Genomic DNA, 115,343 nt, shown 5'->3' with positions numbered 1-115,343 from the left:
CTGGTTGTTGAAGTACCCAGTGGCCGGATAATAGATGATGTTTCGATGGATAAGGCCGAGCAGTTTAGTAACTTATCATGGTCGCCGGATGGCAATCAAATTGTTTTCCAGGGATTAGCCGAAGGGCAAAGCGATCTGTATTTGTATAATTTCAATACTAAAAAAATTACCCGGTTAACTAATGATAAGTATTCTGATAATCAGCCAAGTTTTTCGCGGGATGGTAAGAAAATAGTTTTCACAAGCGACAGGACAACTTATGACCGCTCATTATCACAAGATATAACATTCAACTTAGCTGAATATGATCTGGCTACCGGCCAAACCAGGGATATAATATTATTTAACGGGGCCAACAATTTAAATCCTCAATATTCATCAGACGGTACGCAGATTTATTTCTTATCAAATCGTGATGGTTTCCGTAACCTATACCGCTATACAATCAGCACAGGTAAGTTAGAGCAAATGACCAACTTATTTACAGGTATTTGTGGTATTACAGAATTCTCACCTGCCTTAAGTATATCGGCTAATAATGATATTGTTTACTCCTATTACAGATCTCAAAAATATTCGCTTTACAATGCAAAAGTGTCTGATTTTAACCCTGTGACTGTTAGCGGCACCGAGGTTAATTTTGACGCGGCAATGTTGCCCCCGGCTCGTGCAGTTGGAGTAGATCTGATCAATTCAAACCTTAATAATTATCTGGCTTATCAAAAATTATCTACTGATTCTATTAAAGACCAGGCTTATAAACCAAAATTTAAATTAGATTATTTAGCCAGCAGTGGTATTGGGGCATCGGTAAGTTCATTTGGTACGGGTTTATCAAGTGGTGTCCAGGGTGTGTTTAGCGACATTTTAGGGCGTAATCAAATATATGCAGGTGCTGCTATAAATGGCGAGGTTTATGATTTTGGCGCGCAAGTGGTATATATAAAACAAGAAGGCCGGTGGAACTTTGGTGGCGGTATATCACATATCCCCTATCAATTTGCCAATTATAATTTAGTGAATACTACTTATAATACCGGTAGTAAAACTATACCTGCTACAGAAGAACGCTACGATATAATTCGTATTTTCCAGGATCAGATCTCTTTATTTACCTCCTATCCTATTTCGAAAACCAGCCGGGTAGAATTTGGCGGTGGTGCATCACAATTCTATTATCGGGTTGACCGCTACAGCACCTATTATGACACTTTAGGGAATGTACTTAATTATCAAAAAAATCATATAACAAACTCCGCCTATAATTCCGATCCGTTAAATGGTGGGGCAGTATTAAATCCGTTTACGGTTTTCCAGGTAAATACATCATTGGTTGGCGATAATTCATTTTTTGGTGTAGCATCTCCGCTTAATGGTTTCCGTTACCGCATAGAGGCCGAATATGATTTTGGTACTTACAAGTTTTTGGCACCAACTATTGATTTGCGTAAGTATGTACGGGTAGACCCGGTTACTTTTGCTGTAAGGCTGTATGGGTATGGTCGTTTTGGTAATTCTAATGGTTTATATCCTTTATATATTGGTTACCCATTCTTAATTAGGGGATACGAAGCACAAACCTTTTATAACGGAAATGGTAAACCAAGTAACGGATTTACTATTGATCAATTATCAGGAACACGCACAGCTATAGCAAACTTTGAGGTTCGTTTACCTTTTACCGGGCCCGAAAGACTATCGCAAATTAAATCTAAGTTCTTTTTTTCTGAGCTTAATTTCTTTTTTGATGCAGGTTTAGCCTGGAGCTCTGGTAACCAGGTAAAGTTTCAGACAGCGCCCGACAAAATAGGAGTTGATAAAAATGGCAATAATGTTTATAACACCAATCAACGCGTTCCGGCATTAAGTACTGGTGTCTCACTACGTGTAAATATTTTTGGTTACTTTGTTTTAGAGCCCTATCTGGCGGTGCCATTTAACCGTAATGACGTTAACAAACCTGTATTTGGTTTAGGTTTCACACCGGGCTGGTAATATCTGTTCAAATTTTGTTTTTTATAAGGTGTTCTCACCAGAGTAACAGGCAATGAAAAGACAGTATACAAATTTAAATCAATATACTATCCGGCAGGGTATCTCATAGCTGGCAAACGCTTTAAAATTGCAGGCAGGAATAGCTCCTAAATATAAGTACCGATTTTGGCTAAAGCCCGTCTATAATTATAATCTTAGCCCGTTGGCTGAAGCCAAACGGCAATGAAAAAACTATTTTGTTATCATTGCCGTCACATTTATGTGACGGGCCCCGTAAAAGAATTAGCATCGGCTTTAGCCAAAAAATCGCCGTTATGGGTAAAGGACCTGTTTGATACAGTCTATTTTAAAAGCGATTTCTCTGGTATTTCATAGATTTTTTGGGAAAAAAGTGTTTCACATCAGGTGTTTCACCCCATATTTGCAAAAATCGGTAAAAAAGCATAAATTACTTACTATAAAGTATTTAGGCTGTTTCACCTAAAGTATTTGTACTGTTTCAAAGTGTTTCACTTATTTTTACAAATAGCTATATACCAGTATGTTAACCTAAAAGAGTGTTTCATGTGTTTCATTATTTTGTGAAACACTACAACCTGTCATTTTTGAGAATGCTTTATCCTATTTTTTAGAATTTTCTCTGACCGTATTTATTTGGTTGGCCATAGCAAGCGCGCCGTTAGCTACAAATGTTGCATCTGCTCCACATCCAATTAACCTTATTCCTGCATCCATATAGGTTTGATAATCATTAACGTCAAAAATAAGTATACCTGCTGCCTTACCCACCTTCTCGGCGGCCTCAACGGTTCTTTTTAAGGCGTCTTTAAATAACGGGTGGTCATACTGGCCATGAATGCCCATATCCATAGTAAGATCATTAGGGCCAATAAACAGCACGTCAATATTATCTATTGCTGCTATTGCATCCAGGTTGTTTAAAGCTTCGGCAGTTTCTATTTGTACGATGCCTAAAATGTCATCCTGGGCATTCTTATAATAATCTGCAAAGTTTTGACCATAGCCGGTAGCTCTAACCATCTTAGCCACCCCCCTAACCCCATGCGGCGGATAGTGCAAGCCCACGGCTACTTCGCTGGCCTCGGCAGCATTATCAATATGCGGGCACATTATACCTTCAGCGCCCATATCCAGTACTTTTTGTATGCGTTGCCGTTGTGTGCTTTCAACTCTTACCAATGCTGCTGCAGGAGTGTGTTCAAGGGCCTGTAATTGGTTTAATATATCTCTTTCTGAACCGCCGCCATGTTCAAGATCTAATAACACCCAATCATAGCCAGACAGGCCAACAATTTCGGCAGTAATTGTGCTACCCAGATTTAACCAACAGCCATTAAGTGTTTCGCCATTTTTAAGTCGTTTCTTTAAATTCTTCATAAATAATTAAGGTACCATAAAATAATAAACCAGGTAACAAACTAATGTACCAATTGCAAGTAGTATAAAACCGTTTAAACGTTTCTTTTTCATAAAGCATATCATGATAATACCTGTAAGTGAAAGCAGGATCATAAAAATAGCTGCTATGTCAATTAAATACGACCACTTTTTACCGGTATCACGCCCTTTATGCAGATCATTGATGAGGGCTATTAAACCAAGACTGGTTTCTGTTACTTTATAATCGCCGTTATCCCTGTCGATAAAGGCATCGGCACTATACCCCGGGCCTTTAAACGAAATGGTACATTGATTATCATCGATAATAAAATCGCTTACATCACCTTTAATATGATGGTTATGTTTTAATAGTTCAACTATCTCCAGTTTAGCAATTGCAGCTGTATCTTTTACCTTAACCCATTTTAGCTTTACTTTGCCGGTATATTTTTGTATACTTTGCTTGCCGTCGAACCATTCTGCATGGTTAAGGGTAAAGCCTGTAATTGCAAAAAACAATACAATAACAAAACTTATCATTGAAAGGTAAATATGCAACCACCGGGAAACAGATGCTGTACGCTTTTCCCAAACCGACTTTGGTGTGCCTCCGGCTTTTCTTTTATATAAACGGGCTTTGGGCCCTGTATTATCAGCCATTAGTTTTTCTTAATATAATCAAGTGAGGCTGCCGCGACCTCCACATTTCCACGCAGGCTAATAGGTTTTACAGGTTTAGTAAAGTCAATTTCTTGTTTCATTAACTGATGTGTTCCATGCTCACGGGCAACTTCTATCATAACGGTGTATGCACCAAGCTTTACAAATTCGCCTTTATCATTTTTACCGTCCCATTTTAGGGTATATTTTCCGGCTGGCCGGGTAGCGCTTGTGGTTGAACTTACACTACGATCTCCATTAGCATACCTGGAGTAATATGCATCATACCAGCTACTTATTTCATCCAGGTATTTGGGTTTTCTGTACCAAAGCGCAATGTTCCGTACGGGCTTTTTGTCCTTATCAACTACCCATACTGCAACATACGGGCTATGTACGCGAAAATCGTTAATCTCACTTAATTCCAGTTTTATTAGTAATTCATAATTTGGATCCCATGTATTGTCGGCAGGTATAATATTTGCCTTTGAGTTCTGTTTGTTTAATGGAATTTCAAAAGTCTTCCATCCGTTACTTTCATAGCGTTTACCATCGCTGGTTATTAGCATAAATTCAGCGTGGGGTATTGTAGCTGCTAATGCTTTACTTTCTTCGGGTGTAAGCACATTCATTGCTGTAGCCAGAGCGCCGGCATCTGTTGGGTTATCGGCTACTACAGTCGCGCTGATAACTTTATCAGCCGGTAACCCGGTGCGCGGGTCAACAATATGCGAATGCCATTGACCATTAATTAATTCTCCACGGCGATAGTTTCCGCTGGTAACTACTGCTTTATTGCTAATATTAAGCTTTGCTATGGGCTCATCATTTTCGGCGTCCGCTTTTGGGTCGCTTACCTGTATTTGTTCTGTATGCGCTCCCTGAACAACTATGTCACCACCAATATTCATTACTATGCCTGTAATCCCACTTTTAGCAAGAGCTGCATCACAAGCTTTATTTATTATATAGCTTTTTACAAATGAGTTTAGCATTAATGGCGCATCGTCTAAACGTAAAGCAGTTTGATCGGTCGCGTTTAATTTCCAGTGAGGTTGTTTTACCTCTGCTACTGCTGCTGCAAGTTGTGCATTAGTGGGCCGGGTATTATTTCTACCCGCATCTGCCCATAGTTTTACAATAATCTGTGCCGATGCATCTAATGCACCACCACTTTTGGCTTTCCATTTATCAAAAAGACTTAAAACTTCAAAAAGCTCGGGCGATATTTTTACAGCCTTTTTTTCTCCATGCAACCAACGGCTAAACTCGCTTGATGAGTTATAGCCGCTTAATATTTTATTCATCCGGTCAATCTCATTCATTGCCGCGTTTTCTGCTAATTCTGCTTGTGCGGTTGATAAGGCAGTTACTTTTAATTCAAAGGATGTGCCTAATATATTTTCATAATTATATATATATAATTTACTTGCCTTTTTTGGCGGAACAGTAGCGCTGCAGCATATAGTCACCAGTAAACAGCAAAAAATTAAAAATGGGGATAATTTCATTTAATTAACTTATAAAAATGCGGTTATTAATAATTGCTAAATTAAGCAGCTAATGTTTAATTTAAGAAAGTAATAAAAAAGATACATAAAAAAAAGACCTTCAAATAATTCTGAAGACCCTTCTAATTAATTTGACAAATGCAGCAATAAACCTATACCCGTTAAATGTTATTACTGTACTGTACCATGTACACGTTGATACACCTTGGTACACTCAAAATTTCAATACATTGAAATCAACATGTTAAATCATTATCAAATAAACTAACTATTATATTCTTTGCAGTAAATTCTGCTTTATATGCAGGCTCATTTTACGTGTAGAAATTTATTGACTGTTAAGAATGATTTCCCACATTTTATTAAGATCTAAATGCTAACATATAATAACTTTGCAATAAAATAATATTATTAGATGCTTCGAATTAGCGAGCTATATATTTATCCTATCAAATCATTGGCAGGTATTAAAGTTGACCAGGCTTTAATAACTGACAGGGGCCTTGAATATGACCGTAGATGGATGTTGATAGATGCCAATAACCGCTTCATTTCGCAACGCGAAGTTGCTATGCTGGCTCAGCTAAATGTGAGCATTTCTACAAGCTTTTTAACAGTAGAACATATGTTAAACCATACTTCAATTAACATACCATTAATTACTGTAAAACAGCAGCTTATAGCGGTAACAATATGGGATGATACTTGTATAGCCCAATTGGTTAGCGATGAAATAGATAATTGGTTTACAAATATTTTAGGAATCAACTGCAGGCTGGTATATATGCCAGACAACACCAAACGCCTTACCGATCCTCAATATACAAATGAAGATAGCATAACCTCTTTTTCTGATGCTTATCCATTTATGATAATAGGGCAATCATCATTAAATGATCTGAATAAAAGATTAAGTAATGCCGTGTCTATGAATAGGTTTAGACCAAATATAATATTCACCGGCGGTGAACCTTACCAGGAAGATGTTATGAATAGCATTACCATTAATAATGTTAACTTTAATGGAGTAAAGCTTTGTGCCAGATGTAATATAATATCTATTGACCAAAGCGATGCTTCAAACAGTAAGGAGCCTGCCAAAACCCTTGCCTCTTATCGTACAAAAAATAATAAAATATACTTTGGGCAAAATTTAATTCATTCGGGCCCGGGTAACATTGCAGTTGGCGACGAATTATTGGTATCTACAGTACATTATGAAGAGAGATTTATTATAGCTTAAGGTAAAATGAAACCATCCATCACTATTGAATATTGCCCAAAATGCAACTGGCTTTTACGCGCTGCTTATATGGCCCAGGAATTATTAACCACTTTTGAAGACGATCTATACGGAATAACTTTACGGCCAAGCGAAACAGCCGGGCGTTATACTATATATTTAAATGATGATATTTTGTTTGACAGAAAAGATCAGGGTCGCTTTCCGGAAATTAAAGAGTTAAAACAATTGGTAAGAGATAAAATAAACCCCGGCAAAAATTTGGGACATTCTGATAGCATTGAAAAAAAGTATAGTTAATCGGTATTTTTAAGCGGATTACAATTCTTTATTTATATTTGTTAGTTATAATTTTAAAAAATGCTATCGAAAAAAACTAAATATGCTATTAAAGCATTAGTAATTCTTGGGAAGAACACGGACAAACCTCCCATGCAAATTTCAAAGATTGCAGAACAAGAACGCATACCCAAAAAATTCCTGGAACAAATATTATTAGACATGCGCAATGCCGGTTTTTTATATAGTAAAAAGGGTGCCGGTGGTGGTTATGCGCTTAATAAAGATCCAAAAGATATTTACCTGGTTAGCATAATGCGCATCACCGATGGACCTATTGCCATGGTGCCTTGCGCAAGTTTAAATTTTTATCATAAATGTGATGAGTGCCACCATGAAACCACTTGTGGCATACGCGATGTATTTATTGATGTACGCGATGCTACGTTAAAAATATTATCAGAAACAAGTATTGCTGATATTATTAGTCGGGAAAACACACTTATCAACGTTTAATGTTTGTTTTTCATCTGATTGTTAAAAAACATATTTTTTAACAAATATTCTACCAATTCCATATACTATATATATATTTGTTGAAAAAATGCAGATTTGTTGTTGCTTTTTTTTGACCGTATCAATACTGATACTTAAAATAGCAAAAAGGATGCAATTTATATATTTGCATAAGCAAGCCCCTAAGGCATTTTTTAACGTACAAATATAAAATACTATGCAAAGCTTCAGAACAGAACTGGAGAACCCGATTGTTGAGAAAGACATAATAGATCTTGAAAAAAAGATCAGGGCTTTTCGTGAAGGAAAAATACATGACGAGAAATTTAGAAGCCTGCGTTTGGCGAGGGGAGTTTACGGCCAACGCCAGCCGGGTGTGCAAATGGTGCGTATTAAATTACCTTTTGGCAAAGTAACATTTAAACAGCTTTTACGCATAGCCGATATATCTGACGAGTATGCAAGCAGTAACCTGCATTTAACTACCCGCCAGGATATACAAATACATTATGTAAGTCTTGATCGTACCCCACAGTTATGGGCCGACCTGGAAAAAGACGATATAACCTTACGCGAAGCATGCGGAAATACAGTAAGAAATGTTACCGCCTCGCCTACCGCCGGGATCGACCCAAAAGAACCGTTTGATGTATCGCCGTATGCACAAGCTACTTTTGAATATTTTCTGCGTAACCCTATTTGCCAGGATATGGGTCGTAAGTTTAAAATATCATTTTCGTCAAGTGATGATGATACCGCCTTTTCCTACATTCATGACATAGGTGTTATACCAAAGATAAATAACAATAATGAGCGTGGTTTTAAGATAATGCTTGGTGGAGGCTTAGGTGCGCAACCTATACTGGCAAGTATTGTCGAAGAATTTTTACCCGAGGATCAACTAATACCTTACATAGAATCTGTTATACGCGTATTTGACCGTTATGGCGAACGTAATAACCGCAACAAGGCCCGTATGAAATATCTCATACAAAAGCTGGGATTGGATGAAGTATTACGCTTAACTAAAATAGAAAGAACTGCAAATAAGGTAAAGAGTTATAAGATAGACAGGGATACAATTGCTATGCCTGCCTTGCCACAACAAACAACCTATCCGCAGGTTGAAATAAGTAACCCTTTACGTTATGAGCAATGGTTGGCTACCAACGTGTTCCAACAAAAGCAGGAAGGTTTTTACGGTGTATATATTAAAGTAGCTGTTGGTGATATCCCTTCTGCTGTTGCACGTAAGCTGGTGGCTGTTTTGGAACCACTTGTGGCTGACGAAATACGTATTACCCAAAACCAGGGTTTAATGTTAAAATATGTTCGTAAAGAAGCTTTACCTGCATTATATAACGGGTTAACAGAATTAGATTTTTCGGCCCCGGGCTTTGATACGGTAGCTGATGTTACCACCTGCCCCGGTACTGATACCTGTAATTTGGGTATATCAAACAGTATGACCTTTGCACGTGTGTTGGAAGATCTGATCTACAATGAATATGAAGAGCTGATTTACAACCGTGATATTAAAATAAAAATAAGTGGCTGTATGAATTCATGCGGTCAGCATGGGTTGGCGCATATAGGCTTTCATGGCAGCTCGCTTAAAGCCGGTGCAAAAGTGTTGCCATCTATGCAGGTTATGCTGGGCGGCGGTACTGTTGGCAATGGTGTTGGCCGTGCTGCCGAAAGAGTTATTAAAGTTCCTGCAAAACGTGCTGCACAGGTATTACGCGATGTATTGGATGATTATAAGGCCAATTCAATTGCCGACGAGGTATTCCATAACTATTACGACAGGCAAGGTAAAGATTACTTTTACCAACTATTAAAACCACTTGCAGATCTTACTACTTTAACTGATGAGGATTTTGTTGACTGGGGTCACCAGGAAACTTATGTATCAGCTATTGGAGTTGGTGAATGTGCCAGTGTGATAATTGATTTGGTAGCTACCTTATTATATGAGTCTGACGAGAAATTGGGTTGGGCGAATGAATCATTTGCAAATGGTGCATGGTCTGATGCTATATATCATTCTTACAATGTGTTTATCGGCTCGGCAAAAGCTTTATTGTTAGATAAAGGTGTTAGTAGCAGTACACAAGTTGGTGTAATACGCGAATTTGATGCACAGTATGTTGCTACAAATGAAATTGAATTGAACACCAGCTTTAATGACCTGGTATTACAAATCAATCAAAACGAACCATCTGAAGAGTTTGCTACAGCTTACAAAGCTGCTGCGACAGCATTTTTAGAAACAGTGAAAGCGAAAAGGGAATCAGTATTACAATCATGAACAACGAACCAAGGATCACTTTAGTTGGCGCAGGTCCGGGTGATGCTGACCTGATAACCCTGAAAGGGATAAAAGCGTTAAAAACAGCTGATGTGGTTTTGTATGATGCTTTAGCTAATGAAGAGTTATTAGAATTTGCTCCTGCACATGCAGAAAAGATATATGTAGGCAAACGCTCTGGCGACCACTCCTATTCACAAGATGCTGTAAATAAATTACTGGTTGATTATGCCATTAATTACGGGCATGTTGTAAGACTTAAAGGCGGCGATCCGTTTGTGTTTGGCAGGGGTTATGAGGAATTAGATTATGCAGCCGCGCACAACATACCTGCGCAGGTTATTCCTGGTGTGTCCAGTTCTATTTCAGTTCCTGGTTTGCAGCATATTCCTGTTACCCATCGTGGTTTAAGCGAAAGCTTTTGGGTGGTAACAGGTACCACCTCCAGCGGCAATATATCAAATGATGTTTATGAAGCTGCCCGTAGCAGGGCTACAATTGTAGTGTTAATGGGCATTCATAAACTGGCAGAAATTGTTGAAATATTTAAAAAAGAAGATAAACACAAACTACCTGTAGCTATAATTCAAAACGGTTCGACCGCGCAAGAGAAACTGGCTATTGGTGTTGTAGATACGATTGTTGAAATTGCTAAAAAGGATGAGATCACTTCGCCGGCTATTATTGTATTTGGCGAAGTAGTGGCATTGCATCCTTTATTCCAATCACGCAGAAAACTATATGACGCTGTTACCCGGAAATAATGCACTAACTACTGTTCAGGATGAAAAAGCCGGAGGCAATCAGCTGTTCCCGGTTTTTTTAAAACTGAACGAATTGCATACAGTGCTTATTGGTGCAGGTAACGTTGGTTTAGAAAAATTAACAGCCATTTTGCACAATAGCCCAAATGCAAAAGTTACTGTTATTGCCGAAAACATTATTCCTGAGGTGTATAATCTATCCTACCCCGGTATAAAGATTATCCAAAAATCTTTTACCGATGATGATCTGGATAATGCTGATATAGTTGTTGCCGCCACAAATGATTCCCAATTAAACAATTACATCAGAGAATCAGCACACCAGCGTAAACTACTGATCAATGTAGCCGATAAGCCCGAACTATGTGATTTTTACCTGGGCTCCATCGTACAAAAAGGTGATCTTAAAATCGGTATATCAACCAACGGAAAATCTCCCACTATCGCCAAACGGCTTAAAGAAGTTTTAAATGAAAGCTTACCAGCCGAACTGGATACTACATTACAGCAAATGAGTGATCTGAGAAATTCATTAACCGGCGATTTTACCTATAAGGTTAAAAAATTAAACGAAGTAACCTCGGTATTATTAGAACCAAAAATAGTTCGTAAAAATTTTCAATGGCTAATTTGGCTGTCAATAATCTTTTCGTTGGCTGTTGGCATAGCAGGATTATGGTCTAACGAGCCGGCATTTAAAAGCTATGTACAGGAAATTAATCCTATATTCTATTACTTTTTAGGAGCGGGTTTTGTATTCGCCTTAATTGATGGAGCCATTGGCATGTCATATGGTGTTACATCTACAACATTCTCTTTAACAATGGGCATCCCTCCTGCTTCAGCGAGTATGGGTGTACACCTTTCAGAAATATTAAGTAATGGCATAGCCGGATGGATGCATTATCGAATGCATAATATTAATTGGCGCTTATTTAAGATGCTTTTAATTCCAGGGATCATTGGTGCTGTATTAGGTGCCTATATTTTATCATCTTTAGAACATTATAGCCAATATTCAAAACCTGTTGTTTCTTTATACACGCTTATTTTAGGGATAGTAATATTTTCTAAAGCGCTGAATTTAAAGCGCAAAAGAACCGGCGGAAAAATAAAAAGAATTCCATTACTGGGCTTTGGCGGTGGTTTCATTGATGCAGTGGGCGGTGGCGGTTGGGGTTCCATTGTACTGTCTACGTTAATTGCCGGCGGGCGCCATCCCCGGTTTTCATTAGGTACGGTAAAATTATCCAGGTTTTTTATAGCGTTAATGAGTTCATTAACCTTTATTACTATGCTGAACGGCGCGCATTGGGAAGCAGTTGCAGGGTTGGTTTTTGGCAGCGCATTAGCAGCACCCATAGCAGCTAAAATATCAAATAAAATATCTACCAAGGCAATAATGATGTCAGTAGCGGTAATAGTAATATTGATAAGCCTGCGAAGCATCATTGTCTTTATAACTAAAATAATATAATGAGTAAATCAGCAGAAAATATAAAGCAACTAACAACAGGTTTAGAACCGGTTGAAGCTTTGGCAAAATTAGCTGAACTTTTTCCTGGCGAGATAGTGTTTTCAACCAGTTTTGGCTGGGAAGACCAGGTTATTACGCACATGATCTTTGCTAATAACCTGCCTATTAAAGTATTTACGCTGGAGACTGGCCGCATATTTCCGGAAACTTACTATGTTTGGAACCGCACAATGGAAATATACGGGCAGCCTATTTATGCCTATTATCCACAGCACGCAGCGGTGGAGCAAATGGTGAATGCAAAGGGGCCAAACAGCTTTTATGAATCGGTGGAGAACCGCAAGGAGTGCTGCGGGATACGTAAAGTGGAGCCATTAAGCCGTGCGCTAAACGGAAATAAATGCTGGATAACCGGTATACGTGCAGAACAATCTGTAAACAGGGCGGATATGCATAATGTAGAATGGGATGAGCAACATAACCTGGTTAAGTTCCATCCTATTTTTAGCTGGACGCTGGATGAAGTAAAAGAATACGTTAAAAAATATAACATACCTTATAATACTTTGCATGACAGGGGTTTCCCAAGTATTGGTTGCCAGCCATGTACAAGAGCAATAAAAGAGGGTGAAGATTTTAGAGCCGGCCGCTGGTGGTGGGAAGACCAGTCAAAAAAAGAATGCGGCCTGCATGAGTTAATAATTGATAACAAATGAGCAAACACAATCAACTGGATTATTTAGACGAGCTTGAAGCAGAAGCCATACATATTTTGCGTGAGGTGGCCGGCCAGTTTGAGCGCCCTGCGCTTTTATTTTCGGGAGGAAAAGATTCTATAACACTGGTGCGTTTGGCCGAAAAGGCTTTCCGTCCGGGTAAGTTTCCTTTCCCACTGGTACATATTGATACTGGCCATAACTTTATTGAAACTATTGAATACCGTGATGCCATGGTTAAACGCCTTGGCGAAAAACTGATAGTTGGCAGTGTGCAGGATTCTATAGATCAGGGCAAAGTAGTTGAACAAAAAGGAAAAAACGCCAGTCGTAATGCTTTACAAACTGTTACCCTGCTGGATACTATTGCTCATCATAAATTTGATGCCTGTATTGGTGGCGCGCGTCGTGATGAAGAAAAAGCACGCGCTAAGGAGCGTATCTTCTCCGTTCGCGATGAATTTGGCCAATGGGACCCAAAACGCCAGCGCCCCGAACTATGGAACATCTATAATGGAAAAATACATAAAGGCGAGAACGTACGCGTGTTCCCTATAAGTAACTGGACAGAATTAGACGTTTGGAACTATATCCGCAGAGAAAAAATAGATCTGCCAACTATATATTTTGCACATGAGCGCGATACAATTGTACGCAATGGCCAATTAATGGCGGCCTCTCCTGTTTTAAATATGGATGAGGAAGATATAATTGAACGCAGAACAGTACGTTTCCGTACCGTTGGCGATATGACTTGTACTGCTGCAGTTGCATCGGACGCATTTTTAATTGACGACATTATAGACGAAATAAGCGCTTCTAAAATAAGCGAACGCGGTGCACGTATGGATGATAAAGTATCCGAAGCTGCAATGGAAGACCGCAAGAAAGGAGGATATTTCTAAATTTCGAATATTTAACCCCGGATTAAATAAATCCGAAATTGAACATCCGAAATACGAAATCATAATTATGGATATATTAAAATTTATAACAGCAGGTAGTGTTGATGATGGTAAAAGTACCCTGATTGGCCGTTTACTATATGATAGTGATTCAATATTAGCCGATCAGCTGGAAGCTTTGCATTCATCAAACCGCAAAAATGATGATGGCAGTATTGACCTTGCAATTTTAACCGATGGCCTAAAAGCCGAGCGTGAACAAGGCATTACTATTGACGTAGCTTACAAATATTTTCAAACTGATAAACGTAAGTTTATAATTGCCGATACTCCGGGGCATATTCAATATACCCGTAATATGGTAACTGGTGCATCAAACGCTAACCTGGCTATTATTTTGATCGATGCCCGTAAAGGTGTTATTGAACAAACTATACGTCACTCTTTCCTGGTAGCGTTATTAGGTATACAACAGGTTGTTGTTTGCATTAACAAAATGGATATGGTTGATTATAGCGAAGAAGTTTATAATAACATATTAAAAGATTATAACACCTTAGCCGGCAAAGTTGGACTTGAAAACGTTCATCCTATACCTGTAAGCGCACTTAAGGGCGATAACATTGTTAACAATTCGTTAAACATGAGCTGGTACAAAGGCGAAAGCCTTTTGCACTTCCTGGAAACAGTTGATGTATCTGTTGATAACAGCACCGAACATGCCCGTTTCCCTGTACAGTGGGTTATACGCCCGCAAACCGATGAACTGCATGATTACCGTGGTTATGCCGGTCGTGTATCAAGCGGATCATTTAAGGTTAATGATAAGGTTACGGTATTGCCATCAGGCTTTACTTCTACCATCACAAAAATTGAGTTGCTGGATAAAGAACCTGAAGAAGCAGTAGCAGGTATGTCTGTAACCGTGCATTTAAAGGATGAAATTGATATAAGCCGTGGCGATCTGTTAGTAAACAGCAGCTACCAACCAGAAGTATCACAATTAATAGAGGCTGATCTTTGTTGGATGGATACCCGAGCTTTGGATACCACTCACACCTATTTTATACAGCATAACAGCAAGGTGACCCGGTGCAAAATACAGGAGACACTTTATAAGGTTAATATCAATACGCTTGAAAAAGAATACAATGAAGATTTTAAGTTAAATGACATTGGCCGCATTATTATAAAAACTGCCGACCCATTAGCTTTTGATAAATATCAGGATAACAAAGCCAATGGCGGCGCTATTATTATTGATAGCCGTACCAATGTAACAGTCGGTGCGTTAATGCTGCGTTCTGTGGCTGATTAGATATAATCATATCATAATAATTTAAGCGGGTAAGTTTTCTTACCCGCTTTTTTGTTTTTAATATACCGTATTGCGATTTTTTAAGGATTTCAATATATTGAAAATCAATTACATACACTTAATATTTAAATTATTTAAAAATATTTTTTGGATGCTATTATATTAATCTTACTTTTACACTACTAAACAGGTAGATATTATAGAATTAATAGACTAAATGAAAATATTTAAACACTTCCACACCTTAAAACCCATGCGAATGGGTTATTCAATTAGCCCCTCTTTCCGTTACTGTTGTTGCTGTTGCTGTTGCTGATTCAATAACACACACAGTCCATTTTCATTAACCTTTTTTACAATTACAATATCACTATATATATGAAACACGCATATCTACTAAAATCATTATTTGTATTTACCATACTATTCTCTGCTATTGCAGCAAAAGCACAACAAAGTGAAGATTTGTTAAATCTTCTTATCCAAAAAAAAGTAATCAGCCAATCAGAAGCTGATTCTATCCGCTCTGAAAATGCGTTGAAAGAACAGCAGAAAAAAGACAATCAAAAAACTTTCCCGCTATCACTTGGAAAAGCATTGAATTTAACCGGTTTATTCCAGGAACGTTACCAGGGTTTCCAGGGAACATCAGGCATTGATGGTTTCGACACACGTCGCGCCCGCCTTGATTTTAAAGGCGCTATATCCAATAATTGGGATTATGAATTATATGTTGAATTTGCAGGTACACCGGCATTGGTAGATGGTTATACCACATATAAGTTCGCTGATTATTTAAAAATATCAGCGGGCCAGTTTAAAATTCCATTTTCGGCAGAAAGTTTAACTTCCGATAGTCAATTAGAGTTAATTGACCGCTCGCAGGTGGGAGAAGCATTAAATGCAAGAGCAAAAGACGTTTTAGGCAATCAAAATGGTCGCGATATTGGTGCACAAATTAGTGGTAGTTTCTTAAAATTAAATGACAACTACTTGTTTGATTATACCTTCGCGGTATTAAATGGTAATGGAATTAATAGAGCCGATAATAATCAGGATAAAGATGTATCCGGTAGATTTACGGTTCATCCTATTGCTAACTTGGCCTTATCGTATGACTTTTATCATGGCCGTGATATATATGGTACTTCTACCGCGACACAGGTGCGCAACAGGCAGGGATTTGATGCCCGTTATGTATATGGCCCATTATCATTGACCGCAGAATATGATAAAGGTACAGATGCCCTTATAAAAAGAGATGGCTGGTACGGACAAGCTGCTTATTTTATCATACCTAAAAAACTGCAGTTAGCAGCAAAATATGATACTTACGATCCGAACAGTGTAGTATATACCGATCGCAGCACCTGGTATATAGGCGGCATTAACTATTTCTTCAACCCGTGGACAAAATTATATGTTAACTATACATACAAACGCGAAGAGATACCTACCGCCCAGGTTAAAAACAATGTATTCGCGGCAGAAATTCAGATACAATTTTAAACAAGGTTAATCCTATATAATATGAAAAAGATATTCTCAAAAAATCAAACCATCTTATTAACTACCCTGGCACTAAGTGTATTGGTAGTAGCCTCATCATTTATTAATAAGATCAATAAACCAACTCTTGCTGATGATGACCTGGAAGGAACGATAAGTATTTCAGGTGCTTTCGCCCTTTACCCTATTACTGTTAAATGGGCAGAGGAATTCAGGAAGCTGCATCCAAAGGTTAAGTTCAATATTTCGGCCGGCGGTGCTGGTAAAGGCATTACCGACGCCTTATCAAACCTGGTTGATATAGGCTTAGCTTCGCGCGATATTAGTCCCGAAGAAGTAAAAAAAGGCGCTTATACCATCTATGTAACCAAAGACGCGGTTGTACCAACTTTTAACACCGGAAACCCTAACGCGGCAGCTTTATTGGCGAAGGGCGTTAAAAGAGACCAGTTTTTAAATGTATTTGTTACCGGCAGCATAAAGGATTGGAAACAATTGGCAGGTAATGTATCTGTACCAATTCATATCTACACCCGGTCTGACGCTGCCGGGGCTGCCGAAACATGGGCAAAATACTTCAACAAGAAACAAGAAGATTTGCTTGGTGTAGCTGTATATGGCGATCCGGGTTTAGCGCAAGCTGTTAAAAAGGATGTTACTGCAATTGGCTTTAATAACATAGCTTATTTATATGACCTGAAAACACGCAAACAGGTTGCCGGTGTACATGCTTTACCCATCGACGTAAACGGAAATGGTAAAATTGACGCTAACGAAAATTTTTATAGTACAGTTGACGAATTGACCGATGCTATTGCTACCGGAAAATACCCCTCTCCTCCTGCCCGTAATCTTGGCTTCCTTTTTAAAGGAAAACCAAAGAAAAAAGAACTGGTAGAGTTTGTAAAATATGTATTAACTGATGGCCAGAAATTTGTTGACGAGAACGGATACATCGCACTTTCTAAACAAAAATTGCAGGAAGAATTAAAGAAAGCACAATAATAAAGGCTTCCAACTATCTATGGAAACTTAATTATATTAGCTTTCTTTATACTACTAAAAATGATACTACAGCGAATACGCTTTCTAAAAGATAAATTTATTTCAAAACTGATGCTGGTGTTTACACTGGCATCGGTTTCTTTAGTTTTTGTGATAGGCATAGGTTTATACTATCGGTCCATCCCTATTCTAAATAAACTTTCATGGTTTGACCTGCTAACCAAAAGCGCCTGGAAACCCATGAAGGGCCTGTTTGGTTTCTACCCATTTATAATGGGTACTTTATGGGTAACTGCAATTGCTATCATCATAGCCTTACCTCTTTCCATATTTACCTCACTCTATTTGGTAGAATACGCTCATGCAAAAATTAAACGGGTATTAATACCTTTTGTTAACCTGTTATCAGGCATACCGCCTGTTATTTACGGCGTATGGGGGGTATTGTTTATTGTACCACTTATACAGGAACATATAGCGCCGCATTTTATTGAGTTCTCCACCGGTTACAGCGTATTAGCTGGCGGTATAGTACTGGCGGTAATGATATTTCCGCTGATAGTAAGCATCATTACAGAAGTGCTCACAACCATACCGCAGGACCTGAAAGATGCTTCACTATCTATCGGCGCAACCAAATGGGAAACTATAAAAAAGGTTATTATCCGTAAAGCAACACCCGGTATAATAGCCGCTACTGTATTAGCCATATCACGGGCGTTTGGCGAAACTATTGCGGTTTTAATGGTTTGCGGTAATAATGCGGTTGTGCCACATTCTGTTTTTGATACCGGATACCCGTTACCGGCGCTTATAGCCAATAATTATGGTGAAATGATGTCTATACCATTGTATGATTCGGCTTTAATGTTTGCCGCCTTATTACTTTTTATCATCATCCTGTTATTTAACATTATATCGCGGGTAATACTGGCACGTTTAGAAAGGAATTTAACAACATGATAAAGCGTAAAATAGAAGAGCTATTTTTTAAAGTGCTCATGATATTGGCAACTATAATAGTAACGGGTAGTTTCTTCCTGATAGTAGGAACCATATTTTCAAAGGGAGTCCCGTACATGAATTTGGATATGATAACCAAAATCCCAGGTGGTGGTTTTTATATTGGTAAAGAAGGTGGCGTGTTAAATGCCATAATTGGTTCATTATATATAGCCGGTGGGGCTACTATCCTTGGGCTTATTATAAGTATCCCGGTGGCCATTTATATCAACATGTACATTGATGGTAAAAAATTCAAATCAAACCTGATACGCCTGGCATTTGATGTGCTTTTTGGGATACCTTCAATAGTTTATGGCGCGTTCGGTTTTTTAATAATGGTTTATTTTGGCATAAGGGCATCATTACTTGGCGGCATTATAGCCGTAACCTTATTAGTTATACCCATACTGGTACGTACATTAGATGAAGTAATACGCACAGTTCCCGGCGAACTGCGTGATGCTGCCTTATCATTAGGCGCTACACGTTGGGAAGCGGCTAAAGTTATTTTGCGCCAAATACGCCCGGGAATATTCACCGCCATCCTGTTATCTTTTGGCAGGGGTATTGGCGATGTTGCATCAGTATTATTTACTGCCGGGTTTAGTGACAATATACCCACTTCATTACATGAGCCTGCCGCTACACTACCGCTTGCTATATTTTTCCAGCTGGGCAGCCCGGTTGAAGAAGTACAGGGGCGCGCCTATGCTTCCGCGTTAATTTTAACTATTGTGGTGTTGATCATCACGGTATTAGCCGAATTATTGATAAAGAAATTTTCTAAACACAAAATCTAAAATGACAAACACTCCGCATATTAGTGTGCAGGATTTTAATGTATACATCGAAAATCAGCACATTTTAAAAAATATAAACATCAACATCCCTAATAAGAGCGTTACTTCTATTATCGGCCCGTCCGGCTGCGGTAAAACAACTTTGCTAAAATCATTTAACAGGTTACTGGATAATACTGCCAATGTAAAAATTGATGGTAAGGTTTTGGTTGACGGTGAGAACATATATGACCCAAACGTAGAGGTAACCCATATCCGTAAAAAAATGGGGCTCCTGTCTCAACGGCCCTATCCTTTACCTATGTCTATTTATGATAATGTGGCATACGGGCCGCGCATACATGGTATCCGCAACAAAAGTGAATTGGACGAACTGGTTGAATTGCAACTAAAGGCAACCGGTCTTTGGAATGAGGTAAAAGATCGTTTAAATGCATCGGCCACCCGTTTGTCAATCGGTCAGCAACAACGTCTTTGCCTGGCACGTGGTTTGGCTGTAGAACCCGAAATAATTTTGGGAGATGAATCAACATCGGCATTAGACCCCGTTTCAACCCATATAATTGAAGATCTTTTTATCAATTTAAAACAAAAATATACCATAGTTTTAGTAACACATATATTGCGCCAGGCCCGCCGCGTATCAGACTATATTATTTTTGTTTACATGGGTAAGATCATTGAGTTTGGCCCCACTGAAGAAGTTTTATTGAATCCGAAGGAAGAGCTCACAAGGGAATATGTTAAAGGTTTTATAAGCTAAATAAATGTTAAAAACATATGCTTTTTGTGAAAAATCATATGTTTTTTTAATATTTTCTTATCTATTTATTTAAAAACAGCTCATTTTCACGTAATTGGCTATAAAAAATAGTTTTAATTGTCATTTTTAAACTTATTCATCTAAAATACGAGCAATAAGCTTAATAATTACGATATTTATAGCGTTTTCTATATAAATACATAATGGCATTTAGCTATAAACGGATAGTAATAAAAATTGGGTCGAACGTTTTAACCCAAAGCAATGGCTTGCCAGACCAGCAACGTATAAGCAAACTGGCAGAGCAAATTTCAACTATAAAACAGCAAGGTGTCGAGGTAATATTAGTATCATCAGGCGCTGTTGCTGCGGGAAGAAGTTTGATAACCGTTTCTGATAAATATGATGCTATAGCAGCACGCCAGTTATTGGCTTCTATAGGGCAGGTTAAACTCATTAATACTTATGCGCAATTATTTGAAAAACACAATATATTATGCTCACAAGTACTGGTAACAACCGAAGATTTTAAAGGCAGGCAGCATTATTTAAACATGAAAAACTGCCTGGAGATATTATTGCAGCACCAGGTTATCCCAATAGTAAATGAAAATGATGTAGTATCGGTAACCGAACTCATGTTTACTGATAATGATGAGCTGGCCGGGCTTATTGCTTCTATGTTAAATGCCCAGGCCCTTATTATTTTAACCAATGTTGATGGCATTTATGATGGCAACCCTAATGACGAAGGATCGGCTATAATTGAAGAAGTTATTGATACTGGCATCGATTTTGCCTCATTTGTCACTTCGGGCCGGTCGCAATTTGGGCGTGGTGGCATGATAACAAAATCGCATATGGCGCAAAAAACAGCACGTTTGGGTATAGCTGTACATATTGCTAATGGTACAAGGGATAATATTTTGACAGATATTCTTACCAATACAGTACCACATACGCGTTTCATTCCTAATAAAACAGCATCCGAAAAGAAGAAATGGATAGCCCATTCAGAGAAATCGGCTACAGGTATTGTACAGGTTAATGCCGGAGCTAAAATCGCTCTTATATCAAGCAAGGCTACCAGTTTATTACCAGTTGGAATTGTGAACATTTTAACCGACTTTAAAAAAGGCGAAATAATTAAACTGATTGATGAACAAAATGAACTAATAGGCTTGGGTATTGCCGAATATGGCGCCGATAAGGCAATAGAAAGCATGGGCAAAAAAAACCAAAAGCCACTGGTACATTATGATTATCTTTATTTATTAGGTTAATAAAATGAGCTATAACCAATATTTTGAAAATGCACAGATAGCTGCAAGGAAGCTGAATATAACATCGGAAACGATTAACCGCGTATTGATAGATCTGGCGGCAGAAGCCATCGCGCAAACAAATTATTTGCTGGAAGAGAATCAAAAAGATCTTGACCGTATGGATAGTACTAATCCAAACTATGACAGATTAAAGCTTACTGCTGGGCGCATACAGGATATTGCTAAGGATATTATAAATGTAGCTGGCTTAGAAAACCCGTTAGGGCATATACTTTCAGAAAAAACAATGCCGAATGGCTTACACATTTCAAAGATAAGCGTGCCTTTAGGTACTATAGGTGTAATATATGAAGCAAGGCCCAATGTTACCTTTGATGTGTTTACATTATGCTTTAAAACAGGCAATATCAGTATTTTAAAAGGAGGAAGTGATGCGGCTTACTCTAACCAGGCTATTATTTCTGTTATCCATAAAGTACTATCAAAAAATAATATTGATGTTAATGTAACCACTCTCCTGCCTGTAGAGCGGGAAGCAGCCGATGCGCTGTTAAACGCGGTGGGGTACGTTGACGTGATTATTCCACGCGGTAGCCAGGGTTTAATTAACCATGTAAGGCAAACCAGTAAAGTGCCTGTAATTGAAACAGGAGCCGGTATTGTTCATACTTATTTTGATGAATCTGCCGATTTGAAAAAAGGAACTGATATTATTTTTAATTCAAAAACCCGCAGAGTAAGCGTGTGTAACGCGCTGGATTGCGCCATTATCCATTCGGAACGATTAAAGGATCTGCCTGCATTGGCTAAACCATTAGGCGAAGCCGGGGTAGAAATTTTTGCTGATGAATTATCATATATTGTATTAAAAGAAAGTTATCCTGTGCAACTTTTACATAAAGCCGGACCTGAACACTTTGGTACCGAGTTTTTATCAATGAAAATGGCTGTTAAAACAGTTGATACTTTTCAGCAAGCGCTTGACCATATTGCAGTACATAGCTCAAAACACAGCGAAGCTATTATTACAGAAGATCCTGAAAATATGGAAACCTTTTTAAACCGGGTTGATGCAGCAGCAGTATACGTTAATACGTCCACGGCGTTTACTGACGGGGCCCAGTTTGGTTTGGGTGCAGAAATAGGCATTAGTACTCAAAAGCTCCACGCGCGCGGCCCAATGGGCCTGCAGGAACTAACCAGCTATAAATGGTTAGTTAAAGGAAACGGACAAACACGTCCATAAAGTTAAAAACTAACCTCTTCGCAGCAGTTTCTCGTAGCGCATCCTGCCAGGACAGTAATAATTATTACGTTATTGCATTAAAAAATGGGGGGCAAAGTGTTTCACAAAATAATGAAACACATGAAACACTCTTTTAGGTTAACTTATTGATATTTAGTAACTTGATAAAATGAGTGAAACACTTTGAAACAGTACAAATACTTTAAGTAAATTGGTATAAATACCTTATAATTAGTATTTTATGCTGTTTTCCTGATTTTTGCAAATTCGGGGTGAAACACCTGATGTGAAACACTTTTTTTTAGTTTGCGACCCCACCGGTACAATACTATTGATGTAAATTTGTATACCGTCTTTTCATGGACTATTACTTAGTTGATTACAAGTAATTAAATAAAAAATTCTATGGACATATTCTCAGTAAATCCGGCAAATGGTAAAACTATTGATCATTACAGATCGCATACCAATAAACAGGTTAAACTAAATATTGAACAAACACATGCGGCCTGGCTCAAATGGAAAGAATCATCATTTACAGCACGTAGTTATTATTTGGTTAACATGGCTAAAGTGTTGTTAAATCAAAAAAATGAACTGGCGCGGTTAATGGCTTTAGAAATGGGTAAACCAATAAAACAAGGTATTGCCGAAGTTGAGAAATGTGCCTCAGTTTGCGATTATTATGCTAAAAATGCCGTCGGCTTTTTAAAGGATCAATTGGTTAAAACCGAGGCTTCAAAAAGTTTTATAACTTTTCAGCCAATAGGGGTTGTGTTAGCTATTATGCCGTGGAACTTTCCATTCTGGCAGGTATTTCGCTTTCTGGCCCCTGCTTTAGCTGCCGGTAATTGCGGCATATTAAAACATGCATCAAATGTGCCGGGCTGCGCTATAGCTATCCAGGGGATTGTTGAACAATCCGGGTTTCCAGAAAACGTATTTCAAACAATCCTGGTAAGCAGTGATAAAATTGATAAGATAATTGAAAACCCGTTAATAAAAGCAGTGACAATTACCGGGAGCACAAATGCCGGAAAAAAAGTTGCCGCTAAAGCCGGCTTATTAATAAAAAAGACGGTATTAGAATTAGGCGGCAGTGATGCTTATGTAATTTTGGAAGATGCCGACCTGGATAAAGCAGCGGAAACATGCGTTAATAGCCGCATTATAAACAGCGGGCAAAGCTGCATAGCAGCTAAAAGGTTTATCGTAGTTAAATCTGTCGAAAAGGAATTTATAAAGCTTTTCTACAAAAAAATGAAAGCTAAAATAATGGGCGATCCATTAAATGAAGCCACCGATATCGGTCCGCAGGCACGGGTTGATCTGCGTGATGAATTGCATAACCAGGTAAAACGGTCCATTAAAAAAGGGGCTAAATGTATTTTAGGCGGTGAACTGCCTAAAGGAAATAATGCTTATTACCCACCCACCATATTAACCAAAGTAAAAAAAGGAATGCCGGCTTATGATGAGGAATTATTTGGCCCGGTAGCTGCTATTATTTCTGCCAGGGACGAAACAGATGCCATACGAATTGCTAATGACAGCGTATTTGGATTAGGCGCCGCGGTGTTTACAAATGATAAAATCAAAGGCGAATTAATAGCCTCAACTCAAATAGAAGCAGGTTCATGTTTTGTTAATGCCATGGTTAAATCAGATCCGCGTTTGCCATTTGGTGGCATTAAAGAATCAGGCTATGGCCGTGAACTGGGCATGTTTGGGATACATGAATTTGTAAATATAAAAACGGTTTGGATTAATGAGTAGTGAATTATGAGAGGCAAATAGTTTATATAACTACCAAATATGGAGTTAACTAATAAGAAATATATATTGATAATCAATTATTTATAAAGATTATATAATCATATACTTCAGTTACATAAAAATGAACGCAGCGATATTGAACACAAAATAACAACTCACCATTTTACCATTAGCTGACTTCATCCCCTATCATCCTAAATCACAATAATGTATCTTTGCAGCCAATATGAGTAAGCACGGAAGAATTTTAGTGGCAATGAGCGGCGGGGTTGATAGCTCGGTAGCGGCAGTGATGCTGCATGAGCAGGGCTATGAAGTTATCGGGCTTACTATGAAAACCTGGGACTATGCTTCTGCAGGTGGCAGCTCAAAAGAAACAGGCTGTTGCAGTTTAGATAGTATTAATGATGCCCGCGCCCTGGCCGTTGGTTACGGGTTCCCGCATTATATATTGGATATCAGAAATGAGTTTGGCGATTTTGTGATCGATAATTTTGTTGATGAATATCTTGCCGGCCGCACCCCTAACCCATGTGTATTATGTAATACCCACATTAAATGGGACGCCTTATTAAAACGTGCCAATAAATTAGATTGTGAGCACATTGCTACCGGGCATTATGCCAATATTCGTTTACAGGATAATGGCAGATACGTTATATCAAAGGGTAAAGACGAAAATAAAGATCAATCGTATGTGCTTTGGGGCGTATCGCAACAAAACCTTGCCCGCACAAAATTTCCGTTAGGCAGTTTCTCCAAACCCGAGATCAGGCAGATGGCTATGGATATGGGCCAGATAGAATTAGCCGGAAAAAGCGAAAGCTATGAAATATGCTTTGTGCCGGATAACGACTACAGAGCCTTTTTAAGACACAAAGTTGGGGATCTGGAGCAACGTGTTGCCGGTGGCAACTTCGCGTTAACAGACGGCACTATAGTAGGCAAACACCAGGGCTATCCGTTTTACACCATAGGCCAACGCAGGGGGTTGGGTATTGCTTTAGGTCATCCTATGTTTGTAACCAGCATTGACCCGGTTACCAATACCGTAGTGTTAGGTACCGAGGATGAACTGCAACGCAAACAAGCGTGGGTTAAAAACCTTAACCTGGTTAAATACGAAAATATTACTGAACCTTTAAACGCTATCACCAAGATAAGATATAAAGATGCCGGTGCGGAAAGCACCATTGTACAAATGGGCGACCATATGAAGGTTGATTTCACCCATATGGTATCAGGCATTGCTCCCGGGCAGTCTGCTGTATTTTATGAGGGAAATGACCTGCTGGGCGGTGGATTTTTAATGTAGTCCCCTACGGGAGTGAGTGGTTTATTGAGTTGATTAAGTTTCATGGTTTTAATTTACTTGTCATCCACACAACCACTCACTTAATCAACTATTCAACCCAATCAACCCAAATTAAATTTGCGTTTCGCATACTTTATCCTTTATTTGCAAAAAATAAGTGTACTAAATGGCTAAAAATCTATTAATAGTTGAATCTCCGGCGAAAGCTAAAACCATTGAGGGATACCTGGGTAAAGACTTTACAGTTAAGTCAAGTTATGGGCACATCCGCGACCTGGTTAAATCTGAAGACGCCATTGATATAGCCAATAACTTTGAACAAAAATATGAAGTACCGGCAGATAAGAAGCAGATAGTGGCCGAGTTAAAGAAGCTGGCTAAAGAAGCTGACATGGTTTGGCTTGCATCGGACGAGGACCGCGAGGGAGAGGCTATATCATGGCATTTATTTGATACTTTAAATTTAAAGGACGCTACCACCAAGCGTATTGTCTTTCATGAGATAACCAAGCCGGCTATAATGGCCGCTATAGATAATCCCCGTAAAATAGATTACAACCTGGTTAACGCGCAACAAGCCCGCCGTGTTTTAGATAGATTGGTAGGTTTTGAGCTTTCGCCTGTTTTATGGAAGAAAGTAAAACCCTCACTATCAGCAGGAAGGGTACAATCAGTTGCAGTAAGAATAATAGTTGAACGCGAACGCGAGATCAATAAATTTAAATCAGAAGCGGCTTTTAAAATAGCAGCCATTTTTGGTAAAGGCAAACAGTCTTTTAAAGCTGAATTAGCCGAGCGCTACAGCCAACAGGAAGATGCAGAGAAGTTTTTAACAGACTGTATAGATGCAGATTTTGACGTTAAATCATTAGAAACCAAACCTGCAAAACGTTCGCCGGCCGCGCCGTTCACTACCTCTACCCTACAACAAGAAGCCAGCCGTAAGTTAGGCTACTCGGTTTCACGTACTATGCAGGTAGCACAAAAGCTCTATGAAGCCGGGCATATTACTTATATGCGTACCGACTCTGTTAATTTATCTGAAACTGCTTTACAAGCTGCTGAACAACAAATTATATCTGCGTATGGTGATAAATATCATCAGCACAGAAAATATAAAACCAAGAGTGCCGGCGCGCAGGAAGCTCACGAAGCTATCCGCCCAACTTATTTTAACAACCATACTATTGATGGTGATAACAGCGAAAAGCGCCTTTATGAATTAATATGGAAGCGTGCCATCGCATCGCAAATGAGTGAAGCACAGTTTGAGAAAACTACTGCTAAGATCAGTATATCAACCCGTAAAGAGGAATTGGTTGCCAATGGCGAGGTGATGAAGTTTGATGGTTTCCTGAAGGTTTACCTGGAATCAGACGATGACGAGGATGACACCCAACAGGATGGTGATAATGCCATGCTGCCACCTTTAACTAAAGGCCAGCGGCTGGAGTTGGAAGAAATGTTGGCGACAGAGCGTTTTTCACGCCCTCCGGCAAGATATACAGAGGCCAGTTTGGTTAAGAAATTAGAAGAGTTGGGTATTGGCCGTCCGTCTACCTACGCTCCTACCATCTCTACTATACAAAACCGTGGTTATGTAGTAAAAGAGGAACGTGAAGGCAAGCAACGAAAATTCAGGGTTTTAACGCTGAAGAACAAAAGCGTTTCTAAAGAAGAGAGAACCGAAAATACAGGTGCTGAACGGGGTAAACTATTCCCTACTGATATAGGCGCGGTAGTAAATGATTTCCTGGTGCAGCATTTTAAAGGTATTGTTGATTTTAACTTTACCGCTAAAGTTGAAAAACAATTTGACGAAATAGCGCAGGGATTAGAAGAATGGACTACCATGATAGGCAATTTTTACAAGCCTTTTCACGCGGATGTACAAAATACTATAGAAACGGCCGATAAGGCAACCGGAGTACGTGACCTGGGCATTCATCCTGAAAAAGGCGAGAAAGTATCTGTACGTATTGGCCGTTACGGCCCGTTTGTACAGGTGGGCGAAAATGCCAGTGATGACAATAAGGATTATAAGCCTTTGTATGCCAGCCTGCGCACCGGGCAAAGTATAGAGACCATCACTTTAGAAGAAGCGCTTGAACTGTTTAAATTACCTAAAGTTGTTGGCGAATATGAAGGTAAACCAATGAAAGTTGCCATTGGCAGATTTGGCCCGTATATTAGCCATAACAGCGCTTTTGTTTCTTTACCTAAAGAAATTGACCCGCTTGATGTAACCGAAGAGCAAGCGATTGAACTGATAACTGAAAAGCGTAAAAAAGATGCTGAAAAGCTAATTAAAGCTTTTGATGAGGACCCAACCGTTAAAGTATTGAATGGCCGTTGGGGACCTTATATAGAATTTGGTAAGCAAAACGTTAAAATACCGAAGGATATAACAGACCCGCTAACCTTAACGTTTGAACAATGTAAAGCATTAGCAGACGCGGATAGTAAGGCCCCTAAAAAAGGCAGTAAAAAGTTTGCAAAGAAGAAGTGAGCAGTTAATTAGGTTGATTAAGTGAGTTGTTTGTTGAATATAAACCATTCACTTAATCAACTCAATACAACAAATCAACTAAAAAATGATTAAAGATCTTCCCGAAAATAACGTAAAAGATATTGCCGTAGCTGTAGCTTTGGAAAGTGAGAACGCGGAGAGTAAGACATGGCATGTATACCTTATTAACTTAAAAAAAGAGGCCATTGAGAATGTGCTGATAACCTCGAAAGGTTATGGCGAAAAGAATGGCGAACCTGTTAAGACATCTACGCTGCGACATATGTTTCCAATTGTACCTAAGGTTAGTTATAAACAGATTGAGCTTATTGATGAGCAAACATTTGGCTTAAATAATGAATACTGGGTAAGCTACTATATCGGCACACAGATATATGATAAAAAGTTTATTTTCCTACCCGAAAGTATTGTTGATTCTAATTTTATCAAATTACCGGTGGTTAATAAGCCGGGAGTAATGATATTATAATATCCCCCTCGCTTTATTATTTTCATCTTCCAATTTTGCATTAAATTCATTACTTTCCGTTTTTAATTTAACTGATATAATTTTATCTAAACCAGGACTGTATGAATATTAAGTTTCGCTTGATACTGATGAATTTTATGCAATTTTTTATATGGGGATCCTGGCTGATAACTATCGGGGCATATTGGTTTCAAAATAAAGGATGGTCGGGTGCACAGTTCGGGGCCATTTTCTCTACCATGGGTATCTCGGCCATATTTATGCCTACCATTACCGGCATTATGGTAGATAAATTTATTAATGCCGAAAAGCTTTATGGCATTATGCATATTCTGGGTGCATTGGTGTTATTTAGTATCCCGCTTGTAACTAATCCTACCACGTTTTTTTGGGTGATATTACTAAACATGATATTCTATATGCCAACGTTATCTTTATCCATAACAGTGGCTTACTCCGCCTTAAAAACTGATGGTAAAGACGTTGTAAAAGATTACCCGCCTATCCGAATTTGGGGAACTATAGGTTTTATAGCAGCGCTATGGGTAGTAAGCTTAACACATAACGAAACATCTGCCAACCAGTTCTATATCGCGTCTGCAGTGGCTTTAATATTGGGCATTTACTCTTTCACTCTCCCAAAATGCCCCCCGCTTTTAACAACGGTTGATAATAAGTCCATAGTAAACCTGCTTGGGTTAAATGCATTCGCACTGTTTAAAACTCCTAAATTCGCTATTTTCTTTGCATTCTCCATGCTTTTAGGAGCCGCGTTACAGCTCACTAATGCTTATGGGGATACCTTTATTCATGATTTTAAAAATGTACCGGCATATAAGGACCTGATAGCGGTAAAATATCCTGCCATCATTATGTCCATATCCCAGGTATCCGAAACACTGTTCATTTTAGCCATACCTTTTTTTCTGCGCAAGTTTGGAATTAAATATGTAATGCTGTTTAGTATGTTAGCCTGGGTGTTACGCTTTGGCCTTTTCGCATTTAGTGATCCTGCCGATGGCTTATGGATGATCGTGATGTCATGTATTGTATATGGTATGGCGTTCGACTTTTTTAATATTTCGGGATCTTTATTTATTGAAACTCAAACAACGCCCGAGATAAGGGGTAGTGCGCAGGGACTATTTATGATGATGGTAAATGGTTTCGGCGCATTTTTTGGAAGTTTGATAAGCGGACTTGTTATTCAAAGCTTTTTTACAAATGCCGACCAAAGCAAGAACTGGCATGGCATATGGCTTAGCTTTGCAGGATATGCATTGGCAATTGCTATTATCTTCCCGTTTATATTTAGATATAGGCACAATGTGGCATTAGCGCGTGCCATACAACACGCATAGAAGTTTTAATATTTATAATCAACCTACAGCCTGATTATCACTAATGAAAAAACATTACCGTAAGGAAACTGATTGCTTAAACTGCGGAGCAGAATTACAGGGGAAGTTTTGCCATGTATGCGGCCAGGAAAACCTGCAGATAAGGGAAAACTTTGGCCACATGATGAACCATGCCATAAGTGATTACTTTCACTTCGACCACCAGTTTTTTCATACTCTTAAACCTTTATTATTTCAACCGGGTAAACTTACCAATGAATATATGGCCGGCAGGCGGGTGCAATACCTGCATCCTGTAAAAATGTACATATTTATAAGTTTGGTTTACTTTCTGTTGTTATTTAAAACCGGTAACGAGCCAATAAAAGTAACCCATACCAAAAGCAAGGCCGTTACTAAAAAAGAGCTTGCTTCTACAAATAAAGTATTAGATAGTGTTGTTAAAAATCCACGGATGCCTGCTTTTGCAAAAGCTGCCATTATAAACGCAAAAAAGAACATTGATACAGCTGCTAAACATGAGGATACCATTGATACTGATAATGAAAAATCATTAATTAACAAATCTTATCTGTTTCCAGGAGCAACGCATGATACTACTTACACGCAATATGTAGCATCGCAGCAAAAACTATTACCCAAAAAGCGTGATGGATTTTTCAAAAGAATATATAACAAAAAAGCATTCTACTACAAAGAAAAATACGGATCGCGAGCCAGGGATGTATTTTTTGAAGAGTATAAACATAATATGCCAAAAATGATGTTCCTGATGCTGCCATTATGTGCGCTTATATTCAAGATCACTTTTTGGAGAAACAAAAAATATTATGTTGAACACCTGATATTCACTTTCCACCTGCATTGTTTCCTGTTTCTTTTCCTGGCAATTATTATGCTGATTGAACTAATTATACCCAAAAGCTGGAGCCTGTATGATTGGTTAAACTTCGCGGCCACCGTTGGAATTATTTGGTATTTATACCGTTCATTAAGGGTATTTTACAATCGCAGCAGATGGAGAACAATAAGCAAACTATTAGGTGCTACTTTTATGTATTTTATAGTATTTACTTGTTGTCTTCTCATAGCCCTTCTAATTACGGCAGCAACCATATGATGCCGTAATGTTGGGGGCACAAATTTTAGAATAATTTATAAGCCAGCGATAAATTGAACAGGTTAATTTTGGTAGAGTTTGCACCATAATCCTGCTTGGTTAAACCGGCCTCGTACCGCAGATCAACAGATAAACTGCGGATGTCTATGCCTGTACCAAACTGCCAGGCGTAGTTTTGATCTTTATAATTTAAGTGAGCGATATTGCCTGCTGCACTACCATAATTCTGATCTTTATTAATAGCAAATGATACTACAGGTCCGGTATAAAACCTGGCGCCGAAACCAAATGCGCCAACCTTGCCGCCAAATAATACGGGAACATCAACACTGGTAAATTTGGCCTTAAAACCGTCTACAGTTACGTTTTTGCTGGTTACATAAGCCTCCGGCTGAACGTTGAAACCTAACGCTCCAAATCGCATCCATACACCGCCTAAATAGCCTGCCTGGTTACTGCTGTTAAATGTGCCTGTTTTTGAAATACTGGTTAAATTTATTCCACCCTTTAATCCAAACTGAAAGCTTGGAATAATTTGTGCAGAAGCCATGTATACTGTTGCGATACAAATGGTTAGTGTAAATATGAGTTTTTTCATGGTTTTGGGTTTATGCCGTAAAAATATAAAACTCCTGTTAATCAATTATGTTTGAATTATTCCCACATTAAATTGCTTTTCTATAGGCGAATGATTTGCCGCTTCAATACCCATAGATATAATGGTACGTGTTTCTAACGGGTCTATTATGCCATCAATCCAAAGCCGGGCAGCGGCGTAATAAGGTGTTGTTTGCGCGTTATAGCGGTCTGTTGTTTGTTTTAATAATTCATCTTCTTTTGGTTGATTAACATCTTCTCCCCTTGCCTTCATACCTGCCGCCTGCATTTGCACTAAAGTTTTTGCCGCCTGCGAGGCGCCCATAACCGCTATTTTTGCAGATGGCCACGCGTAAATCAACCGCGGGTCGTAAGCTTTGCCGCACATGGCATAATTGCCCGCGCCGTAAGAGTTACCTATAATAAACGTAAATTTTGGTACAACCGAATTGGCAACCGCGTTAACCATCTTGGCACCATCTTTAATAATGCCACCTTGCTCGGACCGGCTACCTACCATAAAGCCGGTAACATCCTGCAGAAATACCAACGGTATTTTCTTTTGATTACAGTTCATGATAAAGCGGGTGGCTTTATCGGCCGAGTCTGAATAAATAACGCCGCCAAATTGCATCTCGCCTTTTTTTGATTTGATGACTTTGCGCTGGTTAGCAACAATGCCTACCGCCCAACCATCCACACGCCCTAAACCACAGATAATTGATTGTCCGTAACCTTCTTTGTATTCTTCAAATTCAGAATTATCCAATAAACGCAAAATTATTTCGCGCATATCATAGGCTTTCTCACGGTTATCAGGCAGTATACCGTATATATCTTTCATATCCAGTTTAGGCGTAACGGGCTTTATACGATCGAATCCGGCTTTGTTAAAATCGCCTACCATACTCATGATGTTGCGGATAGAATCTAAACAAGTTTTATCATCAGGCTGTTTATAATCTGTAACGCCCGATATTTCGCAATGGGTAGTAGCACCGCCTAACGTTTCATTATCAATATCCTCGCCTATAGCAGATTTTACTAAAAATGATCCGGCAAGAAAAACAGAACCTGTTCCCTCTACTATCATGGCCTCATCGCTCATAATAGGCAAGTAAGCGCCGCCTGCTACGCACGAACCCATTATGGCAGATATCTGGATAACACCCATACTGCTCATGATAGCGTTGTTCCTGAAAATACGGCCGAAATGTTCTTTATCCGGAAAAATCTCGTCCTGTAAGGGCAAATAAACCCCTGCCGAGTCAACCAAATAAATAATAGGCAAGCGGTTTTCCATGGCAATTTCCTGCGCGCGCAGGTTTTTCTTAGCGGTAATGGGGAACCATGCCCCGGCCTTTACCGTTGCATCATTAGCCACAATTACACATTGCCTGCCAGATATATAACCAATACCGGTTATAACACCGCCCGACGGGCAGCCGCCATGCTCGGCATACATACCATCGCCCACAAAAGCGCCAACCTCCAACCAAGAAGAATCTTTATCTAATAAATAGGCTACGCGCTCGCGGGCAAGCATTTTACCTTTTTCTTTTTGTTTGGCCGCGGCTTTTTCGCCACCACCCAGGTATATTTTTTTCAGCTTTGTGTTTACTTCAAACATTAGCTGTTTGTTAATATCTTCGTTTTTATTGAATTCAATATTCATGGCAGATTGTTACAGAAAAATACAATTTAGATAAAAAACGGCATGAACAGCATTTTTTATCTGTCTGATCTGTAAAAATCATACTGTAACTTTTTCATTACAAAAAGATTTGCAAACGCAACTAATAATTCTTTAATTCGTATAACTATTTGATTAAACTCTTAATAATGATAATTTTAACAATAGCCTATTTGTGCAGGCGTTTTAATGTACTTGCACGCATATACAGTTTAGTATTAATTACGCAGATACCCCCGGTTACCTTAGCAGCCTGTTTTGCATACCAGGCCAGGCCGGTAAGATAATTTGATTATTATACCTTTTAAGTAAGGTTTCTATCTTTGAACCAAACATCATCGGGTTCAATTTTTACATTTTCCATCAAGTTTACCAACTCAATAGCATCGGCTGATGTAATGACCAATTTGCGGTTAACCGGCTTTAGAAAGCGCTGCTCAACCATAACATCCATTTGCTTTAACAGGTTATCATAGAAACCATTTACGTTTAATACACCTATGGGATGTTGGTGCAATCCCAGTTGCAGCCAGGTTAAAACTTCGAAAAATTCCTCCAGCGTACCAAAGCCGCCGGGCAGCATAATAACGCCATCGCAAAGATCGTTCATTAACTGTTTGCGTTGGTGCATGTTCGCAACAATATGCATTTCGGTTAAGCCGGTATAGCCAACTTCCTTATCCATTAAAAAACCCGGAATAACACCTATCGCCTTGCCGCCACGTTGTAAAACAGCATCAGCTATAATACCCATTACGCCTACTTTACCCCCTCCAAAAATTAAGGTGATATTTTTATTTACCATTACTTCGGCCAATAGCCCGACAGCTTCTTTTAAAACAGGGTCCCCATTGAAGTTGGCCCCGCAGAAAACACAAATGCTTCGCATAGTGATTAGTTAATTGGTGATTAGAGGTTGAAGATTGGTAATTAAGATTGGTTTTGCAAACTTGACAGGCCTAATCACTAATCTCCAATCACTAATCACTATCTTGTATAGTTCGGCGCTTCTTTAGTAATAGTTATATCATGCGGATGTGATTCGCGTATGCCTGATGCTGTTATACGTACAAACTTTGCCTGTTGCAATGCTTCTATATCCTTAGCACCACAATAACCCATACTGGCGCGTAAACCGCCCACAAACTGGTATATTACTTCAGCTAACGTTCCTTTATAAGGTACACGGCCCACAATGCCTTCGGGTACTAATTTCTTGATATCATCTTCCACATCCTGAAAATAGCGATCTTTTGAACCCTGCTCCATGGCTTCTATCGAACCCATGCCACGGTATGATTTAAAACGACGACCTTCATAAATGATGCTTTCACCCGGTGATTCTTCAACACCTGCAAATAGTGAACCTGCCATGATAGTGCCTGCACCTGCTGCAATAGCTTTAGCAATATCTCCGGTGTGTTTAATGCCGCCATCGGCAATAACCGGAACACCGGTGCCCCTCAATGCCTTAGCGCACTCATAAACCGCATATAGCTGCGGAACACCCACCCCCGCGATAATACGGGTAGTACAAATAGAACCCGGACCTATACCCACTTTTACACCATCGGCACCGGCATTTGCAAGCGCAATAGCAGCATCACCTGTGGCAACATTGCCGGCAATTACCTGCAGATCGGGATATTTAGCTTTTACTTCTTTTAATTTATCTATAACACCTTTTGAATGACCGTGAGCGGTATCAATAGCTATAACATCAACTCCGGCTTTTACCAGGGCATCTACCCTATCCATTGTATCGGCAGTAACACCTACAGCTGCGCCTACACGTAAACGGCCATGCTCGTCTTTACAGGCGTTGGGGAAGTTTTTAAATTTCTGAATATCTTTAAATGTGATCAGTCCGATCAATACGCCATTAGCATCAACAACGGGTAGCTTTTCAATTTTATGTTGTTGAAGTATCCCCTCAGCTTGTGATAAAGTAGTGCCCTTTGCAGCTGTGATGAGGTCAACTTTAGTCATTACCTCCTGCACCGGTTTGCTCATTTCCTTTTGGAAACGCAAATCGCGGTTAGTAATGATACCTTTTAGTTTATTGTCCTTAGAAACAACAGGGATACCACCAATTCTAAATTCGCGCATTATTTTAACCGCGTCCCCAACAGTTGATGCTTCATGCAAAGTAATGGGGTCCTGTATCATTCCGCTTTCAGAACGTTTTACTTTACGTACCTCATCTGCCTGGCGGTCAATACTCATGTTTTTATGGAGCATGCCTAAGCCACCGGCCTGGGCCATGGCAATAGCCAATTGCGCCTCGGTTACGGTATCCATCGCGGCCGAAACTAAGGGTATATTTAGCCTGATCTTTTTGGTTAAAAAAGACCCCGTGTTAACATCGCGCGGTAAAACTTCTGAATAAGCCGGGAGTAGTAATACGTCATCGTAGGTTAAACCTTCGGCAACAAATTTTGATGGGTCTGACTGCATAGCAAATAATTATTTGGAGGTATTATTTGCCGGGCAAAGCTAATGAAATATTTCGGATTTCGAAAGTTGGATTTCGGAATTGTTATTGTCTGAACCATGAATCGTAAGATTATAAGATTAACTTGACCAAATTATTGCAAAATAATGGCAATCCTTTAATCTTATGATTCATCGTTCAGACCATCAATATTTCCCTACAATCACTTTATAAAACTGAGCAAAATCCAAATACTGATTAGCCAATATAAGCAACTCCCCGGCTGTTACCGTTTTTACAACCTCGGTATAGCGGTCATAATAATCATAACCCATTTCTGAAAAATACAGGTTCTTAAATTTATCAGCATGCGAGAATACATTTTCCAAACTACCCAGTAACGACCCCAGCATATAATTACGCACCAGCGATAACTCTTCATCAGGGATTATCGCGGTCTTTAATAACTCTACTTCCTTTTCAATTTCGATGATGGCAGCTTTGCAAAAATCGGCCCCAACTTCGGTAACTATAAACAAGGCCCCACCTTGTTTAAATGAGCTTATGCCTGATCCTATTCCGTAGGTGTAACCTTTGTCCTCGCGGATATTATTCATCAGCCTTGAGCCAAAATAGCCGCCCAAAACAGTATTTAATACCTGCACAGCCGGAAAATCAGGATGCTCACGGTTAATAAACGGCAAACCCATGCGTATAGCAGATTGCAAAACTTCGGGTTTTTCTACAAAATAAAAATGCTCTGGTGAATGCGCAATGTTTGGCTGTGTGATGTCTGCAGCAATGGTTGTACTTGCCCAGGCATTATCAAAAGTACCGGTCAGCAGGTCAAGCGTGTCTTGTTCAACTTTGCCTGCAATAATTAACGTGCAATTTGAGGGCTGATACATGTGTTTAAAATGAACCAGCATATCTTCGCGCTGCAAGGTTTTATAATCATCAGCATCAGGAGTTAACCCATATATGGTATTACCATATAGCGCTTTATTAAAAGTACGGCGTGCAACCACATCATTTTTTTGCAAGCTCACCTGTAACTTTTGCTGTTGATTGCGAATAAAGGTTTCCAGTTCTTTTTGAGGAAAAATAGAATCGGTTAAAATATCCTTTACAACAGGTAATGTTTTATCCAGGTGTTTTGTTAACGAGTATAATGTTACCAGCGACTGCTCAAAGCCATAATCCACAGATAAAAAAGCACCGTAAAAATCTATCTTATCCGCAATTTCTGAAGCGGATAAAGTATGTGTGCCATCTGTAAGCATGGTATTAACCGCCATATTCAATAACGGTTTTGCAGGATCGAAACGTAAATTATGAAATATCCATTCAATACGAACCAATCCCTGGTCGCCCGAGTTAAAGCAAAAAACATCGCAGCCATTAGTTAGCTTTTTATGTTCGGGCCTAATTAAATGTATGTTCTCTATTGGCCTGAAATCAGGGGCCGTCTTTCTATTTATCATTATTGCTCAGCCAGGTAAATTAGTGTAGAGGAGTTATCTTTTCTGAATAGCTTATTGGCTTCTTCTTTTATTTGTGCAGGTGTTACTGCTAAAAACTTTTCGGTTTCATGGTTAAGCAATTCCGCATCGCCTATCAATTCGTAATAAGCCAGGTTCATCCCTTTATCTAACAGTGACATTTCAGAAAATATCATGGTCGATTCTGTTTTGTGTTGAACCTTGGTTAGCTCATCAGCCGGCACTTCATGATTTTTTAATTGCTCTACCTCGTTCCATAACGCGGCTTCAGCATCTTCAACAGATATACCCGCAATTGGTTTACCTTCCAGTACAAACATGCCTTTATCCAGGCTACCTAAAACATAGGCATGTACCTCGCTAAATAATTGTTTTTCTTTTACCAGGTTACGGTACATACGTGAGGAATTTCCCCGCGAAAGGATATCAGCCATCAACTCAACCGCATAAAATTCTTTTTCCCTCCTGCCCGGCATCTGCAATGCGATATATACATCATTCAACGGGACCTTTGCAGTAACTGTTTCGCGGCGCACTTCATGCTGCTCTGGTTCTTGGGGTAAATCCCGGTAATATTTTTCTCCTGGCGGAATGGGCCCGAACCATTTTTCGGCCAGTTCTTTAACCTGCTCAAATTTCACATCGCCGCCAACAACCATTATTGCGTTTTGCGGATTGTAGTGCTTTTTAAAAAAGGCTTTTACGTCTTCAATTTTAGCATTTTCAATATGCTCAATGTTTTTTCCTATGGTATCCCAAAGATATGGGTGCTTTTTGTAAACTAATGGCCTTAAACGCAACCATACATCGCCATAAGGCTGATTAAGGTAGCGTTGTTTAAACTCTTCAACTACCACGTTGCGTTGCACTTCGAGGCTTTTCTCGTTAAAAGCTAAGTTTAACATACGGTCACTCTCTAACCAAAAAGCGGTTTCTAAATTGGCAGATGGCAGCGTGATATAATAATTAGTAATATCATTACTGGTAAAAGCATTATTTTCGCCTCCTACCTGTTGCAAAGGTCCATCATAATTTGGAATATTTACCGAACCACCAAACATCAAGTGCTCAAATAAATGGGCAAAACCTGTTTGTTCAGGGTTTTCATCTCGCGAGCCAACATCATATAAAATGTTAACTACTGCCATCGGGGTAGTACTATCTTCGTGCACAATAACACGGAGGCCATTGTTTAATATAAATCGGTTGAATTTAACCATGTATAGTTAGTCATTATAAAAGTGGTGGACAAATGTATGATTTAGATAATTTGTATGAGTAAGGATAGTGTTATATTTTTTATTTTCGTTTATCGCAAAATATTAACCGGTTATGGATCAAGCTGAACTTATTAAGCAAATTAATGCTACCATAGGCAAAATAAAAGTGCTTGAACTTGGTAAACTATTAACTGATAATAAGTTTAACCTGCGCGACCTTATAGCCGTTACCTTATACCCTGATAATGATATTGCTTTCCGTGCGACATGGTTATTAGAAAATGTCTTTCTGCAAGATCCCGAAATATACCTGCCTGACCTCGAGTACCTTTTATCAAAAATGGCTGTGGTTAAAGCACCCGGCAGTAAAAGGCACTATGCCAAAATAGTTATGCATATTACAGATGCAGGTGCCCCACAGATCATAAAAGAAAAGGTGCAAACCCTGGACCTTGAACACGTGGTGGAGCAACTTTTCGATTGGATGATAGATCCCAAAATAAAAATTGCCGTAAAAGCATTTACGGCCGAGGCGCTCTTTAATTTACGGCATCGTTACGATTGGATAACAGAAGAGTTGGTTAACCAACTGCATTATTTAATGCGTAATGGAACTGCTGCTATACAAAGTAAAGGGAAGAAGCTTTTGAAGGAATTGGAGTAGAAAGACTTACGAAGTTTTAAAAACTTCGTAAGTCTTTTAGAGATGATCTAAGGCGTTGGCCTGTCGCTGCCGTGCAGGTTACCACTCACCATATAATGGTGCAGTTTAGCTTGTATGGCCGATGAGCTGTCATTGGCATAAGTGCCGTAAGCATTTACGATAATGCCCTTTAAATTATATTTAGGGGAGCTAACAGCGTAGACTATAGACATATCCGCGGGATTACTTGCCCCTTCAAACCTATAAAACTCATCTATAGAAAAATCGTCGGCAGTCATATGTATATTCCGGGATTTATCATCAACAGTATCTCCCTCCATGCTTAAATTAGCAGTATATCCTCTTTTCATCAAATCATTAGTGGCATCCACTAAAGTTTCATAGTTTTCCATGGTAGTTGTAGTTTAAGTAATGAGCAGTATAATACCGCCTCTACTTGTTTAAACTAAAAACAGGCATGGTTGTTTGAATATTACGAAGATTCTTGAGGAATTATACTTCCTTATCGGTATCCCAGTTTTCCAGGTAATCACCTATCCGGCGTAAAAATGACCCTCCCAGTGCGCCATCTACCACACGATGGTCATAAGATAACGACAGGAACATCATGTGCCTGATGGCTATAACGTCGCCCTCGGCTGTTTCAATAACGGCTGGTTTCTTTTTTATAGCGCCAACAGCTAAAATAGCTACCTGTGGCTGGTTAATTATAGGCGTACCCATAACATTACCAAATGTACCTACATTTGTTATTGTAAAGGTTCCGTCTTTAACATCATCAGGTTGCAGTTTACCGGTACGGGCCTTATTAGCCAGGCTGTTAACCGCTTTGGTAAGGCCAAGCAGGTTTAACTCGTCTGCCTTTTTAATTACCGGTACAATGAGGTTACCGTTTGGCAAAGCGGTGGCCATACTAATGTTTATAGCCGCTTTTTTAATGATCTGTGTACCGTTAACAGATACGTTGACCATAGGATAATCTTTTATGGCTTTAACAACTGCTTCAATAAATATCGGGGTAAAGGTTATTTTTTCGCCTTCACGTTTTTCAAAGCTTTTTTTTATTTTTTCGCGCCATAGTACTAAACCTGTCACATCAGCTTCAATAAACGAGGTAACGTGTGGCGAAGTATGCTTGCTCATAACCATGTGATCGGCTATTAAACGGCGCATCCTGTCCATCTCAATTATCTCATCAACTCCTGATGTTGATGTTGCCGGAGCTTGCTTAACAGGCTCTGTTGCCGGTTCCGGCTGCGCTGGTTTTTGAGGTTGCCCAGTAGCCGGCTGCTGGGCCGCTGGCTGCTGAACTTGTGTCTGAACAGGTTGCGGTGCTTGAGCTTGCGAAGGTGGTGGCCCTCCGGCCGTTTTATTTCTAATATAGTTTAATAAATCATCCTTAGTTAAACGCCCTTCGGCACCGCTGCCCGGTATGCGGTCCAACTCATTAATACTTATATTTTCCTGTAATGCTATATGTTTAACCAAAGGAGAATAAAACCTTGATTCGCTTTTAAAATCTCCTGCATTTGGTTGTGCAGCAGGGGCCTGACTCCTTTGTTCAAGCTGTTCGGTCCCGGGAATATTTTGTGGCTGGGGCGCTGCTGCAACCGGGGGCTGATAGCTTTGCTGTGGCGCAGGTACAGGTTGCGGCGATGCTGCCGGTTGTGGCGCGGGTGCTGCCTGTTCTGCTGTATCTGTTTCAATAATGGCAATAACAGAGCCTACCTGCACAACGTCGTCTTCTTTGCAGCGTTGTTCAACTAATCTTCCGGAAACCGGTGATGGAACTTCGGAGTCAACTTTATCAGTAGCAATTTCCATTACTGCCTCATCCGCCTCAATATAATCACCTGGGTTTTTAAGCCATTTAATTATTGTTGCTTCAGCAACACTCTCACCCATCTTCGGCAATAACAGTTGGTATTTAGCCATACAATAAAATATAGTTCTTTGGTCAAAATTAGAAAAACCGTTCCTTACTTCTCAACATCCTTAAGTAAAGTATTCAACATTGATAATGCCCCTGTGGCACTCCTTTCGATGTTTTGCTGCCTTTTGCTACCAAATGTGAATTTCTTTGCAACAGTTTTTCGGGCAGATGCCACCGCGATCCATACGGTTCCTACGGGTTTACCCGGAAGGCCGCCATCTGGCCCGGCAATACCGGTTACGGCTATGGCATAATCTGATTTAAAATTTAACAGTGCGCCTTCAACCATTTCGGTCACGGTTTCTTCGCTCACTGCGCCAAATTGCCACAGGGTTTCATTTTTAACGCCCAATATACTTTCCTTCAATTCGTACGAATAGGATATGGCGCCGCCAAAAAATACTTTTGATGAGCCGGCATGCTGTGTAAATAAATGAGATATATAGCCCCCTGTACAACTTTCGGCAACTGATAGGGTGAGCCTCCTTTCGGTCATATAGTTCAATATGGCTTTTTCAAGCGGTACGTCCTCTTCAGCAGCTACAAATTCACTTACACGCTCAATTATTTTTGATGCATATTTATTTACTTCTTTACTTACAATAACTTCGTCCTCGCCATAACCGCTTAAACGCAAACGCACCTGGCCCAGTTTGGGTAAATAGGCAAGTTTAATATGCGCAGGAAGCGAATCTTCAATATCAGCAATTCTTTCAGACAAAAAAGACTCGCCTTCGCCTACCGTTAAAATAGTTTTATGAATAATTACCGGGAGTTTAAACAAAGATTTAATTTTCGGTATCACCTCCTCCTCCATCATATACATCATCTCGAATGGTACACCGGGCATAGACACATATATTTTGCCATTACTGTTAAACCACATGCCGGGTGCCGTACCATTTTTATTCAATATAACCTCGCAGTTTTGGGGTACTTGTGCCTGTAACCTGTTAACTTCAAGCAATGGGCGTTTATATTTTTCAAAAAGACGTGTTACATTATTTAATGCTTCCTTGTTCTCTACCATTTCTGCGCCAAAATATTCGGCAAGTGTGTTTTTGGTGATATCGTCTTTTGTTGGGCCCAGGCCACCGGTTATAAAAATAATATCTGCCCGGTTAGCGGCTTCGGCTAAAGCCGTTAATATATGTTGTTTATCATCAGATACTGATGATATTTGCTTTACACGGATACCTGCATTATTTAATTGCTGTGCCATCCATGCCGAATTGGTATCAACAATCTGGCCTATTAATATTTCGTCGCCTATGGTAATTATTTCTGCATGCATGCTATTGTTGAAAGTATGAGTTACTGGTATAATCGCTCTTTTTACTAAGCTTTAAGGCCTGTAAAATTGTTGATTTTACGCGCAAAGTAACACTATATGATTTATAATAACCAAACGGCAGCCATTGTATTGACAGGTCCCAGCAATGCAGATCCCGGTAAATTGCAAATGATGTGGCACTGCTTAACTTGAGTGCTTTTAAATCATAGTTGGTATTATATTGTATTTTCCATTTTTTGGTAAGGCTTAAATCACCACTTATCATTAAGGTATTGGTATTACTGGTACTGATATAAGCATTACTATAGCTAAAACTATAATTAAGCGAAAGGTTCCAAGGTATATTAAAATCAATATAGGCGCCCGGATCCGGATTATATAGAGCCATTTTTTGCAGCTGATCTGGTGTGGCGGTTTGATAGGTACTGCCTGCCGGCGCGGTTGGGCTGGGATGAAATGTGGCCGGATTTAAACTGGCGCTTGCCGAAAAATTAAAGCCAAGAATCGTTGGCAGTTTACCGTCTTGCAGTGTATACCTGTTTACATCTCTTTTATAATGCTGGATCTGGCCTGAAGATACCGAATCCATTACACGCGTTTCGTATGGATTCAGGGTTCCGCCAAAGCTAAGATTTACCCGGTCATGCAACACACTGGTATGGCCGGAAAAACTAATTGGCGACAGCTTGAATGAGTCAGCCGCTATATTATAAGTTGTTGAAAAAGATAAGCTTTGCAATAGCTGTATTTTCCTGTCGGTTTGTGATGTATCCGTACTTTTGGGCCTCACTTTTGCTTCCAGGCTATTATCAAGACTTATATTTATTCCGGCCTGCCTGCGGCCCGACGGTCCGCCGTATACAGAGTGATCAAAAATTGAATAGTTTGTATAAACAACCGGATAAGGTATACTGGCATTACTTACAATAGACCGGTTATAAGTATGATTAAAACCCGAATAGTCCGGACTATAACCAAACCCGATGCTTGGCGTCATTGTATGGCGTATGGCTCTTATTTTGCTGTTTTTAAAGTTTATTGTACCATAAACTTTTGTTGATAAACTTACCCCCATTGAGTAATTCCCGGCTCTTTGAAAACCTGGTATAGTATCGGTAACCAATGAGTCGGCACGTGCATACCGCTCTCTTATTGTTTGCAGATACCACCGCTCGGTATAGTTAACATTTATACCAAATTGAAAATACTTAAGCACAGTTAAATTGAAACCCAACGGAATTGAATGCTGAATACCGTTTTGCAATCTCTTTGTGAGTGTTTCACTTGTAAACAACTGGCTTTCGGGTACGGCAGTAACCCTGTTAGTTGCAGTCATGGTATATCCTATGGTGATTTTTTGATACCATTTTTGTTCGCCAACCCTGTCTCTTTTATCAAACGGATTAATAGTACCCATACTAAAGTTTAAACTTGGCAATTCCAGCGAAACAGTTTTAAGGGTTAGATCCTGGCTATGCGAAAGCCCGACAGTTAAGTTTAAAGGCGCTCCGCCCCAACCTGTCCAGCTTTTTGAATAAGAAATACTTGAACGTAAAGCATTTTGTGTGAGCTGCTGCAAATTATATCCAATTGAGGCCGGGTTGTTTTGATAAAAGCTTGATGTACCGGCATTTACAGAAGCACTAAATGTACTCCCGGGACTTGCATTTGGGTTTTGGCTATGTGTCCATGCTATGTGAAAATCACGCGCAGGGGGGTCGCCAGCCAGCCCGTAATTGTGAGAGCCGTAGCTTAATGCTAAATTCCCGCTATACTTATACCTGCTCATATAATCTAACGTACTGCTCACCTCGTATGATCCGTTTGAGTAATAAGTACCTAAATTTGTTAGATCGGCATAATCACTCAACCCCATATAGTAACCAAAATCACGCAGGAAAAAACCTAAGGTTGCATCTTCGCCTGGTGTAGGTAATATTAAACCGGATGAACGTGTATCTGGTTTTGGAAAAAAACCAAAAGGGATGCCAATGGGTATTGGTACTCCCTCTATCTCCAAATATGCCGGGCCTGAAATAATCCTGTTTTTTTCGCCAATACCACGGGTAATAACTATACCATAGTCCGGGTCGGGTTTATCGCAGGCACTAAAAATAATATTATGGTAAGCAACCTCTGTTTCGCTAATTTTTTTGGCCTGGCCGTGCGATATATAATTACCATCCTGCTCTGTTAAAACATTATGAATAAGCCCTTTTTTTGTTTCGTAATTAAATTGTAAAGAATCAGATGTAATAGGTTTATCGCTACCTTGTTTAGATATAGGCCTGCCTACATATCGCTTGGTTTTCGGATCTATGCGCCCGCTGGCAAATATGATGTGTTGTTTTCTGTCTATCCTTATATAATCAGCATCCAGTTCAAAATCACCATAAGTTACCCGCGCTTTGCCAAACCGCTGGCTAATTCCGGTTTCTACATCATTAGTTGCAGAGTCGGCAGCAATTTCTTTTATTTCCGAATCAAGAGTTTGATTTTTTTTGGTAGTGTCTGCACCAACAACCTTTTTTGCTGTGGAAGTTGCTTTAGATTTTTTACCTTTAGAGAGTTTTGGGTACTTATTTGTAGAATCGAGCTTTATTATTGTATCTACAACAGGCCTCTTAATAATAACCCTGCTTTTGTGCGCAAAAGCCACCAGGTTTACTATTAAGATAAGTGCAAATAGAAAAAATAAGTTTATGAATTTCAAAATTGATTATGAATAGTATTTTTGCAGATATAAGTTTTAACAGCGTTCAAAAATAATGAAAAATAAGGCATTGAAAAGATTGATTTGTGGATTATCGGCATTACTGGTGTGCTTTTCTCTATTTTCATTTAAGTTAGCCCCTATAGTACGAAAAGATACCGTTGTAAATAGTGGTTTTAAACTTAAAACAATTATTATTGATCCGGGTCATGGCGGCAAACCTACCGGTACTGGTCATTTCTCTCATGGTGCATCAGGTTCTTTTTCTACCGAAAGAGGTGTAACGCTTGCAATAGGCTTAAAATTGCAAAAAGCGATAGAAAAAGAGTTAAACAATGTTAAAGCGGTATTAACACGCACAACAGAAGAAGATGTTTCGTGGGAAAGGCGATCAGAGATAGCTAATGAAAATAAGGGTAACCTTTTTATATCATTACATTGCAATTCATTATCAGACAGGCGTGTGCGGGAAGTAGTTGGCCATAGACACGGTAAACCTGTTTATAATACGGTTAGTGTTCCTAACCGGTCTGGCAAGGGCGTTTTAATGCTTGTTTATGGTTTGCACCGTACAAAAGAAGAAGAAAAGGCTATAAAACAAAACCAGTTGGAGGGCGGTGAAAGTGAAGACGCCGAAATGAACGCGGGCTTTGACCCGAATGACCCGGAATCTATTATCCTGATAAACCAGTATAAAAGCAAATTCAGGCAAGGGAGCATACATTTGGCAAATTTGATTAATACAGAATTTGTTGAGACTGATGGCAGGCCCAGCGAGGGAATACGCGAACAAGGTGTTTTAGTGCTTTGCCATAGTGCAATGCCGGCAGTATTGGTTGAAACAGGATACATAAATAACCCTGATGATGAGGCCTACTTAAATTCTGAAAAAGGACAGGACGAAATAGTAAGTTCTATTGTAAGGGCCCTAAAGTATTACAAGGACGAGGTGGAGCAGGTTCTAAAATAAACAAGATGTGAGGCTTAGATTGGAGATGTGATGAAACATAAGTGAATTAAATTCATTTATATTTCATCCAAATATCTCAAATTTAATATTTCAAATCTTAAATCTACACTATGAATATATCAAACGAAACCAAAATAGGCGCATTAACCACCATAGCAATTGCTGTACTTATATTTGGATATAGCTTTTTAAAAGGAAATGACTTGTTTTCGGGTTCCAATAAATTTTATGCTGTATATAAAAGTGTAGATGGGCTATCTGTATCAAAACCGGTATTGGTAAATGGTTTCCCGATAGGTCACGTTTCAGGAATGCAACTGGATCAGGATGGGCGCACCACTGTTGAATTTAAAATAAAATCTGAATATAAAATACCGGTAAATACACTTGCCAAATTAGTAAGCACTGATCTATTGGGCGGTAAAGCCATTATTTTTGAATTAGGAGATAGTAAAGAACTTGCAGAAAACAGGGATACACTACGTGCTGATATCCAAGGCAGTTTGGCAGAAAGCCTGCAGCCTATACAAACCAAAGCCGAAAACCTGATCACCAAATTAGATTCGTCCCTTGCTTCAATTAATAAGATACTAAACCCAAACTTTCAAAAAAATGTGGACAGGAGCTTCACCAGCATTGCAAACGCATTGCAAACACTGGAAGGCACAACTAAAAAGATAGATAACTTGGTTGCCGCGCAAACCGGGCACATTAACGGTATTTTATCTAATGCAGAAGATGTATCTTCAAATTTAAAAAACACCAGTGCCGGTTTAACAGGCATTACCTCAAATCTTCAAAGATTTAGCGGTGATCTGGCCAATTCAAACATCAGGCAAACATTGGATAATGCCAATAAAGCTGTTGCCGATCTGCAAGCCACTATGGCTAATATCAACAGCAACAAAGGCTCGATGGGGTTATTGTTAAACGATGATAAGCTATATAAAAACTTACAGGCCGCCTCTGATAATCTGAACTTGCTGTTCTTAGATCTGAAAGCAAATCCTAAACGTTATGTTCACTTCTCTGTATTTGGCGGCGGGAAGAAGGATAAATAAATCCCCCGTGCGTCATTGCGAGGAACGAAGCAATCTCTACATAGGATATTCAATATAAGAGTTGTTTGTGTTATGCAGTGCCTTGAATAATACTTTTCATATTTGATTAGCAAGTGCAGAGATTGCTTCGTTCCTCGCAATGACGTTGTGGTAAGTTACAAGCTATTTTTACACAACAAACGTCTTTCCTTCAATAGCAAGGCTGGTTTCGGGGAATACACTTTGGGCCTCTTCCAACAACTCATCCAGGGTTTTATAGCGTGCAGAGAAATGGCCTATCAGCAATTTTTTAGCATTTGTTTTTACGGCTATCTCTGCAGCCTGTAAAGCGGTTGTGTGGTATGTTTCATTTGCCCTGTCAACCATATTATGCAAAAAAGTGGCCTCGTGATACAGCAGGTCTGAATTATTTATCTGGTCAAAATATTGTTCGTTGTATATTGTATCAGAACAGTAGGAATAGGTTTTAGGTTTATCCGAATCAACCGTAAGGGTATCATTTTTATAAATCTTGCCTTCCGGATTAGTATAGTCAGCACCTTTTTTTAATGAAGTATAAACTTCAACCGGCACCCCTATCCGTTCAAGTTCATCTTTTAACAGCTTTCTTAACCTTTTCTTTTCCCTGAATAAGAAACCCGTACAGGCTATTCTGTGATCGAGAGGTATAGTTTCAATAATAACATCTTCATTAGCTATAATAGTTTCGGCTTTATTGGGATTGGTTATGGTAAATTCAATATCATACTGTAAATGAGTTTCAGAATATTTAAACTGCAGATCGATAACTTCTTTAAGCTGTGGCGGGCCAAACAACTTCAAGGGTTTTTTACGCCCGTTTAGGTGCATAGATGATAATAAGCCTACCAGGCCCAGGTAATGATCTCCATGAAGATGGCTGATAAAAATATGATCAATGCGGCTTGCCCTAACGTCAAAGCGAAGCATTTGTTGTTGTGTGCCTTCGCCGCAATCTATCAAATAAAGGCGCTCATTAATATTAAGCACCTGTGAGGTTGGATTTCGATTATATATAGGAGTTGCAGAACTACTTCCGAGAATTGTTACCTCAAATTTCATATCAGGTAAACAATGTAAGTATTATCTTGCTTCTTTTTTTAATTCTTTTTCTATCTCTTCCATAAAAATTAAGTCAATGCCTTCTCCTGATGTAGGAACAACAGTAAGGACACTTTCTAATTGAGAAATAGTAATTAAACGGGTAACAGCATCATTTAATCCGGTAAGAATAAAAGAACCATTTGCATTTTTGCACAAACGATGGCCCACAAGCAAGCTACTTAGCCCGGAAGAATCAGCAAATTTAACCTGAGAAAGGTCAAGAATTATATTTCTTTGCCCCTCTGTGTTTATCAATATCAACTCAGATTTTAATTGTGGAGTAACCAATGAGTTCAATTTTGATTCATTGAGTTTCAACAAAATATACTTCTCGTGTTTATCAACTGTAAACTTCATTTTTTCTTCTGTAATTTAAATGCTAATATAACACATTATTTACAAATAAAAATCACAATGCTGCCAGCGCTTTTTTTATAGCGCTTTCTACCCTGTTCAGCACATTTTCTCCTTCGGGTTTTATAAAGCTTTCGCCGGTTATCTGTTCATATAATTCAATATAACGTTCAGATATAGACTGTACAATTTCGGGCGTCATAACAGGTATAACCTGCCCATCCTTTCCCTGGAAATTATTTTCAATCAGCCACCGCCTTACAAACTCTTTTGACAACTGTTTTTGCGGCTCATCTTTCGCTTGTCTTTCCACATATCCTTCGCTATAAAAATACCGCGACGAATCGGGCGTATGTATTTCATCTATTAAATAGATCTTGCCACCGGCTTTGCCAAACTCATATTTGGTATCTACCAAAATCAAACCCTGCTTAGCGGCAATTTCGGTTCCGCGTGCAAATAAAGCTTTGGTAAATTTTTCTAACTGTTCATAATCTTCAACAGATACAATACCTTGTTTTAATATATTCTCTTTGGATATATCTTCATCATGCCCTACCGCGGCTTTAGTTGTAGGCGTAATAATAGGTTCGGGCAGTTTATCGTTTTCTTTTAAACCATCGGGTAAGCTTACGCCGCATATTTCTCTTTTGCCTGCACTATATTCACGTGCAGCGTGGCCGGCTAAATAACCTCTTATTACCATCTCCACCTTAAATGGCTCGCAAATGCGCCCGATAGTAACGCTGGGATCAGGAACACTAACCACCCAGTTAGGAACGATATCGGCAGTAGCTTTTAAAAATTTGGCCGCAATTTGGTTCAATACCTGCCCTTTAAACGGGATAGGCTCTGGTAGCACCACGTCAAATGCCGATATACGGTCGCTTACCACCATTACCAGGTATTTGTTACCAATGGTATAAACATCCCTAACCTTTCCCTTATAAAAATTAGTCTGCCCGGTAAAATTAAAATGTGTTTCTTTTATTGCGTTCATGGGTTATTAAAGATTGGAGATTAAAGATTAGAGATTAGTTAAGCAGGCGAAATAAAAGCTGCATAATTAATCTCTAATCTTCAATCTCTAATAACTACTATTGTATATCTCCGTAAGCTTCTAATATTTTCCTTACCAGTTTATGCCTTACAACATCTTCGCCGCTTAGATAAACTATTTCAATTCCTTTAATATCCGTTAATATGCGCAGGGCAGTATGCAGGCCAGATTGTTGTTTTTTAGGTAAGTCTATTTGTGTAACATCACCCGTAACAATAAACTTAGCCGACGGCCCCATACGTGTTAAAAACATTTTTAACTGCATATCGGTAGCGTTTTGCGCCTCATCCAAAATCACAAAGCAATTATCAAGCGTGCGCCCACGCATAAATGCAAGCGGCGCAATTTCAATGGTGCGGTTCTCTAAATATAATTTCAGCTTTTCAGCGGGTATCATATCATCCAACGCGTCATATAACGGGCGCAAGTATGGATCTATCTTTTCCTTCAAATCGCCCGGCAAAAACCCAAGGTTCTCTCCTGCTTCAACAGCCGGACGGGTTAAGATGATACGTTTGATCTCTTTATTTTTTAATGCCCTTACCGCTAAAGCAACCGCGGTATAGGTTTTACCGGTACCGGCAGGGCCTATAGCAAACAGTATATCGCTTTTATTAATACAATCAACCATTTTACGCTGGTTGGCTGTACGCGCCTTAACCATAACACCATTAGGGCCAAAAACAATAACCTCGCCGCTGGCAAATTTATCAGCTGCCTGATCGACAGTTGCATTAATATCTATCTTAGAGCCCAACACCCTTTCCAGGTCTGTGATGTTTAAATTCTCAAACTTTTCAATATGCTGCAGCAAATGGTTAAACTTTTCTTCGAAAATAATTAGTTCACGCTCATCTCCTAATACTTTAACCTCGCTGCCGCGTGCAACAATTTTAAGCTTTGGATATTGTTTTTTTATGATCTCGAAATGATCATTATTTGGCCCCCATAAAACAGCGGGGTTAATATTTTCAATTGATAGTTTGAGCTCGTTCAATAGTAATTTTGATTATTTTGTTGCTGATTTTTATGAATTAAAAATTGAATATTTGCAGCGTCTAACGCTTGTACAAGATTAGTAATAAATATTTAAAAAATTAATGGCAATAATAACTTTAACTACTGATTTGGGCGATAAAGATATTTATCAAGCTGCCCTTAAAGGAAGCATATTAAAATTGTTGCCCACCGTTAATATTGTTGATATAACAAATAGTGTTGCCGCCTATAATGTACAACAAGCCGCCTTTATATTAAAAAACAGCTTTTATTATTTCCCAGACAATACTGTACACCTTATTGGTATTGATACCGTTTACAGCGATCATACCAAATACCTTGCTGTACGCTATAAAAATCATTATTTTGTTGGTGCCGATAATGGCATATTTTCTTTAATGTTTAATACAGAACCTGATGAGATGGTGGAAATAAACATAATGCAGGACCTGAAGTTTTTGCATTTCCCCCTTGCCGATATTTTTGTAAAAGCAGCCTGCCACCTGGCAAGCGGTAAAAATTTATCAGAAATAGGTTTGCCTATAAGCAGCATTGAAAATAAAATGAACTTGCAACCTGTTATTGAAAAGAGCCTGATAAAAGGCGCGGTAATATATATTGACTCGTTCCAGAATGTAATCACTAATATTACCAAAGAATTTTTTAACAAAGTACAGCGAGGCAGACAGTTTACCTTGTATTTTAAACGTAACGAAACTATAAATCATTTAAGCTGGCACTATAATGAGGTGCCCGAAGGCGAAAAGCTTTGCCTGTTTGGAATTAGCGACCATTTAGAAATAGCTATTAACAAAGGTAATGCCAGCGGTTTGCTTGGATTAAACCTGGGCGATAGTGTAATAATTGATTTTGAATATATAGCATGAAGAAAATAATACTGGTTGCATTGCTTTGCTTTTTATTTGCTGATGTGTTTGCGCAGGCAAATTCAGACTCGTTAGCTTATCAGTTGCAGCGAAAAAAAATTAACAGCATGCTTGCCGAGCGTAGCCTTAAGTTTGGTCAATATGATAAAAGCTTAAGTGAGCATACCGGCATTTTTGGCCTGCAAACAAAAAAAGACATTCGCCGGAGTAACGATATTTTGATGGATATTGTTAAAACGGATAATGATATTTACAAGCAGTTGAAGATATTGTTAGAATACCGTACTTTTCAGCAAAACCAGGTTCAGGATAAATCTAAAGAAACAGAAACAAATGCTTTAGGATTTATGTACACCATAAAACAGTTAAGAGACCAGGTAGATCAGCTAAAGAAACTGGGCGATAAAAATGCCGAACTACAGAATAAAGCATCGCGTAATTTTATAATTATTGTGATTATCCTGTTGATGATAATTTTAATGCTGTTAAGAAACCAGATACGCGCAAAAGAAGACAAACAACGTTAATGAAATTAACTATACATGGTGCCGCCCGGCAGGTTACGGGCAGCATGCACTTACTTGAGGTTGGCCAATATAAAATATTAATAGATTGCGGGCTTGATTATGAAAAAGATCGCAGCATACAATCAAACGAAAACTTTCCATTTGACCCGGCTGCAATAGATGTGGTGGTGTTAACTCATGCGCATATTGACCATTCGGGCAATATACCTACACTGGTGCGTTTAGGGTTTAACGGCCAGATACTATCCACCCCACCCACTGCCGACCTGACTGAATTATTGTTATTAGATTCAGTAAATATATTCATGAATAAGGCACACAAAAGCCGTAAGCATGGTAAGGGAAAATTCAATACCAACGCGCAACCATTATACCTGCAAAAGCATGTAATGGATGCGATGGATAGGTTTGTAACCATTGGCTTTAATAAACCCTTCCGTATAACCGGCGATATTGAGCTTACTTTTATACCTGCGGGCCATTTATTGGGCGCGGCAGCTGCCCTATTTAAAGTAAATGACGGCGGAACAGAAAAATCCATTGCCTTTACCGGCGATATCGGTCGTAAAAATTATCCGGTACTGGATGACCCGCAACCTTTGCCCCCGGTTGATTTTATTGTAACAGAATCAACCTACGGCGGCCGCATGCATACAACAGGCAAAAGCGTTGAAGACACTTTAGTTGAATTTATTGATAAATGTTGTATTAAAGAGCAGGGCCGAATGATAATCCCCGCGTTTAGCATCGGGCGTACACAATCATTAGTTTATTCACTGAATAAAATATTCAGCAGCGGGCTATTGCCGCCTGTTAAAGTATTTGTTGATAGCCCAATGGCCAGTATGGCTACCGGCATTTTCCGTAAATATCATGACCTTGTTAATAAAGAAGCGCAGGAGTTTTACAGATCGCAGGGTGATGAGTTTGAGTTTGACAACCTTACTTATGTTGAAACATTAAAGGATAGCCGCCAGATATCAAATTATTTTGAGCCTTGTATCATTATTTCCTCAGCAGGCATGCTGGAAGGTGGCCGCATACAGGATCATCTTTTTTATAACATTCAAAACTACTATTGTACGATACTATTCATAGGCTATTGCGCCAAAGGCACTTTGGGCCATCGTTTATTACGTGGTGATTCGATAGTACACATCAAGGACCGCGACCTGGCTGTATATGCCACCATCAAGCAAACAGACGTACTCAGCGCTCATGGCGATCATGAGGACCTTGTAAGCAACATTAAACAGCAGGATAAAGCCAAACTTAAAGGCGTTTACCTGGTGCATGGCGAAGAAAGCAGTATGCAGGCCCTATCAGATTCGTTAACAGCGGATGGGTATTCGGTTGTTATTCCGGAAAAGGGAGTTAGTTATATACTGTAGCGACAAACCTATCCAACGGGTCATTGCGAGGAACGAAGCAATCTCTTCGCACGCTAATCAACATCCTCAAATCCCGGTTTAAGATAAATCCTCGAATGAAATTTATCATATTGACTGTCCTACGTAGAGATTGCTTCGTTCCTCGCAATGACGGGTGGAGGTAGACCCAAAAAGGCCCCGATAAATCGGGGCCTTTTTGGGTTGTTGTGAATTGTCACTATTTCTTAAAATGCCCGATTATTAAACTGGCAAGTTCCACGCCTATACGCTCCTGTGCTTCGTTAGTTGCAGCACCGATATGTGGGGTTAATGAAATCTTAGGATGTGTTAATATCTCTGCACGGGGGGTTGGCTCGTTATCAAACACATCTAATGCCGCGTATGATACCTGGCCGCTGTTTAAAGCATCAACCAAAGCTAATTCGTCAATTAATCCACCACGAGAGATGTTAATTAGCTGTACGCCTTTTTTCATTTTAGCTAATTCATCGGCACCAATTAAAGCTTTATCAATAAATGGTGTATGTAAGGTTATAAAATCGGCTGTTTTGATGATCTCATCAAGAGTACTGGTTTTAACTGTTACGTTAACCTTAGTACCGCCTGTACCTAAAACAATTTCTACTTCGGGATTGAACGGGAAAAGATCATAAGCTATAACATCCATACCAACGCCGATAGCAATTTTTGCAACCTCGCGCCCGATACGGCCAAAGCCTACAATGCCTAAGGTTTTGCCGCGGAGCTCAATACCTTTGGCATAAGCTTTCTTCAGGTCGTTAAATTTGGTGCCGCCTTCAACCGGCATTTTGCGGTTACTGTCATGCAAAAAACGCACGCCGGTAAATAATTGCGCAAAAACCAGTTCGGCAACTGATAGTGATGAAGAAGCAGGCGTATTATAAACACCAATGCCTTTTTCTTTAGCATAGTCAACATCAATATTATCAACACCAACACCGCCACGGCCAATCAACTTTAAATTAGGGCAAGCATCAATTAACGCTTTGCGTACTTTAGTTGCACTACGTACAGTTATAGCATCGTAATTTTGTAACTTAACAGGTAATTCATCCTGTGGTATATTGTTAGTATCAACCTCAAAACCGGCATCTTCTAACATTTTTTTGCCGATGGGATCTATGCCATCGTTAGCTAATATTTTGATCATCTTATTATATCATTGTTTCATTGGGTCATTAAGTCATTCCCGCCATACAATGACTAATGACTCGATGACCTAATGATTAAAAAGTTATTTATTTCTCTCAGCAAACTCCTGCATCGCATCAATCAACACGTAAATGCTTGTGATAGGCAATGCATTATATATAGAAGCACGGAAACCACCTACGCTTCTATGGCCCTTAATGCCAACAATTCCTTTTTCATCACATAGCTTAAGGAACGGTTTTTCATGCTCAGGATTTTCGCTCACAAAACAAACGTTCATATCCGAACGATCTTCAACAGCGCAAACTGCTCTAAATAGCGGGTTGCGGTCAATCTCTTCGTACAATACTTTAGATTTAGCGACATTCTCTTTTGCAATGGCTTCAACACCGCCTTTTGATTTTAACCAGTTAAGCGTAAGCATTGAAACATATATGGCAAATACCGGCGGTGTATTATACATTGAGCCGCCTTCTATTTGCGTTTGGTAGTTAAGCATTGCAGGTATTTTGCGTCCTGATTTGCCTAATATCTCATCCTTAACAATTACTAAGGTAGTACCTGCGGGGCCCATGTTTTTTTGCGCGCCTGCATATATGATACCAAAATCGGCAACATTAATTTTACGGCTAAAAATATCAGACGACATATCGCAAACAACCGGTATTGGCGACGGGAAGAATTTATGTAATTGTGTGCCGTAAATGGTATTGTTTGATGTAATGTGGAAATAAGCCGCATCAGCAGGTATGGTAAAGTCTTTAGGGATGTAAGTAAAGTTGCTTTCTTTTGATGTAGCAACCACTTCAACCTCGCCAAAATACTTAGCCTCTTTTAATGCTTTATTTGCCCATACACCCGATTCAAGGTAAGCAGCTTTGCCGCCTTCAGGCAACAAATTATAAGGCACCATTGCAAATTGTGTACTTGCACCGCCCTGTAAAAATAATACCGAGTAACCCTCCGGAACTTCTAATAATTCCTTCACTAATTTTACGGCTTCATCCAAAACGGCCTCAAATTCTGCCGATCTATGCGATATCTCTAAAAGAGATAATCCGATCCCGTTAAAATCTACTACTGCCGCTGCAGCTTGTTTTAAAACTTCATGAGGTAGGATGCCCGGTCCGGCACCAAAATTATGTTTCATATATACTGAAAATTGGTTTTTGCTTTATATCGAATTAAGAACTTCGTATTTTGCTGGGGCAAAGATAATTAATTTGACAAAGTTTGTATGATTTGTTTACACTTATTTTAAAAAAATACAACTATTCAATAAAAGCGTGTTTTATTGCAAATATTAAATTATTTCAATTTGTTGGGCTGCTTTTATTACAATTGTAATAACTTTTCGGGATGTTTAAGGCCCGATATCATGGCCATTTGGTTAGCCGATGAGAACACCGCGCTGCCCGCAACCAGTACATTTGCGCCTGCCGAGACGAGCTTTGCCGCGTTGCTTTTATCAACTCCGCCATCAACCTCAATATGCAAATGCGGGTTGTGCTGATCGGCTAATTCTCTTATTTCTTTTACTTTTTTATACGTATTCTCAATAAAATGCTGTCCCCCAAAACCCGGATTTACAGACATTATCAAAACCAGGTCCAGGTCAGTAATAATATCTTCCAGCATGGCAACCGGCGTATGCGGATTAAGGGCCACCCCTGCTTTGCATCCCAATTCTTTTATAACCTGTATAGTACGGTGTAAATTGGGGCATGCCTCAAAGTGTACGGTGATATTAGCCGCTCCTGCATCCTTAAAGCCTTTTAAATAACGGTCAGGGTCAACTATCATTAAATGTACATCTAAAGGCTTTGTAGCATGCTTATAAACCACGCTGGTTACCGGGAAACCAAATGATATGTTAGGCACAAACAAACCATCCATTACATCAACATGTATCCAGTCTGCCTCACTTTGGTTAAGCATTTCGATATCGCGTTGCAGATTACCGAAATCAGCAGCTAAAATTGATGGAGCAATTAAGTGGTTCATTTAGAGATTAGTTAATTAGAGATTAGGCTTGCCTGATTTAGAACTTTGTTTACAGTTAGTTTTAATTATTATCAAAGTTAGTTCTCTAAGAAGTAATATCCTAACTAATCTCTAATTAACTAATCTCTAATCACTGCGAAGCATCAGTCACAGTGTTGCAACAGATCATAGTATTTTTTCATAAGCACCACATCATAGTTAACTAATGAGTTATAGGCTTCTGCAACCAATTCACTTAAAATTGAGGAACCAAGCTTCCCGCCACCATTGGGAATGGAGTCATAATAGGCTATTAATTCTTTCACTCTTAGTATTTCATACAATAACATCTGCACCAGGTCGGCATGCGGGCCGGCAGGTTTACCAGAATTATTATCGTTATTGAGAAAGTCTAAGGGATCATTGGTAGTAGAGGTCATTTTTCAATTGGATCGGCCTTTTAGCTTTTATCAACTAACGCTTATTATCAACTAACGCTTAACTAATACAAAGTTTAAAAAAGAATTTTTTGTTTTAAAAAAATAAAAAAAAATAAAATAAACAGTAAAAGCCTTATTTATAAGGCTTTTACTGTTTGTAATTAGTATTACTATTGAGCTGCTTCTGGCTTAGGCAATAAAACTTTGCGTGAAAGTTTTAATTTACCTTGTTTATCAACATCAAGCAATTTAACACGTACTTCATCACCAACTTCAAAAATGCCGTCCATTGTTTCAATACGTTTGTGGTCAATTTCCGAAATGTGCAGCAAACCATCTTTACCCGGCATAATTTCAACAAATGCGCCAAATGGCATAATTGATTTTACTTTACCTTCATAAATTTCGCCTACTTCTGGTTTAGAAGCAATGTTTTTAATACGGGTTACTGCTTTATCAATAGCTTCTTTGTTATCAGCAAATATTTGTACTACACCCTGGTTACCTACTTCTTCAATTGAAATAGTAGCACCGGTTTCGCGTTGCATTTCTTGTATGATCTTTCCACCAGGTCCGATAACCGCGCCGATAAATTCTTTATCAATACGAATAGTAACAATACGCGGAGCGTGTGGTTTGTAATCTTCACGAGGGGTATCAATGGTTTTCTTCATTTCACCTAAGATATGAAGACGGCCTTCTTTAGCCTGGATTAACGCGTTGGTTAATACCTCATATGATAAACCATTTATTTTAAGGTCCATTTGTACCGCAACAATACCATTGCTGGTACCTGTTACTTTAAAGTCCATATCGCCTAAGTGATCTTCATCACCCAAAATATCAGAAAGGATAGCATATTTGGTACCCATCTCGTTAGTGATCAATCCCATCGCGATACCAGATACCGGCGATTTGATCTTGATACCTGCATCCATCAAAGCTAATGTACCGGCACAAACCGTAGCCATTGATGAAGAACCATTTGATTCAAGGATATCAGAAACTATACGTATAGTGTAAGGATTTTCATCATCAGCAGGTAATACCTTTTTTAATGAACGCATAGCCAAATTACCATGGCCAATTTCACGACGGCCGGCTCCCCTGTTAGGACGAACCTCGCCGGTTGAAAAACCAGGGAAATTATAATGCAATAAGAATTTTTGGTATCCGTTGATGAATGCGCCATCAATCATTTGCTCATCATCCTTGGCACCTAAGGTAACGGTGGTTAATGATTGTGTTTCGCCACGTGTAAATACAGCCGAACCGTGAGCAGATGGCAAATAACCAATCTCGCTCCATATTGGGCGCACTTGCGTAGTTGTACGGCCGTCTAAACGTTTGCCTTCGTCTAATACCAGGTTACGTATAGCGTCATACTCCACATCATGATAATATTTTTTAGCTAAGAATTTAGTAACATCATCTATCTCGCCTAAAGTAGCGATGTACGCGTCACGAACTTCTTTAAACTTAGTACTACGCTCATCTTTACCTGATGCGGCGCCGGCTATAGCATAAACCTGGTCGTAAGTAGCAGCGTAGATAGCTTTTTTAAGCTCTTCGTTGCTATTTTCGTGGCTGTAAGTACGTTTTACCGTTTTACCAACAGCTTCGGCTAATTCTATTTGAGCCAGGCACTGAATTTTAATGGCTGTATGCGCAAATTTAATTGCCTCAACTAATTCAGCTTCCTGGATTTCGTTTGCTTCACCTTCAACCATGTTAATATCATGCTCAGAACCGGCTACTATAAACTCTAAAGTAGCAGTTTGTAACTGCGTTAAAGTTGGGTTGATAATTAATTTGCCATCCACTTTAGCTACGCGAACTTCTGATATAGGTCCGTTAAAAGGGATATCAGAAACAGCTAATGCTGCTGATGCTGCCAAACCGGCAAGGCAATCGGGCATAATATCTTTATCAGCTGATATTAAAGATATCATTACTTGTGTATCAGCATGATAATCTTCAGGGAACATTGGGCGCAAAGCACGGTCAACCAAACGAGAGATTAGAACCTCATAGTCTGATAAACGGGCCTCGCGGCGTAAAAATCCACCGGGAATACGACCGGTAGCAGCATATTTTTCTTGATAATCAACAGAAAGAGGTAAAAAATCAACTCCTTCTTTTGCTTCTTGCGATGATACTACAGTAGCTAATAGCATGGTATCACCCATTTTTATTACCACTGATCCATCAGCTTGTTTGGCCAGTTTTCCTGTTTCGATCTCGATGGTGCGGCCGTCACCTAAATCGATTACTTTTTTAATTACGTTTAAACTCATCTTGTTTTCGTTGTGATACGCTTTTCATCTTTTAGAGCGTACCGGTTTTTTATAGTGTGTATATTTATTCAAAGTAAAAAAGCCATCTCCTTAAAGAGACGGCTTTTTGTAAAAAATAAGTTTAAGTTACTTAATGATATCCCTAAGCGCTAACGCTTTGATGATGGCACGGTACCTTGAAATATCTTTTTTGTAAAGGTAAGCCAGCAATCCGCGGCGTTTACCTACTAATTTTTGCAGTGATAATTGGGTTGAAAAATCATGTTTGTTTTTTTTCAAATGCCCTGTTAAATGTGCGATGCGGTAAGTGAACAATGCTACCTGACCTTCGGTTGAACCTGTGTCTACTGCACTTTTACCGTGTTTTGCGAAAATTTCTTGTTTTTCTTCTGTACTTAAATACATTACGTAAATAATATTAAAGCGTGAATTATTTTGTTAATTGTGGGTGCAAAGGTAAGTGTAATATTGCATACTTACAAGGGTTTGTTTAGTTAATTGGTGGTTGGAGTTGATTAAGTGAGTGGTTGGTTTGCGTAAGTTTTAGCCGGTAACAGCTTCTTATTTCGCCTAAAAATAACTAATTTTCGGCTTTGCTATATTTATCATGAGAAAATTATTGCCTGCCTTTTTATTATTGATATTGCCTGCCATGCTAATGGCTCAAAAATTTACCGCGACCGAACTGAGCCGTTATAAACAAGAAGCTAAAACAGTTACCATAATAAAAGATAATTGGGGCGTACCACATATATACGGGCAAACCGACGCAGCTACCGTGTTTGGATTAATGTACGCGCAATGCGAGGAGAACTTTCAGGGCATAGAACGTAATTATCTGTACCAGTTAGGCAGGCAGGCAGAAGTTGATGGCGCAAGTACCCTCTACACCGATGTGCAACTGCAAATGATTGCTGATACTGCTGATGCCATAAAAGATTATAAAACCAGCCCGCTTTGGTTTAAAAAATTAATGAATGCCTTTGCTGATGGTATTAACTATTACCTGTATAAACATCCCGAAGTAAAACCCAAAGTATTTAAACATTTTGAACCCTGGTATGCGTTGATGTTTACCGATGGCAGCGTATCGGCCACCGTAACAGGCGGGCTTAACTTACGCGAAACAGAAAGTTTTTATTCGGGCGCCGGGCCAATGACGGGCGCAATTAAACAACCTGCATTAGCACCGCAACAAATTTTAGATGAACGGGAAATGGGTTCGAACGGGTTTGCATTGTCACCATCAAAAACAGCTTCGGGACATGCTATACTCTATATTAATCCGCATGTACCTTTTTACTTTAGAGACGAGGTGCAGTTGGTAAGTAAAGAAGGCTTGAATGTTTATGGTGCCGTTACCTGGGGGCAGTTTTTTGTTTACCAGGGCTTTAACCCGCATTGCGGCTGGATGCATACCTCAAGTAATGCCGACGTTGGCGATCTTTATGCTGAAAAGGTAACCAAAAAAGATGGCAAATGGTATTACGAATATAATGGTGCGCAAAAACCGGTGACCGAGCGACAGCTTACTATTAACGTTAAAGAAGGCGACAAAATAACCCAACGAACTATAACCAGCTATTACACCCATCATGGCCCGGTATTAGGCAGCCGTAATGGTAAATGGCTGGCGTTAAAGGCTGATAACCGCTCGTACAAAGCATTGTTAGAGTCGTGGCTCATCACAAAGGCAAATACCTTTACCGAGTATAAAAAAGCGATGGACCTGCTGCATAATGCCACCAACAATACCGTATATGCGGACGACCAGGGAAACATCGCTTTTTGGTATGGCAACTTTATGCCTAAACGGGATGCGAAACTGGATTGGACACAACCTGTCGACGGCTCAATTACTGCTACAGAATGGCAGGGATTGCATCCGCTAAATGAGATAGTACATGTTTATAATCCTGCTACCGGGTGGATAGAGAATTGCAACTCCACCCCTTTTACCTCGTCAGGCAAAAGCAGTCCGGATAAAACCAAATACCCAGCCTATATGGCGCCGGATGGTCAAAATTTTCGCGCGGTTAATGCGATAAAACTATTTAGTGATGCGAAGAACGTCACAATGGACGGGCTTATTGCCAAAGGTTATGACCATTACTTAACCGCTTTTGATGTATTGTTACCAGCTTTATTTAACGCGTATACCAAAGCTAATGACAGTACACAGAATGCTTTAAAAGAGCCGGTACAAATTTTAAAGCAATGGGATAAACGATCGGCTGCGCAATCTGTAGCTACTTCTCTGGCTATAGAATGGGGCAACCGTATTATGCTGGGTTTACCAAGAGCCGCATCATCCGAAGCGGGCACCTACCAAACGGAGCGTTTAAATACCGCTTTAAAAGAGATGAGCGATAAGCAATTATTAGCATCATTATCAGAAAGCGTTAAAAGCCTGCAAACCCGTTATGGCGACTGGAAAACACAATGGGGAGACATTAACCGCTATCAACGGCCTGCAAACGGTGTATTTGATGATAATGCACCCAGTATTCCTGTAGGGCAGGTATCATCTGCCTTTGGCGAACTGCCATCGTTTGTTAGCCGTACTATGAATACTAAAAAGCGTTATGGCTATTCGGGTAACAGCTTTATTGCTGTTATAGATTTTGGCACTAAAATAAAAGCAAGATCTATTATTACCGGCGGGCAATCGTTCGACCCCAAATCAAAACACTTTACAGACCAGGCCGATGGGTACATAAACGGCAAATTTAAAGATGTGCTGTTTTATAAAGACGATGTTTTAAAACATGCGGAGAAGAGTTATCATCCGGGAGAATAAGAATTACCACCTCGTCATTGCGATTTCTATGATCTAAGCAACTAATTTACAATAATTTTTTTCGTAGGGTCTGTTCTGATTAACGCAGGCAAATATCCGTAAGATGAGTTTGTTTCTGACAATTTAATTGTATTGATTATAATGACGCGCGGGAGCATTGATTGAAAAATATTATCCATTTACAAACAAACTTAAACTGGTCTGGTTATTGTATTTGAAACACATATTACAATAATCTAACTATTAAAACATCATGAGTAATAACGCAACCAAACCTGACGAAAAGGGATTTTTTGAGAAGGTTAAAGAAACAATTGAAGAGCTTTGGGATGGTACCAAAGACAAAGCCGAAGATATAAAAGATGTAGCCGAAGATAAGTTCAATGATCTGACAAATAAAGCCACGCCTGCTAAAAGACCAGCAGCGAAAAAAGCAACCACTGGTAAAACGGATGTTAAAAAAACAGCAGCAAATACTACTGTCAAAGCAAAAACTGCAGCAAAAGAGGTAAAAGCAAAAGCTGCTGATGTTAAAACAAAAGCCGATGCCAAAGCAAAGGATATTACCGCTAAGGCAAAAAAGACTGCCGATGATGTAAAAGCAAAAGCTGATACTAAAGCTAAAGCTGTAACAGACAAAGCAAAAACTGAAGGTGCACACGCTAAAAAAACAGTTGGTGCAAAAACAACATCACCGGCAAATAAAACTAAAAGAAAACCTGTATTGTAAATTTTAGCCTACATAAAACAAAAAGGCGGTGAAATCACCGCCTTTTTGTTTTATGCTTCAAATTTGTAGCCTACCCCTTTTACAGTGGCAACTATATCATCACCCAGTTTTTCACGGAGCTTGCGTATATGTACATCAATAGTGCGGTTAGTAACTACTACAGAATCTTCCCAAATATTTTTCAGGATGATCTCGCGGGTATAAACTTTGCCGGGTTTTGATGCCAGCAAGTATAACAGTTCAAACTCTTTTTTAGCTAATACAACCTTTTCGCCTTTTTTGAAAACCAGGTAAGCCTCACGGTCTATAACCAAGTCGCCAATTTCCAGTTTGTTATCGGTCATATCTTCGGCAGGAGCATTTCTGCGTAATATGGCGTTGATGCGGCTAACTAATGCGCGCGGTTTAATTGGTTTTGCAATATAATCATCGGCGCCAACGTTAAAGCCGGCAATTTCTGAATACTCTTCACTCCTTGCTGTTAAAAACACCATAAAGGTATTTTTAAACTCGGGCATAGTACGCATAATACGACATGCTTCAATGCCATCCATTTTAGGCATCATTATATCAAGTACAATAAGATCAGGTAATGATCTCTTAGCTTCAGTAACTGCTTCCTGCCCATTACGTGCTAAAAACACCTGGTAGCCTTCTTTTTTTAAATTATACTCAATAAGCTCCAAAATATCCGGCTCATCATCAACTATAAGTATCTTCTGTTTTGTAGAGTTGTTCATGAACGATTCTTTTTTTGTTATAAAAGTATGTACTTAAAAGAAGCTTATAGTAAATTTAATATTAACAAATTGTTAAGTGGTGCTTTATCTTAACATTCTATTGAGGCTTTTTAAATGTTTTGTTTAAAAAATCTTCAAGCGCGGCACCTGTTAAGTTTTTTGCAACGATAATTCCCTCCGGATTAATAATGAAGTTTGCAGGTATAGCTTGTATATGATACAACACTTCGGTGGGCCCGTCAAAACGTTTTAGGTCCGACGCGTGGTTCCAGGTTAATTTATCCGCAGTGATGGCTTGCTGCCATTCTTTCTTACCCACATCAAGTGATATGCCTAATATATTGAATCCTTTATCTTTAAATGCAGCGTAAGCTTTAACCACATTAGGATTCTCTGCACGGCAAGGGGCGCACCATGATGCCCAAAAATCAAGCATTACGTATTTGCCTTTATAGTCTGTTAATTTAACCGGCTTATCATCTATGCCAAGCGTTATAAATTCAGGCGCTTTATGCCCTATTGATACCGGCTTAATTTCCATCATCTGGCGTATAAAACGCTGTACACCGGGGTTATCACTAAAAGTACCTTTATCTTTTAACGTATCAGCATAAGCAACTAATTGCTGCTCATACTTCATCGGCTCTAATGATGACATGGCATAAAAACTTGCTAATGATGTTTTGTTAGTATCAACAAATTTTAAAATAGCATTGCCATAGTCTGACAAGTTCTTCAGGAACCGCGGCATATAAATTGCCATTAATGAATCTGATTGTTTACCCTGCCCTGCTTTAGCCTGGTATTCTTCAACTACCTTGCTGTTCTTATCACCATAAAAATTACTTAGTTTATTAAATTGCTGTATTTTTTCAGAATTTTCAGACCCGCTAATCACATAAGTATGTGTCTTATCATTCAAATCGGTTGTAAAATCTATAACATCACCGTTTTTTGCTATCAGGTCAAAAATATTATTGCTTACTCTTAATTTATATAAGTTGGTATATGGTGCCGGGTGTTTAAATTCAAACTTACCGCTTTCGCTTAAATTGGCCGAATCAATAACACTTACCTGTACACTATCAGCTTCAAGCAGGTACACCTTTTTAACGCTTCCCGGGTTTTTAACGGTGCCGGATATTTTGAATGCCGACTCATCTTTGCATGAAGCAATTAAAAGGACTAAGCCAATAAGGCTATAAACTACTGAACGTGTTTTCATTTTGATTCTAACTCTTTAATTAATAACCGGTTTGTTGCCTGCGGATCTATCTTTCCTTTAGAGCTTTTCATGATCTCGCCCATAAACAAACCCAAAACGCCTTTTTTACCCTTTTGGTACTCTATCACTTTATCCGGGAACTTAGCCAACGCGTCCTGTATATATTGACTCACATCATTGCTATCAGTGGTAATTAACAAGTTAAGTTCTCCCGCAAGCATATCCGCGCTTTTGCCCGGAGATTTTAACATAGCAGGAAATAACTTATGTGAAGCTACAGAATTATTGACAGAACCGGCATCAACCAGTTTAATTATTCCGGCAAGGGTTGCGGGTTCAACAGGCAGGTTGGTTATATGTAAACCGGTTTCGTTTAAATATGATTTAACGGCACCCATCATTAAGTGGGCCGCGGCTTTATAGTTTGCTGTATGTTTTATCAGTTCTTCAAAATATAGGGCCACTTCCTTATCGGCAGTAATTACAGAGGCATCATATTCTGATAAACCCAGGTCCATATATTTTTTATAAAGCTGATTAGGCATAGCAGGTAATGATCTTTGTATACTATCCACATAAGCCGTATCCAATACCAAAGGCACCAGGTCCGGTTCGGGGAAATAGCGGTAATCGTTCGCCATTTCTTTTGACCGCAGTACAGAGGTTTCGCCTGTATCAGCGTTAAAATTTAATGTATTTTGGTCAATGTGTCCGCCGTTTTCAATAACGTTTACCTGGCGGGAAAATTCATGCTCAATAGCGCGTTGAACGTTACGTATAGAGTTTAAGTTCTTCACCTCGCAGCGGTTACCATATTCGGTTGCTCCTTTAAGCCTTACAGATATGTTGGCATCGCAACGCATGCTTCCCTCTTCCATATTACCATCGCAAATATCAAGGTAACGAAGCAGTTTACGTATTTCTGTTAAAAACTGACCTGCTTCTTCGCTGCTGCGCATATCAGGTTCTGATACGATCTCGATCAATGGCACTCCTGCCCTGTTCAGATCGATCAAAGAATCCTCGTGATGATTATCATGCATGCTTTTGCCTGCATCTTCTTCCATATGGATATGGTGCAGCGCTAAATCTTTTGTAGTGCCGTTAGCTAATCTTACCATAACAGAACCACCCAAACAAACAGGCATCTGATCCTGGGTTATCTGGTACCCTTTGGGCAGATCTGCATAGAAATAATTTTTGCGGGCAAAGCTGTTTTTTAGGTTGATGCTGCAATTACATGCCAGGCCCATTTTAACGGCATATTCTACCATACGCTTATTTATCCGCGGTAATGTACCGGGATGACCTAATGAAATGGCGCTGACATTATGGTTAGGTTCGGCGCCAAAAGCTGCAGAATCTGATGAGAAAGATTTACTTAAAGTAGATAATTGCGCGTGAACCTCTAATCCAACAACTAACTCATATTTTTCACTGATTTCTTCCGATAGAAGTGTCATAAATAATTTGATTAATATATTTGCATTAATCAACGTCAAATATATAAACTATTTAGATTTGACAACTTTTTAAAAGTTGTCAAATCTTTATTACGCACAAAGCTTTTCGCTTTTATTAATATCGCATCTAATTAAAATCATACAGCAAATGGTGGCGCTATATTGTCAGTGATTTTTGTTTCATCTTGTCAAATAGTTTGTTTCACCACTTCTAAAATTAGCAATTTGTAATTGTTTGATTATCAATTAACAAACTCAAGATTACGCCTAAAAATACTGACGAATAAGTTGTTACATTTTGTTTCATCACTTTTTCGCAAATTACTGTATTTCAATTTGTTAAGCCAAAATCTTGTTTCACTTGTTACATTTTGTTTCACACTCGCGTGTAACAAGCACCTATTATTTTCTGCGTTAAACAACAATCAAGATTCTTTACGCAATAAACGTTTTGGCCTTAACCAACACCGCATCCAAACCACTTACATCTTTACCGCCAGCCGTAGCAAAAAACGGCTGACCGCCACCACCGCCTTGTATCTCTTTAGCCAGTTCGCGTATAATGTTGCCGGCATTTAAGCCTTTTTCTTTCACCACGTTTTCGGCTATCATTACGGTGATATTTGGTTTTTCATCAATAATGGCAGTTAATACCAGGTAAAGATTTGGAACGATATCCTTTAAGTTATAAGCCAGATTTTTTATCGCATCGGCATTAGGCAACTCCACTTTTTGAGCAATGAAGTTTACGCCGTTTATAAATTCGGCCTTTTTAGCCAACTCATCCTTTAAGCCGGATGATTTCTCGAATATGGTCTTTTCTATCACTTTCTTTAACAGTGCGTTCTCTTCCAGTAGGGTTTCAATGCTTTTGGCAATATCCCTGGGGTTTTTAAGCAGCTCTTTAACCTGCCCCACCAACTTACTTTGCTCATTAATAAAACTCTCTGCACCTACGCCGGTTATAGCTTCGATACGGCGCACACCTGCTGCAACGGCGCTTTCTGATATAATTTTAAAGTAACCAATGGCCCCGGTAGCTTTTACATGCGTACCGCCGCAAAGCTCTTTACTAAATTTCTCATCGAAGGTAATAACCCGCACAAAGTCGCCGTACTTTTCGCCAAACAAGGCGGTAACACCACTGCTGATGGCTACATCATAAGGCACATCGCGTTCTTCCTGCAGGGCGATATTTTCGCGAACCTTTTCATTTACAATAGCTTCAATTAAAGACAATTCCTCATCGGTAACCTTTGCAAAATGCGAGAAGTCGAACCGTAGATAATCACTGTTAACCAATGACCCTTTTTGATTAACGTGCGATCCTAAAACCTGTTTCATAGCGGCATGCAGCAAGTGTGTAGCGCTATGGTTGTTCATTATATTATTACGGCGCTCATCGTCGACAATAGCTGTTAAAGCATCATCAATATCATCCGGCAGTTTATCTACATAATGCACAATAAGTCCGTTTTCTTTTTTGGTATCAGTAACATTAACCACCTCGCCATCCGGGAAAACCAGTTCGCCGGTATCACCTACCTGGCCGCCGCTCTCTGCATAGAAAGGTGTTTTATCTAATACCAGTTGGTATTGCTCCTTGCCTTTGGCAGTTACTTTACGGTATTTGGTTACATGGGCTATAGTTTCGGTTTCGTCATAGCCGGTGAATATGGTTTCATCGTCTCTTAAAGTAACCCAATCGCCGGTATCAACTATCGATGCAGCGCGGGAGCGATTTTTTTGTTCTAAAAGAGCTTTTTCATAACCTTTCAAATCAACTGTAAATCCTTTTTCTTTTAAAATTAATTCTGTTAAATCTAAAGGAAAACCATATGTGTCCTGCAATTCAAAAATTATATCTCCACCAATTTCATATTTGTTATCTTCTGTTTTTCTTAGCCAACTTAAAGTATTTGTTCCAAGTTCTAATTTTAATATTTTTGAGGTGTTTTCGAGAAGTTGATTAATCCGGGTTAATCCATTTCCTAATGTCCTCAGGAAAGAGACCTCCTCTTCAAGAATCACTTTCTGCACAAAATCCTTCTGACTATATAACTCACTAAACACCCCTTTAAACTGCTCTGCCAATAAAGGCACTAGCTTATTTAAAAACGGTTCCTTAAAATCCAAATATTGGTATTGATATCTAACCGCCCTGCGTAATATCCTGCGGATAACATACCCGGCCTTATTATTTGATGGTAACTGTCCATCAGCAATAGTAAAGCTTACTGCACGGATGTGGTCGGCCAATACACGCATAGCAACAGCTGTGTTCCAATCGGCATCGCCCGGTACGGCAGCGGCATTATATGTCTTTCCTGATTTTTGAGCTATAAATTCAATGGTAGGTGTAAACACATCAGTATCATAGTTGGATGATTTACCTTGAATCACACGCACCAAACGCTCAAAACCCATACCGGTATCCACATGCTGGGCAGGTAACTCCTGTAATGAGCCGTCTTTAAGGCGGTTAAATTGCATAAATACGTTGTTCCAAATCTCTATAACCTGAGGGTCATCAGCATTAACCAAGTCAGAGCCTTTTACCTTTAACCTTTCACCTTCCGGCCTGTTATCATAATGTATCTCAGAACATGGGCCGCATGGGCCGGTTTCGCCCATTTCCCAAAAGTTGTCTTTTTTGTTTCCTAACAGGATATGATCTTCGGGTACATATTGTTTCCAAAAATCATAAGCTTCCTGGTCCTTGGGTAAACCATCTTTTTCGTCGCCTTCAAAAACAGTTACGTATAATCGGTTTTTATCTATCTTTAGTACGTCGGTAAGCAGTTCCCAACTCCACTCAATGGCTTCCTTTTTAAAATAATCGCCAAAGCTCCAGTTACCCAGCATCTCGAACATGGTATGGTGATAGGTATCAATACCCACCTCTTCCAGGTCGTTATGCTTACCTGATACCCGCAGACAACGCTGCGTATCTGCAATGCGTGGCGATTTTGCAGGCGCTTCACCTAAAAATATATCCTTAAACTGGTTCATCCCCGCATTGGTGAACATCAGTGTAGGGTCGTTTTTAACAACAATAGGTGCAGAGGGTACTATGGTATGCCCTTTAGAAGCAAAAAAATCAAGAAAAGCCTGTCGTATTTCGTTAGCGGTCATGAAGCAAAGGTGTGAAATTTTGTGTAATTAATTATGAGAAAAAATGTGTATTTATGTGTAGAGCATTGGTTTGATTAAATCCGAAATCGAAAATCCGAAATCCGAAATTAACACCTACATTTGTACATGCCTTACAAGGAACACGAGATCAATAAAATGTATTACACCATGGGCGAAGTAACGGCTATGTTTGATGTGAATGCATCATTGGTACGTTTTTATGAAAAAGAGTTTGACGTTCTGCAACCCAAAAAGAATAAGAAAGGCAACCGACTGTTTACTCCAGAGGATGTTGAGAACCTAAAGATCATCTTAAACCTGATAAGAGACAAAGGCTACACGATACCTGGTGCCAAAGAACATTTAAAAAGCAACATGGCCAGTACTAAGGACAGCCAAAAGGTTATCAATTCGCTTGAAAATTTAAAGAAGTTTTTATTAGAAGTAAGAGATCAACTTTAGTCTGAACACGATTTTTAAGATTAAAGGATTATATTGATTAAATTAGTCGATCATAATCATAATAACAATCTAATTTTATAAATCCTAAAAATCGTGTTCAGTCGGTGATAGCAAATCATAAAGGCGAAATACCATTTGTAATTCTAATTATTCCTTTTTTATTAGGGATTACTGCAGGGTTGACCTTTATATCTTCATTACATTACTTCAACCGGCTAACTATAGCCCTCCTGTTTTTAAGCTTAATCTTTATCGTACTCAACATTAATTATGCCCGCTTTGGGTTGTATAAAGTAAGATGGATTGGTGGATCGATAATGACCCTTATTTTATTTTTAACCGGATGGGTTAGCGTTATCCGCTACAATGAATTAAACAATGAACAACATTTCTCCAAAACACCTGCTCAATACCTTATCGTAAAAATCAACAACGAACCTACTATAAAAAACGGATTGGTGCGGTTTACTTCAATTGTTGAGCAACAAATTAATAATGGCAAAATAATCAATACAACCGGTACACTGCTTATCGCCATAAAAGACACTTTGGCAAACAAGCTTTATTATGGTGATGAATTATTGATACTGTCCCGATATAATGTAGTTGACCCACCCTATAATCCGGCAGAGTTTAATTACAAGCGGTACTTAGCTAACCAAAATATTTACCATCAGGCTTTTCTTTATCCTAAACAATTTATTGTCTTGAACAGGAATGCAGGCAATTCAATTGTAGCTTATTCTTTACGACTGCGGCAAAGACTGGTTGAGAAATTCAAGCAAAACATGCACGATACTTCGGCCATTGCCGTTGCGTCAACCCTAATATTAGGTTACAAAGCCGATTTGAGTAATGATATATTGCAAGCTTATTCAAAAACCGGCACTATACATATACTCTCGGTTTCGGGTGGGCATGTGGCTATTATTTATTTATTGCTTAATCTGGCATTCGGTTTTTTAGGGCGATATAGATATGGGAAAGTATTTAAAGCTTTAATTATTATATCACTTATCTGGTATTATTCATTACTTACCGGTTTTTCGCCAGCTGTGTGCAGGGCTGCGGTAATGATATCATTAATTATTATTGGCAATACTTATAGCCGGTATATTAATACATTAAACATACTGGCCATATCTGCATTCTTCTTATTATTATATGATCCGTTTTTTATTACGGATGTTGGCTTCCAGCTCTCCTACCTGGCCGTTGCAGGGCTCATCATATTCCAACCGCTGGTTTATAAATTAATTACATTTAAAAACAAATGGGCCGATAAATTATGGGCACTATGCTCCGTATCAATAGCCGCGCAGGTGATAACCTTTCCGTTAAGCGCGTTTTATTTCCACCAGTTCCCGGTTTATTTTTTGATTAGCAACTTATTTATAACGGTACCCATATTGATCATTATGTACACCGGTTTTATTTATTTATTGATACCTCAATTGCCTTTTGTATCTGCTGGGTTGGGTTATGTGCTGGAAAAATCAATTTTGATAATGAATAAGGTATTGGCATTAATAGAATACTCGCCATTTGCAAGTATTGGTAAAATATGGTTAACTACGGCCGAATATATACTGGCCTATATAATTATTATTTGCCTTTTTTATTTTTTGTTTGACAGAAAGACATGGCTGTTAAGAGTAAGCTTATTGCTTGTGCTTTTATTAGGAGTAAGTATTAGCACAAAGCGCATTAATGCTTTACGGTCAGACAGTATCACGTTTTTAAATCTAAAGAAACACCAGGGGCTGGTATTTAAAGCAGGCGATAAAGCCGTTATATTATCAGATATTAAAGCTGATGATAAGAATTACCAATACACTATACAACCCTACCTTGATAGCTGTAAAATAGCCGATACCGCCTTATATAATTTGAAGCAAAATATTAATACCGCTTTTTTAATAAAAAACAATAACCTTATTCAATTCAAAAATAAAAAAGTATTACTATTTAATAAGGATTTGCAAAGTAAGCAACTGGTTCATAAATTAAAGGTAGACTATCTATATATAACCGATAACCCGCATACAACTGTAAATGAGCTTAATAAAAACTATGATTACGCCATGTTGGTTATAGATGGCAGCAATACCAATAAACTGGTTAATGATTTAGAAACGCAAGCCAAATTATTGCAGATAAAATATCAAACAATAAAGCGTAACAATTCGTTAATTATATCATCTAATTAAAAAAATATATAAAGCGAAAGTTTGCTTGATAAACGATAAACAAGTAAATTGTGCTTATAAACCCACTAACATGAATATTAACTTTTCTAAAATTGCATTAGGCCTGGCATTTACAGCTATTGCATTTAGCGCCAGCGCGCAAAAAATTTATACACAAGGTATCGCTATTTATGGTTTAACAACAGCTGCGGGTGATGGAGAATCTAAAATATATTTTACTGCTGATTCAAGCGCAGCCGTAACCGTGCAAGGCCCAGCAACTATAAAATTGCTTAGCAACAGTAAGGGTACTTACTTTGCCTTTTTAATTGACGTTCCGGTAGCGTCAATAAAAAAGGCCGCGGTTTTAACTCCCGATGAAATAGATCAGTTTGCAGCTGCTGCACCAAAGTTCACCTTTACTGCAGGCACCGAAACAAAACAGATAAACGGTTTTAACTGTAAAAAAGTTACCGTAAAAGATTCTAAAAGCGGTAGCACTTCTACTGCATGGGTAACTAAAGATATAACTGCGCCGGTAAATAGTTTAACAAAAGCTTTTGCAGATGCAGGCGGGTTCCCTGTACAATTTACCACTACACAACAAGGGCAGTCTGTTGATGTTACCTTAAAATCAATAAGTGATACCAAACCTCCTGTAGGGACATTTGGAATTGCAGGTTTTGAAAAAATATCACTTGACGATCTTAAAGCAATGGGTGGCCGATAAGTCAACCGCATAACATTTTTTTAAAGGCTTCTTAACCTTATGGTAAAATAATTTACTTTTGCCCTCCGATGTTAAGAAGCCTTTTTAGTTTTATAAGATTTTTTATTTTTTGGTTGTTGTTCTTTGCAATAACAAGAGCCACATTTGAAATATACTTCAGCTATAAGTTCCATGGCGTTACCGTGGGCGATATAGTAAAGACCTTTTTATACGGCATCCGGATGGATGCATCTGCAACGGCTTATATTGCACTGATCCCCTTATTGGTATTTATAATTAACTGGTTTACAAGCAAAAAACTTTTTAAAACTATCTGGTTAAAGGCTTACACCTGGTTCTGTTTGTTTTGCATAAGCCTGATCTGTATTGTTGATTTGGGCCTGTTTACAGAATGGGGATCAAAAGTTAGTTTCAGGGCATTTGATACACTTTATAACTCTCCGGCAGAATCTATGTCATCAACGGCCTCCTCGCCTGTTGCATTGCATTTAATCATTGGATTGACTTTATTGATCATCGGTATTATATTATCAAATTTTATTATTGATTATTCTTTTAAAAAGCCTGCCGAGACCAAACAGAACAAAATAATCTATTCGGTTTTGTTGATTGGAATTAACCTTATAATACTTCGGGGCACCTTATCTCCTGACCCGATAGACCAAAGCGCGGGCTACTTTTCTGATAATCAAATATTAGATATAGCAGCACAAAATACCGAATGGAACCTGGCCAATAACGTATTTGAAAATCTGCGCCACCCATATAATCCCTATTGTTTTTTACCTACAGCACAGGCAAAAAATATAGTGGATGAAACTTTCAAAGTTAAAAAAGATACTACCATACATGTATTAAATACCGATAAACCTAATGTAGTTATCATCCAATTAGAAAGTTTTACGGCTGATGTTATACAATCATTAGGCGGTGAAAAGGGTGATGCGCCTAATTTTGAAAAGTTTATTAAAAATGGTATCCTGTTCAATAACATTTATTCTGCCGGCGACCGTACCGATAAAGGTATAATTGCTATTTTAAGTGGGTTCCCATCGCAAGCTATACGTACAATTGTTGTTGATACAAATAAGCAGAAAAAATTACCATCATTATTAACCGAGTTTAAAGATAACGGCTATACTACCTCTTATTTTTATGGTGGAACAAGTGAGTACATGGATTTTGATAATTATATGGCCGATCATAAAACAGATCATATAACCGATGAACACATAATACCTAAAAGCGAGGTTGGCTCCACCTGGGGGGCGCATGATAATATTCTTTTTGCCAAACATGTGGAATATCTAAGCAAGCAAAACAAGCCGTTCTTTTCGCTCATACAAACGTTAACTAACCATGAGCCATTTGTATTACCGGTGCCACCGCATTTTAAAGGCAAAGACATAGCAGACCAGTTTAGAAGTACAACCTGGTTTACAGATTCATGCCTGAACGCTTATTTTGAAGATGCCAAAAAGCACGCCTGGTATAAAAATACGCTGTTTATTTTAGTGGCCGATCATGGGCACCGTCTACCTAAAAAAACATCTGCGGCATTTGATCCGGCTAAATATCATATTCCTTTATTGTTTTTTGGCGATGCTATAAAACCCGAATATCGCGGTACTACCATCACCAAATTGGGTAACCAGACAGATATTGCAGCAACCTTGCTGGCCCAGCTTAATTTGTCACAGCAAAAATTTAAATGGTCTAAAAATTTATTGAATCCGTATGCCCCGGCATTTTCTTTTTTTGATTGGGACAATGGCTTTGGTTTTATGCTGCCAGAGCAAGCGGTATCTTATGATAGCTCGGGCCAAAGGATGATATACACTAAAAACAAGAATGCCAGTAAAGCAGCAACCGACAATGCCCTGCTACACGGCAAGGCATTTATGCAACAGATATTTACAGAGTATCTGGCTTATTAGCATCAAAGTGCTCCTGGGATAGGTGAATACACTTGGAACATTTACAAAGTTTTAAAAAACTTTGTAAGTCTAAATCTATTCTAATTAACTTCCTTACTCAACGCAACAACCCAATCATTAAACAGGCGCGTTTCCATTTCCACGGCTTTATCAGCATGTAGTTGCCATTGCGGAGAGAATTTTTGGAGCTGATTTACCATTTCTTCCAGGTGCCCTTCCTCCTCTAAAATAATCGACTTTACATTTATTTTACTGCCGGCATTATCAAGCGCGTCTTGGTATATAGGGTAAAGCTCATCGGCGCGTACTTCAATGGCATAGGTAACCAGCAAATAGGCAGCAAAACGCAGTTCCTTACCTGCCAGGTGCAGGTTTTTTTTAAGGTAGCGGCATACTTCCACATCCAGCATATTTAAATAGTACTTGCTATATGCTGATGCTACTAAATATTCATCAGCATAAGTGGGGCAATAATCTGTTCCTGTTTTTTCAATTTGTTTTTTTAGGTAGAACGCATGACGGTGCTCTTCAGCAGCATGCTTTAATATAATATAGGTAACAGTAACCGGGTCTTCGCTGGCTGATATTTTTCGCGCGCCAGTATTTTCCATTAATGACAAGGTATTTAACCAGCGTGCATGCAATTCATTATCAGCTATTATAGCGGGTAGTATGTTGTTCAGATTCATAGTTAAATTATTATTCAAAAATTCACACCCTCTGCAGGGATATTATATTAACGTTTCCCTCCGGGTCAGGCTTTCCGCTCATACTGCACAAGGCCTTAGCCACAGGCTGGTATCCGCTGCAATCCTTAACGCGTCTACTCACCCGGTCATCGCTTCGCTTGACCACCCTCTCTTCGGCAAGCCGGAAAGAGGGTTATTTAAAAAACTTCCAACTCTCTTTCCGCCAAAGGCAAAAAGAGGGGTCACGCACAAAGTGCGCGGGGTGAATAATCGTCGCTATATCTCTTCAAGTGCTTGCTCAATTTTGCTGTAAATGTAGCTCAAGTCTTCGGTGGTAATGCAATACGGGGGTAAAATGTAAATAATATTACCAAGCGGGCGCAAAATAATTCCGGCATTCAGGAAATATTGATACAGCTTATCGCGTAACGAACTAAAATAGGATGTATTACCCCCCGTTTCCCATTCCATTGCTATAATGGTACCGGTTTGCCTTACCTCTTTTATTTTTGGATGATATTTAATGTTCAAAGCAAACTGAGCATGAAGTTCCATTATTCTTTGTATATTCTTATTAGTATCTTCAGCTAAAAACAGATCTAAACTTGCCAGCGCTGCCGAACATGCCACCGGGTTAGCAGTAAATGAGTGCCCGTGAAATAAGGTCTTTAAGCGATCATCAGATAAAAAAGCATCGAATATTTGCTGTGTACAGGTAGTTAAGCCTAAAGCCATAGTACCGCCTGTTAAGCCTTTTGAGAAGCACATAATATCTGGCTGCTCCATAACATGGTCGCAGGCAAAAGCTTTACCCGTACGGCCGAAACCGGTAAATACTTCATCAGCAATTAATAGCACACCTTCTTTATGGCAATGTGCCATCAGTTCATTTAAATATTGGGCTTCATACATCAGCATCCCGCCAGATCCCTGTACCAATGGCTCGAATATAAAACAAGCTAATTCAGATTTGAGATTTGAGATTTGAGATTTGAGACTTTGTATGTTGTTAATATTGGGCAGATCGATAAATTCAACTTCGAACAACAACGAATCAAAAGCAGCAGTAAAAGCGCTGCGGCCGCTTACGGCCATTGCACCAAATGTATCGCCATGATAGGCGTTTTTAAACGCCAGCATTTTTGTTCGTTTATTACCGGTATTGTTCCAGTATTGCAGGCACATTTTTATAGCAACCTCCACAGCAGTCGAACCATTATCAGAGTAAAATGCTTTTTGCTGGTTAGCAGGTAATATTTCCAGCAGCCGCTCAGCCAGTTCGACAGCTGTAGGGTGCGTAAAGCCTGCAAATATTACATGCTCTAACTTAGTTAACTGCTCTGCAACTTTTTGGGCGATATAAGGATGTGAATGTCCATGAATATTAACCCACCAGGATGATACCGCGTCAATATACTTTTTACCATCCTCATCATATAAACAGGCGCCCTCTCCTCTTACTATAGGTATGGGTGGCAACGCGGTTTTCATTTGGGTGTAAGGGTGCCATATTACTTTCAGGTCGCGCTCAACTAAAGTCATATACTATCAATTAAAAGTTGTGCAACATATTGATCTATGGGGAAAGTAAAATCTTCTGCTTTTAAATCAACTAATTTGATCCAACGGAAGGCTTGTAATACTGGCCCGTCTCCTTCAAAATCAAACGGGATTATTTTTATAGATAAATTTAAAGGCGAAGTATTTTTAACCAGGTAATACACGCTTATTATTTGCGAATCGTTAAATGCTGATTTTACAAAAAAATCAGTTGTATAAAAATGACTAAGCACTTCAACATCTGCATCACATTCCTCAACAAATTCACGCTTTAGTCCGTCCGTCAATCCTTCCCCATACTCTAAGCCACCACCCGGAAACTTGGTAAATTGCATGCCATATTCCTGTTCGTCGCTTATCAGTATTTCCCTGTCATCATTAATTAACAGGCCATAAACACGTACGTTAAACTGATACATTATTCGAAATGCTTTTTATTACGGATAACCCTGTCAAGGGTCCATATTATATCCTCGGTTTTAGGTTCAAATCTTACAGGGCAATTTGGCATGCTACAATAATGGCAGCAATTTGGCAGGCATGGATCGGCATGGATAAAAAGCTCTGTTTCGGTAACCTCATTGTTTATCATTTTATCAACCAATGACACCTCTTCATGTACCCGGTTAAGGTCGAAATAATAAGGCAGCGTTAAATGGCAATCAATATGCAATTCATTACCATATTTTTGAGCCCGGAAATTATGAACATCTATCCATTCTTCACGCCGTTTATCATTTAAAATTTGCACTACCCGGGTAACAACATCAAAATCGGCCTCATCCATTAACCCGCCAACAGATCTGCGAACCAGTTTATAACCTGTAAATATAATGTATGAGCCTACCAGTATAGATAATATACTATCAAGCGCTAATATTTTAGTAAAATGTATTAATAATAAACCAACTACTAAACCACTGCTGGTAACCATATCGGTTATCAGGTGCCTGCCATCAGCTTCAATGGTTATTGATGGCAGCGTTTTGCCTTTATTAATCATATAATAACCTAATGCGCCATTGATAACCCCGGTTATACCAATAATTACAGCACCAATTAACAGATCATGTATAGCATTTGGATAAAATATGCCATAAACAGATTTAATGATTATGCCTGTGCCAGCAACAAGTATTAATGAACCTTCTATAAAAACTGAAAAATATTCAACCTTTCCATGCCCATAAGGATGATTCTCGTCTCTGGGTTGCGATGCCAGATATATACTAAAAAAAGCAAATGAACTGGCAATTACATTAACAATACTTTCGGCAGCATCTGTTAAAACAAAATTAGAGTTAGTTAAGATGTAGGCAACAAACTTCGCCAGCATTAATATAATGCCTGTAATAAGAGAAATAAGGATGATCTTTTTTTGTTCTTTCAAAGCAGCTTTATTATGCGCCAAATTTATACTAATTAAAACAGAAAGGTGAAAGCAAAAAGCATAAAGTAATATTATACTTTTCTCTAAAAGACTTCAATTTTAGAATGCCCACTTAGTATAGAATTTCTATATTTGCCACATTAACGATAAAAAACAACTATGAGTGCATTAAGTAACAGGATCAATAACCTGTCAGAATCAGCTACTATGAAAATGGCCAAATTGGGCCGCGAACTTGCCGCTAAAGGTGTTGATGTGATCAACCTTAGCTTTGGTGAACCGGATTTTAATACTCCTAAGTATGTAAAAGAAGCCGCTAAAAAAGCGATGGATGATAATTATACTTATTACACCCCTGTTTCAGGTTATCCGGAACTAAGAAAAGCTGTTGCTGCTAAATTGAAAAAAGAGAATGGATTGGATTATGATTTTAGCCAGATAGTTATTTCAACAGGCGCCAAGCAATCAATAGCTAATGTTTTATTGTGTTTGGTAAACCCGGGCGAAGAAGTTATCATACCTACACCTTACTGGGTTTCATATTCAGAACTTGTAAAATTGGCCGAGGGCAAAAGTATTTTTATTGAAACAACTGTAGATACCGATTTTAAGATCACTCCCGAACAGTTAGAAGCTGCCATTACGCCCAAAACAAAATTATTTATGTTTTCATCTCCCTGTAACCCAACAGGAAGCGTTTATAGCAAGAGCGAATTAGAAGCGTTAGTTAAAGTGTTTGAAAAACATCCAAACGTTTACATAATGTCTGACGAAATATATGAGTATATAAATTTTGTTGGAAAGAACGAATCAATAGCACAGTTTGACAGTGTAAAAGATCGTGTAATTGTAATAAACGGATGGTCAAAAGGCTTTGCAATGACCGGTTGGCGCTTAGGCTACTCGGCCTCGAATAAAGAAATAGCAATAGCCTGTGACAAATTACAGGGACAAATAACATCGGGCGCGTCGTCTATCTCGCAACGCGCGGGTATTGCTGCTTACGAAACCGAGTCAGAAAGCGTGGCTGAAATGCTCAAAGCATTTAAAAAACGCCGTGATATTGTTTATAAATTAATGACAGAACTTGACGGCGTAAAAGTAAACCTTCCGGATGGCGCGTTTTATTTCTTTCCGGATGTGACTTACTATTTTGGCAAAAGCTATAATGGCAAAACTATTAATGATGCGGATGAATTAAGTATTTACTTGCTGGAAGAGGCACATGTATCAACCGTAGGCGGTGATTCATTTGGCGATAAAAAATCTATCCGTATGTCATACGCTGCTTCCGAAGACACGTTAATTGAAGCTATGGCACGTATTAAAGAAGCTCTGAGCAAATTGAAATAGCAATATGTAATCCATTATCAACAGAAAGACCCCATTTGTATATACAAATGGGGTCTTTCTGTTGATAAAATGCTTTGTAATTTATTACAATCCCAATCCATAAGCTAAGCGTAAACCAACTAAACCGTAGTTATTGCTTTGTCCTGAAAAGTTTTCATAACGTACGCCAACATCCCAATGTTTGCTGGCATATCCAAGTGCAGGCGATACGATCAGTTTGGTATCCTTGGCAACAAAATCTTGATTTACGCCTTGAGGTAAAAATGTTTTGGTTTCAATACCAGCACCCACTTCGGCACCAAAATAAAGGTTGGGAGTAAAAAATGCTTTAATACCGCCTTTTATTGGAATCATACCTAAAGATTGATAGTTTACAGTACTATTAGGTTGTTGTTTTCCAAAAAAATTATAGTAACCAGAGGTAAGTGTGATGGCCAGGTTATTTGACAAGCCATATTGCAATCTTGCTGTACCACCTAATTCGCTATTTGAATAATTATGGGCATTACCGGTTACCAAACCCCCTTCTACACCAATGCCCAAACGAAGCTTATTTGGGGTAATTATTTGTGCTTTTGCATTGCTTCCGATTAATAGCGCTACGCCGGTTAAGGCTGCGACCGCTAATTTTGTTAACTTTTTCATTGTTGTGTTCTTTTAGTAAATAGATGTAAATAATATTATTAGCACCTAAACAAATACTTTGCCAGTATGCCAAATCTTTAATTATTTAACATGTTCTTCACCTGTAGTTACATTACCTGTTATTAACAATTGTTAATAGCTTAACAACTGATAATCAACTAAGAATAACTAACATTTTTAAATGTTATAATAAATTAATTTCTGTTTGATTTTTTATTAAACTAATTAATGTTGGCTCTTTTAGCATGCAATATGTATGTTATAAACTGCCTTTTTTAATAAAATAACTGTACCACTATTAATGCTTAACCATAAACAACTATAATTTTGACAAATAAACAAGAAAGCCTTTAGTTTTTGCTAAAGGCTTTCTTGTTTATTTATATCTGAGGGTCATGTTCGGGATCCGGCTTGTAATTTGCCTCCAGTTCTGCCAGTTTCTTTTTACCATAAGCAAAACGGGTTATCAGGAAAAATAATACAGGCACTATAAAAATAGCCAATGACGTTGCTGCAAGCATACCGCCAAATACGGTCCACCCTATTGTTTTACGTGCTACCGCGCCTGCGCCCGATGCAAAAACAAGTGGCAGCACACCCAATATAAACGCCATTGACGTCATAATGATCGGGCGTAAGCGCAGCCGTACAGCTTCAAGTGTGGCTTTCTCTAATTCCACACCCCTGTCTACACGTTCTTTGGCAAACTCAACTATCAGAATAGCATTTTTTGCAGCCAGGCCTATGAGTGTTATTAAACCTATTTGCGCATATACATTATTATCTAAACTCGTATTAAAAGTTAAGAATAGTATCGCCCCAAACGCCCCAAGCGGCACTGCTAACAATACCGAGAATGGTACAGACCAGCTTTCATATAAGGCAGCCAGGAACAGGAATACAAACCCTATAGACAGAGCAAAAATATAAACGGTTTTTGATCCGGATAATTTTTCTTCACGGCTTAAGCCGGAAAACTCATAACCATAACCTTGCGGCAAGGTTTTAGCCGCGACTTCTTCCAACGCGTTTAAAGCGTCTCCGCTGCTATAGCCGGCTTTAGGATTACCATCAATTTCTGCTGCCCTAAATAAGTTATAATGTGATATTAACGGTGCATTCTCAATAATCTTATAAGATGTTAAAGTGCTTAATGGCACCATTGTACCTGCCTGGTTACGAACAAAATACTGCCCTATATTTTGAATATTGGTACGATAGTTTGTATCAGCCTGGGCCACCACACGAAATGTACGGCCATATAGTGTAAGGTCGTTTATATATGCACTACCCATATAAGTTTGCAATGCGGAGTTAATATCAGATAACTGCACGCCTAATCTTTTTGCCTTTTCCCTGTCTATAACCAATTGATAAGCCGGTGTACGCGCTGTAAAGAAAGAAAATGCTTTACCAATTTCGGGGCGCTTATTAACTTCGGCAATAAAGTTCTTTAATACATTTTCAAAGTTTTTAATGTCGCCCCCGGCTTGCTTTTCTTCTAATATAAAAGAGAAACCTGCCGTACTACCCAAGCCGGGTATAGCCGGCGGCGGAATTACCACCACGTTGGCTTCTTTAAACCTTGCCAATTTGGCCGTTAACACCCCTACCAGTTCCTGCGATGTTTTTTTACGTTCATCCCAGGGTTTAAGCTGCATAAATATGGTGGCGCTGTTTGACTTGGTTGCAAAACTCACCACATTCAATCCGCCTAATGCGGCATAATGACCCACTTCAGGTATGCTATCAAGAACGCTCATCATTTGGTGTAAAACAGCTACAGTTCTTTCTGTTGATGAGGCTTCGGGCAGATCATAAGTGATATAAATACGCCCTTCATCCTCGGTAGGTATAAATCCGCTTGGCTTACCTTTAAATAACAGGATGGTGCCTATTACAATACATACCAGTATTACAATAACAAATTTCGAGTTTTTAATACCCCGGTGAACACCGTTACGATATTTGCCGGTAACACGCTCAAACCAGCTATTAAATTTAAAGAAGAATTTATCAATACCCCTTGATTTATTATCAAGCTTATGTGGTTTTAATATTAACGTACATAGTGCCGGTGTTAATGAAAGCGCTACAAATGCAGATATTAATACAGATATAGCAATAGTTATAGCAAACTGCTGGTAAAGCCGCCCTACTATACCCGGTATAAAACCAACCGGAACGAATACTGCAGCCAGAATGAGCGCAATGGCAATAACAGGCGCAGATATATCCTGCATGGCATGTACGGTAGCCTCTTTTGGCGACATGCTTTTTTCGTCCATATAATGCTGCACAGCCTCAACCACCACAATGGCATCATCCACCACAATACCAATAGCTAATACGAAACCAAACAGGGTTAATGTATTAATGGTAAAATGTAACGGTATAAAGAATATAAAAGTTCCAATAATAGAAACAGGAATAGCCAATACAGGTATTAGCGTTGTGCGCCAGCTTTGTAAAAACAGGTATACTACTATAATTACCAGTAACAAGGCAATTAATAGCGTTATAATAACCTCATGTACCGATACTTTAACCACCGTTACAGACTCGAACGGAACCACATAATCTATATCCGCCGGGAAAGCTTTTTTAAGCTCGTTCATGGTGGCGTATACATTGTCGGCGGTTTCCAGCGCGTTACTATTTGGTGCCTGATAAACTAAAAGGTATGATGCGCGTTTATTATCAACATAAGAGTTACCTGCATAGTTAAATTTACCCAACTCAACACGGGCAACATCTTTTAAATGCACTACAGCACCACTATTGGGCTGTGTACGTACAACTATATTTTCAAATTCAGATGGTTTGGATAGCCTGCCTTGTACAAGAACAGTATACTCAAATGGCTGACCTTTCTCTTGCGGAGTTGAACCCACGGTACCGGCTGCCACCTGTGCATTTTGTTCTTGCAGAGCAGCGGTAACATCAGCAGCCGTCATGCCTAAAGCAGCCAGTTTATCGGGCTTAAGCCAGATACGCATACTAAAATCGTCAGCACGGGTAAATACGTCGCCCACACCCTTAGAACGCAAAAGCGCATCGCGTACAAATATATTAGTATAATTATCTGTAAATGTTACGTTATGAGTACCCTTTGGCGAATATATTGCTACCAGCATTAAAATACTGGGGTTACGCTTACGTACAGTTAAACCCAAACGCTGCACTTCTTGCGGTAGAGTTGGTGTGGCAATACCCACCCGATTCTGAACGTCAAGCGCGGCAATATTAATATCTGTACCTACCTCAAAATTAGCGGTCATGCTTAGAGCTCCATTGCTGGTACTGTTACTTTGCAAATAAGTCATGCCGGGCGTTCCATTCACCTGGATCTCAATAGGCGTGGCAACCGTTTGCTCAACCGTTAATGCATCGGCCCCTGTATAATTGCCGGTTATATTTACTGTTGGTGGCGTAATTTCAGGATACTGGCCAATTGCCAGGCTGGTAATAGATATTATACCAACTATAACTATTACTAATGATATAACAATAGCTGTAACTGGTCTTCGTATAAAGGTATCTGCGATCATTCTTATTGTTTTTTATAAAAAACCCGGGTTACTTTGCTTGTTGCTTTGCCTGGCCGGCCGGGGCTTGTGCAGGAATACCTAAAGTAATTTTTCCACCATCGCGCAAGCGTTGAAAACCTTCGGTAATTACCTTATCCCCTGCTTTTATCCCATCCATTATTACAACATTTGCTCCAACACGCTGGCCTAATTTAACCTTTTGTTGTTTTGCTATGGTATCCTGCGATATAAATACGAAAAATTCGCCCATTTGCTCGGATACAGCCTTATAAGGGATTTGTACACGATTACCGGATTCGTTATTCAATACTTTTAATACGCAACTCATACCATCTTTTAGCAAAGCCTGATCATTAGGGAACTGCACACGTACTTTTATAGTACCGGTTTGGTTATTCACTCCCCTATCTATAGCTAAAACTTTACCCGGTTTATTATAAGTGGTCACACCATCAGATAATTGGAGTTTAAAGGTAGAATCAGTACTTCTTCTTTGCAGGTTATAAAACCTGTTAATGTCTTGTTCGTTAATCACAACATCAACACCTATAGGATTCTCGCTCGACACGGTATTTAACAAGGTTGTACCTGCAACAACCTGTGAACCTAATCTTACCTGTGATATACCGATACGACCGGTAACCGGTGCAGCTATAATTGAATAAGAAAGATCTGTTTTTGCTGATGAAACAGCAGCTTTGGCAATTTCTACCTGGCCTTTACTTGTTTCATAAGTAGCAGTTGCCTGGTCAACGGTTTGGCGTGCTACCGCGTCGTTTTTCAACAACATAGTATAGCGGTCTACATCTTTTTTAGCTTTATCTAAGTTGGCATTTGCATTGTATAAATTTGCCTGTGCCTGGGTTAATGCATCCTGAAATTTGCGCCTGTCAATTTCATATAATGCCTTACCTTTTTGCACCACCTCGCCTTCTTTAAAAAATATGCCGGTTATAAACCCGGAAACCTGACTGCGCAGTTCCACAGTATTTAGTGAAACAACAGTTCCCTGATACTGGTCATAATAAACAGCATCAGCATTTACGGCCGTAGCAATATTTACAGGAATAGGCGGTAATGGAGCATCTTGTTTTGCTTTATCTTTACATGATACCCACGCTAACATTGCAACAGGGGCTAACCAAAATATATACTTTTTTCTCATTAGTAGAATGTAATAGTTGTGAGTGTTTTATTTACTGCATTACTGCAGATAGTTGTTTACTTTATATTTTACTGGTCAACACTAAGTATACCTAATGCCCTTTTTAAATCAATTTTGCTTGATAATAACTGAAAAAGCGAATTATAATAATTAAGCTCAGACGTCCGCAGATCTGATTGCGCTACTATTACATCCAGATAGGTTTTAATACCCTCCCGGTATTGTAAGCTCACTACGTTGTATACGTCTGTAGCCAGGTCTACGTTTTGTTTTAGTATTTGCCAGTTAGTATAATTACTCTTATAACTTGCCAATGCTTGTATATATTCTGTATTAATAGTATTTTGTGAGTTAACAATATCCAGACTGGCACGTTCAACCTGTAACCGGGCCTTACTTAAATTTTGCAGGCGTTTACCTCCCTGAAATATAGGCAGTGATAAACTTAAACCTGCATAAGCGCTTGGAAAAGAATTGTTATACAGTTCAGATACCCTGGTGTTTAAGTATACCAAATTATAACTGCCAACGGCAGATAATGATGGTAAAAATCCTAAACGATAATAGTTAACATTTAAATTCTTTAAATTCTTTTCGGTTTGCAGTTGCTGATATTCTATGCGATTATTTACATTCAGGGTTTGATTGGTATCTATATAAGCTTCCTTTTCATAACCGGTAGAATCATAGGCTAATGTTATTTTAGCCTGCGGATTTAAACCCATTATTTGTTTCAGGTATGCCATCTTACTATTAATAGATTCAGCAGTTTGTTTACGGGTAGCCAGTTCGCTATTAAGTGCTATAGTAGCTTGCTTATAGTCTATCTTATCAACTACGCCGGCCTGGTACCTGTTATAAGCATCCTTTAAACTCCTTTGCAGCCTTACAATATCTTCATTAATAATATTTAATTGCTTTTGCGATAATAGCACATCAAAAAATGCCTTACTAACATCAGATACTACATTTATCTGACTGCTTAGTGTGTTTTGCTTATAATATAAACGGGAGTAATTTGCCGTTTTTGCTGCCAGTAACACATCATTATTATATATAATCTGGCTGGCTTGTAAACCCAGGCTTGAATACTCATCAATATTTGATACCACACCCGGAGTTGTAGAAGCAACCGGGCTGCCTTTAAAATAATGGTTATACGCACCAGACGAATTAATCTGCGGCAACCAACCTGCTAAACCTATCTTTATATCTCTTTCATTGATCTGTTGATCAATGGCTGCCTGCCTAACCACCGGTTGATTGCGTAATGCGAAAATTACACCTTGTTTTAAAGTGATAACATTAGGTATACTATCTGCACCTGTTTGTGCAAAAAGAATAGTAGGTAAAATTAATGTTAAATTAATTATTAACAATAAATGTAGTTTTTTCATAGAATAGAGTGATCACATGATCTGTAAACAAAAAACGCAGGGAATAGGTTTCCTGCACTTGTTTAGTTTCAATTTATTAGAGAGTGCGAATATGAAGCATTTATATTTAATTAAAAATGAACCACAACATTTTTACTTAAATACTACACAAAACCTATCGATAAGCATGTTTTTAATAATTTTTTGAAAAAAATGCAAAATAGAGGCACTAAATAAACAAAAAAATTAATTAATTTGCCGTGTGGGAATAACACTACATTTTTTCAAAAAGAGGAATGTTTAAAAAAATTACATACTAAATATAGGTTATAAACTTATTCATGGTATTTTTACAAAAAATTTAAGCAGGGTTAATACATGGTTAAAAAACTACATGAGAAGATTGCTCAATTTAAAGATGCAGCAATGATCAGGGAGAAAGGATTGTATCCTTACTTTAGACCTATTGAGTCTGGACAAGACACCGAAGTTATTATAGATGGCAAACGCGTGTTAATGTTTGGTTCAAACTCATATCTGGGTCTAACTAATCACCCAAAGATCAAAGAAGCTTCAAAAAAAGCAATTGACAAATATGGTACGGGATGTGCGGGATCAAGATTTTTGAATGGTACGCTTGATATACATATAGAATTAGAAAACAGGCTGGCCACTTACGTAGGTAAAGAAGCTGCTGTGTTATTTAGCACAGGTTTCCAGGTTAATTTAGGTGTTTTATCATGCGTTACAGGCAGAAATGATTACTTGATATTGGATGAATATGACCATGCATCATTAATTGATGGCAGTCGCCTTTCATTTTCGAAAGTAATAAAGTATGCCCATAATGACATGACAGACCTGGAGCGCAAGCTAAGCATGCTGCCCGAAGAAGCTGTTAAAGTTATTGCTGTTGATGGTATATTCAGTATGGAAGGTGATATTGTTAAATTACCTGAGATTGTTGAAATAGCAGATAGATATGGCGCTAATATTATGGTTGATGATGCACACAGTTTAGGTGTTATAGGTCATAATGGTGCCGGTACTGCATCACACTTTAACCTAACTGATGATGTAGATCTGATAATGGGTACGTTTAGTAAATCGTTAGCATCATTAGGTGGCTTTATTGCCAGCGATCATGATACTATAGATTATATGAAGCATCGGGCACGCTCATTAATGTTTAGTGCAAGCATGACCCCGGGATCTGTTGCCAGTGTTATTGCGGCATTGGATATTATAGAATCTGAACCTGAACGCATCCAAAAACTTTGGGATAATACCAACTATGCCATGAAGCTTTTGCTGGATGAAGGCTTTGATCTTGGCCCAACAGAAAGCCCCATCTTACCTATATATGTTAGGGATAATGATAAAACCTTCCTGGTTACCAAACACCTGCAATCATCGGGTGTATTTGTTAACCCGGTTGTATCGCCGGCAGTACCGTCAGACTCATCATTACTACGCTTTTCATTAATGGCTACTCATACTTTCGAACAGATTGATGAAGCTGTTGAGAAAATAACTAAAGCGTTTAAAGATGTTGGTGTGGTAATGGGTGTTAAAGAAAGAATATAACATAAAATCATTTAAAAGTGCGGCTGTTTAATAAATAGCCGCACTTTTTATATATAGCCTATAAAATTTCCGTCATCTGCATGAAAAAGATAATACCCGTAAATTCAAAACAAGAACTTACAGCATTTATTGATTTTCCGCATGATCTTTACAAAGACGACCCCAACTACGTTCCTGAATTATTTATAGCACAACGGGACCTGTTAACCAAACATCCTTTCCATAAGCATAATGTACTTCAAGGTTTTTTAGTTTATGAGGATGATAAAATTACCGGCCGTATCGCTGCTATATTAAATAATAGCCATAACGAGTACAATCATGCCAATGATGGTTTTTTTGGATTTTTTGATTGTATAAATGATCAGGAAACAGCCAAAATGCTTTTTAAAGTAGCTGCAGATTGGTTGAAGGGCAAAGGTGTAACAGAAAAATTTATAGGGCCGGTAAATTTTTCTACAAATGAAGCTTGTGGATTATTAATTAAAGGATTTGATAGCCCGCCAGTTTTAATGTTTACGTATAATGCCCCCTACTACGCCGATCTGATTGAAAACTTAGGATTTTCTAAACAAATAGACCTCATTGCCTGGAATTGGAAAGGTCAAGCTTATGATGATAAATCCGTAAAGCTGTTAGATGCCCTGCAGGAGCGTTTAAAAAGAAGCAATATCATTATCCGCAAAGTAAATTTGAAGAATTTTAAGCAGGAAACCATTAACCTACGGGAAGTATATAATAATGCGTGGGATAAAAATACAGGGTTTGTACCGTTAACCGATGAAGAATTTGATTACCTGGCAAAAGACCTTAAATTAATACTTGACCCCGATTTTTGTTTAATTGCCGAGCAGGAAGGCAAAATTGTAGGTTTCGGTATAGCCTTGCCCGATTATAATGAGATATTTAAAACCATTAAAAGGGGGCGCTTACTACCTACCGGCATATTTAAACTGCTATTTAACAAAAGCAAAATAACCGGGATAAGAATATATGCGCTTGGCGTAATTGAAGGTTACAGAAAAATGGGTATTGAGGCCTGTTTATACGGTACTATTATTAAGGAATATAAACGCAAAGGTTATACCACAGCTGATGCCGGATGGACGCTGGAAAATAACGTGATGATAAATAAAGCCATCGAAGCTATTAAAGGTAACCCCTACAAAACATACCGTATCTACGAAAAGACGATATGAAAGAAAAGGTTTTAATAACCGGGGCGAGCGGCTTTGTTGGATACCATCTGATCATTGAAGCATTACAAAATAATTTAGAGGTATTTGCAGCAGTACGAAAAAGCAGCTTGATAGATCACTTAAAAGATCTGGATATTCAATATACTTATTTAGACTATGCTGACCTGCCAGCTCTAAAAAAAGAATTACAAGAAAAACAATACGATTATATAATACATGCTGCCGGTATTACCCGTGCAATGTCTGCAGCCGAATATGAGTTGATAAATGCTGAATACACGTTTAATATAGCAAAAGCGGCGGCTGAATTGGGCGGTAATTTTAAAAAGTTTATTTTAATAAGCAGCCTGGCTGCTGTTGGTCCGCTTAAAGCTTTAACGGGTATTATAACTGAAGAAACAAAACCCCATCCTATCACAGCATACGGCAAAAGCAAATTATTGGCCGAGAGAAAACTAAAAACTATTACCGGTTTAAACTATACTATATTAAGGCCAACCGCCGTTTATGGTCCACGCGATACCGGGATATTTATATTCTTTAAGCAATTAACAAAACATATTGAACCTTACATTGGCAAAACACAACAAAAATTAAGCTTTATATACGTTGCCGACCTGGCAAAGGCAAGTATAAGGGCATTGTATCGTGGAAGTGGGCAAACTTACAATTTAAGTGATGATAACTTTTATGACAGGTATGAATTGGGCCATACGGCTAAAAATATATTAAGTATAAAAACCATTAAGTTTCATCTTTCGGTAAACTTTGTAAAATTAATAGCTGTGATCTCAGAAAAAGTAAGTTCTTTGAGGAATAAAGCTCCCATTTTAAATATTGAAAAACTTAACGAGCTTACAGCGGTTAATTGGTCGTGCAGTATCGAGTTAGCTAAACAAGATCTTGGCTTTTATCCGCAATATGGGCTTGAAGACGGCCTATATGAAACACTTAAGTGGTACAAAGAAAATGAATGGCTTTAGAATAATAAATTAATAGATAAATTTACACAATGAAAAAAAACATTAAACCTGCTCAAGGCAAACTGGGTATTTTAATTCCGGGATTAGGTGCAGTAGCAACCACATTAATTGCCGGTGTTGAAGCAGTAAGAAAGGGTATATCACAACCAATTGGCTCTGTCACACAAATGGGCACTATCCGTTTGGGTAAAAGAACAGAGAACCGTCGTCCAAAAATTAAAGATTTTGTTCCATTGGCAAACTTAAACGATATTGTTTTTGGTGGATGGGATGTATATTCAGATAACGTTTATGAAGCTGCAACAAATGCCGCGGTACTGGAGTCTGCACTTTTGTCAAAAATAAAAACCGAGTTGGAAGCAATTGTACCAATGAAGGCTGCTTTTGATAAAAACTATGCAAAAAACCTTATAGGTACTCACATAAAACAAGGCACACGTTATGAGCTTGCACAACAAGTTATAGCCGATATTCAAAACTTTAAAGAAGCAAATGGCTGCGACAGGATAGTTTTAGTTTGGTGCGGTTCAACCGAGATCTACTATGAAGCTTCGGATGTTCACAGCACACTCGAAAAATTTGAGCAAGGTCTTAAAGACGATAATAAGTTGATATCGCCAAGTATGATCTATGCATATGCTGCTTTAAAACAAGGTATACCTTTTGCTAACGGCGCGCCAAATTTAACTGTTGATATTCCGGCTTTGATAGAGCTGGCGAAGATAACAGAAACACCAATTGCAGGTAAAGACTTTAAAACCGGCCAAACGTTAATGAAAACCATATTGGCTCCCGGCCTTGCGGCACGGGCATTAGGTGTTAACGGATGGTTCTCTGACAATATTTTAGGTAACCGTGATGGTTTAGTATTAGATGATCCGGATAATTTTAAAACTAAAGAAGTTTCAAAACTGGGTGTATTAGAAGATATATTTAAGCCTGAAGATAACCCGGAACTATATGGTAATATCTACCATAAAATACGTATTAATTACTACCCCCCGCATGGCGATAATAAAGAGAGCTGGGATAATATTGATATTTTTGGCTGGTTGGGTTACAAAATGCAAATCAAAATTAACTTTTTGTGCCGCGATTCTATATTAGCAGCTCCTATTGCTTTAGATTTGGCTTTATTTTGTGATTTGGCTAAACGCGCTAATATGAGTGGTGTACAAGAGTGGTTATCATTCTATTTAAAATCTCCACAAACCGCACCCGGCTTGCATGCAGAGAATGATATTTTTAAACAACTGATAAAATTAGAAAACACACTGCGCCATATGATGGGCGAAGATCTGATAACCCACCTGGGCTTAGATTACTATGAAGAGTTAGCTGAAGCAAAATAATAATGCTGTTTCATAAACTGGCCGCTACTGTTTTTGGCATTGGTTACTTAGGTAAAGGTGTCGGGACAATAGCGGCTTTTGTTTCTTGTTTGTTTTGGTATTTGATTTTTCATAATACCTACTCTAACTCAACTTCAATATTAATTACCATCGGGGTAATTGCATTAGGCATATGGTCTGGCAATAAAGTTGAACCAATTTGGGGCAAAGATCATAACCGTGTTGTAATTGACGAAGTGGCCGGCATGTTCATCAGTTTGCTTTTTGTACCGGTAACTTTACATTATATTTTAATTGCCTTCGTCCTGTTCAGATTTTTTGACATCTTAAAACCTTTATTCATAAAACGCCTCGAATTGCTACCCGGTGGATGGGGCGTAATGATGGATGATATACTTGCAGGAGTATATGCAAATATAATACTCCAGACAGTTGTATGGTTTAATTTATTCAATGTCAGATTTTAGTAAAACCTATTAAATTTTGTTGATGAGCATTCGTTATTTGACTTTTTGACCACAGAAGTCTATTGGATTTCTGTACCTTTGCTGCCTGTTACCAAACATAACTGTAGCATTATCCCCCGCTTAGTAATTACAATTTATCCTATGTTAAAATAGGTTAAAAATATGCTGGCATGATAGTTACACAATAAGTTTGTATTTGATTATTACATGGATCTAAAAAATTTATTCAGGAAGCTTTCATTTGTAGCTTTCCTATTATTCTTTACCTCATCATTATTTGCGCAGGCTACCCGCGTTACCGGTATAGTAACAGATGGCAGCGCAAAGAATAATGAACCAATGCCGTTTGTAACGGTTGGTTTTGCAGGCAGCTCTAATGGCGGTCCTACAAATAACGATGGCCGGTATTCCATTAGTTCTGACAAGCCCTACACCCAGTTAAAGGCTACTTTTATAGGATATAAAGATGTATTGATAAAAATCACTCCGGGCGTATCGCAAGTTGTTAATATAAAAATGACACCTTCAAACGAGGAGCTTAGCGAGGTTGAAATTAAGGCCGGTAAAAAACCAAGATATAGAAACAAGGGTAACCCGGCTGTAGAATTAATACGCCAGGTTATAGCTCATAGAGAACAAAACCGCCCCGAGCATTATAATTATGTTGAATACAAAGAATATGACAAAATGCAATTTTCTATTGCTAACCTGTCTCCTAAAGTATCAGATAAGAAATTTTTTCGTAAATATAAATTTGTATTAGATAACCGTGACAGTACTACGGTACCGGGCAAATCATTATTACCGGTTTTTTTAGATGAAAAACTAACACAATATTATTATCGAAAAAATCCTGAAAAAGAAAGATCAGAAATACTGGGACAAAAAAATGTAAATTTTGGCGGCTCTATTGATAATGAGGGGATAACTCAGTTTTTTAAATACATGTATAATAAAGTTGACATTTATGATAATAGTATCAACCTTATCACCAATAACTTTTTAAGCCCTATTGCAAACGGTGGACCCACATTATATAAATACTTTATTACAGATACCATTATTACCGAAGACAAAAAGAAACTGGTTGAGCTAAGCTTTACGCCACGCAACACCCAGGATATGCTTTTTGAAGGTAAAATATACATCACCCTTGATAGTAATTACGCTGTACAAAAAGCTAAACTTGGCATCAATAAAAACATCAACCTAAATTTTGTTAAGTCAATGACTGTTAATCTGGATTTTGAACAAAATCCGGATGGCCGTTATCATTTAAGCAAAAGCAACACACTGGCAGATTTTGGTATAACCAAAAATAAATCAGGCGGGTTATTTGGTATCAGAACTATTACTTATAAAAACTATGTAGTAGACAAGCCTCGTGCTGATTCAACCTACGTTACCCGCAATAGTGATTTAGAGCCTTCTGATGAAGTTACACATAGAAGCATTAAGTTTTGGGAGGAAAACAGGTTAGATACTTTGACCTTGGCCGAATCTAAAGTTTATAAAAATGTTGATAGTTTGCGTAATATGCCGTCTTTCAGACGTACACTTGATATTGCTACACTGATATTAGCCGGCTATAAATCATTTGATAAATTTGAACTTGGTCCGGCAAATACATTTTACAGCTTCAACCCTATTGAAGGCTTCAAGCTGCGTGTTGGCGGCCGTACAACTCCCGAGTTAAGCAAGCGGTATTATTTTGAAACTTATGTTGCGTATGGTTTTAAAGACGACCGTTTAAAAGGCTTTTTAAGCGCAACTTATTCGCTTAATGATAAGTCTATTTATAAGTTCCCGCAAAATTATATACGGGCAAGCTTTCAGCGCGATACCAAGATACCCGGTGCTAATCTGCAATTTGTGCAAGAGGATAACTTCTTGTTATCATTTAAACGTGGTGTAAATGATAAGTACCTGTATAATGATAATTACCGATTTGATTATGTACATGAGTATGAAAATCATTTCTCCTATAGGTTTGGATTTAACAAATGGACACAGTCGCCTGCCGGTTCTTTATATTTTAACGATCAGTTTGGCAGGGTTAACGACCTAACCACAACAGAGTTTACTGTAGGTATTCGTTATGCACCGCATGAAGGATTTTACCAGGGCAAAATATACAGGGTACCTATACCAAGCAAGTACCCAATATTGGCCCTTGATTATACACAGGGTGTTAAAGGCTTCATTGGCGGTTCATACCAGTACGGAAATTTACATGCCCGTATAAATAAAAGAGTGTATTTATCGCAGTTTGGATTTTCAGATGTTACATTAGAAGGTGGAAAAGTTTTCGGACAAGTTCCTTATCCATTATTAACTATTTTCCGTGCGAATCAAACTTATGCCTACGATATTTATTCTTATAACTTAATGAACTTTTTAGAGTTTGTGGGCGACAGGTATGCAAGTGTGAATATAGACCAACACTTTGTAGGTTTCTTTTTTAACAAAATACCGCTATTAAAAGAACTAAAATGGCGCGAGGTTGTTACGTTTAAAGGAATATATGGGGGCTTAAGTGATCAAAATAACCCGGCATTGCACTCTAATTTATTTCAATTCCCGGTTACAGGTACCGGCCAGCCTATTACTTATGCTTTAGGTAATACACCTTATATAGAGGGCAGCATTGGTATCGAAAATATTTTTAAATTAGTACGCGTTGACCTGGTAAGAAGATTTAATTATTTAGATCACCCTGAAGTTTCTAAATACGGTATTCGCGCAAGGGTAAAATTTGATTTTTAATAAGCTGTTCATAATTAATGGAGCAACAAACATCTATACGTACAAATCTTCAATTAGGTATCTATAAGGTTATTGACCCTGTTGTAAAAGTTTTAATAAAACTGGGCCTTACCCCTAACGCTGTTACCTCAATTGGCTTTGTATTAAATGTTGGCGTAGCTGCTATATTTATTATTGGCGGAGAAGAAGGTAACAGAAACGATCTTACATTTGTTGGGTGGGCAGGCGGATTAATTTTATTTGCCGGTTTGTTTGATATGCTTGACGGACAAGTGGCCAGGTTAGGCAACATGAAATCAACCTTTGGCGCATTATATGATTCTGTATTAGACAGATACAGCGAGTTAATAATGTTCTTAGGCATTTGCTATTATCTTGTAGCTCATCATTATTTTTTAAGCTCCATATTTGCTTTTGTAGCCATGATAGGATCTATGATGGTTAGCTATGTTAGGGCACGGGCCGAGGGTTTGGGTGTTGAAAGCAAAGGCGGTTTAATGCAAAGGCCAGAGCGTGTTGTAACTATTGGATCATGCGCTATATTATGTGGCATTAGCTCCCTATACATTGGTGGCGATTATAAATTATATGTACCCGGATTAAAGTTTCATGTTTTTGAAACCATGTCAATATTCACAATACCTATTACCATATTGGCTGTATTAACAAATATTACCGCATTTAACAGGTTAAGAGACGCCAAGAAAAATCTTGAAAAACAAGAAAAGAATTAACATTGCTGATTGATGAGATTATTTATACTATTACTATCCCTTTTTTATTCTTATTTACCTGTAAATAAAACCCCTCATAAATTAATTTATAAAACGCCTGTTACAGACCCAGTACAGGATGATAAATTTGCTGTGCCGTCTGAAAATATTGGCCGGCTGTTTTACATGCAGCGCACATCAAACTCAAATACACTTATTTATGAGTTAAATGCAAAAAACGGACAGCTTGATGATGAAAATCCAATGCATGTTTACTGGTTAAGGTATGCTGAAAAAGGACAAAAAGAGGAATTAAATTATATTCAACGTAAGTTTGCATATGGTTTGGTCACTAAAAAAATAAATAATGATCAGTATGATGTCAGATTTGTATCATACAAGAAGTTTCCGCTGCTTTTGATGAAGGCAAACGACGGAAAATATCATATATTCGCAACTATTGAACAAAAACAAATGATGCTTAACCGTATCTTTGTTAAAATTGAAGGCGGCTCTTTTTGGCTCCCCAATATTATTTATGTAGAATTAAAAGGGACCGACCCATCAACAGGCAGAGAAATAACACATCGTTTTAAACCCTGATATAGCCATGGCAAAGAAGTATATATCAAATTCACAAGAATCGGTAAGAATGTTTAAAAGCGACCTTTTGGAAGCTTTATCTAAGGTTCATTTCCTGGTACCTGTATTTATTTTTGTGCCCATTATTGGGTATTTTATATATGAAGCGGTTGAAAAAAACATAGGGTTACTTATCTTTTTTGAAATGTTTGCGTTAGGTTTATTTATATGGACCTTGGTTGAATATGTAATGCACCGTTTTTTATTCCACTATACACCACCCAATAAACCATGGGCATTAAGGCTGCATTTTATTTTTCACGGCGTTCATCATGATTATCCAAGCGATGCCAAGCGTTTGGTATTACCGCCATCGGTAAGTATTCCTTTAGCTACCGGTTTCTATTTTTTATTTAATGCTATTTTACCGGCAAATTATATATATGGATTTTTTCCTGCTTTTTTATTAGGTTATCTTTTTTATGATGAATCGCATTATGCTATACATCACTTTAACTTTAAAGGCAATATCTGGAAAAAAATTAAACAGCATCACATGTTACACCATTACCAGGATCCGGATAAAGGATATGGTGTAAGTTCACCATTTTGGGATAAGATTTTCCGTTCAGATTTTATAAAAAAATAAAAATGAATGGTGCTGTTCATCAAGGCCCGGCAATTAACGCCAGATCTATATTAACTGTTTCGCTTCTTTCTATTACTTATCTATTACTTTCTTCATGGGTAATTGGCTATAAATCAGACCAGGTAGCTTTATTGGTTATTTTTAATACACTGTTTTATCTATCAGCTATTACCCGCAAATTTATTGTAGGCTTCTCTGTTTTCGTTGTTTATTGGATAATATTCGATTACATGAAGGCATTTCCTAATTACCAGGTCAATACTGTCCATATAGCCGATCTGTATAATTTTGAAAAACATATTTTTGGTATAAAGTTTAATGGCCGGCTACTAACCCCAAACGAATACTGGCAACTAAATGCTACTACCTTTTTAGACATAATTGCGGGCCTGTTTTATATATGCTGGATACCTGTACCACTTAGCTTTGCCGCTTTTTTATTTTTTAAAAATAGGCGCGAGTTTTTATCATTTGCTTTAACTTTTTTAGTAGTGAACCTGCTGGGCTTTGTAGTTTATTATACTTATCCGGCTGCACCACCCTGGTATATACAAGAGCACGGCTTTATTTTCCATGCGGCAACTACGGGTAATACCGGCGGGCTTGCGCGGTTTGATAATTATTTCAACGTTCATGTTTTCCAATCTATTTATCAAAAAGGATCAAATGTTTTTGCTGCCATGCCCTCCCTCCACTCGGCCTACCCGGTTATTGTAATATATTATGGTTTAAAAAATCGTTTGGGTTTTATAAATATAATTTTAGCCTTGGTAATGATTGGCATATGGCTTACTGCTATCTATACCAGTCACCATTATATTTTAGATGTATTGGCCGGCATACTTTGCGCGGTTATAGGTATTAATCTTTTCAATTTTCTGTTCACCAGGGTTACCTTTTTACGAGAATTTTTAAACCGTTACGAAAAGTTAATTCAATAACGGTCACTTTTTTGTACTGTTTTCTATACTATATCTTCTTTGTAAATTATTTATTTTAAATTTCCATTCCTTATCACAGTTAATTCATCTTAATATCAAATAGTTATAAAACAAGGCATGCTATTTGAATATAAGGGATGGCTGTATAAGGCGGCTATTTTTATGAAGAAACTTACTATACTTATCATTATTTTATTTTACGGACTAAGAGCATCTGCATTTAATGCGGTCATTGATACTGCTACCCAAAAATCAAACACAGCTATTACCCTGTTAGATAGCTTAAAACAACAATTACAGTTTACTGAAAACGATTCGCTTAAATCGCCTATTTATACCAAAATTGCTGCAGAGTATTTAAAATATGATAGCATAACAGATAAAAGGGTTAAACTTATTTATCAGAACCAGGCGCTTAATTATACCTATTTGGCGTTGCATTTATATTCGAGGTATAATGATACTATAGGTGAGCGTACATGCTTTAATAGTTTAGCTAAAGTTTATCGCTCACAAAAAAAATATACGCAGGCTAAATGGTTCATTATACAATCAAATTCGTTATCACGCGCTAAAAAAGATATTCCTAATATAATGGCTTCGCTTATTGAAATGGCTGCTATCAAAATGGATATTAAAGATTACAGTTTAGCTATGCGCGATTTAAATGAGGCCTTAAAACTATCAACAACTAATCATTTTCCACGAGTTGAATCAAAAGTACAGCTTAACTACGCATTGTTATACAGTCACTTAAATAAATATGATAAAGAGGCAATTGCTTTAAAAAGGCATGAATTTATTGATGATAGCATCCACAAAAAAGAAGCAGCAGCCCTAATAGCCAAAATTACTGCCCAGGATTCTTTGCAGATCAAAAAAAAAACCAATTCAACGCCCAACAAAAGAGCTTACAGAACAAATTACTCCAGAAGGATAGCCTCATTGTAATACTGATACTAATAATTGCACTCATAACAATATTAGTTTTATTTAGGTACAGAAGGCGTAAAAGAAGGATAAGGCATCCGCACAGCAAAAACAATAATTAAACTTCCATATCTATCTGTTGTCTAATCAATAATATGAAATATTTGATTTTCACTTTGGTATTTGCGTTAACCACAGTTAACCGCAGGCAAACTTACAGCGACCAACAATTTAAACAAGAATTTTTAGATAATATTAATCACACCAGGGCAAAGGGTTGCAAATGTGGCACTACACGCATGCCCCCTGCCCCACCTTTAATATGGAATGAGCAGCTTGAAAAAGCTGCAATGAGCCATGCAAGGGATATGGCTAACAAAGATTATTTTAGCCACACCAGTAAAGACGGCCGCACCTCGTTTGACAGGATTGAAAATACAGGGTACACTCATAAAGGGTACCGGAGCTTTGCAGTTGGCGAAAACATTGCTCAAGGCCAGGAAAGTATCGCGGAGGTTATGGCTGGCTGGTTTAAAAGTGAGGGCCATTGCCGCAACCTGATGAATCCTGACTTTAAAGAAGTGGGGGCTGCCACGTATAACACGTACTGGGTACAAGATTTTGGCGGCAGGGAAGCATTCTCTGCAGAAATGCAAAAGATGATAAAAAGCGGGAAAGTTAAAATTATTCAACGATCCGCCCCAGCGCAATAATTATTATTGAGGTTTAGGTCCGCGTTTATAAATTATTAAGCCGTTTAAAAAATTGCGAAGTATTTGATCGCCGCAAGGCTTAAAATTTGGATGATCTTCGTTTCTGAAGATGGCACCTAATTCGGTTTTAGTGATTCTGAAATTGGCCAGTTCTAAAACCTTTACAATATCATCGTCAGTAAACTTCATAGCTACCCTAAGCTTTTTCATAATATCATTATTACTCATATTATTCTATCTTGATATTTCGATTTTAACTTTCTTGTTTTTTATCTTTTCGCCTTTAAGCTTTTGTACTATATTTTCTATTTGTGTACGTTTTACCGCTGCATATGAGGTGTTATCCAAAACTTCTATTAAGCCCAGGTCCTCTTTAGGTAATTCGCCTTTTTTAAGTAATAACCCAACTATATCTACTTTGTTGATCTTATCCTTTTTACCGGCTGCAATATACAATGTGGCCCATGGAGTTATTTCAGGCAGCGTTAAATCTTCCGGTAATTCCTCTATCTCAGGTTTTTGACGAAGATACTCCTGCTTTTCGTCTTCATTCAATATCAGGTAAGCGGTACCTTTTGCATGCATACGTGCTGTACGTCCGTTACGATGTGTAAAAGCCTCCTCGTTATGTGGCAACTGGTAATGTATCACATATTCAATTTCAGGGATATCCAGTCCGCGCGATGCAAGGTCGGTAGTAATTAATAACCTATGGCTGCCGTTTCTAAATTTTAATAAAGCACGCTCCCTGTCGTCCTGTTCCATGCCGCCATGAAAAATATCATGTATTATTCCCCTGTCCCAAAGCAAATCACTAATACGTTCTACAGCTTCGCGATGATTGCAGAAAACCAGCGTGGACTTATTTCCTATTTTACAAATAAGCGAAAACAAAGTATCCAGCTTATCAGCTGCTTCAGATATAACTGCTTTTAATTTAATATCAGGCGCATTGGTCTTATTATTCAGGAAATCTAATTCTATAGGATTGATAACACCGGTAAAATCAGGTATCTCTTTCATTCTTGTGGCCGAAGTTAATACACGTTTGCTCAAATGCTCCAGCTGGCGTATTATCACCGTCATGTCGGTTTGAAAACCAAACTCTAACGATTTATCAAACTCATCCAATATCAATGTATGGATAGCCTCTGTACTAAAGCTGCCGTGACGCAAATGATGCGCTATACGGCCCGGCGTACCTATTAAAACAACGGGTGGTTGTGAAAGATTATTCTTTTCTATCTTGGTAGAGTGCCCGCCGTAACAGCAATTTACTTTAAAGCCGCTGCTTATGGCTTTAAATACCTGTTCTATCTGCAAAGCCAGCTCTCTTGACGGCACCAGGATAAGTACCTGAACCATATTAATATCAGCATGTAATGATTTTAATAATGGCAATAAAAACCCCAATGTTTTACCGGAACCTGTTGGAGAAAGTAAGATAAGATCACTTTTCGGATCGGCGCTTAACGCCGCGTTTTGCATTTCGTTCAATGCCGTGATCTTCAAATTTTCCAGCGCTTTTTTTATCATGGGCGTAAAGATACGGCTAATTGTGAGCTATAGTAATAACTCCTATCATTTCGACGAGGAACGAGGAGAAATCTTATACGCCTTATAGATCGTCTACATATCGTATAAGATTTCTCACTATCGTTCGAAATGACAAGGCATTTTAGTTATTTCCTACCTTTTGCCAGTGCCAACGCGGTAGTGGTAGTATAATACTTAGCTATCATGTTAGGCACTTCCCATTTTGGCATGTTGCCTTTACGCAGGTAATCTAAATATTTCTCGGTCACGCGCCCAAAATGCGCTTCGTGGCCATCTTTGTATTTTTCGGGGATAATAACCTCCCAGCCCTTAGCCTGTTTTTTAAGTTCAACACCGGGATATTTGTCCTGAATTATTTTTAATTTTTCAATCAGCAATTTCTCATAAGCAGCACTTTCATTTAGTGGTTCGATATATAAAGCAGGAATATACTTTTCGGTTGCTCCTTGTCTTACATACAGATCGGCCTTAGTGCCATGCAGTACGGAATACTGGCTGTCTCCACCCGCAACGGCAGAATAGGCCCATTTTGCTGTTAATTTAACGTTAGTACCAAACAATTGGTAATTAACCGTGCCATTTGCATAAACTTTCAGGATAGTATCTTTTACCACGTTCTTCTTTAAAAACGCCGGGAAGCCGTTTAATTTAGTAATAGCGTTAAACTGGCTCAATGTAACATCAGACGCCCATCGTTTAGCGCCGTTAAATTTTATATCTTTTTTGTAATTGATAATTTTATCCGGGAAACATTCCCATTGGGTAAGATCTACCAAATGCACACCTACGTCTTGCAGGCCCTCTCCTTGTTGTTTAACATCAAAGAACCAAGCCGGTCGGCTAAGCACACTGCCCGAAACAGATTTATAAAAATAATGTACACTCTCCATTTCAACACCCGGGTGTTGCGGTGTACCTTTTTTAAGCTGGCCAAATACTTCCGGAATCCCGGCAAACTCACGCTGTAAGGCATTGGTGATTTCGTAACGCTCGGTCATGATATCATACAAAACCAGTTTCTTTTTTGCTGCATCAGCAAAAGCACTTTTTAACATTTCAAAATGCTGGTTATCAATAGCCATGGGTTTGTCGCCCAAAACATTAAAACCGGCATCGATTGATCTTTTAATATATTCTGTTTTCTTTTGATTATTGCCGGCCATAACAACTACGTTACCGCGTTTTTCGGCTATCATTTTATTAAAAAAATCATCGCCGGTATAAACCAGTTCGTTCCAGTGTGTTGGATCAGCAGCGCGATGGTTATATGTATTGATCTTATCAAGGTGCGATTGTACATCTTCACCTTTAGGCGCATAAACATAAACATCGGGCTCAATATCACTTAACATGGTTTTTTGAACTAACGCGGCATGAAAGTGACCGGGATCTAAAGTAATAAGTCTAACCTTGTCATCCTTTTTTGTTTGTGCAAGTGCCGAAAACCCTAAAACGGCTGTACAAATAACTGTACAGCTAAATACAATACCTTTCATAAATTTTTATGGATTAAAACCAAATACCCTGGATTAAAAAGAAAATACCAATACATGCAAAACCTATACTTACCAGCCACAAACCTTTTCGCTTCACAATTATAGATATAGCGCCTATGGCAATAGAGATTTGAAACAAGGTGATACCACGGGCAAATACACTATGTTTTGCAACATGCACATCAGATTCTTTTTGAAACTCTTCTGCCTGTTTCTTAATTTCTGCCTGCTCTTTTTTATTATCTTTTATCTTATCTGCATCGGCGGCAATTGGAGTTTTGCCAAATGCAAGCAATAATTTATTGGTTTGGTTTAGTGTTTCTGATTTAATGCCCTTAGCCTGGTAATATGCCCATTGGTCTGACGCGTGTATCTGGGCCAGCATGGCTTCGTCTGCATGTTCTCCGGCCAATAATCCTGTTATGGCAGCCAGTACTGCAATTAATGCCGTAGAAAGTGCTACAAACAGCACCCAGCGCTCTTTCCCTTCTGAGAGGATATGATGGGCATGCTCATTGCTTTGTTCATGAATTTTTTCCGAATAGTTTTCTATCTCGTCCATGTTAGGTCGTAATACTATAAATGGGTTTTTCGGTAAAGATAAAATTAGAAATGCTTACCTGCAATAGTTATTAATAACAGATTATTGTATCGGGTTATCAGTATCGATACCGGCAAGATTATATATTTTGAATAAAGCTTGCTATTTCTGCTGCTTCGCGGTGCGAAAGATCGCCCATGCCGGTATATTCCCACTCCTTCATGTTATCGTCAAATACAATATCGCCCAAACCTACGTTTCCTTCAGTAAGTCTAAATACACCTTTTACATACAGATCACCTCCGGGTATATTTTGATTGACAGGAGTTATAGTTATGTTATGTTCTTCGCTGTTTTTATAAAGCCTATAATTTATCGGGGCTGTCATGACTTTACTACAAAATTAGTGTTGCTTTGTTTGAAACTGAACATATAATTACCAGCGCATTATTTGTATAACCCGTTTAAATTCTGCCTGTAATGGCGCTTCAATAACAATATGTGTATTCATAACCGGATGATTAAATGACAGTTGCGAGGCATGTAATAACAAAGTTGTCATACCCCACTTTTCCTTAAATAATTTATTCTGTTTATTACACCCGTGCGTAGTATCGCCAATTATAGGGTGAAAAACATGGCTCATGTGCTTCCTTATCTGGTGCATTCGCCCCGTTGTTGGTTTAATTTCTATTAACGAATATCGTGAAGTATCATGTACACCAAGAGGAACAGGTATTTCTGCGCGATTGAGTGTTTGGTAAACAGTAAATGCTTCCTGTAGCATACCATTTTCTTTTCTTAACGGATAATTTATTTCTTCGCTATCAGGAGTATAGCCTCTTACAATAGCTGTATATTTTTTATTTACCAGGTTATCAGAAAATTGCTGTTGCATTGCTATTTCTACCTCCTTGTTCAATGCAAATAATAAAATCCCTCCAGTTGCTCTGTCCAAACGATGTACAGGATTAACCTTTAAACCAACCTGGTCTCTTAATAGCTGCAAGGCAAATTCTTCTGCATCTGCCGCTATTGATGAGCGATGCACTAATAAACCATGCGGTTTGTTTATAGCGATCAGGCAATCATCACGATAAAGGATATCTAACATTAATTATCCTAATATGGCGCGCAGGTCGGCAGGCGAATAGTTTACTGATTTTAAGGTTTTATCATCAGGCGTTCTATATACCAGGTATAAGCCATCAATTTCTTTAAAGTATGATTCAGTATTACCTTTGCTTTTATAGTAATCAATAGTTGCATTAGCCTCTTCTATAGTCTTACATGCCTTGCTCATGTTTGAGCGGTGAACTTCATCAAATAGTTCTTTAAATTTTTCGCCCAAGCCAAATTCTAAAACAGCTCCGGAAAGCACATATTGCAGGTCGCAAAGCGCGTCGGCAATTTCAACAAGATCATTATCATTAACAGCTTGCTGTAATTCCTTTAATTCTTCTGCTAAAAGCTCAATGCGTAACTTACAACGCTCCGTTGATGGGATAGACGGTACTGGTATAATGGGATGTTTAAAGGTGGTATGGAATTCTGCTACTTGGTTTAATGAGTTTAAATCTTTTATCATGATATGTAATGGAATTTATAGTCATTGGCGTATTGCAATGACATTGCTAAGTTATAAATTACCGAGTGCATGTCAATATTTAAGAGATAATTTTAAGGCGTATATACAGCTCCTTTTTTTAAGGATGCATTATATTTTGTCTGAATAGTTAAATAGCTGTTATTAGCATCAATAAGCGTTAAGATAATATATTCTGGATTCCATTGTCCAATAGCAAATACATGGTAGGGTTGTTTATACTTACTAATATCATAATTATTAGTAATACGTTGCCTGGGCGCTGCACACGAAAATAATAACAAGCTGAAAAATAAGGGGATTTTTTTCATGCAACAATGGTTTAAGCCGACTTAAATATAGTATTAGTTATATTTAAATCAAAATATTTACAATAAAAATATTTATAATACTGTAAAATATTTTTATTGTGGTTAAAAAAGCATCATTTTATGATAATATTTGATAATAGCCACAAACAAAAAATGCAAAGTGCTATCCTGCACTTTGCATTTTTTGTTTAAATAATAATATTTTTTACTAAAATATTATTATTTTGACATATCAATAACATCTGCTTTACGGGAAGCCGGTGTAACAACCAGATCAATTAATTTACCATCTTTAACTTTACCCTGAACAGTTGTATTAAATGGCGCATTTAATTTAAACTCTGTGTCCCCCCACTCTTTTGGCCAGGCTGGTAATAACATAATCTTTTTACCATTTATCTGCATCAGCATTTCCTGTAAACCATTTTCACCATTACCACCGTTATCCTCATCAGGTGCATAATCATGTCCGGTGGCCCAAAAGGCCGGAAATTTCAGCGTAGGCTCTTTACGTGCAAAATTGTAGGAAACATATACCTTGGCAACATCAGGTAATCCAAGCATGGCGGCCTGTATAGGGTCCTGTATCCAACAGCCTTTATCTTTAAATTTGCGTACCTCAAAGGTGTTTTTTGCCAAATCAAGATCAGGTCTGCCTAATCCATATATACGGAAAGGATAAATAGCGTACAGCTCGGGGTTTTCTAAATTATGCCCCTTTACGGTTTGCGGGCCCGTGTAGGGTAATAATACTTGTTTACCGTCCTTATCACCTACAGGTAACGGGGGCAATTCGTCATAGAACCTTTTCCAGTTAGCACGTTCTTTTTCATCTATTACACCAGCCGGCAATGTCATTAGTCTGCCAACAACCGCGTGTAAACCTGCAATATCCGGTGCCGGGTTATGCGCCTTCCAAAACATTTCAATAGAGTTATCCGGGTCAAGCAATAATTTACCCTGTGCATCACGGCCAAAATGTTTATCAAAAAACTCTACCCCTGCAGACGCAATTGGCAATAGTGTTTCTTTAGCGAATTTTTTATCACCTGTATATTCATAATAATCAAGCATCATCATACTCAATTCCAGTATCGGGGTGAAATAATGCCCTGTCCAGTTTTCTTTAACTTCGGGCCCCATATAGGGTAAGCCACCCCAAAAAGGTTGTGTTTCCTGGAAATATGCGCCGCCATGATTATAATATTTTTTTACCTGCGCAGCATTATCGGGCAATATTTTAGCGTACATTTTAAATAGTGGCAGCATTTCATCAAAATCGCCGGCCATTAAGCGCGGCCAGTACATTGGCCTGGTATTTTGAAACCAGTATTGACCGCCCCATTCGCGGTAATCGGCATCAATACTTACTATTTTCCTGTTTTGTTTATACTGCGGATTATCCACTACGAATATAGAGCCATTAAATTTTATAGGATACGCCCCCCTGCCGGCACATGCGGTAACATAACGCTGCAAAACATATCCCTGTGTATTTTTTACTGCAGCCTCATCGCCTTTTATAAATATCCAGCTTCGGTGCCAGAATTTATCCCACCATTGCTGATGAGCCAGGCGTGTTTGTTCAAACGGAAGCGCATCGATGTGGGCTATTTGCTTGTTTAATTGATTTAACCATTCATCGGGAGTAATATCTTTTGTAGTTAACGGGTAAACAGAGATCGATTGAGTAAATGATGCTTTCGATTGCAACGTGGTATCATCTTTAGTTACTAACCCTTTACCTTTAATTATTCCTCCAAACGTTATACCCTGTAAATGAATGTCTGCATCTTTTGCATTTTGATGATACCATGCAATTTTATTTGCCTGGTTTGTCATTATTATATCGCCATTACCAGCACGCCAGTTATCTAAAGTTACTTTTACCGATACCGGCTTAGTACTTTTAGATTCAACTCTTATAACCGGGTTATTGGCATCAACCCACACCCTAAGCTGTGTATCGCCTTCTTTAACTAATATTTCACTGTTATGCAGCTTAAGCACTTGCGTAAATAGGGTTCCCTGAGTTAGAGGAGTTGGGCTTAATGATACACGCACTTTGCCTAATTTCATTAAAACCCCGCCATCTTTAATCCAGTTATTCTTTTCAGTAGCAGAGGCTGCTCCCCATGCATCGGTTTTGCCTATAAAAAAACAAAGATCACCGTTTGGTTCAACCCATACATTAAGGCCAATATCCCCATTACCTATTGGCATTGATTGTGACGACGTTGGGCCCGGGCTATCCCAGCTTACATTATAGGCATCCAATAATGGGCTAATATTAAATGCTGTTTTTTTTACCTGGCTATTAGCGGTTGTACTTACCAGTACAGCTAATAATGCGGATAGTACCGCTTTAAAAAGCTTCGTATTCATTTGTTTAGGAGTTATATTTAGGTGTTATTGGTTTATTATTAGTTAAGTATAGCAATTACAATCGATTGCAGTAAACTGCTATCAATTCTTTCAAAAAATTCTTAGTAATAATGGATCTATAAAATTGGTTAAACTTACCGACTAATGTATTGATTAACTAAGTCTAATATATGTAAAAAGTACGTTACCTCGCACTATATAATTTGCGTGGTAACGTACTTAAATGTTTATTTTATTTATTAACGGGGACTATTTATAGTTGCCTAACCCAAATATTACGGTAGCTGATTGGCTCGCTTTTATCGCCATGGGCTTGCAGTTTTATTGGGGCGGGGCCGTGTTTTACGCTATATGATGGCTGACCGACAAATTGGGTCGGGCCCAGCAATGATACATTGTTTTGAACCAGTATCCCATTGAAAAACACGGTCGCTCTGGCCGGTGTTTTAACGGTACCGTTTTCATTAAAGGTGGGCGCGGTCCATATTATATCATAGGTTTGCCATTCGCCGGGTGGCTTATTGGCGTTTACCAATGGGATAAATTGTTTGTAAATACTTCCAGCCTGGCCGTTAACATATGTTTTATTTTTATATGAATCTAATATCTGTAATTCGTAGCCTGCATCGCCTTTACCTAACGAGGCCAAAAATACTCCGCTATTACCACGCGCCTGGTCGGTGCCGGTTATGTTAGAAGGTATTCTCCACTCAATATGTAACTGGTAGCTTCCAAATGATTTAACAGTTTCAATATTTCCTGTGCCTTTTTTTACAGTTAAAATACCATCAGCAACGATCCAGTCAGCCGGCGTACCTCTTTGCTCGGTCGACGTCCATTGATCTAAATTTTTACCATCAAATAATATAATAGCGTCAGATGGTGCATCGCTGTTAGTTTTACCGGGCGTTACTACATTCGGAACGGGTTCATAAACCTCGGTATCTTCATGTTTGGGTTTATTTTGAGCGTTAGCTATAAAGAAATTGCCGGCAAATAACGCTGCAAGTAATAGGGTGTGTTTTTTATAAAACATAATAAAGAAATTGGTAAGCAAACATAGTAAAAAAATAAAAAATCACCCTGTGTAAAAACAGGATGATGTAATATAATTAAGTAAATTGGGAATATAGGGTATTAATTGGTCTCTTAAAAACCCATATCAACCATTTACCACTTCACCACCATTAACATGAATTACCTGTCCTGTTATAAATGATGCATCATCAGATGCCAGGAACACATAGGCCGGTGCAAGTTCTGATGGTTGCCCTGCACGCTTCATGGCGGTTTCTGATCCAAACTTTTTAATTTTCTCTTCATCAAAGGTCGATACGATCAATGGTGTCCAAACCGGGCCCGGAGCAACTGCGTTTACACGTATTTTTTTTTCGGTAAGATTGGTTGCCAATGAACGGGTAAATGAAGTAATAGCACCTTTAGTAGAAGAATAATCTATCAGATTTGGTGATGAACGATAAGCGGTAACAGAGGTGGTATTAATAATGGTATCCCCTTCCTGCATATGTGCCAATGCCGCTTTTGCAAAATGGAAGTAAGCGAAAATATTTGTCTTAAAGGTATCTTCCAGCTGTTTTTCATCTATTTCTTTTGGGTCTTTCTCGGGCACCTGGATACCGGCATTATTTACCAATATATTCAATTTACCAAATTCTTTAACTACTTGCTCTACAGCTTTTTTACAAAACGAACTCTTTTTAACATCACCTTTAATCAGCAGGCACTTACGACCAAAGGATAGAACTATTTCCCTGGTTTCTATGGCATCCACATCTTCATCTAAATAAACAATTGCAATATCTGCACCTTCTTTAGCATAATGCACGCTAACCGCACGACCAATGCCGCTATCTCCGCCGGTTATAAGCGCTGTTTTGCCTGTAAGCTTACCGGCAGCTTTATAAGTCGCTTTTATGTATTCGGGGCGCGGGTTCATCTTAGCTTCAATGCCCGGCTGTTTGTTTTGCTTTTGGGGAGTTTTAGTTTCCATTTTGTTGTTGATTATCTACTTCTAAAACCTCTGGCTTTTAAATAATGTTTTCAATAAACAAAAAAAGCTACCTATAGGGCAGCTTTGACAATTATTTTTTCTTGTTAAGATTTACATCCGCTCGGGCACATCAATACCCAGCAAATTCATAGCCTTACTGATAACTTTGGCTGATGCAACAGAAAGCTCCAGCCTGAATTGCTTTACCAGTTCATCTTCAGCCTGTAGTATAGAATGCTCATGATAAAACTTATTATAAGTTTTAGCCAACTCGTACACATAATTAGCTACGGTGCCGGGGTTATAGGCAATTGCTGCCTGTGTAATTATATCGGGAAACTGTGTTAGTGTTACTATCAGATCACGCTCTTCGGGAGCCAATTCTGTTGGATCTGTTTCCATACCTGTTATAGTTGCCCTATTTAAAACCGATTTAATACGGGCATGGGTATATTGTATAAACGGACCTGTATGTCCCTGAAAATCTACTGATTCATTAGGATCAAATAACAATCTTTTTTTGGGGTCAACCTTTAACAGGAAATATTTTAAAGCGCCCATGCCAATAGTATGGTATAGTTGTTCTTTCTCTTCCTCACCAAAATCATTTATCTTGCCTAAAGCTTCTGTTTGTTTTCTGGCGGTGCTTTCCATTTCGGCAATCAGGTCATCAGCATCAACAACTGTTCCTTCACGCGATTTCATTTTCCCTGATGGCAGATCAACCATCCCATACGATAAATGGAATAATCCCCTTGCCCAGGCTTTACCCAGTTTTTGCAATATCAGAAACAACACTTTAAAATGGTAATCCTGTTCATTTCCTACTACATAAATAGATTCATCCATTTGGAAATCATCATATTTTAGCTGGGCAGTACCCATATCCTGGGTCATGTAAACTGAAGTACCGTCGGCGCGTAAAACCAGTTTCTGGTCAAGGCCATCCTCAGTCAGATCTATCCACACAGAACCATCTTCCTTTTTAAAGAACACGCCGCTTTGCAAACCTTCATCAATAATATCTTTACCTAATAAATAGGTGTTAGATTCATAATAGAATTTATCAAACTCTACCCCCAGGGCTTTATACGTTTTTCCAAAACCATCATATACCCAGGTATTCATGGTTTTCCATAAGTCGATAACTTTCTCTTCGCCGGCCTCCCATTTAAGCAGCAATTCTTGAGCCTGCTTTATAAGCGGGGCATTTTTTTTTGCTTCCTCTTCTGTTTGACCTTCTGATTTTAAGAATTCTATCTCTTTTTTGTATTCCTTATCAAATATTACGTAATACTTGCCTACCAAATGGTCGCCTTTTTCGCCTGTTGATTGCGGCGTTTCGCCATTACCGTATAGTTGCCAGGCCAGCATAGATTTACAGATATGTATGCCGCGGTCATTCACCAAATTGGTCTTAATTACTTCATAACCTGCAGCCTCAAGAATTTGAGCTACAGAATAACCTAACAGGTTGTTACGCACATGACCCAGGTGCAACGGCTTATTGGTGTTGGGTGATGAGTATTCAACCATCACCTTTTTGCCATTTGGTTTTAAAACGGCAAAATCGTCCTTTAAAATTTCTGTGTATAATTGATCTATCCAATAAGCACTGCAAATAGAAATATTTAAAAACCCTTTTATTACGTTAAAGGCCGAAATTTCTTTTAATGATTTTTTTAAATATTCTCCTATCTCCGCCCCGGTTTGCTCCGGCGATTTACGTGAAAACTTAGTGAACGGAAAAGTAACTATAGTAACCTGACCCTCAAATTCCTTGCGTGTTTCCTGCAGACTTATATCGGCTGGTGCAATATCTGCCTGATATAATTGTTTAACAGCTTTAACAGTAGATTCAATAATAAAATTCATACTGCAAAATTAATAAAATAGTCCAAGCATTAAGCGTGGTAATGGTGTTAATAGCTTGTATAATCGTATGCTATCAAAATCTCAGCTTCTTCCATATAATAGCCAGCAAGCCAAATTTTAAATTAAAGCATTACCTGTTTTAATTTTGTTGCATTTGTTTTATAACATCAAGATACATCGAAACCATTTTTTCATATGTAAACATACTCTCATATCTTTTCCTGCTATTCAGGCTCATTTTTAAATACTCTTCTTCAGATAGTAACACTAATTTGTTTAAAGTATCAGCCAAACGATCCCAGCTGTCATCTAATAAAATTCCATTTTCACCGGGTATACAAATTTCTAAATTTCCACCAACATCATTGGCTAATATTGGCTTGCCTCGCATTATTCCCTCTATTAGGGATATCGGTAACCCCTCTCTAATAGAAAAGAGCATTAAATAATTAACATCATTAATCAACTCATTTATATTTTCAATAAAACCCAAAGGTTTAAAATTAGATGAATGCTTACATTTTTCAATTAATTGTTGATAATCCGGACCGGTACCCGCAAAATGGATCTCTATTTCGGGTAATAATTTGTTAGTAAGATTATCCACTATTTCAAGCTGCCTTTTTAGGTTATATATTTTGGCTGAATAAAGAATAACGATTTTATCCTTTTTCTTGTATGGTATAGTAGTGTTACCATAGTCCTTGATCCCATTATAAATTAAGCGTATATTCCTCTCTTTTAAACCGAAGTAATTAATTAGGTTATCAGTAACTTTTCCAGAAATAGAAATAATATCATCAGGGAACATGGAAGCCCAATTCAAAGTATCATAAACACAATGAGAAACATATAAAACTTTGGTATTTAAAAAAAACAAACGCTTTAGAGTCATTATAAATGTAATAATTCGCCTGTCATGAACTATGAGCAATTTGTTATTCAGGTAAAATGGATTGGTGAATTTTACATATTCGTGTTGGTCGATCTTATATTTAGGATGGATATCCCCGAATTTAGAAAACCCTAATACTTTAGCATTGTGTTTGTTTTTAATACCCCTGTGGATATCCACAAGTACTTTTTGCGCACCGCCAAACTCATCTAAATCCTTTGTAAGTGAAAGTATTTCAAAAGCCATTATAAATTATATGATATATAAACAATCCGATTCACACAGTATCAAGCAATTATTTTAACTCGTATTTAATTTAATTGTTTTTTTAAATAGATAAAAAATATGTTTCATTTTCTTTAAAAGATATACAACAATAAGTGTTTTAACATGTTACAGAGGTTAATTTATTTTCTATTCAATTAATATTTAATTTAAAACATTTACTCACGTACCTATGAAAAAGAAACTCCGAAATTTAATTGGCCGGCTTCTTGCAATTTTTTTTATCAGTTTAGGCTTAACCCGCCGTGTAAAAAAGCGTGCTAAAAATGGGGAATTTATTTTGTCCGTTTTTTTCCATAATCCGGGTAGGGAGCTTTTTGAATATTGTATAAAATGGCTTTTAAAAAATAAATTCGTTTTTCTTACTCAGAACGATGTAATTGCTTATTCACAACAAAACAAACCTTTGCCAAAAAATGCGGTAATTATTACAGTAGATGATGGATGGCAGGGTAATATAGAAAATGTTGTTAAAGTAGCTGCTAAATATAAGGTTCCTGTCACTATCTTTATTTCAACAGAACCTGTACAAAATGGCGTTTATTGGTGGTCGTATATCGAGGCCGGAAATAAAAATGTAGAATTTTATAAAACATTGCCGAACGATCAAAGGCTTACTGAGGTAAAAGACATTAAGGACACGATAGTTTTAAACCGGGAGGCAATGACATCAGACCAGGTTAAGGAAATAGCTGAATATGATTGTATAACTATTGGCGGCCATACCGTTAACCACCCTATTCTTACTAAATGTAATGATGAAGATGTATATAATGAGTTAAATACCTCTAAAATAGTACTCGAAGAATGGATAAATAAACCTGTTGATTCATTTGCATATCCAAACGGGAGTTATGGAAAAAGAGAAGTTGAGTATTTAAAACAGTTAAATTATAGTATTGCCTATACAACAAAGGCAGCATATCTAAATGAATCTTCTTTGCAAAATATTTTAGAACTGCCAAGATTTTTTGTTTTAGAAAACATTTCTAACGCAGAGGCTTTATGCAGGATGTTAGGTGTATGGCAAGCTTTTTTTGATTAATCTGTCAAGATTTAAACTATTAAATGCAGGAATTTATTTAGCAGTTAAAAGTTAAATCGGCAGCCACTGGTCACACAACAGTTTATTCAACTATAGTGAAATTTTCAGATACATTCTTAATTTCCCGAATAGTTGATCGCTTAATATTTAAGCTACCATGTGCACCATTAGAGATGTATAGGCCATATCTGCCTTTTACACCAATTCCATAGTTTGAAATATTTATATTTTGCAGGGTATATTAGTTAATACACCGATTTGCCCATCACCGTTTTTAGCAATTACACTTAATCCGTTCGACAAGCTGTTATCAATATTTAAATTACGCATGTTAATACCGGCAATGCTGCGCTTGTCAACACATATCTCAACAGCGGCACGCCAGTCCCATTCGTAATCAAAGCCGCCGTTTATGAGGCAAATGTAGAATTTTTTAATTAATATACTAATTCTATAGAATTTATAGTTTAATATATAACACATAAGTTACCATGGATATGGCCGCAGTGGAGAAAATGGAAGGAAGTAAAAAGAATTTAGGGAAGGATAAACAAGTGGAAAACCGGAAATATGGACCGAGGAATGAGGCCCATATTTCTTAAATGCAGCGAAGCGGCTGAGTGATAACGAAGCGGCTGGAACTGCTGGCCAAATTAATCGGCAAATATCGACAACAATAAATACCTTAAAACCAATTAGTTATGATGGTTACTTGCCGATACAGAAAGTACTGACATACTGATAATTAAGTAGTTATGCTTTTTTAGTTGCAAAATAGCAACAAAAAATCGACCATTTTTTAGGTTAATTTCCCGTTTGCGATGTGGAAAATTTCTTTGTAAAGGTATATCAGATCGCTGTAATTTTCAAATCCGCTCGAGGGTTAAGCAGCACTTAGTGCCTGACTCCAGTCATTAGCCAGCGTTACAGTGGTGCCGAAAGTATTAGACGCTATCTTTGAACTTAATATGCTTATCACTGCCAACTCTTTTTTTAAATAGCTCAATACTGGCAGCAGCATATCCTTCGCGATACTGTAGGGATCGTTTGCATATTTATCAGCGGTGAGGGAGGTATTCGAACCAACTTATTGATGCTCGGCTAACAACAACGCCATTATAAATGGTCCGCTTATGTGATGATACCTTCGCCTTCAAAGTATAATAATAAGAAAGCACTTCTCTGCCAGTAAGAAGTGCTCTACATTAATTAACTATCTTCATTTTAACGTAATGAAAAAACTATAAAGAACGATCGGAAAAGTCTGGCGCAATTCCCTTTTATTGTTATTATTAGGTTCTTATTTTCCGCTTACATTTGCCGGCGGAGTTATATTGCTGTTATTTTCGGGTAAAAGCACAAACCTGATGTAGTTTTTACCGCTTAGATATTTTTGAGCAGTATGTTTTAAGCTTTCAGGCGTTACCGATTGCAGGTCGATAGCATAGCTATCCAGTTCTGTAAGCGGGTTATTATTTTGCAACGCTCCACTTAAATAACCTAACCAAAACTTGTTAGTTTTAAGTTCGGTTTCGCGGTTGCGTTGGTCCTCGGCTTTGTATTTGTCTATATTTACCTGCGGGGGGCCTTGTGTTTTTAGTTTGTCCACCTCGTCCAATGCCGATGCGATCAGCTTATCAACATTTTGCGGCGCACAACCAAAAGTGATCACAAAGTTGTAACGCGGGTTTGGCACCTTACCTACGTTGGCATAAGCGC

100 protein-coding genes and 1 pseudogene (1 of these 101 running past the window's edge) are annotated in these 115,343 nt (G+C 38.4%); 50 read left to right on the top strand and 51 right to left on the bottom strand.

The genetic code is table 11. The annotated features are described in order from the left end of the window. Both JWR23_RS16255 and JWR23_RS16250 read left to right on the top strand, forming a co-directional pair. Positions 1-1,995, top strand: partial view of a tolB protein precursor gene (locus JWR23_RS16255; RefSeq protein ID WP_299517370.1) — the 3' portion only. Its footprint begins 1,152 nt before the window's first position; only the last 1,995 of its 3,147 coding nucleotides appear in the window; its start codon lies beyond the left edge, outside the window; its stop codon occupies positions 1,993-1,995. Between the two features lie 222 nt (positions 1,996-2,217). Beyond that, a complete protein-coding gene (locus tag JWR23_RS16250; RefSeq protein WP_299517369.1) occupies positions 2,218-2,370 on the top strand; it encodes a hypothetical protein in 153 nt (50 codons plus the stop codon). A gap of 246 nt (positions 2,371-2,616) precedes the next feature. Here JWR23_RS16250 and JWR23_RS16245 read toward each other — a convergent pair whose 3' ends face one another. From JWR23_RS16245 to JWR23_RS16235, 3 genes are read right to left on the bottom strand one after another with little or no spacing between them, the layout of a single operon-like run. Next, complete coding sequence (locus JWR23_RS16245; RefSeq protein WP_299517368.1) at positions 2,617-3,393, bottom strand: aldolase/citrate lyase family protein; 777 nt, start codon at positions 3,391-3,393, stop codon at positions 2,617-2,619. A gap of 6 nt (positions 3,394-3,399) precedes the next feature. Beyond that, positions 3,400-4,056: a PepSY-associated TM helix domain-containing protein gene (locus JWR23_RS16240; protein ID WP_299517367.1), complete on the bottom strand. Its 657-nt coding sequence runs from the start codon at positions 4,054-4,056 to the stop codon at positions 3,400-3,402. Continuing rightward, positions 4,056-5,567, bottom strand: coding sequence for a DUF2271 domain-containing protein (locus JWR23_RS16235; protein ID WP_299517366.1), 1,512 nt, complete (start codon positions 5,565-5,567; stop codon positions 4,056-4,058). The genes JWR23_RS16240 and JWR23_RS16235 overlap by 1 nt, the downstream gene beginning before the upstream one ends. A 415-nt stretch (positions 5,568-5,982) precedes the next feature. Between JWR23_RS16235 and JWR23_RS16230 the strand changes: the two genes are divergently transcribed. The 22 genes from JWR23_RS16230 to JWR23_RS16125 all read left to right on the top strand — a co-directional run bounded on the left by JWR23_RS16230 (position 5,983) and on the right by JWR23_RS16125 (position 31,281). Beyond that, positions 5,983-6,810, top strand: a complete 828-nt coding sequence (locus JWR23_RS16230) for an MOSC N-terminal beta barrel domain-containing protein (protein ID WP_299517364.1) — start codon at positions 5,983-5,985, stop codon at positions 6,808-6,810. Between the two features lie 6 nt (positions 6,811-6,816). Beyond that, a complete protein-coding gene (locus tag JWR23_RS16225; RefSeq protein ID WP_299517363.1) occupies positions 6,817-7,110 on the top strand; it encodes a SelT/SelW/SelH family protein in 294 nt (97 codons plus the stop codon). A 60-nt stretch (positions 7,111-7,170) separates the two neighbouring features. Next, positions 7,171-7,605, top strand: coding sequence for an Rrf2 family transcriptional regulator (locus tag JWR23_RS16220; RefSeq protein WP_299517361.1), 435 nt, complete (start codon positions 7,171-7,173; stop codon positions 7,603-7,605). Between the two features lie 217 nt (positions 7,606-7,822). Further along, entirely contained in the window at positions 7,823-9,916 is a 2,094-nt protein-coding gene (locus JWR23_RS16215; protein ID WP_299517359.1) for a nitrite reductase, read from the top strand. Continuing rightward, a complete protein-coding gene (gene cobA / locus JWR23_RS16210) occupies positions 9,913-10,680 on the top strand; it encodes a uroporphyrinogen-III C-methyltransferase (RefSeq protein WP_299517357.1) in 768 nt (255 codons plus the stop codon). The genes JWR23_RS16215 and cobA overlap by 4 nt, the downstream gene beginning before the upstream one ends. Next, positions 10,658-12,157 (top strand): TSUP family transporter, encoded by a 1,500-nt coding sequence (locus JWR23_RS16205; RefSeq protein ID WP_299517355.1) that lies wholly within the window; start codon positions 10,658-10,660, stop codon positions 12,155-12,157. The genes cobA and JWR23_RS16205 overlap by 23 nt, the downstream gene beginning before the upstream one ends. Then, positions 12,157-12,873 (top strand): phosphoadenylyl-sulfate reductase, encoded by a 717-nt coding sequence (locus JWR23_RS16200; RefSeq protein ID WP_299517353.1) that lies wholly within the window; start codon positions 12,157-12,159, stop codon positions 12,871-12,873. The genes JWR23_RS16205 and JWR23_RS16200 overlap by 1 nt, the downstream gene beginning before the upstream one ends. Further along, positions 12,870-13,778: a sulfate adenylyltransferase subunit CysD gene (gene cysD / locus JWR23_RS16195; protein WP_299517351.1), complete on the top strand. Its 909-nt coding sequence runs from the start codon at positions 12,870-12,872 to the stop codon at positions 13,776-13,778. Before JWR23_RS16200 ends, cysD begins: the two co-directional genes overlap by 4 nt. 67 nt (positions 13,779-13,845) lie before the next feature. Then, positions 13,846-15,096 (top strand): GTP-binding protein, encoded by a 1,251-nt coding sequence (locus tag JWR23_RS16190; RefSeq protein WP_299517349.1) that lies wholly within the window; start codon positions 13,846-13,848, stop codon positions 15,094-15,096. 378 nt (positions 15,097-15,474) lie between these two features. Next, a complete protein-coding gene (locus JWR23_RS16185) occupies positions 15,475-16,605 on the top strand; it encodes a porin (protein WP_299517347.1) in 1,131 nt (376 codons plus the stop codon). Between the two features lie 21 nt (positions 16,606-16,626). Next, entirely contained in the window at positions 16,627-17,610 is a 984-nt protein-coding gene (locus JWR23_RS16180) for a substrate-binding domain-containing protein (RefSeq protein ID WP_299517345.1), read from the top strand. A gap of 60 nt (positions 17,611-17,670) precedes the next feature. Next, entirely contained in the window at positions 17,671-18,573 is a 903-nt protein-coding gene (gene pstC, locus JWR23_RS16175; protein WP_299517344.1) for a phosphate ABC transporter permease subunit PstC, read from the top strand. After that, positions 18,570-19,415, top strand: a complete 846-nt coding sequence (locus JWR23_RS16170; RefSeq protein WP_299517342.1) for a PstA family ABC transporter permease — start codon at positions 18,570-18,572, stop codon at positions 19,413-19,415. The genes pstC and JWR23_RS16170 overlap by 4 nt, the downstream gene beginning before the upstream one ends. A gap of 1 nt (position 19,416) precedes the next feature. Continuing rightward, positions 19,417-20,178: a phosphate ABC transporter ATP-binding protein gene (locus JWR23_RS16165; RefSeq protein WP_299517341.1), complete on the top strand. Its 762-nt coding sequence runs from the start codon at positions 19,417-19,419 to the stop codon at positions 20,176-20,178. A gap of 203 nt (positions 20,179-20,381) precedes the next feature. After that, a complete protein-coding gene (gene proB / locus JWR23_RS16160; protein WP_299517339.1) occupies positions 20,382-21,461 on the top strand; it encodes a glutamate 5-kinase in 1,080 nt (359 codons plus the stop codon). A 4-nt stretch (positions 21,462-21,465) separates the two neighbouring features. Then, a complete protein-coding gene (locus tag JWR23_RS16155) occupies positions 21,466-22,710 on the top strand; it encodes a glutamate-5-semialdehyde dehydrogenase (RefSeq protein ID WP_299517337.1) in 1,245 nt (414 codons plus the stop codon). A 405-nt stretch (positions 22,711-23,115) separates the two neighbouring features. Beyond that, on the top strand, positions 23,116-24,486 hold the full coding sequence (locus tag JWR23_RS16150) for an NAD-dependent succinate-semialdehyde dehydrogenase (protein ID WP_299517336.1): 1,371 nt from the start codon (positions 23,116-23,118) through the stop codon (positions 24,484-24,486). 226 nt (positions 24,487-24,712) lie between these two features. Beyond that, complete coding sequence (gene mnmA / locus JWR23_RS16145) at positions 24,713-25,801, top strand: tRNA 2-thiouridine(34) synthase MnmA (RefSeq protein WP_299517334.1); 1,089 nt, start codon at positions 24,713-24,715, stop codon at positions 25,799-25,801. 166 nt (positions 25,802-25,967) lie between these two features. Further along, positions 25,968-28,310: a type I DNA topoisomerase gene (gene topA / locus JWR23_RS16140; protein ID WP_299517333.1), complete on the top strand. Its 2,343-nt coding sequence runs from the start codon at positions 25,968-25,970 to the stop codon at positions 28,308-28,310. Between the two features lie 85 nt (positions 28,311-28,395). Further along, positions 28,396-28,800 carry a hypothetical protein gene (locus JWR23_RS16135; protein WP_299517331.1) on the top strand — a complete coding sequence of 135 codons (405 nt, stop codon included), beginning with the start codon at positions 28,396-28,398 and terminating at the stop codon, positions 28,798-28,800. Between the two features lie 101 nt (positions 28,801-28,901). Then, positions 28,902-30,161 (top strand): nucleoside permease, encoded by a 1,260-nt coding sequence (locus tag JWR23_RS16130; protein ID WP_299517329.1) that lies wholly within the window; start codon positions 28,902-28,904, stop codon positions 30,159-30,161. A gap of 43 nt (positions 30,162-30,204) precedes the next feature. Beyond that, a complete protein-coding gene (locus JWR23_RS16125; RefSeq protein ID WP_299517328.1) occupies positions 30,205-31,281 on the top strand; it encodes a DUF3667 domain-containing protein in 1,077 nt (358 codons plus the stop codon). Positions 31,282-31,306: 25 nt separating this feature from the next. Here JWR23_RS16125 and JWR23_RS16120 read toward each other — a convergent pair whose 3' ends face one another. From JWR23_RS16120 to JWR23_RS16095, 6 genes are all read right to left on the bottom strand, one after another. Continuing rightward, a complete protein-coding gene (locus JWR23_RS16120; protein ID WP_299517326.1) occupies positions 31,307-31,879 on the bottom strand; it encodes an outer membrane beta-barrel protein in 573 nt (190 codons plus the stop codon). A gap of 45 nt (positions 31,880-31,924) precedes the next feature. After that, positions 31,925-33,553 carry an acyl-CoA carboxylase subunit beta gene (locus JWR23_RS16115; protein ID WP_299517325.1) on the bottom strand — a complete coding sequence of 543 codons (1,629 nt, stop codon included), beginning with the start codon at positions 33,551-33,553 and terminating at the stop codon, positions 31,925-31,927. 322 nt (positions 33,554-33,875) lie between these two features. Next, positions 33,876-34,460 (bottom strand): TIGR00730 family Rossman fold protein, encoded by a 585-nt coding sequence (locus JWR23_RS16110; protein WP_299517324.1) that lies wholly within the window; start codon positions 34,458-34,460, stop codon positions 33,876-33,878. Positions 34,461-34,558: 98 nt separating this feature from the next. Next, positions 34,559-36,028 carry an IMP dehydrogenase gene (guaB, locus tag JWR23_RS16105; RefSeq protein WP_299517322.1) on the bottom strand — a complete coding sequence of 490 codons (1,470 nt, stop codon included), beginning with the start codon at positions 36,026-36,028 and terminating at the stop codon, positions 34,559-34,561. A 183-nt stretch (positions 36,029-36,211) separates the two neighbouring features. Then, on the bottom strand, positions 36,212-37,489 hold the full coding sequence (locus JWR23_RS16100; protein ID WP_299517320.1) for a pitrilysin family protein: 1,278 nt from the start codon (positions 37,487-37,489) through the stop codon (positions 36,212-36,214). Continuing rightward, positions 37,489-38,727, bottom strand: coding sequence for a pitrilysin family protein (locus JWR23_RS16095; RefSeq protein ID WP_299517319.1), 1,239 nt, complete (start codon positions 38,725-38,727; stop codon positions 37,489-37,491). The genes JWR23_RS16100 and JWR23_RS16095 overlap by 1 nt, the downstream gene beginning before the upstream one ends. A gap of 112 nt (positions 38,728-38,839) precedes the next feature. Here JWR23_RS16095 and JWR23_RS16090 point away from each other — a divergent pair, with 112 nt between their 5' ends. Beyond that, the gene (locus JWR23_RS16090) at positions 38,840-39,391 is read left to right on the top strand and encodes a hypothetical protein (protein ID WP_299517318.1); all 552 of its coding nucleotides are present in this window, start codon (positions 38,840-38,842) and stop codon (positions 39,389-39,391) included. 47 nt (positions 39,392-39,438) lie between these two features. On the opposite strand, the gene JWR23_RS16085 is transcribed toward JWR23_RS16090, so the two are convergent. The 4 genes from JWR23_RS16085 to JWR23_RS16070 all read right to left on the bottom strand — a co-directional run bounded on the left by JWR23_RS16085 (position 39,439) and on the right by JWR23_RS16070 (position 45,277). Next, entirely contained in the window at positions 39,439-39,783 is a 345-nt protein-coding gene (locus tag JWR23_RS16085; RefSeq protein WP_299517317.1) for a phosphoribosylpyrophosphate synthetase, read from the bottom strand. A 100-nt stretch (positions 39,784-39,883) separates the two neighbouring features. Continuing rightward, positions 39,884-41,326 carry a dihydrolipoamide acetyltransferase family protein gene (locus tag JWR23_RS16080; protein ID WP_299517315.1) on the bottom strand — a complete coding sequence of 481 codons (1,443 nt, stop codon included), beginning with the start codon at positions 41,324-41,326 and terminating at the stop codon, positions 39,884-39,886. A 44-nt stretch (positions 41,327-41,370) separates the two neighbouring features. Then, a complete protein-coding gene (locus tag JWR23_RS16075; RefSeq protein WP_299517314.1) occupies positions 41,371-42,618 on the bottom strand; it encodes a competence/damage-inducible protein A in 1,248 nt (415 codons plus the stop codon). Position 42,619: 1 nt separating this feature from the next. After that, positions 42,620-45,277 carry a putative LPS assembly protein LptD gene (locus tag JWR23_RS16070; RefSeq protein ID WP_299517312.1) on the bottom strand — a complete coding sequence of 886 codons (2,658 nt, stop codon included), beginning with the start codon at positions 45,275-45,277 and terminating at the stop codon, positions 42,620-42,622. 109 nt (positions 45,278-45,386) lie between these two features. Here JWR23_RS16070 and JWR23_RS16065 point away from each other — a divergent pair, with 109 nt between their 5' ends. Beyond that, positions 45,387-46,301 (top strand): N-acetylmuramoyl-L-alanine amidase, encoded by a 915-nt coding sequence (locus JWR23_RS16065; RefSeq protein WP_299517311.1) that lies wholly within the window; start codon positions 45,387-45,389, stop codon positions 46,299-46,301. 110 nt (positions 46,302-46,411) lie between these two features. Further along, entirely contained in the window at positions 46,412-47,362 is a 951-nt protein-coding gene (locus tag JWR23_RS16060; RefSeq protein ID WP_299517309.1) for an MlaD family protein, read from the top strand. Between the two features lie 168 nt (positions 47,363-47,530). On the opposite strand, the gene JWR23_RS16055 is transcribed toward JWR23_RS16060, so the two are convergent. The 4 genes from JWR23_RS16055 to JWR23_RS16040 form a co-directional block, all read right to left on the bottom strand. Beyond that, positions 47,531-48,442, bottom strand: coding sequence for a ribonuclease Z (locus JWR23_RS16055; RefSeq protein WP_299517308.1), 912 nt, complete (start codon positions 48,440-48,442; stop codon positions 47,531-47,533). 21 nt (positions 48,443-48,463) lie between these two features. Further along, positions 48,464-48,841, bottom strand: a complete 378-nt coding sequence (locus tag JWR23_RS16050) for an STAS domain-containing protein (RefSeq protein WP_299517307.1) — start codon at positions 48,839-48,841, stop codon at positions 48,464-48,466. A 52-nt stretch (positions 48,842-48,893) separates the two neighbouring features. Further along, a complete protein-coding gene (locus JWR23_RS16045) occupies positions 48,894-49,838 on the bottom strand; it encodes a phosphoribosylaminoimidazolesuccinocarboxamide synthase (RefSeq protein ID WP_299517306.1) in 945 nt (314 codons plus the stop codon). A gap of 97 nt (positions 49,839-49,935) precedes the next feature. Continuing rightward, complete coding sequence (locus JWR23_RS16040; RefSeq protein WP_299517304.1) at positions 49,936-50,895, bottom strand: PhoH family protein; 960 nt, start codon at positions 50,893-50,895, stop codon at positions 49,936-49,938. Positions 50,896-50,998: 103 nt separating this feature from the next. Here JWR23_RS16040 and JWR23_RS16035 point away from each other — a divergent pair, with 103 nt between their 5' ends. From JWR23_RS16035 to JWR23_RS16025, 3 genes are read left to right on the top strand one after another with little or no spacing between them, the layout of a single operon-like run. Next, positions 50,999-51,784 (top strand): SAM-dependent chlorinase/fluorinase, encoded by a 786-nt coding sequence (locus JWR23_RS16035; protein WP_299517302.1) that lies wholly within the window; start codon positions 50,999-51,001, stop codon positions 51,782-51,784. Continuing rightward, positions 51,781-52,311: a hypothetical protein gene (locus JWR23_RS16030; RefSeq protein WP_299517300.1), complete on the top strand. Its 531-nt coding sequence runs from the start codon at positions 51,781-51,783 to the stop codon at positions 52,309-52,311. Before JWR23_RS16035 ends, JWR23_RS16030 begins: the two co-directional genes overlap by 4 nt. Next, positions 52,311-53,702: an MBL fold metallo-hydrolase gene (locus JWR23_RS16025; protein ID WP_299517298.1), complete on the top strand. Its 1,392-nt coding sequence runs from the start codon at positions 52,311-52,313 to the stop codon at positions 53,700-53,702. Before JWR23_RS16030 ends, JWR23_RS16025 begins: the two co-directional genes overlap by 1 nt. Positions 53,703-53,919: 217 nt before the next feature. Here the strand turns inward: JWR23_RS16025 and JWR23_RS16020 are convergent, their stop codons facing one another. The 6 genes from JWR23_RS16020 to rpsO all read right to left on the bottom strand — a co-directional run bounded on the left by JWR23_RS16020 (position 53,920) and on the right by rpsO (position 60,000). Continuing rightward, positions 53,920-54,873 carry a D-2-hydroxyacid dehydrogenase gene (locus JWR23_RS16020; protein WP_299517296.1) on the bottom strand — a complete coding sequence of 318 codons (954 nt, stop codon included), beginning with the start codon at positions 54,871-54,873 and terminating at the stop codon, positions 53,920-53,922. A gap of 84 nt (positions 54,874-54,957) precedes the next feature. Beyond that, positions 54,958-56,025 (bottom strand): 3-phosphoserine/phosphohydroxythreonine transaminase, encoded by a 1,068-nt coding sequence (serC, locus tag JWR23_RS16015; protein WP_299517294.1) that lies wholly within the window; start codon positions 56,023-56,025, stop codon positions 54,958-54,960. 185 nt (positions 56,026-56,210) lie between these two features. After that, positions 56,211-56,879 carry a ribulose-phosphate 3-epimerase gene (gene rpe, locus JWR23_RS16010; protein ID WP_299517292.1) on the bottom strand — a complete coding sequence of 223 codons (669 nt, stop codon included), beginning with the start codon at positions 56,877-56,879 and terminating at the stop codon, positions 56,211-56,213. Positions 56,880-57,022: 143 nt separating this feature from the next. Further along, positions 57,023-57,298: a hypothetical protein gene (locus tag JWR23_RS16005; protein WP_299517290.1), complete on the bottom strand. Its 276-nt coding sequence runs from the start codon at positions 57,296-57,298 to the stop codon at positions 57,023-57,025. 170 nt (positions 57,299-57,468) lie between these two features. After that, positions 57,469-59,595, bottom strand: a complete 2,127-nt coding sequence (locus tag JWR23_RS16000) for a polyribonucleotide nucleotidyltransferase (RefSeq protein WP_299517288.1) — start codon at positions 59,593-59,595, stop codon at positions 57,469-57,471. Between the two features lie 126 nt (positions 59,596-59,721). Then, the gene (gene rpsO, locus JWR23_RS15995; protein ID WP_299501827.1) at positions 59,722-60,000 is read right to left on the bottom strand and encodes a 30S ribosomal protein S15; all 279 of its coding nucleotides are present in this window, start codon (positions 59,998-60,000) and stop codon (positions 59,722-59,724) included. A 202-nt stretch (positions 60,001-60,202) separates the two neighbouring features. On the opposite strand from rpsO, the gene JWR23_RS15990 reads away from it, so the two are divergent. Next, positions 60,203-62,395 carry a penicillin acylase family protein gene (locus JWR23_RS15990; protein WP_299517286.1) on the top strand — a complete coding sequence of 731 codons (2,193 nt, stop codon included), beginning with the start codon at positions 60,203-60,205 and terminating at the stop codon, positions 62,393-62,395. Between the two features lie 253 nt (positions 62,396-62,648). After that, positions 62,649-63,125, top strand: coding sequence for a hypothetical protein (locus JWR23_RS15985; protein ID WP_299517284.1), 477 nt, complete (start codon positions 62,649-62,651; stop codon positions 63,123-63,125). Positions 63,126-63,175: 50 nt separating this feature from the next. Here JWR23_RS15985 and JWR23_RS15980 read toward each other — a convergent pair whose 3' ends face one another. The 4 genes from JWR23_RS15980 to alaS all read right to left on the bottom strand — a co-directional run bounded on the left by JWR23_RS15980 (position 63,176) and on the right by alaS (position 69,688). Then, positions 63,176-63,865 (bottom strand): response regulator transcription factor, encoded by a 690-nt coding sequence (locus tag JWR23_RS15980; protein ID WP_299500838.1) that lies wholly within the window; start codon positions 63,863-63,865, stop codon positions 63,176-63,178. A gap of 97 nt (positions 63,866-63,962) precedes the next feature. Beyond that, the gene (locus tag JWR23_RS15975; protein ID WP_299517282.1) at positions 63,963-65,090 is read right to left on the bottom strand and encodes a TlpA disulfide reductase family protein; all 1,128 of its coding nucleotides are present in this window, start codon (positions 65,088-65,090) and stop codon (positions 63,963-63,965) included. Continuing rightward, positions 65,087-66,553, bottom strand: coding sequence for an Asp-tRNA(Asn)/Glu-tRNA(Gln) amidotransferase subunit GatB (gene gatB, locus JWR23_RS15970; protein WP_299517280.1), 1,467 nt, complete (start codon positions 66,551-66,553; stop codon positions 65,087-65,089). Before gatB ends, JWR23_RS15975 begins: the two co-directional genes overlap by 4 nt. Before the next feature lie 435 nt (positions 66,554-66,988). After that, positions 66,989-69,688, bottom strand: a complete 2,700-nt coding sequence (gene alaS, locus JWR23_RS15965; protein ID WP_299517278.1) for an alanine--tRNA ligase — start codon at positions 69,686-69,688, stop codon at positions 66,989-66,991. Positions 69,689-69,814: 126 nt separating this feature from the next. On the opposite strand from alaS, the gene JWR23_RS15960 reads away from it, so the two are divergent. From JWR23_RS15960 to JWR23_RS15945, 4 genes are all read left to right on the top strand, one after another. Continuing rightward, positions 69,815-70,150, top strand: coding sequence for a MerR family transcriptional regulator (locus tag JWR23_RS15960; RefSeq protein ID WP_299517276.1), 336 nt, complete (start codon positions 69,815-69,817; stop codon positions 70,148-70,150). 104 nt (positions 70,151-70,254) lie between these two features. Then, on the top strand, positions 70,255-72,360 hold the full coding sequence (locus JWR23_RS15955; protein ID WP_299517274.1) for a ComEC/Rec2 family competence protein: 2,106 nt from the start codon (positions 70,255-70,257) through the stop codon (positions 72,358-72,360). A gap of 70 nt (positions 72,361-72,430) precedes the next feature. Then, a complete protein-coding gene (locus tag JWR23_RS15950; protein ID WP_299517273.1) occupies positions 72,431-73,069 on the top strand; it encodes a DUF4412 domain-containing protein in 639 nt (212 codons plus the stop codon). 116 nt (positions 73,070-73,185) lie between these two features. Next, on the top strand, positions 73,186-75,006 hold the full coding sequence (locus tag JWR23_RS15945; protein ID WP_299517271.1) for an LTA synthase family protein: 1,821 nt from the start codon (positions 73,186-73,188) through the stop codon (positions 75,004-75,006). 80 nt (positions 75,007-75,086) lie between these two features. On the opposite strand, the gene JWR23_RS15940 is transcribed toward JWR23_RS15945, so the two are convergent. The 4 genes from JWR23_RS15940 to JWR23_RS15925 all read right to left on the bottom strand — a co-directional run bounded on the left by JWR23_RS15940 (position 75,087) and on the right by JWR23_RS15925 (position 78,645). Then, a complete protein-coding gene (locus JWR23_RS15940; protein WP_299517269.1) occupies positions 75,087-75,695 on the bottom strand; it encodes a hypothetical protein in 609 nt (202 codons plus the stop codon). Positions 75,696-75,971: 276 nt separating this feature from the next. Then, entirely contained in the window at positions 75,972-77,237 is a 1,266-nt protein-coding gene (bioA, locus tag JWR23_RS15935; protein ID WP_299517267.1) for an adenosylmethionine--8-amino-7-oxononanoate transaminase, read from the bottom strand. Next, positions 77,234-77,674, bottom strand: a complete 441-nt coding sequence (locus tag JWR23_RS15930) for an NUDIX domain-containing protein (protein WP_299517265.1) — start codon at positions 77,672-77,674, stop codon at positions 77,234-77,236. Before JWR23_RS15930 ends, bioA begins: the two co-directional genes overlap by 4 nt. Continuing rightward, positions 77,674-78,645 (bottom strand): cation diffusion facilitator family transporter, encoded by a 972-nt coding sequence (locus JWR23_RS15925; protein WP_299517263.1) that lies wholly within the window; start codon positions 78,643-78,645, stop codon positions 77,674-77,676. Before JWR23_RS15925 ends, JWR23_RS15930 begins: the two co-directional genes overlap by 1 nt. A gap of 159 nt (positions 78,646-78,804) precedes the next feature. Here JWR23_RS15925 and JWR23_RS15920 point away from each other — a divergent pair, with 159 nt between their 5' ends. Beyond that, positions 78,805-79,998 carry a pyridoxal phosphate-dependent aminotransferase gene (locus JWR23_RS15920; protein ID WP_299517261.1) on the top strand — a complete coding sequence of 398 codons (1,194 nt, stop codon included), beginning with the start codon at positions 78,805-78,807 and terminating at the stop codon, positions 79,996-79,998. An 84-nt stretch (positions 79,999-80,082) separates the two neighbouring features. Here the strand turns inward: JWR23_RS15920 and JWR23_RS15915 are convergent, their stop codons facing one another. The 4 genes from JWR23_RS15915 to JWR23_RS15900 all read right to left on the bottom strand — a co-directional run bounded on the left by JWR23_RS15915 (position 80,083) and on the right by JWR23_RS15900 (position 86,756). Next, a complete protein-coding gene (locus tag JWR23_RS15915; RefSeq protein WP_299517259.1) occupies positions 80,083-80,643 on the bottom strand; it encodes a hypothetical protein in 561 nt (186 codons plus the stop codon). 380 nt (positions 80,644-81,023) lie between these two features. Then, the gene (locus JWR23_RS15910) at positions 81,024-84,194 is read right to left on the bottom strand and encodes an efflux RND transporter permease subunit (RefSeq protein ID WP_299517257.1); all 3,171 of its coding nucleotides are present in this window, start codon (positions 84,192-84,194) and stop codon (positions 81,024-81,026) included. Positions 84,195-84,222: 28 nt separating this feature from the next. Further along, the gene (locus tag JWR23_RS15905; protein ID WP_299517256.1) at positions 84,223-85,359 is read right to left on the bottom strand and encodes an efflux RND transporter periplasmic adaptor subunit; all 1,137 of its coding nucleotides are present in this window, start codon (positions 85,357-85,359) and stop codon (positions 84,223-84,225) included. 68 nt (positions 85,360-85,427) lie between these two features. Then, positions 85,428-86,756, bottom strand: coding sequence for a TolC family protein (locus tag JWR23_RS15900; RefSeq protein WP_299517254.1), 1,329 nt, complete (start codon positions 86,754-86,756; stop codon positions 85,428-85,430). 357 nt (positions 86,757-87,113) lie between these two features. Between JWR23_RS15900 and JWR23_RS15895 the strand changes: the two genes are divergently transcribed. The 12 genes from JWR23_RS15895 to JWR23_RS15840 all read left to right on the top strand — a co-directional run bounded on the left by JWR23_RS15895 (position 87,114) and on the right by JWR23_RS15840 (position 99,617). Then, positions 87,114-88,322 (top strand): pyridoxal phosphate-dependent aminotransferase family protein, encoded by a 1,209-nt coding sequence (locus JWR23_RS15895; protein ID WP_299517253.1) that lies wholly within the window; start codon positions 87,114-87,116, stop codon positions 88,320-88,322. Positions 88,323-88,402: 80 nt separating this feature from the next. After that, positions 88,403-89,521, top strand: a complete 1,119-nt coding sequence (locus JWR23_RS15890) for a GNAT family N-acetyltransferase (RefSeq protein WP_299517252.1) — start codon at positions 88,403-88,405, stop codon at positions 89,519-89,521. Further along, positions 89,518-90,504 carry an NAD(P)-dependent oxidoreductase gene (locus JWR23_RS15885; protein ID WP_299517251.1) on the top strand — a complete coding sequence of 329 codons (987 nt, stop codon included), beginning with the start codon at positions 89,518-89,520 and terminating at the stop codon, positions 90,502-90,504. Before JWR23_RS15890 ends, JWR23_RS15885 begins: the two co-directional genes overlap by 4 nt. Before the next feature lie 29 nt (positions 90,505-90,533). Continuing rightward, entirely contained in the window at positions 90,534-91,856 is a 1,323-nt protein-coding gene (locus tag JWR23_RS15880; RefSeq protein ID WP_299517250.1) for an inositol-3-phosphate synthase, read from the top strand. Between the two features lie 2 nt (positions 91,857-91,858). After that, positions 91,859-92,323: a phosphatidylglycerophosphatase A gene (locus JWR23_RS15875; protein WP_299517248.1), complete on the top strand. Its 465-nt coding sequence runs from the start codon at positions 91,859-91,861 to the stop codon at positions 92,321-92,323. Positions 92,324-92,530: 207 nt separating this feature from the next. Beyond that, positions 92,531-95,089, top strand: coding sequence for a DUF5686 and carboxypeptidase-like regulatory domain-containing protein (locus tag JWR23_RS15870; RefSeq protein WP_299517247.1), 2,559 nt, complete (start codon positions 92,531-92,533; stop codon positions 95,087-95,089). A 17-nt stretch (positions 95,090-95,106) separates the two neighbouring features. Further along, entirely contained in the window at positions 95,107-95,823 is a 717-nt protein-coding gene (locus JWR23_RS15865; RefSeq protein ID WP_299517246.1) for a CDP-alcohol phosphatidyltransferase family protein, read from the top strand. A 12-nt stretch (positions 95,824-95,835) separates the two neighbouring features. After that, positions 95,836-96,405, top strand: coding sequence for a DUF4833 domain-containing protein (locus tag JWR23_RS15860; RefSeq protein ID WP_299517245.1), 570 nt, complete (start codon positions 95,836-95,838; stop codon positions 96,403-96,405). A 7-nt stretch (positions 96,406-96,412) separates the two neighbouring features. Beyond that, positions 96,413-97,033 (top strand): sterol desaturase family protein, encoded by a 621-nt coding sequence (locus JWR23_RS15855; protein ID WP_299517244.1) that lies wholly within the window; start codon positions 96,413-96,415, stop codon positions 97,031-97,033. A gap of 2 nt (positions 97,034-97,035) precedes the next feature. Beyond that, the gene (locus JWR23_RS15850) at positions 97,036-97,974 is read left to right on the top strand and encodes a phosphatase PAP2 family protein (RefSeq protein WP_299517243.1); all 939 of its coding nucleotides are present in this window, start codon (positions 97,036-97,038) and stop codon (positions 97,972-97,974) included. Positions 97,975-98,091: 117 nt separating this feature from the next. Continuing rightward, a complete protein-coding gene (locus tag JWR23_RS15845) occupies positions 98,092-98,925 on the top strand; it encodes a hypothetical protein (RefSeq protein WP_299517241.1) in 834 nt (277 codons plus the stop codon). Positions 98,926-99,059: 134 nt separating this feature from the next. Next, positions 99,060-99,617, top strand: a complete 558-nt coding sequence (locus JWR23_RS15840; protein ID WP_299517240.1) for a CAP domain-containing protein — start codon at positions 99,060-99,062, stop codon at positions 99,615-99,617. A 3-nt stretch (positions 99,618-99,620) separates the two neighbouring features. Here the strand turns inward: JWR23_RS15840 and JWR23_RS15835 are convergent, their stop codons facing one another. The 13 genes from JWR23_RS15835 to JWR23_RS15775 form a co-directional block, all read right to left on the bottom strand. Next, positions 99,621-99,827 (bottom strand): DUF1456 family protein, encoded by a 207-nt coding sequence (locus tag JWR23_RS15835; RefSeq protein WP_299500783.1) that lies wholly within the window; start codon positions 99,825-99,827, stop codon positions 99,621-99,623. Between the two features lie 24 nt (positions 99,828-99,851). Continuing rightward, a complete protein-coding gene (locus JWR23_RS15830; RefSeq protein WP_299517239.1) occupies positions 99,852-101,153 on the bottom strand; it encodes a DEAD/DEAH box helicase in 1,302 nt (433 codons plus the stop codon). 146 nt (positions 101,154-101,299) lie between these two features. Next, positions 101,300-102,670: a putative oxidoreductase C-terminal domain-containing protein gene (locus JWR23_RS15825; protein ID WP_299517238.1), complete on the bottom strand. Its 1,371-nt coding sequence runs from the start codon at positions 102,668-102,670 to the stop codon at positions 101,300-101,302. A gap of 13 nt (positions 102,671-102,683) precedes the next feature. Then, the gene (locus tag JWR23_RS15820) at positions 102,684-103,232 is read right to left on the bottom strand and encodes a DUF4337 domain-containing protein (RefSeq protein WP_299517236.1); all 549 of its coding nucleotides are present in this window, start codon (positions 103,230-103,232) and stop codon (positions 102,684-102,686) included. A 118-nt stretch (positions 103,233-103,350) separates the two neighbouring features. After that, entirely contained in the window at positions 103,351-103,599 is a 249-nt protein-coding gene (locus JWR23_RS15815; protein ID WP_299517235.1) for a hypothetical protein, read from the bottom strand. Positions 103,600-103,647: 48 nt separating this feature from the next. Then, positions 103,648-104,325, bottom strand: a complete 678-nt coding sequence (locus tag JWR23_RS15810; RefSeq protein WP_299517234.1) for a pseudouridine synthase — start codon at positions 104,323-104,325, stop codon at positions 103,648-103,650. Positions 104,326-104,328: 3 nt separating this feature from the next. Beyond that, complete coding sequence (locus JWR23_RS15805; RefSeq protein ID WP_299517232.1) at positions 104,329-104,799, bottom strand: nucleoside triphosphate pyrophosphohydrolase family protein; 471 nt, start codon at positions 104,797-104,799, stop codon at positions 104,329-104,331. 92 nt (positions 104,800-104,891) lie between these two features. Next, positions 104,892-105,128: a hypothetical protein gene (locus tag JWR23_RS15800; RefSeq protein ID WP_299517231.1), complete on the bottom strand. Its 237-nt coding sequence runs from the start codon at positions 105,126-105,128 to the stop codon at positions 104,892-104,894. Between the two features lie 219 nt (positions 105,129-105,347). Beyond that, positions 105,348-107,513 (bottom strand): DUF5703 domain-containing protein, encoded by a 2,166-nt coding sequence (locus tag JWR23_RS15795; protein ID WP_299517230.1) that lies wholly within the window; start codon positions 107,511-107,513, stop codon positions 105,348-105,350. A gap of 253 nt (positions 107,514-107,766) precedes the next feature. Next, positions 107,767-108,549 (bottom strand): DUF1080 domain-containing protein, encoded by a 783-nt coding sequence (locus JWR23_RS15790; protein ID WP_299517229.1) that lies wholly within the window; start codon positions 108,547-108,549, stop codon positions 107,767-107,769. A 126-nt stretch (positions 108,550-108,675) separates the two neighbouring features. Further along, positions 108,676-109,524, bottom strand: a complete 849-nt coding sequence (locus JWR23_RS15785) for an SDR family oxidoreductase (RefSeq protein WP_299517227.1) — start codon at positions 109,522-109,524, stop codon at positions 108,676-108,678. Positions 109,525-109,635: 111 nt separating this feature from the next. Next, positions 109,636-111,399, bottom strand: a complete 1,764-nt coding sequence (gene argS / locus JWR23_RS15780; RefSeq protein WP_299517225.1) for an arginine--tRNA ligase — start codon at positions 111,397-111,399, stop codon at positions 109,636-109,638. Between the two features lie 139 nt (positions 111,400-111,538). Continuing rightward, positions 111,539-112,540, bottom strand: a complete 1,002-nt coding sequence (locus JWR23_RS15775; RefSeq protein ID WP_299517224.1) for a glycosyltransferase family 4 protein — start codon at positions 112,538-112,540, stop codon at positions 111,539-111,541. Positions 112,541-112,751: 211 nt separating this feature from the next. On the opposite strand from JWR23_RS15775, the gene JWR23_RS15770 reads away from it, so the two are divergent. Beyond that, positions 112,752-113,624 (top strand): polysaccharide deacetylase family protein, encoded by an 873-nt coding sequence (locus JWR23_RS15770; RefSeq protein WP_299517222.1) that lies wholly within the window; start codon positions 112,752-112,754, stop codon positions 113,622-113,624. A gap of 222 nt (positions 113,625-113,846) precedes the next feature. Here JWR23_RS15770 and JWR23_RS15765 read toward each other — a convergent pair whose 3' ends face one another. From JWR23_RS15765 to JWR23_RS15755, 3 genes and pseudogenes are all read right to left on the bottom strand, one after another. Further along, on the bottom strand, positions 113,847-114,107 hold the full coding sequence (locus JWR23_RS15765) for a hypothetical protein (RefSeq protein ID WP_299517221.1): 261 nt from the start codon (positions 114,105-114,107) through the stop codon (positions 113,847-113,849). A gap of 400 nt (positions 114,108-114,507) precedes the next feature. Beyond that, the gene (locus JWR23_RS15760; protein WP_299517220.1) at positions 114,508-114,645 is read right to left on the bottom strand and encodes a hypothetical protein; all 138 of its coding nucleotides are present in this window, start codon (positions 114,643-114,645) and stop codon (positions 114,508-114,510) included. Between the two features lie 279 nt (positions 114,646-114,924). After that, positions 114,925-115,343: pseudogene (locus tag JWR23_RS15755) on the bottom strand (insulinase family protein); the annotation flags it as partial.

Origin of the sequence: Mucilaginibacter sp. (assembly GCF_028288205.1) — a bacterium.
In the GTDB taxonomy this organism is placed as follows: domain Bacteria; phylum Bacteroidota; class Bacteroidia; order Sphingobacteriales; family Sphingobacteriaceae; genus Mucilaginibacter.
Note: the sequence above shows the minus strand (reverse complement) of the source record. Positions and strands in the feature narration are given on the sequence as shown.

Excerpts from the sequence above, each read along its gene's own strand:
- JWR23_RS16250 (WP_299517369.1), top strand. The coding sequence starts at position 2,218 with ATGAAAAAACTATTTTGTTATCATTGCCGTCACATTTATGTGACGGGC.
- JWR23_RS16245 (WP_299517368.1), bottom strand. The coding sequence starts at position 3,393 with ATGAAGAATTTAAAGAAACGACTTAAAAATGGCGAAACACTTAATGGC.
- JWR23_RS16240 (WP_299517367.1), bottom strand. The coding sequence starts at position 4,056 with ATGGCTGATAATACAGGGCCCAAAGCCCGTTTATATAAAAGAAAAGCC.
- JWR23_RS16235 (WP_299517366.1), bottom strand. The coding sequence starts at position 5,567 with ATGAAATTATCCCCATTTTTAATTTTTTGCTGTTTACTGGTGACTATA.
- JWR23_RS16230 (WP_299517364.1), top strand. The coding sequence starts at position 5,983 with ATGCTTCGAATTAGCGAGCTATATATTTATCCTATCAAATCATTGGCA.
- JWR23_RS16225 (WP_299517363.1), top strand. The coding sequence starts at position 6,817 with ATGAAACCATCCATCACTATTGAATATTGCCCAAAATGCAACTGGCTT.
- JWR23_RS16220 (WP_299517361.1), top strand. The coding sequence starts at position 7,171 with ATGCTATCGAAAAAAACTAAATATGCTATTAAAGCATTAGTAATTCTT.
- JWR23_RS16215 (WP_299517359.1), top strand. The coding sequence starts at position 7,823 with ATGCAAAGCTTCAGAACAGAACTGGAGAACCCGATTGTTGAGAAAGAC.
- cobA (WP_299517357.1), top strand. The coding sequence starts at position 9,913 with ATGAACAACGAACCAAGGATCACTTTAGTTGGCGCAGGTCCGGGTGAT.
- JWR23_RS16205 (WP_299517355.1), top strand. The coding sequence starts at position 10,658 with ATGACGCTGTTACCCGGAAATAATGCACTAACTACTGTTCAGGATGAA.
- JWR23_RS16200 (WP_299517353.1), top strand. The coding sequence starts at position 12,157 with ATGAGTAAATCAGCAGAAAATATAAAGCAACTAACAACAGGTTTAGAA.
- cysD (WP_299517351.1), top strand. The coding sequence starts at position 12,870 with ATGAGCAAACACAATCAACTGGATTATTTAGACGAGCTTGAAGCAGAA.
- JWR23_RS16190 (WP_299517349.1), top strand. The coding sequence starts at position 13,846 with ATGGATATATTAAAATTTATAACAGCAGGTAGTGTTGATGATGGTAAA.
- JWR23_RS16185 (WP_299517347.1), top strand. The coding sequence starts at position 15,475 with ATGAAACACGCATATCTACTAAAATCATTATTTGTATTTACCATACTA.
- JWR23_RS16180 (WP_299517345.1), top strand. The coding sequence starts at position 16,627 with ATGAAAAAGATATTCTCAAAAAATCAAACCATCTTATTAACTACCCTG.
- pstC (WP_299517344.1), top strand. The coding sequence starts at position 17,671 with ATGATACTACAGCGAATACGCTTTCTAAAAGATAAATTTATTTCAAAA.
- JWR23_RS16170 (WP_299517342.1), top strand. The coding sequence starts at position 18,570 with ATGATAAAGCGTAAAATAGAAGAGCTATTTTTTAAAGTGCTCATGATA.
- JWR23_RS16165 (WP_299517341.1), top strand. The coding sequence starts at position 19,417 with ATGACAAACACTCCGCATATTAGTGTGCAGGATTTTAATGTATACATC.
- proB (WP_299517339.1), top strand. The coding sequence starts at position 20,382 with ATGGCATTTAGCTATAAACGGATAGTAATAAAAATTGGGTCGAACGTT.
- JWR23_RS16155 (WP_299517337.1), top strand. The coding sequence starts at position 21,466 with ATGAGCTATAACCAATATTTTGAAAATGCACAGATAGCTGCAAGGAAG.
- JWR23_RS16150 (WP_299517336.1), top strand. The coding sequence starts at position 23,116 with ATGGACATATTCTCAGTAAATCCGGCAAATGGTAAAACTATTGATCAT.
- mnmA (WP_299517334.1), top strand. The coding sequence starts at position 24,713 with ATGAGTAAGCACGGAAGAATTTTAGTGGCAATGAGCGGCGGGGTTGAT.
- topA (WP_299517333.1), top strand. The coding sequence starts at position 25,968 with ATGGCTAAAAATCTATTAATAGTTGAATCTCCGGCGAAAGCTAAAACC.
- JWR23_RS16135 (WP_299517331.1), top strand. The coding sequence starts at position 28,396 with ATGATTAAAGATCTTCCCGAAAATAACGTAAAAGATATTGCCGTAGCT.
- JWR23_RS16130 (WP_299517329.1), top strand. The coding sequence starts at position 28,902 with ATGAATATTAAGTTTCGCTTGATACTGATGAATTTTATGCAATTTTTT.
- JWR23_RS16125 (WP_299517328.1), top strand. The coding sequence starts at position 30,205 with ATGAAAAAACATTACCGTAAGGAAACTGATTGCTTAAACTGCGGAGCA.
- JWR23_RS16120 (WP_299517326.1), bottom strand. The coding sequence starts at position 31,879 with ATGAAAAAACTCATATTTACACTAACCATTTGTATCGCAACAGTATAC.
- JWR23_RS16115 (WP_299517325.1), bottom strand. The coding sequence starts at position 33,553 with ATGAATATTGAATTCAATAAAAACGAAGATATTAACAAACAGCTAATG.
- JWR23_RS16110 (WP_299517324.1), bottom strand. The coding sequence starts at position 34,460 with ATGCGAAGCATTTGTGTTTTCTGCGGGGCCAACTTCAATGGGGACCCT.
- guaB (WP_299517322.1), bottom strand. The coding sequence starts at position 36,028 with ATGCAGTCAGACCCATCAAAATTTGTTGCCGAAGGTTTAACCTACGAT.
- JWR23_RS16100 (WP_299517320.1), bottom strand. The coding sequence starts at position 37,489 with ATGATAAATAGAAAGACGGCCCCTGATTTCAGGCCAATAGAGAACATA.
- JWR23_RS16095 (WP_299517319.1), bottom strand. The coding sequence starts at position 38,727 with ATGGTTAAATTCAACCGATTTATATTAAACAATGGCCTCCGTGTTATT.
- JWR23_RS16090 (WP_299517318.1), top strand. The coding sequence starts at position 38,840 with ATGGATCAAGCTGAACTTATTAAGCAAATTAATGCTACCATAGGCAAA.
- JWR23_RS16085 (WP_299517317.1), bottom strand. The coding sequence starts at position 39,783 with ATGGAAAACTATGAAACTTTAGTGGATGCCACTAATGATTTGATGAAA.
- JWR23_RS16080 (WP_299517315.1), bottom strand. The coding sequence starts at position 41,326 with ATGGCTAAATACCAACTGTTATTGCCGAAGATGGGTGAGAGTGTTGCT.
- JWR23_RS16075 (WP_299517314.1), bottom strand. The coding sequence starts at position 42,618 with ATGCATGCAGAAATAATTACCATAGGCGACGAAATATTAATAGGCCAG.
- JWR23_RS16065 (WP_299517311.1), top strand. The coding sequence starts at position 45,387 with ATGAAAAATAAGGCATTGAAAAGATTGATTTGTGGATTATCGGCATTA.
- JWR23_RS16060 (WP_299517309.1), top strand. The coding sequence starts at position 46,412 with ATGAATATATCAAACGAAACCAAAATAGGCGCATTAACCACCATAGCA.
- JWR23_RS16055 (WP_299517308.1), bottom strand. The coding sequence starts at position 48,442 with ATGAAATTTGAGGTAACAATTCTCGGAAGTAGTTCTGCAACTCCTATA.
- JWR23_RS16050 (WP_299517307.1), bottom strand. The coding sequence starts at position 48,841 with ATGAAGTTTACAGTTGATAAACACGAGAAGTATATTTTGTTGAAACTC.
- JWR23_RS16045 (WP_299517306.1), bottom strand. The coding sequence starts at position 49,838 with ATGAACGCAATAAAAGAAACACATTTTAATTTTACCGGGCAGACTAAT.
- JWR23_RS16035 (WP_299517302.1), top strand. The coding sequence starts at position 50,999 with ATGGCAATAATAACTTTAACTACTGATTTGGGCGATAAAGATATTTAT.
- JWR23_RS16030 (WP_299517300.1), top strand. The coding sequence starts at position 51,781 with ATGAAGAAAATAATACTGGTTGCATTGCTTTGCTTTTTATTTGCTGAT.
- JWR23_RS16025 (WP_299517298.1), top strand. The coding sequence starts at position 52,311 with ATGAAATTAACTATACATGGTGCCGCCCGGCAGGTTACGGGCAGCATG.
- JWR23_RS16020 (WP_299517296.1), bottom strand. The coding sequence starts at position 54,873 with ATGATCAAAATATTAGCTAACGATGGCATAGATCCCATCGGCAAAAAA.
- serC (WP_299517294.1), bottom strand. The coding sequence starts at position 56,025 with ATGAAACATAATTTTGGTGCCGGACCGGGCATCCTACCTCATGAAGTT.
- rpe (WP_299517292.1), bottom strand. The coding sequence starts at position 56,879 with ATGAACCACTTAATTGCTCCATCAATTTTAGCTGCTGATTTCGGTAAT.
- JWR23_RS16005 (WP_299517290.1), bottom strand. The coding sequence starts at position 57,298 with ATGACCTCTACTACCAATGATCCCTTAGACTTTCTCAATAACGATAAT.
- JWR23_RS16000 (WP_299517288.1), bottom strand. The coding sequence starts at position 59,595 with ATGAGTTTAAACGTAATTAAAAAAGTAATCGATTTAGGTGACGGCCGC.
- rpsO (WP_299501827.1), bottom strand. The coding sequence starts at position 60,000 with ATGTATTTAAGTACAGAAGAAAAACAAGAAATTTTCGCAAAACACGGT.
- JWR23_RS15990 (WP_299517286.1), top strand. The coding sequence starts at position 60,203 with ATGAGAAAATTATTGCCTGCCTTTTTATTATTGATATTGCCTGCCATG.
- JWR23_RS15985 (WP_299517284.1), top strand. The coding sequence starts at position 62,649 with ATGAGTAATAACGCAACCAAACCTGACGAAAAGGGATTTTTTGAGAAG.
- JWR23_RS15980 (WP_299500838.1), bottom strand. The coding sequence starts at position 63,865 with ATGAACAACTCTACAAAACAGAAGATACTTATAGTTGATGATGAGCCG.
- JWR23_RS15975 (WP_299517282.1), bottom strand. The coding sequence starts at position 65,090 with ATGAAAACACGTTCAGTAGTTTATAGCCTTATTGGCTTAGTCCTTTTA.
- gatB (WP_299517280.1), bottom strand. The coding sequence starts at position 66,553 with ATGACACTTCTATCGGAAGAAATCAGTGAAAAATATGAGTTAGTTGTT.
- alaS (WP_299517278.1), bottom strand. The coding sequence starts at position 69,688 with ATGACCGCTAACGAAATACGACAGGCTTTTCTTGATTTTTTTGCTTCT.
- JWR23_RS15960 (WP_299517276.1), top strand. The coding sequence starts at position 69,815 with ATGCCTTACAAGGAACACGAGATCAATAAAATGTATTACACCATGGGC.
- JWR23_RS15950 (WP_299517273.1), top strand. The coding sequence starts at position 72,431 with ATGAATATTAACTTTTCTAAAATTGCATTAGGCCTGGCATTTACAGCT.
- JWR23_RS15940 (WP_299517269.1), bottom strand. The coding sequence starts at position 75,695 with ATGAATCTGAACAACATACTACCCGCTATAATAGCTGATAATGAATTG.
- bioA (WP_299517267.1), bottom strand. The coding sequence starts at position 77,237 with ATGACTTTAGTTGAGCGCGACCTGAAAGTAATATGGCACCCTTACACC.
- JWR23_RS15930 (WP_299517265.1), bottom strand. The coding sequence starts at position 77,674 with ATGTATCAGTTTAACGTACGTGTTTATGGCCTGTTAATTAATGATGAC.
- JWR23_RS15920 (WP_299517261.1), top strand. The coding sequence starts at position 78,805 with ATGAGTGCATTAAGTAACAGGATCAATAACCTGTCAGAATCAGCTACT.
- JWR23_RS15915 (WP_299517259.1), bottom strand. The coding sequence starts at position 80,643 with ATGAAAAAGTTAACAAAATTAGCGGTCGCAGCCTTAACCGGCGTAGCG.
- JWR23_RS15910 (WP_299517257.1), bottom strand. The coding sequence starts at position 84,194 with ATGATCGCAGATACCTTTATACGAAGACCAGTTACAGCTATTGTTATA.
- JWR23_RS15905 (WP_299517256.1), bottom strand. The coding sequence starts at position 85,359 with ATGAGAAAAAAGTATATATTTTGGTTAGCCCCTGTTGCAATGTTAGCG.
- JWR23_RS15900 (WP_299517254.1), bottom strand. The coding sequence starts at position 86,756 with ATGAAAAAACTACATTTATTGTTAATAATTAATTTAACATTAATTTTA.
- JWR23_RS15895 (WP_299517253.1), top strand. The coding sequence starts at position 87,114 with ATGGTTAAAAAACTACATGAGAAGATTGCTCAATTTAAAGATGCAGCA.
- JWR23_RS15890 (WP_299517252.1), top strand. The coding sequence starts at position 88,403 with ATGAAAAAGATAATACCCGTAAATTCAAAACAAGAACTTACAGCATTT.
- JWR23_RS15885 (WP_299517251.1), top strand. The coding sequence starts at position 89,518 with ATGAAAGAAAAGGTTTTAATAACCGGGGCGAGCGGCTTTGTTGGATAC.
- JWR23_RS15880 (WP_299517250.1), top strand. The coding sequence starts at position 90,534 with ATGAAAAAAAACATTAAACCTGCTCAAGGCAAACTGGGTATTTTAATT.
- JWR23_RS15875 (WP_299517248.1), top strand. The coding sequence starts at position 91,859 with ATGCTGTTTCATAAACTGGCCGCTACTGTTTTTGGCATTGGTTACTTA.
- JWR23_RS15870 (WP_299517247.1), top strand. The coding sequence starts at position 92,531 with ATGGATCTAAAAAATTTATTCAGGAAGCTTTCATTTGTAGCTTTCCTA.
- JWR23_RS15865 (WP_299517246.1), top strand. The coding sequence starts at position 95,107 with ATGGAGCAACAAACATCTATACGTACAAATCTTCAATTAGGTATCTAT.
- JWR23_RS15860 (WP_299517245.1), top strand. The coding sequence starts at position 95,836 with ATGAGATTATTTATACTATTACTATCCCTTTTTTATTCTTATTTACCT.
- JWR23_RS15855 (WP_299517244.1), top strand. The coding sequence starts at position 96,413 with ATGGCAAAGAAGTATATATCAAATTCACAAGAATCGGTAAGAATGTTT.
- JWR23_RS15850 (WP_299517243.1), top strand. The coding sequence starts at position 97,036 with ATGAATGGTGCTGTTCATCAAGGCCCGGCAATTAACGCCAGATCTATA.
- JWR23_RS15845 (WP_299517241.1), top strand. The coding sequence starts at position 98,092 with ATGCTATTTGAATATAAGGGATGGCTGTATAAGGCGGCTATTTTTATG.
- JWR23_RS15840 (WP_299517240.1), top strand. The coding sequence starts at position 99,060 with ATGAAATATTTGATTTTCACTTTGGTATTTGCGTTAACCACAGTTAAC.
- JWR23_RS15835 (WP_299500783.1), bottom strand. The coding sequence starts at position 99,827 with ATGAAAAAGCTTAGGGTAGCTATGAAGTTTACTGACGATGATATTGTA.
- JWR23_RS15830 (WP_299517239.1), bottom strand. The coding sequence starts at position 101,153 with ATGATAAAAAAAGCGCTGGAAAATTTGAAGATCACGGCATTGAACGAA.
- JWR23_RS15825 (WP_299517238.1), bottom strand. The coding sequence starts at position 102,670 with ATGAAAGGTATTGTATTTAGCTGTACAGTTATTTGTACAGCCGTTTTA.
- JWR23_RS15820 (WP_299517236.1), bottom strand. The coding sequence starts at position 103,232 with ATGGACGAGATAGAAAACTATTCGGAAAAAATTCATGAACAAAGCAAT.
- JWR23_RS15815 (WP_299517235.1), bottom strand. The coding sequence starts at position 103,599 with ATGACAGCCCCGATAAATTATAGGCTTTATAAAAACAGCGAAGAACAT.
- JWR23_RS15810 (WP_299517234.1), bottom strand. The coding sequence starts at position 104,325 with ATGTTAGATATCCTTTATCGTGATGATTGCCTGATCGCTATAAACAAA.
- JWR23_RS15805 (WP_299517232.1), bottom strand. The coding sequence starts at position 104,799 with ATGATAAAAGATTTAAACTCATTAAACCAAGTAGCAGAATTCCATACC.
- JWR23_RS15800 (WP_299517231.1), bottom strand. The coding sequence starts at position 105,128 with ATGAAAAAAATCCCCTTATTTTTCAGCTTGTTATTATTTTCGTGTGCA.
- JWR23_RS15795 (WP_299517230.1), bottom strand. The coding sequence starts at position 107,513 with ATGAATACGAAGCTTTTTAAAGCGGTACTATCCGCATTATTAGCTGTA.
- JWR23_RS15790 (WP_299517229.1), bottom strand. The coding sequence starts at position 108,549 with ATGTTTTATAAAAAACACACCCTATTACTTGCAGCGTTATTTGCCGGC.
- JWR23_RS15785 (WP_299517227.1), bottom strand. The coding sequence starts at position 109,524 with ATGGAAACTAAAACTCCCCAAAAGCAAAACAAACAGCCGGGCATTGAA.
- argS (WP_299517225.1), bottom strand. The coding sequence starts at position 111,399 with ATGAATTTTATTATTGAATCTACTGTTAAAGCTGTTAAACAATTATAT.
- JWR23_RS15775 (WP_299517224.1), bottom strand. The coding sequence starts at position 112,540 with ATGGCTTTTGAAATACTTTCACTTACAAAGGATTTAGATGAGTTTGGC.
- JWR23_RS15770 (WP_299517222.1), top strand. The coding sequence starts at position 112,752 with ATGAAAAAGAAACTCCGAAATTTAATTGGCCGGCTTCTTGCAATTTTT.
- JWR23_RS15765 (WP_299517221.1), bottom strand. The coding sequence starts at position 114,107 with ATGTGTTATATATTAAACTATAAATTCTATAGAATTAGTATATTAATT.
- JWR23_RS15760 (WP_299517220.1), bottom strand. The coding sequence starts at position 114,645 with ATGCTGCTGCCAGTATTGAGCTATTTAAAAAAAGAGTTGGCAGTGATA.